The following is a 115,343-nucleotide window of genomic DNA, read 5'->3' on the forward strand; positions in this document are numbered from 1 at the left end:
ATCAATATATTATATTTTTAAAGTTTCTCAGTTCTTTTGTAAAACCTCCATTCATTACTTCAATACTTACCTTGCATCTTCCACCACTATAAATGGTCTCCTTTACATTTCCAACATTGGATTTTATATAGTCACACCAATCATCATAGTGATAGATCAATCAGAAGATTTCTTCTTATCTCGCGAGCACAAATTAAGAATATTGTGTGAATAGCATGTAAAATGCAAAAATTTTATTGAAGTTCTTATCACTTTTTCAACAGAAAGTAACACTCCTTAATTCTATATTCCATTACCTAATATACCAAAATCTGTGTAAAATATATTACCAATACGGTTGTGTTATTTATTAATTTTTATGGATTACTAGCAGTAGATACATATAAATACCACTGATATAATAGTGCATTCTAAAATCAAGAGTACTGGTCAATGTGAACCGGTATAAATAAACTAACGATATTTATTTCAGAGTAAAAATTATGTAGCATGTTTATTGTAAATATTACATAAGTAGATACTTATGCATGAAGGATATGCTAATGAAAGAATAAATTGACAAGATAGTAAAATTTCTATAGAATGAGGTATACTAAATCTTGATTTATCTATTATTTTTCAATGAAAAGGATATGGTGAACTAAAAGTCAATGTCTTTCGCTTTAAAAAATAAACGCACAAAAGTTATTACGCTACTCTTACCAGAGCTTCCTCTAGTTTTATATAGCAATAACTATAATCCTTAGCTAGGGAATATATTTTGCCATAATTTTAATATAAGATTAAAAGGAATGCTTTAAAATAGTATAATAAAAACCATCATTATCGTGATGGGAGATTATTGAGTTAGCTAGCAAAGTGAGAAGCTTGTATTGTATAATCAAAATAGCAGGTAATATTCAGTACACTTTAATATTCAAGATTACAACTATGAACAGTCACTTACAAATAACAAAATTGGGAATCACCAAATAACTAAGAGATAGTTCATACCATAAAAACAAATTAATTTACACTTTTCTAACATTCAAATGCTAGTAAGCAACCTCAATGAATATTGAGCAATAACAAGATGAAAGAGACATCAGATCAAAACAGTCAATAAGGAATTTTTATAAACGTCTATGTAGGCTGGTATACTCAATAATCTATTATTGAACCAAGGTTAATCGAAATGAAACTTCATGATAAGTTCGATTGACCACTTTCAATACAAGGAAATATGGAAACAACACATACAATGTGTAGATGCGTTCACCTATTTTTAATTAAAGATGCACTTGTTCTTGCAAAAGCTAAATTAAGAAATCTATAACAAAAAAGTAAAATTCAAACTACACAAACAATAGAGCAATTTTGGCTATTGCTGACCCAAAAAGATAACGTGCAGTTATATAAATTTGTTATTAAATTTGACTAAATCTACTACTGTAGATTTCTTAATAAGAATTGAATCAAAAGAAATATAGAAAAATTTTAATTATTAAGTGCCATAATAACGTAAATAGAGATAATGCACAAGACATATACAAAGTCATACAAATTTTGATCCAAGTAAATTCGGAATATAGTAATGATATTACAGATTGAACTTCCACTTAGCAAAAAATTAGTAGAATTAATGAGCAGAACTTTTAATATAAAAAATAAAGCAAGACTTACAACATCATTACGTCAGTTTTTCTAAGAATAGTAAACATGTAGAACTCAGTTGATTTTTAACTAGAGTTCTTAATGGTACTAACTATAATATACTAAGTAGTGTCCAGCTAAAGGAGCAAGATGAAGTTAGTAGTAGGAAATAATGCACCAGATTTTAATTTACCAACAGATTCTGGTGTGAATTTATCACTGAGTAGTTTCCTTGGTAAAAAAAATGTAGTTCTTTATTTCTATCCAAAAAATGGGACTCCAGGCTGTATAACAGAGGCAAAAGATTTCAGAGATAAAATAAATGATTTTTCCTCTCTTGATACAGTAATAATTGGGGCATCAAAAGATAGCGTTAAATGCCATGCAAATTTTAGGACAAAATATTCATTACCATTTTATTTAGTTTCTGATGAGAATATTGAAATATTGGAAAAGTATGGTACCTGGATAGAAAAGAGTATGTTTAACAAAAAGTATATGGGCATAGAACGCACTACTTTCTTAATAGACAAAAAGGGCAAAATAACAAAGATCTGGAAAAACGTAAAAGTTAGAGGACATGTTAATGAAGTCCTAGAGAGTGTTAGAAGAATATAAATTTAAAAATTACTCAGTTGATGGTTACTAATTGTTATATAAAGAAATTGAAACTAAATAATTTCCGTAATCATTCCAGCTTTAGACTGGATTTAAGTAACGATTCAGTTGTAATCTTTGGCCAAAATGGTATTGGTAAAACCAATATACTTGAAGCAATCTCTTTGTTAGCCAAAAGTAATGGAATGAAAAAAGCAAAAGCAAGTGAGATGCAAAATAGATTCAGTAATAAAGATTGGGCAGTACATTACGGATTTTTCAACGGAGTTGATTTTAATTCGATTGGTATTGCAAAGAGCTTGAATAAAAAACTAGTACAAATCGATGGGAAGTTGCAATCAAGTTATTCATCTCTTTACAGAATATCCAATGTAATCTGGCTAATCCCCCAAATGGACTATATTCTTCTCAACCCTCCAAGCGATAGGCTAAAGCTTCTGGACCGCATAGTTTCATTATTTGAAGAAAATTACATTTATTGTTACATAAAATATAAGAAAGCTAAAGACCAGCGAAGTAAACTACTAAGAAAAAATATTTTAGATGAAAATTGGCTATCCATTCTTGAGAAGATCATGGCTGTTAATGCAGTTAACATATCACATATGCGGCTATCTGTTTTAAAAACATTACAGAATACAATTAATAACTACTCCACTGAGTTTCTTCCAAAAGCTAGTTTAAAATTCAGCAGCCAACTAATCTCAAGTAACACTCCAGAATATCTTCAAAGTCGCCTGAGGGAAAATAGAGAAATAGACTCGTTAACTGGTAAAGTAAACTTTTGTATAAATAACGATAAATTTCAGATCTTCTGTCAAAAGAAAGGCGTACCGGTAAATTTGTGCTCCACTGGAGAGCAAAAATTATTGTTGCTTTCTATTATTTTGTCTAGCGTAAAAGCAAGATGTATTTTCTATAACAAAGCACCTCTTCTTTTACTTGACGATATAATGTCGCATCTAGATAAATACTACAGAAGGGTGTTGATAGAGGAAGTATTAAGTATCCAATGCCAAACTTGGATAACTGACATAGACAGAAAAAATTTTGATGGCCATATCAATTCATTTAGGTTTATTGAGCTACAGACAAACCAAATGTGCTCAGATTAGCCTAGTTACTTACCATATAAATTATCTATAATACTCATCAGATATGTCAATAAGTGACTCAATTTTCACTATACAGATAACTATATCTTACAGTACTGCTGACTAAGTTACTTCGATGTCATTTTAAGAATACTAAAACTATGTACTCAAAATCATTTAACTTCACTGTATGGAAGGAAGAAAAAATTTCTAAAATTTTAGTAAATGAAATGATTTGATGAACTTGCAGAATTTATTATCATATGGATATCTGATGATAGTTAGATTAATATTTATTCTTTAGTTCTTAAGTAACTAATAACTATTCACTTTTCTCTAATGTTGATTATGTATAGTAACCCTTGTTATTAAGAATAAAATTTACTTCTAAGCTTCGCATAATTACATTAAAAAAGCAAAGATTTATTGCTAGATTTTACTCAACAGCTATCAAACTGCCAGTTTACTGATAAAGTAGCATCATTTTTTAAGTTATATCAGAAAAATTTCTATACATTTAAGTAAAAACATAATAAAATGCACTTTTTGTTCACAAGGAGAAATCATCTAGCTAAGCTTTTGTGCACGCAGTTTTTACATTGTAAAAATATAAAATGTCAATTGCGTATCACCTTCATAGCTTAATACATGAAGACTGAAGGTTATTTGAAACCTTAGTAAATTTATAAACCAACTGCTTCTTTTACAAAGTCTAAAGAGCTAATTTATACAAGAAACCTGTTTCCCCGTTACAATGGTATTTTACACCATAAGCACAGTAATATTGACGCTTACTAAGTTTATGAATTATTTATTTTATTCATTTACTCAGAATGGAACCGATCAATAAAATACCTTAAGATACCGACTACTCAAGTACCCTGATATTAGAAGTTCCACTTCACAGAGTATTAAGAACAACAGTTCTACATACATTGATGAAATAAGTACTGTGAAACTACATCAACTACGCCCAGTAGATTTACAACAAACAGCACTAAAATGAGTAAATCTATGATAGAGCAATACCCATAAATAAGTGTAGAAAAACATATAATACCAGCTATAAAATCGCTATATGCCAACTACAGGCTGTCATAAAAGTTAATTAATTCATCAATAGTGAACTAGGAGAGGAGCACTAAACAGCAGCTACATTCCAAGTACTAAAGTAAAAATCAACAACTATGTGCCTACTGTAACTTAATTCATAATACATTTTCTCTAATCTAATCAACTTGCTATAAATGATTAGTAATAAATAGTATGATCTTTACTCATAAATGTCTTTTAAGATATAGAATTTACAGTATAAAATAAAATATACTAAAAGTATTGCCACTATATTATCAGCTCTTCTATGTAAAGTCACACAACTCAGAGTTATATTCAAATATCTACTGAGAGATCTCTGTTAGTAACAGAAAAAGCCCTTAGCATTAAGTATACATATCACTGAGAGCGGTAGTAAACCAAGTAGTTTTTGTTAAGAATACAAACAGAAAAAGTGTAAAGCACAATGGTAACTGCTTATTTTGTGATAGCTGATGTATTAGAATATTACTTCTATTCACATCCTAAGGGTTGGTACGTAGATTACTGATTGATAAAATGATTATTTTACTTCTGTAATTTTTATATTAAAATATATTTTATAGGTGAAATAAGTAGCTGCTGTTGTATGACAAATGCAACAGAGGAAAGTCCGGGCTCCAAGGAAAAATAGTGACGGGTAATACCCGCCGGGGGTAACTCCAGTTTAGGGCTACAGAAAATTACCGCCTAGTATTTTTAGGTAAGGGTGAAAAGGTATGGTAAGGGCATACCATAACAACGGTGACGTTGATAGTTGAGCAACCAACACTAGGAGCAAGATTAAATAAGAGTAGATCTTATGTTTTTCCTCATATCTACTCGGGTAAATCGCATGCAGTAAGTGGTAACATTTATTCAAGATAAATAGCTACATAAACAGAACTCGGCTTATATTTCACCTAGGAACATATAAAAGCATTAGTAGTAATGATTCCAAAATGCATAGATACCCTATACATTATTCTTCACTTGCTCTGCTTTATACTCAACATTATTTTCTCCTACATTAATGCTAGAATATTCTTCATCTTCAAGGTAATCTTTCAGAACATAACCTCTTCCCCAAACAGTTTCTATATGGCTTTTCCCATCATTTGCATTTTCAAGTTTCTTACGTAATTTACACATAAAAACATCAACTATTTTGTTATCCGAAGGTTCATCCAAACCGTTATAAAGATGATTTAAAAACATCTCTTTTGTTAACACAGTCCCTTTACGTAACGCTAGTAACTCTATCATAGAATATTCTTTATTAGTTAGATGAACTGTTTTACCTTTTACTTCAACAACCCTATGATCGAAATTAATATTTATATTACCAATTTTTATCACTGACTCAGGATGACCTTTAGTACGGCGAACTATTGCTTTTATTCGAGCGAGCAACTCGCTTTTGTGAAACGGTTTAGTTAAATAATCATCAGCCCCATATCCAAGTCCCTTGGCTTTTTGATTAACAGCAGATATACATGAAAGTATTAAGACGGGAACTTTAATTTTTGCACTTCTTAACCTTAGTAAGATATCATACCCATCAATATCACCAGGCAAGTGTATATCCAGAATAACTAAGTCATAATGATCTCCATTCGAGGAAATCATATTATTGTTGTAGTCTTGCGCAGAAGTTACAACATCACAAAAGTGCCCATCAGAAGTTAAAGCATTAACTACAGTCTTTGCACTTACTTGATCGTCTTCAATTAATAATATACGCATATTCTATACCCTGTAAGTAATTTATAATTTTAGCAATATATATAACTAAGGAAAGTAACAAATCAAACTTTTATTAACAAATGGTCAAAATTGCTTTAATGAACATAAAGAATTATTTAAATAAATAGATGTATTATATAACATATAGGAAGTGCTACCTTCAGTAAACATTAGCTAAAGCCAATGTTTCTAAAAGAGCACCCAACTTAATAAATATTAAACTATCCTAGATGTTTACTTCATGTTTTTAATTTACTTGCCATACTATTCTAAGTAGAATAACAGTTTTCAGGTCATTATGTAATGATATCAATTTTAGGCGCTGGTGCATGGGGAACAGCAATTGCAATTTCACTGAGTCACAGACAGAACATAACTCTGTGGGCACACAGTAGAACTACATTTGAAATACTTAACAAAGTGAGAGAAAGCAATAAGCTACCAGGCTGCCGTATCCCCGATAATGTGTCAATAAAGTCAACTATTGAAGAGACAACTAATACTTCAACAATCATCATAACAGTACCAGTCCAGTCTTTGAGGCAAGTATGTCAGCGATTACGCAACTGTAGTCTAAGAAATGATGCAGCAGTAATTTTAGCATGTAAAGGAATAGAAAGGTCTACATTAAAGCTACCTAGTGAAATAGTAAATGAAGTTTTACCTAACAATCCTGTCGCTATTTTCTCAGGTCCTAGCTTTGCTGCAGAAGTTGCAAAAAAACTACCATATTCAATGGTTCTTGCATGCCGAAATAATGCACTAGGCTTGAAGTTAATATCAGAACTTCAACAGGAAAATATTAAGTTATATTTTAGTAATGATGTTATAGGAATACAGATTTGTGCAGCGTTAAAGAATGTTTTTGCCGTAGCATGTGGAGTTATTTTAGGTAAGGAACTTGGCTGCAATACTCATGCAGCATTAATAACAAAAAGCATTAATGAAATTAAAACTTTTTATCTAGCAAAAATCGACAACAGTTTAGATATAGATACATTGCTTGGACCAGCATGTCTAGGTGACCTAATCATGACATGCACATCTTTTAATTCAAGAAATCTATCACTTGGGTTTAAAATAGGTAGCAGTAACAATAATTTTAACATTCAGCTGATCTTATCAGAAAGTAAATCAGTGATTGAAGGTTTTAGTACCGCTCAACCTGTACTTCATCTAGCAAGAAAGCTAAAAATAAAAATGCCTATATGTGAAGCAATTTACAAATTATTATACGAAAACGCCTCCATAGAGGAGACAATTTCTATTCTTACAAGTTAACTTTTCTTCGTTACAACTATTATGAAAATTTTTTACAAACTTATATCGACATGGTGTCTATCAGGCACAGTAAAGAAAATGCCAGGTACTGTTGGTAGTTTAGCTTCCTATTTAATCCTTCCTATAGTACTAAGCGACAGAATCCTAGGTGCAGTAATTATTTTTCTCTTATTTTTAATTGGATTATGGTCCATAGTCAACTACACAAAATATTACCAAACCATACAAGATCCGGAAGAGGTAGTGATTGATGAAGTAGTTGGTCAATTATTGACTGTATTCTTAACTTCTATATTACTAAACCAAGAAATGAATAGTCTTTTGTTGATGTTATGCTTTTTTTCTTTTAGGTTATTTGATATAATAAAAACATGGCCTATAAATTTGATCGACAGAAATATCAAATGTCCTCTAGGCATTATGCTAGATGATATTACAGCTGCAATTTTAGCTTGTGTTCTTATAGGTGCTCTCTATTGTTTGTTATCTGTGTATGCAGGATAAAGAAACCTGTTATTCAAGTTTAATCATCCAAAATCTAAAAAATTATATACTGCATGTAGCAAACTTATCCCAGTGGGAGGTGTATGATGAATTCGATAACATTTGGTTTACAATAAATGGGACCAACGAATCGTTATTCAATTTTGTATTTTGTGAAGATCAATGCACGGAACTTTCTATACAGAAAACTCTAGATTACCTTAGAAGAAGGAATATGCAAGTAACATGGGTAATGAACTCATATATCAAGATAAAGAGTGTTCTAAAAAAGAGTAAGATAAAACATATTAGTACACCGAAAAAAGTTTTACTTGACATGAAAAATTACCTCCTATCCGCTGACGTTGTTCCAAGTTTGAGTTTGAATACCGTAAATAGTAGCAACCTCTTACAACAGTTAGATTTGTATACCTCCAGGATTTTTTACCACAAAGTTGGAATTGTAGGTACATTTTTTCGAGGTTTACAAAACTACAATGATAAAAACTCTGGATTGAGATTTTTTCTTGCGACACTAAATAATGAAGTTGTAGGAACATGCAGCCTTTACATTCAAGATAGCGAAGCGGGTTTCTATAGTGATGGAGTTTTGCCAACTCATAGAAATCGTGGAATAGGCACACAAATGATTTTAGAAAGAATTAAAATAATTCGACAGCTCAAATGCAAATACATAAAAGCACATTGTATGAAACCTTCTATTAACGTTTACAAAAGATTAGGCTTTCAGACATTAGGCAATCTTTACTTGTATACTTCTCCAGCGTAACTTATACATACCTATTAAACAATTACAAATTTTTACGTCCGTTTAAGAAGTTATGTTTTTTTTGTATGAAGTAGTTTTATTATTAATTTTAATATTATTCTTTTTCTCTTATTTCAAGTTTAGAATAGATAATAGAATCAAGAGCTTACAACATCAAAATATCATAATAAACAACCTAATTGATACTTTAGACGATGGATTTTATATTTGGGATGCAAAAAAACGTATAGAAAAATTTTCTCCTAATTTACTGATCTTGTTCAACACAGTTTTTTACTCATTTAACGAATTTGTAAATTTTTTTGAGCAATCAGAAATTCTAATTAAAAATTTTACTGAGGCAAAGAAAATAAATAAATCCTTTACTCTAGATTTGAAGTCGAAAGATGGGGAAGTCTACTGCATATGTTATGGCAGAAGTATAATAGATGATTCTAATACTGTGATTGGCGTACTGCTATGGGTAAGAAATATCTCAGACTATAAGATACAAGCTACTGAGCTTGAACTGGAAAATAATAAACTTAAACAAGAAATAGAAAGCTATAGGAGCATTTTCAACTCTCTCCCATTCCCTATACTAAAGTATAATGAAAATAAAAAGGTAAAATTGTGCAACTTATTTTATGATAAATATATAAACAGCTCACAAAGATTGGCTGTAGCTAGTAGTGTCCAAAACACAAAATCAGGAAAACACGTGATAACCTATAAAAATAAACGCAAGGTTTTTAATTTTATTAAAATTCCAATACAAAGCTCAGGCAGCACAATAGTGTATGGGAGAGATATTAGTGATATAGAGGAGTTGCATGTTAGATTGAATAGCTACTTAGCTACACAGAAAAACTTACTTGAGGAGTTACCAACTGCTATTACAATATATGACAAGAACCAAAAACTAAAATTTTTTAATAACGCTTTTGTAAAAACGTTTCAATTCGACATAAAGTTCTTGGTATCTTATCCTACTTACCACGAAGTTATGCTTTATCTATTTGAATCTAAAAGACTCTTAGAACAAGATGATTTTCAAACTATAAGTAGTCAGAGGCATGAGTTATTTCAAAAACTACTCGGACCATATAATAGCACAATCCACTTCACAAATGGAAAAGCATTTAGAATATTAACAATACCTTATGCTTTAGAAGGTCTACTTTTCTCATACCAGGAGTGTAAGAGATAATACTCAAGCTCCTGCTGCTCTCTTTAGCATAAGTTGTTTTATTTTTACTATTGCTCTTGCTGGATTAAGCCCTTTAGGGCAGTCTTTTGTGCAATTCATTATTGTATGACAGTAATATAACTTAAATGGATCACCTAAAGCATCAAGTCTTTCACCAGCCTTAATATCACGGCTATCAGAAATCCATCTGTAAGCTTGTAGCAATATTGCCGGTCCCAAAAATTTATCACCATTCCACCAATAATTTGGGCAACTAGTTGAACAACAGGCACATAATATACAATCAAAGAGACCATCAAGTTTCTTTCTATCCTCAGGAGATTGAGAATACTCTTTGTTCGGCAAGCTAGGCTTATCTGCTTGTAACCAAGGATTGATTGACCTATACTGTTCATAAAATTGGCTCATGTCTGAAACTAGGTCTTTTATTACATACATATGAGGTAATGGATATATTTTCACGTCACCTTTTATATCAGGTATAGACTTAATACATGCAAGAGTATTAGTCCCATTAATATTCATAGCACAAGATCCACATATTCCTTCTCTGCAAGAACGTCTGAAAGTTAAGGTAGAATCTATTTCATCTTTTATCTTTATCAAAGCATCTAATACCATAGGACCACAATCATCCATATCAATAAAAAATGTATCCATCCTAGGATTTTCTCCATCATCAGCTGACCAGCGGTAAATTTGAAATTTTCTAATATTTTTCCCTTTAACAGGAGCAGGGTAGACTCTACCCTTTTCATTGACTTTAGAATTCTTTGGTAAAAAGAACTGAACCATATTGTTTTCCTTTTATCGCTTATAGCATAAAGCACACTTTATTTGTAGATAACATATTTTATTATTACCTACCATACTTTTATTCAATTTTATTCAAACTAAGCTATATTGTAGCCTAGTGAAGTTAAAATCCTGTTTTCCAAGTTTTTCATTACAATTTCTTCATCTTCTTCTAGGTGATCATAACCAAGTAAATGTAGTAATCCATGCACCAACATATGTGCAACGTGAGCTATAACAGATATGTTGTACTCACTCGACTCTTTCTGTATTGTGTCTATTGAAATTGCCATGTCACCTAGATCACACTTGTTGGACAGCTGCTCACACTGAAATGATAAGACATTAGTTGGCTTATCCACTCTTCTGAATCTCAAATTAAGTTGATGAAGCAAGTTATCATCAGCAAGTACCAATGATATACTTGGTTCATAGTTGTCCACCTCCAATTTTCTCAGAGAAACATTCATAATATTTAATATAAATTTCTCTAGATCCTCTGTAATACTATACCACCTTTTATCAAGAACATTTACTTCTAACATTTACTCACCTCCATTACTCAATCTCATTAGCTGAAAAACTGACAAATTTAACTGTTTAAAAGTGAATTTCCATATCACTCTATACAACTTGACTACTTAGATATTCATACCTTACCAATTAAAAGCAGGAGCTACTCATAGTATAGAATATTCATTAAAGATTCTGATTACCCTGAATAATATATTTTCTTTAATTTACGTGATAAAAAACACAAAAACTGTGACATATATATTTATATAACTATTAGCTTGAGTACTCACATAATTTTGTCTCAAATAACTGCATTATCAATACCAGTTGTAAGGACAGAAACTCTAACCTTGCCCCTCTATTTCTTGATCAAGAGAAGCACCAAGTATTATATTTGCATTTTCATCCACTTCTTCACGTACTCTATTTACTATAGCATCAACTTCAAATAGTCATATCTACAACCTATGTAATGTCAATTAATTCTCTATATACCACTTTCATTGAGCAATGGATTACCATTTTACTCATTCTGTCCATGTATCAGGAAAGTTAAGATCAATGAGACTAAGTTCTGATTTGAAATGGAAATGAGTTTACATGTTTTTGATTTTTGAATTCCTCAAGTCCAAGTTCTGCAATGCTCATAAGACGCATACCTTGAAAGGTAAACAGCTTGGTTGCTATACTAACAGTTAATACCTTTTTCCTTTTCAAGTTCAAGATCTTACCTTTTACTACAGCACCTGCTGCTCCACCTCCAGCTTTTGCAATTACAGATGCTGCACCTTTTCTAATATTAGGCATACAATGCCAATACTAAGACCTTTAGTTAAAATCATGCCTAGCTAATTTTTAATACATAATAACCTTTCTAGAGCTTAAGCAAATCAGTATTTGCTATAATAAAATCAACTCCATGCAAGCCAGACAAATCATGTTATTTACACATTTCTGCCAGTACTTATAACAATAATCCTTGTATGTAATACAGGCATTTTGATAAACTAAGCTTAGTATACCATACATATCTCAAATTTAGTAACCTCACTTAATAAATCACTGTTTTTTAACAGTATGAAACGCTTTTCGCTTTTATAAACATAAATAATAAACAAAATCTACCTATTTTTAACATTACGTGCACCACAAACCGTTAATATCGATTGTTAAATATATTGCTAATTTTGAAAAAATTAAAAATCTTTAGAAAGAGAACACAGACCTTACTCCACTTCCTTGTTAAGCTAGATATCCATTTTCACCACTCTCATATCAACTAAAGCTTCACTAATAATCATACGAAATTTAGATTACTTTGATTATTTTCACAAGCATTAAGGTAGAAATACTATCAAGTAGCTAGCAGAGAATAGTAAAACATCAGATTAGTTATTTCAAGTGCTAATATCTTGCTTCTAGATCTAGGCATGCCATTATAAATTGATTCTTCTGCTCTACTAACAGAAGCTACATAGGCTAGATTCAAAGATAATAACATACAGAATTTCAGAACTACATCAACACTTACATCTGTTTCTATTTATCTTTTTTATCTCACTTACTAACTTACTAAACGATAACATCATATTGATTCATTAGCAATTTTTGATCATGTTTTTTTTACGAGTCAACTTTTGTTTTTCTTTTATACTAATCATTACTTCAATCTTCTGAATTAGTTTGATATTATAATTGAGTAGTAAGTTTTCAATTTACGAAACACATATTACAACGACCAATCGAATAAGAAATTATAATCGCTAACATCCTTGTGCAAATCTTCATGGAAAGGTAATCCTTCTAGGAAACAATAGGAAGGATAGAATCCATAGAATCTAATTGATTTAAAGGTATGAACACAACCATTTTACTATGCCAGGTCTATAAATGGTAATGAAACTTTACACTTGCGACTATAATAAGTTGCCACTAATATAAAACTTAATCCTTCCACGTTATATGATAATTACATCAACTATATATCTTATAAACTTCCCATACCAAGAAATTGCCTTAAAGCAAATATTAGTAAAAGAGGCAGACTTAACCCTACCTACCCCTTTTCACTCAACTATGCTGCTTATCTTGTTTGTTCTTGACTTACAGGTTGCCCAATGATAATTGAGTTTAAGTAAGTGTTAAACTCTTTAGCACCTGTCTTATCTAACCCCAATGCTTTCAACATATCTGCTTGAGTTACATATTTGCCATCATCATCTTTCATATTTAGTGAAGTTATATTTAAGAGTAAAGTGTTACCCATTTCTTTGCTTTTCTCACTTACAACAATAACATAGCATTCCCTACCATCTGAATTAGAAAAATCTATACGGTACTCACCATCTATGCTCTTTCCATCTTTATCCTTATTTTTGTTATTCTTTTTTATGTACTCAAATTCATCTCCTGTTACTTGTAGCTTTACGTTACCGCTATCAACAACGAACTTCATAGCCTCCAATTCAGATATTTTATTATCTCTACTAATGGCATATATTGCTAAGCCAATTAGTGCAATAACAACAGTTGCTAATATGCCTATTCCAAGTGGTGTAGCTGCAAAAGCCGCAAGAGGAGCTAAAGCTGAAGTTGAAGACACCCAATGTGGTGCTGAAAATGCAGCTGTTACACCTACAACATACATAGTAGTAAGTACTACAAGAGCAGTATTCATTTTACGTAGTTGACCACGATGATTTCTGAAAATTGACATTACTAACCTCTTTGATAAACCATTAATATACTAAAGCTATATACAAAAATTACCTCGGTCAAGAAATTTTTAATGCAAAACTAACCTACAGAAAGCATTTACATAAACTACTTACCGCTTGAACCAAAACCATCTGCATTTCTATCAGTTTCTTTTACGGAAAATTCACATGTATTAATCCAATGTACTGAAGATACAGGAGTAATAAGAATTTGTGCGACCCTATCTCCTCTTCTTATTTTATAAGGTTTGTTGCTTAAATTAATTAGGCAAACTTTAATTTCACCTCGATAATCAGAATCTATAGTACCAGGAGAATTCAAGACAGTAACCCCATATTTTACAGCAAGACCAGAGCGTGGACGAATTTGCCCTTCAAACCCACTTGGTATTGCAATTAAGATTCCAGTTGGAATAAGCAACCTTTCAAGTGGGCTTAAAATTGCAAAATCATCTAGCGCCGCATAAAGGTCCATGCCAGCACTCTGTGCAGTTGCATAGCACGGGAGAGGTAGATTTTCACCATGTAATAATTTTTTTATCTCTACTTTAATTTTTTGCACTTATTTATTAAACCTATAGAGGGTATACTAATCAAAAAAGTAACATGTTATGGTAATCAACACTCAGCTACAAATCACTCATAACAGATATACTTGAATTATTCTCAGTAAATAAATCAATCATAACATTAGGTATTCTACCATCAACTATATGAGCAATTCCAGCACATTCTTCTACCATTTTAGTGCATGCTATAAGTTTTTCAATAAGCCTCTCTCCCCTAATTTTGCCACAATTAATCGATGTATTCAAATTTTTAATAGATATTTTCTTACTACCAATTTTATCTATTTCTTCCGTGTCACTAAAGGTTATCATTTTAGATGCAGAAACTGCAATTGCTATTGCACTTGCAGCACTATCAGCATCTATGTGATAAGTTTCCCCACTTCTTCCATGACCTACAGGTGCAATAACAGGTATAAAATCTGATTCCTCAATGAAAAACAATATATCAGGATTAATCTCAATCGGCATACCAATAAATCCCATATCTAATATTTTTTCAATATTGTCTGACCCATTTTCCCTAAGTGTAGTGCTTACCTTTTCAGCTTTTATTAGGTTGCAATCTTTCCCACATAATCCAATAGCTGAACCTCCAGCAGAATTTATGTGCTGGACAATTTTTTTATTAACTGAACCACATAATGCCATTTCTATGATCTTCATAGTATCTTTATCTGTAAGTCTGATATTATTTACAAATTTACTACCTATGCCTAAAGTTTTTAGTACGGAATCAATTTCATGCTCTCCGTCATGAACTATAACTGGGTTTATACCAAGTTGCTTTAGCAAGATAATATTATGTACGAAAGTATCGAATAATGTTTCATCCGAAACTGCTACGCCACCGCATTTGATAACAAAAGTTTCCCCAACAAAATTTGGTATGTTAGATAGCCCTTCAAGCAATATCTCAGCTTTCTGCTTAAATGATATCTCACCATTTGAAAATTCATTGCTTTTCATCTTTTTACTTTGCAAACTTGAAAAATTCATCTCTTACCCTAGTTATTTTACATTTAACACGAGTACTTATCTGATGAATTGACACATTCTCATTATTAATCCATTTTTGGGTCCTTTCCAGAATTGAACCGAGGCTTTCTCGATTCACTTTATCTACTTTCGTTAGCACAATATCAAAGTTAACATTGTTATATATTAACCAATAAACAAAGTCTTTGTCTATTTCTTTTAGTCCTACTCTACTATCTACTAATACAAACACTCTTCTTAGGCTTCTTCTTTGAGCTAAATAACATTCACTCAAGTTTAAATACTTTGTTGTTTCTTCACTACTAGCATAAGAATAGCCATATCCAGGAAGATCAACAAGTCTAAATTTATCATTGTACATGGAGTAAAAATTTATTTGTCTAGTGCACCCAGGCTTAGAAGAAACCCTAGCAGACAACTTTTTGTTATTTATAAGCAGGTTAATTAAGCTTGATTTCCCTACATTTGACCTGCCAGCAAAGGCAATCTCAGGAACTGACTCAGTTGGTAATGATTCTATGTCTGAAGCTACAAATATAAAATTAATATTTGATGTCATCTTTCTTATATTTTTATAGAAATGCTTAAGGTAGTACGTATATTATAATGTTATTGCTTGATGTAAATTTTTTTTTATTTTAAGTATATGTTATTTCCCAAATAGTTGAAATATTAGACTTAAGCTGTATGGACATAGAAAACAACTTACAAGACTTAAAGAAAAAGTTCAATAATACAGAAAAGAAATTAGCAAATCCTATTAACTTAAGTCAGAAAGAATTTATCAATCTTTCGAAAGAATATTCTGAACTCAAACCAATTATCAAGATAATTGATGAATACAACACATTGAAAAAAGAAATTTTATGCTTAGAAGAAATACTAAAAGATGAAAACAGTGAATATGAGATAAAAGAGCTAGCAAAAGAAGAACTTATTGAGAAGCAAAAAGTGCTTTTGCCAAAAGCAAAAACTAAACTAAAATTAGCACTGCTGCCTAAAGATGAAGATGATTCAAGAAATGTAATACTAGAAATTAGAGCAGGAACAGGAGGAGAAGAAGCAGCGTTATTTGCAGCAATGTTATTTCGCATGTATCAAAAATATGCAGAAAAAAGAAACTGGAAATTTGAACCAATAAGCATTTCTAGCACAGGTATAGGTGGATATAAGGAAGCTTCTGCACTTATTAATGGGACAGAAGTTTTTGCAAGGTTGAAATTTGAATCAGGAGTACACAGAGTACAGCGAGTACCAGAAACTGAGTCTTCAGGAAGACTACACACCTCAGCTGCCACTGTTGCAATATTGCCAGAAGTTGAGGAAATAGATTTTAAAATAGAAGAGAAAGATCTACGAATAGACGTTTACAGATCTAGCGGCCCTGGAGGGCAATCAGTCAATACAACTGACAGTGCAGTAAGAATTACTCACTTACCTACAGGAATAGTTGTAATACAGCAAGATGAAAAGTCGCAGCATAAAAATAGAGCCAAAGCGCTTAAAGTATTGAGAGCGAGGTTATATGAAATCGAAAGGCAAAAAAAAGAAATAGAAAGGTCAACAATGAGGAAGAGTCAAATTGGTTCTGGAGATCGTTCTGAACGTATAAGAACTTACAACTTCCCACAATCAAGGATAACAGACCATAGAATTAACCTTACCTTACATCGTCTAGAGCAAACTATAAAGGAAGGCGAATTAGACGAATTTATTGAAATATTAATTTCACGTAATGAAGCAGAAAGATTGGCAGGAAGAAATTAGTACTCCACTGTTCTTTTGAAAGCAAGAAAAATAAATTTAGAATTGTTCTATATAAAACATATTACACTACAATTAGTTATTTAACTATTTAAATACAACTTGTCAAGCAAAATAAAAATATTCATAAAAACCTGATAAATGAAACTTGGAAGAAGTTTGCACATCTAATTTTAGAAAAACGTTTGACAGCACATTGAAATGTACCATTTGATCAATTTCACAAACGATATAGAAACAATAGAGATAACACTGCTAAGCAGTAAGAATTTGCTTAACCATTAAATATTAGAAATAGTAATCACTTGTATATCAGAAATCATACAATACCTTACCAAGTTTCTGCAAAATCTCCCTTCAGAAAATGGAGACTAATGCTTAAAAGCACAAGCTGTTGCACTATAATATATGGCATAAGTAAGTGTTATAAGCATTAAATAAATTAATAAATCTACATATAAAAATCTATAAAGAGATAAACTATATATAGCAGAAGCAGAAAAGAGGTTTATCATTTATGATTTAAGTAAATTTTTATCTTTGCTGCTTCATATATCCGTTTGCAACAATTATAAAAACTACCAAGCGTGAGTGGTAACACCAATCTACTCTACCTGCAAACAAATTTGCCTATATAGAGCATTAAATAATAAATCAAAACAACCTATCCTAATACAACAAAAGTCTAAGTGCCCTTTTATATTATTTATATTGATAAATAAGGCAAATCACTTAAGATTAAAATTTATCATACTAAATATAAGTATCAATATTTAGATCAATAAATTGATTTTACTCTCATCTTAACTTATTATTTTAAGATAATCTTAGTAGAAACAATGAAATCAAATGAAATTAGAGAAAGGTTTATAAAATTTTTTGTAAATAATGATCATAAGCAGTTTCCTTCTTCTCCTCTGATTCCAGAACATGATCCAACACTTATGTTTACAAATGCTGGTATGGTGCAGTTTAAAAATTGCTTTACTGGGTTACAAAGAACCGACACAAAACGTGTTGTCTCGAGTCAAAAGTGTTTAAGAGCTGGTGGCAAACATAATGATTTAGAAAATGTTGGTTATACAACCAGACATCACACGTTCTTTGAAATGCTAGGAAATTTTAGCTTTGGGGATTATTTCAAAGAAACTGCAATAGAACTTGCATGGGAATTCATCACTAAGGAATTATCTCTTGATAAGAGCAGATTATCTGTGACCATCTATCATACTGATGATGAGTCATACAAAATTTGGCGCAAGGTGAGTGGTTTTTCAGATGATAAAATAATAAGAATTGCAACAGATGACAACTTTTGGAGTATGGGTAACACTGGACCATGTGGGCCATGTTCTGAAATTTTTTACAATCATGCAAAGCAAAATTTGCAAGATGATGATAGAATTGTTGAAATTTGGAATTTAGTATTTATAGAGTTTAATAAAAACGAAGAAGGCAACTTACAAAAATTGGAAAAAAAATGCATTGATACTGGAATGGGTCTTGAGAGAATAGCAGCTGTGATGCAGAATGTTTACGACAATTATGACATTGATCTATTTATTGCTATAATGAGTAAGTCACAAGAATACTGCGGTAGTATAGAAAATAAAGTAGCTCATAAAGTTATAGCAGACCATCTACGTGCAGCTGCTTTTCTAATTGCAGAAGGGATGATTCCTGGAAATGAAGGCAGAAATTATGTGTTACGCAGACTAATTAGAAGAGCTGCTCGTTATATCCACAAGCTTGGGTACAATAACTCGCTACTCTATCACATTTTTCCAGTATTGATAGATAGTTCAAGCTCAGCTTATATGGGTGATGTTTACCCTGAGTTAATCAGAGCTAAAAGCTTAATAGAAATGACGTTAAAATTAGAAGAAGAGAATTTTAAAAATACTTTAGTGAAAGGCATCAATCTACTAGAAAAACTTACTGTAGACTTTAAACCATGTGACACTCTGCCTGGAAAATTAGCATTTAAGCTATATGACACTTACGGATTCCCTTTAGACATTACACTCGATATTCTAAAAGAAAAGAAAATAAATTTTGACCAAAAGGGCTTTGATGACGCAATGAAAGAACAGAAAGAAAAGGCACGTGCTAAGTGGATAGGGTCTGGTGAAAGGTCTATCAAACAAGTATGGCTTAATTTGATTGATAAATTTGGGAAAACAGAATTCATTGGCTACGAGCTTAGTGAAATAAAGGATGCAAAAGTACTAGCTATAATTTCTTCTCAAAGTAAAATTGTTGACTCTGCACAAAAAGGAGAAAAGGTAACTATTATACTTGATAAAACACCTTTTTATGGTGAGTCAGGTGGACAAGTAGGTGATACTGGAGAGCTTTTCCTTACTATCCCTATGTCAAGCATAGAGGCAAAAAAAAAAATTACCAGCTATGTACAATAAATTATATCACTCAAAGTCTAGTTACAGTAGAAAACACTGAAAAAATTCAAGACTTATATTTACACAGGTGTATAGTTAAGTCCGGCTCAATTTGTAGAGGCAATATAGTTACAGCAATCATTGATAAAGAAAGAAGACAAAACTTAAGAAAAAACCACTCGGCCATACATCTTCTACATTTTGCACTAAGGAAAATCCTTGGTAATCACATTACACAAAAAAGCTCCTTAGCTGTACCAGATAGGTTAAGATTTGACTTTAGTCATAACACTCAAGTTAATCAAAAACAGCTATTTTCAATAGAGGATATGGTAAACTCCTTAATAAGAGAAAATCTTTCAACGTCTACGAATATTCAAAGCATAGATCAAGCAATGGATGTAGGAGCTATAGCGTTGTTTGGGAAAAAATACGATGATCAGGTTAGGGTTGTAAACATTGGAGATTCAAAAGAATTATGCAGTGGTACACATGTGAAACGCACTGGAGAAATTGGTCTGTTTAAAATAGTAACAGAATGCTCTATTGCATCTGGAATAAGAAGAATAGAAGCCCTTACTGGTCAAGAGGCAATTAATTATGTTCGTAGTAATGAAATTAATTTAAAAAGAATTGCAAAATTAATAAAAGCACCAGCAAGTGAGATAATGCATAGGTTAGACATTTTAAATCAAGAGCGCAAAGAATCAGAAGCCAAAATAAAAATCCTTTATAAAAAACTTGTAGAAGTGGAGAATATAAAAAGCATCGAAGTAAATGGAATATGCTTCATGAGTCACGCTTTTACTGATATTCCAGTAAATATAATAAGAGAATTTACCATGCAGCAACAAAATCTAAAAACATTAATAGTCTTTACGATAACTGAAAAAAACAAAACATTTTTACAATCATCCTTCACTCCAATGCACAATCCTGAAGTAACTCTAAGTAGAGTTACTAGTAGCCTTTCACCAAGCAAGAAGTCCAATAAGACAATTTTAATTGTAAAGATAAGCAAAGACCTAGTTGATAAAATTAACGCAAAAGAGTTGGTATCTACCATAATTGGAAGGAATTGTGGTGGAAATGCTGAAATTGTTCAAACTGGTTGTGATAATAGCAATATTATCAGAGATATTTACAACTACTTAGTAAGATAATGCATTATGCTATCATGCAGAGATTACTGTCATATCTCTGTGTTATAAGATTGCTCAATTCAGTTTTGACTGCCTTTTCTGGTTCTTGACAGATGTTTTTACTTCCACTAACTAGTGTGAATTCAATATCCTTGAAAAATCTATTCCACATGCCGCATAAATGTTCCTTTACTTGAGGCCATATGTCCTTTTTAAAGGTCTCTCCTCCATCAGAAAATACATTCCCTACCAAAGCTCCCACCTCTTCGTAACTCAACTCAAAATATTGAAGCAACGTCTCTACCTGCTTATAAATATCATGTGCTGAATCTAACGCTTTCCCCTCTATACTATTCTTATCTCCAATCGCTAACAACCCAAGCTTATTATAATTCAAAGCAATTTGTGCAGGTTTTATCACCCTCCTATATATCCAACCCCAACTCTGATCTAACAAATTGTTTTCATTATCTTTTGATATATTTTTCGGTACGTTATTTATTATATTTTCCATTAAAATACCTATTAAAGGAGATAATAAAGCTTGACAAAAATGTTTAATATTATCTTTTGTTTTAATCACAGGATATTTTATACATTTTTCTGCTAAACAGCATTCAAGTTCTGCTCTCTCTAATAATTTCTTAACCTCTTCTTCATTAAAAGTTTTTTGCTTACATATCATTAATAAATCGTCTTCTATTACCGCAAATCTTATTTTTTCGCGAGATGCTAATTCTTCTTTGTAATTATTTTCTGTTTTTTCATTTATTAAAAATCTCTCTTTCTCTAACTCCAATCGTTCTAATGTTTCTAAAATTTCTTGGTTATTCTTTAAGCATAATTCTATTAGCTCTACGCTTAAAGACTCATCTTCCTTACTACTTTCCTCATTCTCGTTACTCAAAACCCTATTCTGTTTTCTTACTATTTCCTTCAACTCCACAGGCTGCATCAAATATTTTCCTATTTCTTCCCGATAAGAAACAATTCTATTTACTAATTGTTCTTCAACTTTCCTATCGAACAACATGAATACACCAGTATTATCTTCTATGTCCCTTATACTCTTCCCTTGCTCTTGGAATAAACTTTGAGTTTTACATTTTATTATTTCTAAATACATCTTTTCTAATAATAGATTTACTTCCTGATAAGAACACACATTTGCATCTAAATTATAAAATTCATTAAGTAAACCATCTTTTATATCAATTGCTAATCCTGATTGATTTAATAAAATCTCAGCCTTTCTTATTTTTGACTTTATCAATTCACGATAAACCTTCTGGTTAGCAGGTTCAAATTTAAAAATGTCTTCAAGACTCCTTCTTAAGTTATTGCTCACTGAATTACTATCTCTTCTCAAAGCTTCATGTATCTTTGGATATATCATCTTTAACTTCTCTTTTATGTCCTGGTATTTTCGTTCTCCTTTCTCTTTTAATTCTTCGATCAAATTCCTTGCCTCTGAGGTAGCTTTTTCCGTCTCATGAGGATATATTTCACTATAAACACCAATTATCCCACCAGCCATACGCTGTTTCCACTTTGCTCTAAACAAGGGAAGCACACCACTTCTTAAGTTATTTGATATTTTTAAGTCTTTTATTATTATCTCCTTTTCAGTCGGTAATTCCTTACCTTGGCTTTTCAATTTCTGCTCTACTAATACTTCCTTCAATCTTTCTTCTATATCCAGCCCTCCCCCTTTTTCTCTTTCCTTTTGTGCAATTTTAACTGCCTGTATAAAAGCAACTCTGTAAGCATCCTGTATTAAATGGCTCGTCAACTTAAAATCTACACTATCCATTACTTCTAATCTGAACTCATTTAATAATTTTTTTAGTTTATCATACGTAATATCCTTTTTTTTAAGCTTTACCAGTTTTTCAATAGTCTTTGCAAATTCTTGAATTGACTTTGAAATCACATTTTTAATTTCACTATGTAAGTGCACAAGACCATTTTTTAAACAGAAATTAGCTGACATTTTTAGTACAGTATTATGCTCTGCATCTTGTGTAATAGACAGCTTACTACTTTCACATAAATCGCTAAGCAATCGCTCAAACTGTGGTGGGAACTTAATTTCCATGTCACACACAACATTCGGCCTAAGAACTTCTGTTCCATGACTTATTTCATAAAAGGATACACTAATATTTTGGTGCTTATTATAACACATCCCCATATTTACCCTAAGAGCAGCAATCAAAGAACAGGATAATTCCCTATTTAAAAGATAAAAAGTAGTCAAGGCTAAAGTTGCAGGAATAATCAAGACCATAAGCACAGCCACGTCAATGAGAATTACTATCATAGTAAGAACACCATATGCCAACCTCTTTATTATACTTTTACTTGCTTTACCTTCTCTTATTTTATCTACCCAAAAGCTAGTCTGTATTTTACTATCTGCTTTAAAGCTATTAAATACGACTAACCCTAACACAACAAAAGTAATATAAGGAAATATCAAAACTGAAAGGGATAAATTTAGTACTCGCTTTTCTGGGCAGGCTCTATTTATCTCTTTGAATATTTTACTTGATACATTATACCAGGAAGTAAAAAAGTCAGAACTATAATCTCTATAATTAAATATACTAAGTGGGATATCAAAACCAACAACCTTATTGCCTTTCTCTTTCAAAGAAGAAACAAATTCTTTTTTTCCTGAAATAATAACAGACTCTTTCCTATATAGGCCACTATCACTATCGTTATTTAAATTATCAACCTGAACATCTATATCCATACCATACCGTTACTAAAGCAACCTAAGTATAGCAAAACAGTGATAACTCTCAAATATTTAGTAATTCAACCTAACACCAATTATCAAATCTTGGTATTCTTTAAAATAAAAGTCATCTTTGATTTTTACGCTAACCTCTAAGGATAATGCAAGAGTTTGCTCTTTTATGTACTTACTCCATTCACTCACTGCCTCTCTAATTTTTTTGTTCTCTGTTTTAATCATTACCATGATTTTATCAGATAAATGAAAGTTAGCTTGTTTTCTAGTTTCTTGAATAAGCCTTATAACATCTCTTGCAATTCCTTCTAGAATTAAATCATCATCCATTTCAGTATTTAGGGTAACAATCCCTTCATTATTATCAAACACAGCAGAATATTCACTGTTTGCTTTCAACAATAGTTTATATTCCCCTTTCTGTACAATGTAACTCTCCGACCTATCACCTAAAAATATTTGTCCATCAGCAATCTGTCTCCATTTTCCTTTTTTAACATACTGAACTAGCTTCTTGATTTTGTTTGGGACTTTTTTGCCAAGTAGTGAAAAATTGAGCTTTAACTCTAGTGATGCAACACCTTCAAGCTTATCTACTAATTTCAAGTTTTTTACATTTACTTCAGCTTTTATCATCTTCTGATAATCATCTTCGAGAAAACCAGAGAAAAACTTATGATAAATTACCATGCCACTAAGTGGCTGCCTAATACGTATATTAAAAGTATTCCTGATGGAAAGTGCAGCATTGCATGCTTTTCTCACCAAATCCATTTTTGCAATAAATCTACTATCATATTTTTCTAATTGTGGGAAATCAGTTAAATGCACAGATATTTCTCCATACTCAAGACCTCTCCATATGGCTTCTGTTATAAGTGGTAATAAAGGAGCTGCAGCTTTCAATATGTAATAAAAAACCGTATATAGAACATTATAAGCGTCAATCTTATCCTGATCTAAACCACTTTTCCAAAAACGCTTTCGATTGCTGCGAATATACCAGTTGTTTAGCACCTCAAAAAAGTCTACTATAACTTTGCAAGCTTGTTGAGAATCATAACCACTCATAGAAGTCTGAATCTTTTCTACAGCTTCAAAACATTTAGCGATCATGTAACAATCAATAATACTTTGATAATCCTTACAAACCTTAGCTTTGATTTCATCTGCATTTGCATACATAGTAAAAAAGTGATAACCATTCCAAATAGGTTTTATCACATTTCTCAAGACATCTCGTATCGATTTCCCTTCTTTATCAAGTAATAAACTACCACCACAAACAATAGAACTAGAGAGCATAAGAAAACGTAGTGCATCAGAACCATATTTATCAAAAAACTCCATTGGATCTACATAATTATTCAAACGCTTGGATAATTTCTGCCCTTTTATATCAAGAATTACACCGTGACATATACAATTCTTAAATGGTTCACTGTTAAACAAAGCAGTAGATAGCACAAAAAGTGTATAAAACCACCCCCTTGTTTGGGCCATATATTCTGTGATAAAATCCGCAGGGAAATTGTCTTCAAACCATTTTTGATTTTCAAATGGGTAATGAACTTGTGCAAACGGCATTGAGCCAGACTCAAACCAGCAGTCAAATACGTCGGATACACGGCGCATAATTGATTTTTTTGTTGGATCATCAGGATTTGGTCTTGTTAAATTATCCACAAACGGCCTGTGTAAATCGCCTATTTTAACATTAAAATCTTGCTCTAATTCTGCTATTGAACCATACACATCTACTCTTGGATATCTTGCATCATCAGATTTCCATATAGGAATTGGTGTACCCCAAAATCGGTTGCGTGAAATTGACCAATCGTGTACTCCTTCAAGCCACTTTCCAAACTGACCATCTCTTATGTGACCAGGTATCCAATTAACTCTTTTATTTAGCTCTATCATCTTTTCCTTAAATTTTGTTACAGCAATATACCAAGAAGGCATAGCACGATAAATCAAAGGAGTATCAGTCCTCCAGCAGTGAGGATAATTATGGATATATTGCTCAGTTTTAAACCAGTTTCCCTGCTCTTTCAATTTCTTTATTATTAGATCGTTGGCATCAAAAACATGAACTCCAGCTAGATCTGGAACTTCAATAGTAAATTTACCACTGTTATCAATTGGGCAAACAGCCGGAATACTATGGCTTTGACAAAGGTAAAAATCTTCTTCTCCAAATCCAGGAGCAGCATGTACAATACCAGTGCCATCTTCTTCTGTAACATAATCAGCAACAAAAACTTGGAATGCATTTTTTATATCCTTAAAATAATTAAACAGTGGTTTATAACAAAGACCTATAAGATCATTCGCTTTAAGCCTTATATTGCAGTTTTCATATTCAATACCATTTTGCTTACAGTAACTGATAAATTTTTCTAGGTAGCTTTCAGCAAAGATATATATCTCACTGCCAACTAAATTTCTTCTATTGACCTCTACTGCTATTCCAACACTCTCTGCTGTCCGAGCGCATTGATACCGGGATTCAGGAATAGATTTTGACTTTAAGTGTTGGAGTGAAACCAAGGGATTAGTTAACACTGCACAGTACTTAATATCTTTCCCTATTGCTAGAGCCAAGTTACTTGGCAACGTCCAAGGAGTTGTAGTCCAAGCAAGCAATTTACATTTTTGCCTAAATTGTTGTGGATTCTTTAAAAGCTCAAATGCAACAATAACAGCCTTGCTAGTCCTCTTTCTATATGAATTGTCAAGTTTTGTTTCAAAATTGGACAATGGTGTTTCACATGCCCAGCTATACGGAACAACCCGTACTGATTCATACACTAGACCCATATTGTAAAGCTGTTTAAATGCCCACATGACTGATTCCATAAATGATTTATCCATAGTTCTATAGCAGTTATGAAAATCTACCCATCTTGCTTGTCTATTTACATACCTCTCCCATTCTAGGGTAAACTTCATTACAGAGGCACGGCAATGGTCATTGAATTTCTTAATACCAAATCTTTCTATCTCAGTTCTTCCAGATATTCCAAGATCTTTTTCTGCACTCATTTCAGCTGGTAGACCATGGCAATCCCAACCGAATCTACGCTCAACCCTCTTTTGCAGCATAGTTTGATACCTTGCAAAGGTATCTTTTATAAAACCAGTAAGTAAATGTCCATAATGGGGAAGACCATTTGCAAATGGAGGTCCGTCATAAAAAGTAAAACAATTGTCTTTGGAACGTTTTTTAACTGACAGCTCAAAAATTTTGTTTTCTTTCTCAAATTTTATGATTTCCCTTTCTAATAAAGAAAAATCAGGGTCACTAGTTGTACTAGGATAATGTTTCATGCTCGTTTTAATGGATAAAGCTAAAGGTTATAGAGCTTTTTAGAAAATTACAAATCTAAAAAAATTGAGAATTAATCCATAGTAAGAGTTAATATTACTATATATAGTATAATATATTAAATGAGCTTATTCATGTCTAAGAAGATAATTATATCTAAAGGTAATAACGATAAAAATCACCTGCCAGAAATTTTCTTAGTCAGCAAAAATACTAGTTATAAAGATTAAATTTAGAACTCCTGCCTTTAGATAACGACTTTAGAAAAGCACAAATAACATACTCTGAATACAGAAAAAGAACAAATCACTAATAAATGATCAACAAAGCTAACTCTTAAAACTTATACCTAACAGACTATTAGGCCGAGCCTCCAGAATTTTTATATTTACTATTTTATCTCTGTATTCACCTTCAGGATTATTAATACACACTGACTGCATATATGGGCTCTTACCAATAATTTGATTTTTGCATTTACCTTTTTTATTACTAAACAGAATAGGCATAACTTTACCAACCATACTCTGGTTAAACTCAAGCTGTTGCTTATTAATTAACTTCTGCAAACGAAGAAGACGTTCTGTTTTAATTTCTTCTGACACTTGATCTCTTTTCTTCGATCCTGGAGTACCTGGCCTTGGGCTATATTTAAAACTATAAGCTTGAGCATACCTTACCCTTTCTACTAGCTCCATAGTCTCTTCAAAATCTCTCTCAGTTTCCCCAGGAAAACCAACAATAAAATCAGAAGAAAATTCAATTTCAGGTTTCAGTTTACGGAACTTATTTGTTATTTCCAAATATTCTTCTACAGTATATTTTCTATTCATTGCGCGTAATACTTTATTTGAACCTGATTGTACAGGCAAGTGGATTAATGGCATAAGCTTTGGTTCTTTCATATGTGCCAAGTAGAGAGACTCATGCATATCTTTTGGGTGAGAAGTTATATATCGTATTCTTTCTAGCTTTTCAATTTTAGCAATACAGCTAATTAATTTTCCTAAATCCCATACCTCCCCTTTGTATTCTCCATGATAAGCATTGACGTTTTGGCCAAGCAAATTTATTTCCTTTGCCCCATTTGTAACCAATCTCACTGCCTCGTGAAATATTTCATTTACTGGTCTGGAGTATTCAGCACCACGAGTATATGGCACAACACAAAACGTACAAAACTTATCACAACCCTCCTGTATGGAAAGAAATGCAGAAGAACCTTGGCTATTACCGTAGCATTCAGTAGGCAACTTATCAAATTTTGTAGTTTCAGGAAAATCAATGTTTATTGCATAGCCCTTATTTCTGCTTGCATTGAATATCAGCTCCGGCAGATCAGCAATATTCTGTGATCCAAGAACAGCATATACAAATGGAGCCTTTTTTAAAATCTCTTCTCCTTCTGCTTGTGCTACACATCCGGCCACAACTATAATAACTTCATCATTCTTTCGCAAAGAATAAATCCTTCCAAGATCTGAATAAAGTTTTTCTGTTGCTTTCTCTCTAATATGACAAGTATTCAATACCACTAAATCAGCTTTTTCTACATCACAAACAACGTTAAAACCCAAAGGCTTAATTATATTTTCTATTAAAACTGAGTCATAAACATTCATCTGACAGCCATAGGTTTTTATATACAAACTTTTCATTTTCACTTTTTGTTTCACAAATTACCAGTACTATACGTACATGAGCTACACTCATATAAGTAACACTACTTAAGATCCCAATATATACAATAAGGGCTATGTAGTTAGTACAAGTTATACAAAGAAAATTAACCCTGATATTATCTACCTGCACAACACTAACTTCACTGCACCTTTCATATAGTAAAATTATAAAAAACCATAATTAAGTGTCAAACATTCCGGTAATTAATTGCTAGACACCAACTAAATAGGCCTATACCAGGAGATCTAAAGTGAGAAGTAAGAATTATAATGTTATCGCTGAAAAATATCATTAATTATGAAAATGGATATTTGTGCATGAATTACCTAACATTTAGAAACGTGATGAATACAAATAAAAAAGACAAAAGAAATTTAGCCACTCTCTTCTAATAAGAGAGCGCAAGCTAATAGGAAGAACTAAAAATTTAGGCAAAATTTATAAAGGTATAAGGTTTATATAGTACAAAAACTAAATATAAGACATATATTACGTATTACCAGAAGTTTAACATGAAGATAAAAATAACTTGATGCTTACCAACTTCCTTGCTAAATAAAATGGTAAGCCTGCTAAGCAGTTTTTCCTGTTTTAAGTATCAATTTCTTCTCTAGTGAAAAGAGTATCTGCGTAGTTACTTGCTTTGTCTATATATTTACATAAAATTGAAGAAAGTAGGACACAAATGATAACAAGATTTGCTCCAAGCCCAACTGGCTATCTTCACGTAGGGAATGTTCGGACTGCACTTATCTGTTGGATGTACGCACGTAGTCAAAACGGCAAGTTTCTGCTTCGCCTTGATGACACCGACTTTCAGCGTTCAGACACTAAGTATGTGAATAGCATAACGCAAGACCTGAAATGGGTTAGCATAGATTGGGACTCAAATTTTAAGCAATCAGAGCGCTTTGAGCGCTACAATGAAGTGTTTTTGCATCTAATGAAAGAAGGATACATTTATGCATGCTATGAAACAAAAGAGGAGCTAGATATTAGACGAAAACTGCAGCTAGAACATGGTCTCCCTCCAGTTTATGATAGAAGTGCGTTACTCCTAACTGAACAGAAGAAGGCTTGTTATGAACAAGAAGGACGAAGACCATACTTTAGATTTAAGTTGGATAGAAATATGATTATTAAGTGGAATGACGAAGTTAAAGGCAAGATAAGTATTGCAACCAGTCATATCAGCGATCCAGTAGTAAGAAGAGAGGATGGAATTTATACATATATATTACCTTCCGTTATTGATGATATCGACTTCAATATAACCAATGTTATACGTGGGGAAGATCATGTAACCAATACTGCAGTACAAATACAAATAATATTAGCACTAAAAATGAAAATCCCGAGGTTTGCTCACCTTTCTCTATTACATTTTAGCAATAACAAACTTTCAAAAAGAAAAGGCGGGTTGGACATTAGATTTATTAAAAAGAGTGAAGTTGAACCAATTACACTAGCTAGCTATTTAGCAAAGCTTGGAACAATGGACCCTATTGAATTCTACCCTAACATGGAGTCTTTAATTGACTCATTTGATATTAAAAAATTCAGCTCAGCACCCGCACAATTCATCCTCAGTGAAGTATATAAGTTAAACAGAAAAGTTCTGCAGCGAATGCCATTTAAGGCAGCGAAGGAGCGTTTAAATCGAATCAGAGTAAATTCTTCTGAGTTTTGGTATTTTATAAGGAACAATATAGAAAAGTTTTCAGAAGCAGCGAGGTGGTGGCAAATATGCAAATTAGATGTAGAACCTGTAATCCTTGATAAGGAGCTTATAAAAGTTGCGCTTAGTGTATTGCCACAAGGTGATTGTAATGAAAACACATTATCAGAGTGGATTAAAGCCATCCGACAGGTAGTAGATACAAAAGCAAAAGACTTATTTATGCATTTGCGTTTAGCTTTAACAGGTACAAAGACAGGTCCTGAACTTGCTAAATTACTAATTTTTATTGGTAGAGAAAGTATTATTGCAAGATTAAAAAAGTAAGGAGCAGATAGCAGAAAAAGCTAGCTATAGAACAAAATTTAGTATCCAAAGTTGGGCAGCATAAACAGAGTGCAAATTACATAAATATCAAAGATAAGATCAATAGTTTTAAAGATGAATTATCATCTTTTTAACCAAAGAAGTCGGATTAACTATATAATCAATATATTTTTGATCTTTAAAATATATGAAACGAATGTTTATGAGGTAGAAAGGAGTTTCTGAAATCATAGAAAAGTTCCCTATAAAACTGGAAGAGGGATCTTCATTGATTGCCAATCAATTTTCATTAAGATGAGGTAAAGATTGCTATACTGATTTATTCTTTATCGTTTTAAGGTACATTGCTTCATGGTAACTGAATTAAAAGTAAAGACTTTTACTGGAATATGCTGTTAAAATGAACTCCACCTTATTTATAGTTAATGATTTATTGAAAGACTAACAATTAACTTTTTATGATTCTTTTTAGAAAGGTAAATTAGCGAACTATAGAACAGTAGAAAATCTTCAGAGAGATAAGAGTAACTTCAGCAACGTTAAAAGGATTAGAGTTTACTATAACAGGTTTTATATAGCTACATGAGTATAACTTTTTGCAAAAATCATTTATGTGAGTAAACGGTTTTTCCAGATACAATAGTGCGCACTATGCATCCTTTTACCTTACGCCCATCAAAGGGAGAATTTTTTGACTTACTGGCAAAATTATCAATTTTTATTTCCCATTCATGATTTGGGTCAACCAGAATTAAATCTGCAGCAAGGTTTCTTCGTATACGACCGCGTGGTACGTGTATTATATCTGCAGGCTTATATGTAAGTTTTGCGAGTACGTCAAGCAAACTCATTTGCCCACTATGATAAAGTTCAAGTGAAAGTGGAAGTATTGTTTCAAGACCTACAATACCAAATGCAGCGTTTTCTAGTGGTAGATCTTTAGAATGACGATCATGTGGTGCATGATCAGTTGCAATGCAGTCAATTATACCAGTCTTCAAGCCTTCAACCATAGCCAAACGGTCTTCTTCAGTACGAAGTGGCGGGTTCACTTTTGCAAGTGCTCCATGTTGTTTTACTACATCCTCAGTTAAAGTAAAATGATGAGGAGTTACCTCACACGTAACATTTAACCCTAAATCTTTTGCACGTTTAATAGCATCGAGCGAATCTTTTGAGGAGACATGTAAAATGTGATAGTGCACGTTTCTCATATCTTTCATAAGTAGTATGTCACGACTTACCATAATAGACTCTGACGTACTTAAAATTCCCTTTACTCCTAATTCTTCAGAAATCTTACCTGCGTTAACCACACCACTTGCTGATAAATTTAAATCTTCTGCATGTTGAGCGATAGGAACGCTTAGCATGCTTGAGTAAAGCATTGCTTGCCTCATAATCATCGAATTCATAACTGGCATACCATCATCAGTAAATCCAACTGCACCAGCTTCTTTTAAAAGAACCATCTCAGTCAACCTTTCCTTTGAAGAAGTGATTTTAGCATAAAATTCAACGTTTACATGTGAAGTTTCAGATGCTCTATACTTCAAATACCTAGCTAAAACAGCACTATCTATTGCTGGAACAGTATTAGGCTGACAAACCACAGTTGTCACACCCCCAGCAGCTGCAGATTTACTACCTGTATATATAGTTTCTTTATGCTCTTGACCTGGTTCACGAAAATGCACATGAATATCAATAATACCAGGCATTAGGAGAAGTCCTTTACAGTCTACTATCTCGTCAATTCCACTTGGGACACTACTAGAAAGTAATGTTTCACTAAAATCAACAATCTTACTCCCTTGAGTTAGCAGTGAGCCTTTTATATCAAGTTTAGTCTCTGGGTCAACAATACGAGCATTTGTATATACCACTTTGTAGTTTTCTTTCTGCCCTATTTGCAATAAACTCCAAGTTTTAGCCATGAGTTCATACATTAATCATATACTAAATCTAAAGTTTTTTTTTTAGAATACAACTAAATTAAAATACAAGATAGGAAAGGTTTATTGTCACTTTTTAACTCTCTCTAAAAACAGACACCATAAAGTTGCTGTTTCTATGTATTATATGTGATATGCATAAAAATAGATCTTTATTGCCACCTTTTGACTTTTTTAAAAAATTAAGCCCAAGGATTGGTAAGGATTACTTTATCTGTGTTTATCCTTTTTTAAGATTGAAAGATTAGAATAGTAGGTAAATGTAAAAGTGGGGTTCGACTATGAAAGCAAATTCTCTAATAGAAGCTAATCTATGTCTTTCTAATTTATCTTAGTTATATAAAACATTTAGTTAATTTAAAAGTCCAGTTCAACTCTTTATTGTTAGTTCAGCAAAATAAGCTTCCTAGCAGATAAATAGCTTTAATATTGAGGGTTTATATGAGTATAGATATATTAACTACTAATATACATAAATTAAAAGTATGCACAGATAAGAATAAAAAGAGAGAGCAAGAAAAAAAGGATGAGAGATCCCGTATCTCTACAGAGAGAAACATAAAAAAAGTCAAGTATAAACATAAAAAACAAAAAGATCAAGACAAAACTATCAAGAAGTATAAAAAGTTAATCAATGAAAGTACCAGTTCTGGGATATTAAGCAATCTAGAAGAATCACTTATAGGAAAAGGGAGATATTATAGTCACTATATTCAACAATTCTTTCCAGGATTAAATGGAAAGATACTGAGCTATGTAAAAGAAAAGGAAATAAGGCAAGTAACTTCGGAAGCTACTCACATCAGAGAATATTTCTTGAATATTATTACTGACAAGCGAAGTAATTATAGGACCACCAAAGATATAAAACTAGAAAGTCGCTATAGCATGGGTTTTGAATATGATTGTAAAGTAAAAATAAATCCTAGAGTAGTAAACAATAGTATTCGGCTATTAGAAGCAATTGAAAGTCAAAATGACAGTAAATTTAGAAAATATCTAAAAAATAAGAAAGGCAAGGGCATTGTATGCTTTATTCCATTGCTAAAAATGGGACAGAAACCTAAATTTTTAAATGCTATAATTAAGACGATCATAAAGGAAAACTCAGTACAGATTGTGTTGAGAGCAAAAATCAGAAAAAGATCACTCTTCATTAGATAATTACCAATGGAATGGTAAAAAGTCGATTCTCGTACAGTCTAGAACAATGACAATATGTTTAAGTTTTTCTTAAAATTACCAAAGTATAAGATCAGTTCTAGCAACTTGGAATTATCTATAGATGAACTACAAGGAATAAGAGAAGAGCAAAAAGACTACTATGACCTCTTAGAAAAATTAATGGAGTTAGTAAAGCAATCCAGATTAGAGCAGAAAATCTGCATAGAAAAAGAAATTAAAGATGTCATGACGCATGCTCTAAATGCTTTAGACATTAACAATTACTTTATAATTAACAACTACAATAAAAAACTTTTTAAAGAGCTACTGCAAAAACAATTTGATATTAGACATGAAGTTGCAAACGGCAACAATGCTCTACACCTGATAGCTTTAAAACTAAAAAAAGAACAATTTATTAGTGCTATAAATAATAATAAGAATCGAGAAGGACAAACGCTTCTACACCAATTACTCTATTATATCCATGAAAGAAGTAAAAACCCTTCATCAATAAGCAAAATAAAAAACGTAGTAAGAAAAGAATTCAAGGACAAAAACAGGCATAAAATGCTAAAGTTCTTACTAGAAAATGGTGCCGATATTATCACTCAGGATAAAAAAGAGAATAACGCTTTGCATTATATCATCTCATTAAAAGGAAAACAAAAAATTGCATACTTGAAGTTAATTCTAGGTAAAAATGAATTTAGCAGTGCTTTAAATACTATTAATGAAAAAGGTGAAACACCTCTTCACAAGCTACTTCAGTATGTACAAAAAAAGAGCGAAAAATTTTCACTAGTAAGTTTTAAAAATACTAAAAGATATGAAGCATTAAAGCTTCTATTAAGAAATGGTGTTGATATCACCATCAAAGATGGGAATAAAAAAAATGTCCTGCACTATATTGCTTTACTCAAAGGAGAACAAAAAGTTGTATGTTTGGACCTAATAGTAAAGAACTGTAATACACCTAAAGATAAGCTAAGTATAGCTGTAAATGCTAAGGATAGCAAAGAACAAACACCACTACAAGTAGCATTGATTTCCAAGGTAGTAAAAGACAAATATAATTCTTTCAATTTCAAGAACAGCAATAACACAATCAAGTTTTGTGTAAAACTATTACAAAATGGCGCTGACATAAAACAGTTAGTGTTACCTGAATCGTTATGGAATAGAGAGTACTATCAAATTCTAAAAGGAATAGAAAAATCAATGGGGAAATTACTTATTCCAGACGATATTAGAGCTGAATTAAAACTTAACTTTGGCAAGAAATTTAAAGCACGTAATGTTGTGAAGCACGCTAAAAATATTGTCTACAAAGCGATAACAACATTTATATTTGCTACTTTAATCTGTACAGTAATATTCAGTGTTGCTTATGGAAGTATTACAATCACAACTGCATTATCTATTATATCAGCTACAGGAGTTTATTATCTCATATGTGTGAACTTAGACAATCTTTATGAAGGACTTAAAAAAACTAAAAGAAAACTTACTAAAGAAAAGCAAATTATACTTCATAATAATACCATAAAAAATGGTACACAACACAATGATTCTTCTCAAAGTATGGGAAACAAGCCTAACAGCTTAGAAAAACAAAGAACCCAAGAACTGGAAGAACAATTAAAATATACTAAAAGCCTTCCTAGCTTTAGGATAGATGGTATATCAATATACCAACTTACTAAGGAATTATTAAAGTTCAATAAACAAATTAATAAGTCCTCTTCTCTGGTGCTATGAAGTTAATTTCACTACTTAAGGTTTTTCCAGCAACTTTTTTATAGTCAATTTTTACATCAATTTTATCTTCTATCACTTCAAGCCATGCTATAGTATGCTTCATCCAGTTTTTATCATCACGCTCAGGAAAATCTTCACGAGCATGAGCACCTCTACTTTCTTTGCGATTAGCTGCACACTCTATAGTAATAACTGCTTGTGGAATCATGTTAGCTAATTCTAGTGCCTCAACTAAATCAGTGTTCCATATCATACTGCGGTCTTGAATTGCAAGATCAGACATCATTTTTGCCACCTTTCTTATAGCTTTTTTGCCTTCCTCTAAAACTTCAGCAACGCGAAATACCGATGCATATTTTTGCATAGTGTTCTGCATTTCACTGCGAATTTTTGCCACTCTGAGTTCTCCAGAAGCAAATCTCATTTTGTTAAATCTATCCACTATCCAGTCTGTACAATCTGAGTGCAATTTTTTATGTGGAGTATCAAGTTTTAATTTCTCCTTTGCCCTTAGCGCTGCAGCCCTACCAAAAACTACAAGATCAAGAAGCGAGTTAGAACCAAGTCGATTTGCACCATGCACAGAAATACATGCTGCCTCCCCAATTGCAAATAATCCTTCCACCACTTCTTCCTTGCCTTCTTTTAATGTGATTACCTCTCCATAATAATTTGTTGGAATGCCACCCATATTATAGTGTACAGTTGGAATAACCGGTATTGGATCTCTAGTAACATCGACTCCTGCAAAAGTTTTTGCAGTTTCACTAATCCCAGGAAGCCTAAGTTTTATTACTTCTGGATCAAGGTGTGCTATAGTTAAATATACATGATCTTTTCTTGGTCCAACTCCTTTCCCTTCCCTAATCTCAATTGTTATTGCACGACTCACTACGTCACGAGAAGCTAAGTCCTTTGCCTTAGGTGCATAGCGTTCCATGAATCTTTCACCATGAGAATTAATAAGGTACCCACCTTCCCCACGACATCCTTCCGTCATTAAGCACCCAGATCCGTATATTCCTGTTGGATGAAACTGTACAAATTCCATATCTTCAAGTGGCAATCCAACTCTTATTACCATACCATTGCCATCACCCGTACATGTGTGTGCACTTGTTGCAGAGAAGTAAACACGTCCATATCCACCAGTTGCTAACACTACTGAATGTGCACGAAATTTATGTAACGTACCATCACACAGTGACCAAGCAAGGACTCCACAGCAAGCTCCAGTTCTGTTATCCATAATCAAATCAATCACAAAGTATTCAACAAAAAATTCAGCATTGAACTTAAGGCACTGCTGATATAGAGTGTGAAGTATTGCGTGTCCAGTCTTATCAGCTGCTGCACAAGTACGCTGAGCTGACCCTCCTTTACCAAAGTGAGTTGTCATCCCTCCAAAGGAGCGCTGGTATATTTTACCCTCTCTTGTGCGAGAAAATGGTACACCGAAATTTTCAAGTTCAATAACAGCATTAGCAGCATTTTTACACATATATTCTATTGCATCTTGATCACCAAGCCAGTCTGATCCTTTTACTGTATCATATATATGCCAGCGCCAGTCATCCTCAGCAATATTACCTAAAGCTGCACTAATTCCACCTTGTGCTGCAACTGTATGACTGCGTGTAGGGAAAACCTTAGAGATACAAGCAACTGAAAAATTAGTAGAGGCCATTCCAAGTGTTGCCCTTAACCCTGCTCCACCTGCACCTACTACTACTACGTCATACTCATGTTCTATAATCTCATAGGCAGGCTTATTCATATTTGCTTGTTCATGACCACATAACTATAATATCACATTAGCAAAGAATCTACAGCAGTTTTCTAGTTTCTGCAAACAAATATTAAGGAAGAGAAGAAAAGAGCTATATTTTGTCTATAGACTAGGAAATCGATAAGAAGTGATTATGTTAATTTTAGAATCTAAAAGTGAGTCATTGAGATATCTCTAATTTATTACTATAAGAATAGTTTACATTAAGGTAAATGGGTTAGTGGATTCTTTTCCAAAATTTTTCTAATAAATTACTCAGCTTCTCTACATTAATTATATAAATGGGAGAAAATTTAGAATCAGTAACAACACTTTATATCATTTTAATTTGTTTAAATTCTAATAAAGAAATAATATATCGAACTTAACTGCTATTTCAATATTAAGAAAAACTTATTACAATACTAATAAATTATTACAACATAGATCTTACCTTTACCTGAGCTAAATTCAAAAAAAACACCTCTCTTCTCTTCTTTATGTTAAAGAATTCTGCTGCTTGCGTGCCACTACTTTGATGGCTTGCAAGTAAACACATTGCTATTTTCTTCTGAAAGATTAGATAAGTCTTAGTATATTTCTATTACACATTAAGTTACTTTTTATACAACATTTACCATTACTCCGAAAGCTTTATCAAATTCTACACCCTATAAAGAAGCATATTTATGTACCACAATCCCTTCAGGATCTCTGTGCTGTAAAACAATGAAAATATAGCACACATTCTTTACACATAATGCCTTTTATCATCAAGTGCATAATCGAAATCAGCAAACTCTATTTCATCATTATAAGTCAGGTTCACTAGAATAAATGCTTATTTTATTACAATTTGATAATTTTTACAGAAACTCAGAAACTTAATTGTATGATCATTTTTACTCTAAGCTATTAATAATCAATGATATAACAAGAAACAAGTTTTGTTAAAAAAAGAGTCCAATCAAAAAGGTTAACATAATTTATCAAAAACATGAACAATAACTGATTTTTGATTAGCATTTTTCAATGCTCCTCTAAAAAAAACTTATAGGATCAACATCTACTATAACTGTAATATTTGAATTAAAGTTACAATCTCTAATCCAAGATTTAAGCTTCTTTTGCATAGACAAACAATGTCTGTTATACATCTTTAGTAAGATCCTATATCGATATCTCTTATTTAGAAAGTTTATTATTGCTGGTGACGGACCAAAAATTTCAAATTCCTGCTTTCCAAGCTCAGTTTTCATATTCTGAAATGGCAACACAGAAGGGACAGTAGCCAAACATTGATTATATAAAAGGCTCGTTATTTTGCTTGCTGCTTCTTGTGTCGCAATTTGATTTATACCACAAATTATAAGTGCTATCAATCTGCTAAACGGTGGCATTTTTGCTCTTTGCCTCAATTTAAGTTCGATTTCATAAAATAAGTTTCTTTTTTGATACTGCAAAGTTTTTATTATCAAACTTTCAGGGTTATTTGTCTGCACTATCACAGTTCCTTTTTCATTGAACCTACCAGATCTTCCTGCAACTTGATGCAATAACTGATACGTTTTTTCTGCCGCCCTCAGATCAGGGTTATCAAGACTTAAATCTGCATTTATTACTCCAACCAAAGTTAATTTGGGGAAATTATGTCCTTTAGCAATTATTTGTGTGCCAATTATAACATTCACTTCTTCTTTCAACACTAAATCAATAATGTTAGACTTTTGATCACTACTTATGACCACAGTTTTCACATTTGGTATTAACTTTACTGTCTCCTCAAGCAATTTTTCAACACCTACACCGTAAAGAGACAATGGCTGTCCATTCTTGCAATTAGGACATTTTTCTGGAAAAATCAATTGATAAGAGCAATGATGACATAAAAGAATATTCTTTTTCCTGTGGTATGTAAGCCAAACAGAGCAATTTAGACAGGAAATTTTATATCCACATTTTTTACAAACTGCAAGCTGAGCATATCCTCGACGATTTAGGAAAAGCATAACTTGGCAATTTTTCACTATAGCCTGTCTTATGCCTTCAAAAAGCTCATTGGAGATCCACTGCCTGTTCTTTCTCATATCTATCACTTTAATGAGAGGCAACCCTGCACTACCAAATCTCCTATTTAATCTTATATAATTGTAATTTCCACTCTTAACATGGTAAATAGTTTCAAGCAAAGGAGTAGCTGACGATAGAATTATCGGAATATTTTCAACTTTAGCTAAAACTATTGCCATATCTCGAGCATTATATACAATTCCTTGTTCCTGTTTAAAAGACGAATCATGTTCTTCATCAATAATGATCAATTTTAGATTTTTATAAGGCAAAAAAAGTGCCGACCTTGCCCCTATAATTATCTGCACATTTCCATTTGTTATATTGAGCCAATTATTCCAGCGAGTTTTTGGAGTGAGCTCTGAATGCCACTGAGCTAAACTTCTTGATATTTGATCCTGAATACGATTCACTAATTGTGAAGTCAAAACAATTTCAGGCAATAGGATCAAAACTTGTACATTTTCTTCTCTAGAAGTTATTCCAATATCCCCTAGTGCTGTTTCAGCATCAAGCGATGGAACACAACCTTTATTAAGTAACTGTTTGTCATGTTCATTTATAATTAATTTTCTTTTGCTACAGTGTTTGGCTGTCTGAGCAATATCATCTTCAGCAGAAAGAGCCCTTATATTACAATGTTTACATAATTGAACACTTGATACTAACTTTTTTTTCTGTATCCTAGTACCTGTACATAGTGATGGCAAAGTCTGAGTATCATTCTGAACAGTATGAGAAGCATTGTAATTTCCAATCAAATGCTCAATTACAGAAAGGTAGACTTCAGTTTTACCAGATCCAGTTTCACCATCAAGCAATGTTACTGAATACTTATTTAAGTTCTTTAGTATTATATCACTAGCAGTTTGTTGTTCAATACTCAATCGGCATTTTTTCTTACTTACTCCATGCTTTTGTTCAGCGCAAACTGACCTGTATATTTGGTTTACCCTTAATACTCCACCCATTATTGCCTTAGCGAGCATACCAATAGGTATCAAGTTGTATCGTGCAACCCACTCTGCAAACGCAATCAATTTTGGTCTAACACTTGGTAAATTGATCTTTTGTTCAATAAGTTTCAATTTGCGACTGTTTTCCATACCATATTTCCAAACTATACCGATTAAACGTTTCTTACTAAATGGCACTACTACATAGTCTCCAACCGAAATTTCAGTATTTTCCCCGATTTCATAGGAAAATAATTGGTCAATTGGAAGTGGCAGTAGTACATCAACTATTTTCACCATAGCAACTTAAGTTTAATCCAATTTTGAGAGCTTTTACTCAACTCTTGTTAGCAGAATAATTTAATCTTTGTATGTAAGCTTGCTCGCTCAACACAATAAACATGTGAAAACTCATATAAAAGTCAATAAAATTCTCTTTACTTTAGAAAAACTTTATGCAGAACAGAAAACTAAGCAAACTGTAAAAGTAGCTATTTGGAATAAATAATGGATTTATAAAGAAAACACTATGCAATGGAATCAGATGTACAAATGTAACTAATAAAAGGATCTTCCTCAGTCCTCTATCTTGAATTTTTCAACATTGCTTTCGCAAATAGCTAATCACTGCTAAAAATGAAAATCATGGTAGTAAAAGGTTACAGTTGTAGTATTGTGACTTTGCAAAGGGCATCTTAGTTAAGAGTAAGTTTTAAATAAAGAAGCATAGAAAACATACAAGTAAGAAGGCTATCTGTTATTCCAGTAGTTGCTCTTCTAACACAGAATTAGAGCAACTCTTTAATTTTTTCAATTAGTTTGATGTATAAAAAGAAGAATAAAAATAAATAATGGAGTACTTACTGACATCAAAATTACTATCAAAAGTCATATTCAATCTTAGGAAAATAACTAAAGATGTAGCTATTATATTATATTTACTATCCATCTCAATCAGAATACAGTAATAGTAGCATACAGAAGCTTACATGCAGTGGCAACTTTACTACAATAATATTTATAAGTTCAACTGAGATAATAAATTAGAACGAAGAATCAAGCACTCATAAACTACCAGTAAACAATAAAACAAAAAGCAATTCCACACGCAGAAAAATCTTCAAGAATTTATATTATATTGGTAAATGTATAATAGAACTAAGATCATTACCAAATGTTGTAAATATCACACTGCCTACAATAGATCGTATCTAAAATACTGATATCATAATAATCACAACAATTGTGCTACAGGAACTGTAAGCAGCGTTAGATAATACAGTCCTGTAAGTACAGCAAGATATTGCCGATAATAAACGTATTAATTATAGGAACAGTGCCTTATAAGGAGGTTCATTAACAAGTTAGATTCCAGTTTTTTTAATAATTATGCACTACTACTTATATAGGTTTCCATTTTCAAAGTAAGAAATGATTTCTAAAAATTTAGAGACAAGTTTAAATAGTGAATTGATGATTGTATCTAATTTCAATTTTAAATATGCGCAAGTAGAACATCTATTACTAACTTTAATCAAAGATATCGATGTAGATTATCTTTTATCAAGGCGTAACATTAGAGCTGATGAAGTTATTAATATAGACAGTATTCTACCAAAGTGTAACGCTAAAACTAATAGATGTGATAATAAAATAAAAGGTCTTTTACAAGAGACTCCTGAAGTAACATTCAACGAAGTTAAGCCTAGCTCACTATTCCAGTATATAATACATAGAGTAATAACAAAGGCTCATAAATTAGAAAAAGAAGAAATAAGTGTAGTAAATGTTTTAGTGAAGATTTTATCTGAGCAAAATTTATATATTCAGTATCTATCCAAGAAACAAAATATGAAGGGTTCTAATTTAGTTTATCACATATCTAACATGAGATGCTCAAGTGATATAGATAAATATACTACTAATCACAAAGAAAAATTTATTAATAGAAAAAATGGCACCTTTTCTGTAGTAAATAAAAGTGAATCATCAAAAGATGAGGAAATTCTGCAAAATTATTGCAAAAATTTAAATGATTATGCAAAAAGTAAAAAAATAGACTACGTCATCGGTCGTGGCTATGAATTAAATCGTACTATAGAAATCTTATTAAGACGAAGAAAAAATAACCCTCTGTATGTTGGAAATCCAGGTGTTGGTAAAACAACTATAGTTGAAGGTTTGGTACTAAAGATTATTGAAGGCAGTGTTCCAAACTTATTGAGTTCCAGTATAATTTATGCCTTAGATTTAGGTTCACTCCTTGCAGGAACAAGGTATAGAGGAGATTTCGAAGAGAGAATAAAATCTGTAATAAAAGCAATTGAAGCAAAACCAGGTGCTATTCTTTTCATTGATGAAATACACACTCTTATTGGAGCTGGCTCAACAAATAGTAGCTTCCTAGATGCTGGCAATTTGCTAAAACCTGCACTTGCAAGAGATACATTACGTTGCATAGGTGCAACTACATACAGAGAATATAGCAATAGCTTTGAAAAGGACAAGGCATTAGCAAGAAGGTTTCAAAAGATTAACGTAAAAGAATCTTCTGTTAATGAGACAATAAATATACTAAATGGTATAAAACACTACTATGAAGAGTATCACGGAGTACATTATACAAAATATGCTATTAAATTCGCAGCCGAGCTTTCACATAAATATATCAGTGGTTATGCATTACCTGATAAAGCAATTGATGTTATAGATGAGGCAGGAGCATATTGCAAATTACAAAAATACAGACGAAAAATTATAAATAGCAAAGACATTAAAAACACTATTACTAGAATTACAAATATACCTTGCGGATCTGAATCTAATGATATACAGAAAATCGAATCTTTAAAAAGGAACCTCGAAAAGGTAATTTTTGGTCAGAGCGAAGCGATAGAATCTCTTATTAACTCTATCAAGATTGCTAAATCTGGACTTAGAAATCATAATAAACCTTTAGCAAACTATCTTTTTGCAGGACCAACTGGTGTTGGTAAGACTGAACTTACAAAACAATTAGCAAAAAGTATGAATATGAACCTTGTAAGCTTTGATATGTCTGAATATAAAGAATCCTATTCAATATCTAGAATGATTGGTTCCCCTCCTGGGTATATAGGTTACGATCAAGGTGGATTGCTTACAGAAGCTGTGTCTAATAACAAATATAGTATAGTACTTTTTGACGAAATTGAGAAGGCTCACAGCGATATTTATAATATATTACTCCAAATTATGGATCACGGTTATATTACAGATACCTACGGACGTAAAGTTGATTTTACTAGCGTAATTTTAATTATGACAACTAATATGCTTGCATCTGAGTGCAATAAAAATTCCATCGGATTCGAACATCAAGATTTTAATGTTGCAGATAGCAAAAAAGCAATAGAGCAAGCTTTCAGCCCTGAATTTCGCAATCGTCTTGATGCAATTATTTCTTTCTCTTACTTACATATGGATGTAATCCTGGATATTGTAGATAAATTCATTCAAGAACTTAAGATACAATTAGCACAAAAGTGTATAAATTGTTTGGTAGAAGAAGAAGTAAAGCCTTACCTTGCACAAATTGGTTATAGCAAGAAAATGGGAGCTCGTTCAATAGAGAGGCTGATTGAAAAAGAGATAAAAAGCTATTTAGCTGAAGAAATACTAAATCGTCGGCTAATTAAAGGAAAAAAATTAAGAATTTATATGGATAAACAAAAAAATAAGATTGCTTTTGATATCATTTAAAACTCTTGTATTGAGTTTAGTTTTTGTTATAATTAAGCTGTAACCTGAGTCATAGTAACAATGAATAATAAAGTAAGGCAAATCTTAAGTTACTACGAGAGTGAAAATCCTGGAGTAAAAGCAAACCTCACTCGTATTCTCATGCATGGTAAGCTTGGTGGAACTGGCAGGCTAGTAATTCTCCCGGTAGATCAAGGGTTTGAACATGGACCAATAAAAAGTTTTGAAGTTAACCCTGACGCTTACAATCCACATTATCATTTTCAGCTTGCAGTTGATTCAGGAGTAAGTGCATACGCTGCACCGCTTGGTATGATCGAGGCTGGTATTTCAACTTATATAGGAATGCTTCCGCTTATTTTGAAACTTAACAGCTCCAACTCTTTGCATTCTAGAAGTCTATCTCCTGATCAGGCAATTACCGCTTCTGTGAAGGATGCACTGCGTTTAGGCTGTACAGCTATTGGTTTCACCATATATCCTGGTTCTGCTAAATGTTTTAACATGATAGAAGAAGCACGTGAAATCATAGCTGAAGCCAAATCTTGCGGGCTTGCAGTAGTACTATGGTCTTATCCACGTGGTGAAGGCCTTTCTAAGGAAGGAGAAACAGCAGTTGATATTATTTCTTATGCTGCACACGTGGCAGCTTTGCTAGGTGCCAACATAATAAAAGTAAAACTTCCCACTATGCATTTAGAAAAAGAAAAAATAAAAACTCAGAACATTGAATCTTTATCCAAAAGAATTGAATACGTCAGAAAATCTTGTTTTGAAGGGAAAAGAATAGTGATTTTCTCCGGTGGAGAATCGAAGTCAGTGAGTGATATATGCAACGAAGCAAAAGAAATTAAACAAGGTGGTGGCAATGGCTCAATCATTGGACGTAACTCTTTTCAAAGAAAAAGAGAGGAGGCATTGTCTATGCTAAAAGATATAATGGATATCTACGCATAAAAATTGGCTGGGTGGCAGAATGGTTTAATGCGGAGGACTGCAAATCCTTTTACACCGGTTCAATTCCGGTCCCGGCCTTCTTCATTTTTTTTATATTTCACAAAAATGATTCAATAGGTTTTTAGTGAGTAACTTACCTTAACATACCCAAGCTTGCCAATGACTTTATCTTGGAACTATCATGAGCTACACCACTGTTCCAATTAAAAAATTGTTTGCATAAAAACTTTGCTAAGATTTTACTTTAATAGTTTCAGTACTTTTACTATTCTACAATCAGTAATAACCACTTTGTTAACATCAAGAAAACAATTATATCAACACTGTCGAAAAACAACTACACTTAATTCCTAAAAGGGAAATTACATCTTTACTTTAATATAAACAAAAATCTCTTATATTATATTAAGCATTAAGCTAATGTTCTAAAAATGGGAATCATAGCCTGTTAAATTCATAGACCTCAATGTAAGAAATATCATTACTATATAATTAGCAAAGTTGCATAAAACGCTGATAACTTAGACTAAGTTTTGTAAACCTCTTACTATTGAAATAGTAAACATATAAATCAAGTATAAGATACCCAGACACGCATACACACAAAAGCTTTTTTTGAGATCAATTACATTCGAATACTCTTTCTTTACTAACTTCGTAATGACTTTTCAGAAGACCAAACTTATTAATAGAGACAGCAACAACTACAAGTTTTATATCTCTTATCTTAACTTAAAGCTAAGTTTATCTAGCAGACTTTCTGTACATAACAAGAATCTTTTTAGCTAAAAAATTAAACTTACCCTTGTTCTATTTTTCTTGATTATATTCTCTAAATAATTCAATATAACTAACCTGCTTAGCAGTTATATAAAAGCAAGAACAGAATATCAGCAATATGAATTGCATAAAAAACTTACCTATATCTACAAGAAAAATCAATAAGAAAGTCTTCTTTTAAAGTTGCAATTATACTTTTGTAGTATTCTATGGTAGAAAGTAAGTTGAATGGTATCATACAAAATGACACTACATAATTTATTGTTCTTGCTTCCATCTGAGATCGCTCACTCCTTGTCAATTATAATTTTGAAAAAGATGCCTTATAAGAACCCTACAGAACAATTACCAGAATCTCTAACGGTAAACTTCTTTGGCAATAAGCTCAGGAGCCCTGTAGGCCTTGCTGCAGGTTTTGACAAGAATGCAGAAGTTATAAAGTCCATGCTATCATTTGGTTTTGGCTTTATTGAAGCAGGTACCGTAACCAAACACCCTCAATATGGGAACAAAAAACCAAGAATCTTCCGATTAGTTCAAGATGAAGGAATAATTAACAGATTGGGATTCAATAATAAAGGAATAGATTACTTTCTCAAACAAATAAACAAAATTAGGTTAGATAATTGCATCTTTGGCATCAATATAGGAAAAAACAGTACATCCAAGAGCCAGATTAGTGATTATGTTGACTTAATAAAGATGGTACATGGGAAAGGCAACTATACAGTGCTGAACATTTCATCTCCAAATACACCTAATTTGCGCAATTTGCACAACAAACAAGAATTGTCTGAATTGCTAAAATCCGTGATTTTAACTAAGGAATCAATTGATAGTTATAAATCTACACCTATAATGCTAAAAATCTCACCAGATATAGATCAAAAAACAAAAGAAAACATTGTTGAGCTCGCATTGGAACATAAAATTGATGGTTTAGTAATAAGCAACACTACAGTCAGTAGAAGCAATCTGCACTTTTATCATAATGAAAGTGGTGGACTGAGTGGTAAGCCATTATTCAAACTCTCAACTGAGCTATTGAGTGATATATATAAACTTACTAAAGGGAAAATGCTGTTGATAGGATGTGGAGGAATCTCAAGCGGTATTGATGCATACAAAAAAATAAAGGCTGGAGCATCACTGATACAATTATATACCGCTCTCATATACCATGGACCTCAGGTAGTGAATAAAATCAATCTAGAACTTGCAGAGCTAATAAGAAAAGACGGATTGAGTAACATCAGTGAGGCAGTTGGCTGTGACTATTAGTCTAAGCAACTTTATTTTAATAGATTAAAAATAATTTTTTGCTATAAAAATATGGCAGGAGGTGTTACCTTTTAAGGTGAAAAACATGCAAAATCTAAACGATACTATATCTCAAATTATCAATTATAGGTTCAAAAATGATGCTATATTAGAAGAAGCATTAACTCATCCAAGCTTAAATAAAAGAAATAGCAAAAATCAAATTGAAAACTATGAAAGGCTAGAATTTTTGGGTGATAGTATTTTAAACATGGTTGTATCCACTATACTGTTTAAGCTTTTTCCTGAAGAAAAAGAAGGAAGCTTAGCAAAAAGAAAAACTGATTTAGTTTGTGGCAGTACTATTGCTAACGTTGCTAAAGTAATAAAACTTGGTGACTTCATTATTATGAATAATAGTGAGCGCTGTAACGGAGGAAAGTGTAACTTAAAAAACTTAGAAAACGCACTTGAAGCACTGATAGGTGCTATTTATATTGACGGAGGATTTAAAAACGTTGAAAGGTTTGTTCTCCAATATTGGGAGAAATTAGCTAAATACATGCAAAATCCTCCTCAAGATCCTAAAACTTCACTACAAGAATGGACACAGAAGAATAAGTTGCCTTTACCAGAATATGAGCTTGCAAAGCAAGATGGACCTGCACACAGCCCTAAATTTACTATATCAGTTTGCATAGAAAACTATGGCAGAGTTTCTGCATGTGCTTCTAGCAAAAAGGTTGCTGAACAAAAGGCAGCTGAGTTAATGCTAGAAAAAGTCAACAACAGTAGTAAAATTACCCAAACTTATAAAGAAGTTAAAAACAAAAACTTTCCAACCAAAAAATAAGATATTTTGTTGCTTCAAATGAATACACATAGTTAGCTAAGTGTGACTCTTACGGGATTTGAACCCGTGTTACCACCGTGAAAGGGTGATGTCCTAACCACTAGACGAAAGAGTCAATATAAATTAACTAGGGTACATTGATTATTTGCACAAAGTCAATTCAATTATTTCATGGCAAAATTAGAAAGAGACTTCTTACGTAGCTCAAGTCGATTTTGTTATATAGCAAAGAAAGGCTACAGCTGAAGATTATAAGCAATCTATAAAAAATTTGTTCTTTTGTAATCAATTTTATCAAATTCAAGATAAGAAAAGTAAATTTTTATTTATATACATTACATACATTAGTAGATTTAATTTTATTAAAATAAAAACAGTTGATTATAAGTATCTAAATTTAGAAATAAACAATGTATTATCTAATTCTAGAACATTTAAAAACTATCATTATATTTATACTTAATTATCAAATTTTTATACTATTTTTCATTGAGAAAATAGCTTAAGCATACCGTTAACTTAATTACTTATTCATTTCGGTAATCTAGGTTATCTTGATTACATTTCTAACTGTAACTATAAACTTATAGACTATTTACCACACTGTTGTTATAATTAGTCCTCGCTAAAATTGAATATTAATGAACGAATTAAGAAAACTAAGCATCACAGAGATGCGTCATGGACTCAACAGAAAAGATTTTTCAGCTACTGAACTTGCAGAGGTACATATTAGTGCAGTTGAAGATGAAAAATTAAATGCATTTGTAACAAAAACTCCAGAAATAGCAATAAAAGCTGCTAAAGCAGCAGATGAATATTTCTCAAAACAAAAAGGTAACATGGTCCCACCACTCATGGGTATACCAGTTGGTGTAAAAGACTTATTTTGCACAAAAGGAATAAAAACAACAGCATGTTCAAAAATGCTAGAAAACTTCGTTCCAACTTATGAATCTACGGTATCAGAATTGCTTCTCAAAAGCGGGGCAGCATTGCTCGGTAAGCTTAACATGGATGAATTTGGTATGGGATCTGCAAATACCAATAGTTGGTTTGGTCCTGTCGAAAACGTTTGGACTAGGAAAAGTGATGGGGAAAAGGTTGTACCTGGTGGATCATCTGGTGGGTGTGCATCAGCAGTTGCTGGATTCTTGTGCGCTGGAGCACTTGGAAGTGACACAGGAGGATCTGTACGTCAACCAGCAGCCTACTGTGGGGTAGTTGGGATAAAACCAACTTACGGGAGATGTTCACGTTTTGGCATGATTGCGTTTGCAAGTTCTATGGATCAAGCAGGAGTCATTACGCGTTCTGTCTCTGATTCAGCATTAATGCTAGAAGTAATTTGTGGTTATGACAATAAAGACTCAACTTCAAGCGAAAGACTAGTACCAAAGTTTTCTAGCCTTATAAGTGGTAATATTAAAGGTAAGCGCATTGGTATACCAAAAGAGTATAGAATGGATGGAATTTCAGAAGAAATAGTTCATTATTGGGAAAAAGTTTCTTTAAATCTAAAAGAAATTGGTGCTGAAGTTGTTGATATTACTTTACCGCACACTAAATATACAATACCAGTCTACTATTTAATTTGCTTTGCAGAGGCTTCATCTAACCTTGCTCGTTATGATGGCGTACGTTATGGATTTAGGGCTGATGCTGATACTCTTGAAGAAATGTATTCATTAACAAGAGCAGAAGGCTTTGGAAAAGAAGTGAAAAGAAGGATCTTAATCGGTGCTTATGCACTTTCTTCAGATCATTATAATGAATGTTACGAGAAAGCGCAACGTATCAGGGCATTAATTAGGAATGATTTCATAAAAGCATTTAAGAAAGTAGACTACATACTTGTTCCATCCGCTCCGACAGAAGCTTTCGGCTTAAATGAAAAGCTAGATCCGCTAATTATGTGTATTAATGATGTCTTTACCGTGCCAGCAAGTCTAGCTGGCTTACCTGCTATCTCCATTCCTGTTGGACTTTCTAATGAGGGTTTACCACTCGCTTTACAGGTCATTGGAAATTATTATGATGAAGCTGGAATATTGAATGTAGCAAAAGTAATTGAGCAAAATTGTGGTAGAATAATTGAGCTACGCAGCTCAGTTTAATACAAACTTACTTATCAAGTAACAAATTATGTATACAATGTTACACTATAAGTTTTTAACTAAAAAGTGACAAGCTTGACAAAAAATAATGATATTATTAGTGGAACATAAAATAGTCCAACTGTGGTACTGATGAGAAGTAACAAAGTAGCTCTATCTGGCTGGTAATTTAAAATATTAGCAAGTATTACACTAGATCCAGAAACTGGAATGATAGCTAGTAACATCAATGCTTTATATATACTTTCATCGTATATACCTATAATATGTTTATCTATCAAAACAATCCCCAAAACAAACAATGGCCAGAATACATACTTTGCTGTAATAGTAGTTAAAGCAAGCTTCCAATCTATTTTAAAGTTTGTAATTTGTGCAATACTCACTCCAAGAAGAACCATTCCTAATGTAATGAATGTACTTCTAACATTCATCATAACATCCGTCAAAAAAGTAGGTATTTGTATATTACATATACTTAAAAAGAAACCTAAAACCATTGCATAAGATGAAGGAAGCCTAAATAATCTTAACATGCACTCTCTTGCTGTATATATACCATTTGCAGCTATATAAAATCCTAAGCTATTTTCAAACAGTGCCATTCCTATATAACAGACAACATATACAGATACTGAGTCCTCATCAAACAAAGTCATAGCAATCGGAAGCCCAAAATATCCCATACTTGTACTACCTGAGCTAAATGCTAATATGTTTTTCGTGTTATCCTTGAATAGAAAAGAAGAAAGATAATAAACCGACAAGGACATAGTGCTACCTATAAACCATATCAAAACTGGTAAAGAAATTACTTTTAAGTTAACCTCTGTATGAGATACTCCATACAAAATCACTATTGGATTAGCTATATAAAAAAGTATTTGAGATATAGTATTTTTATCAATCTTGAGGCATTTTCCTGCTAAACAACCAATAAGTATTGTAATATAAATAGGCAATATTTTGAGAAAAAGCGTAAAAAACATATTAGCCTAAACTACAATCCTTCTTGATATTTTTAACTGACAAAGTGACATTAGATCTTAAGATATTACAAAAGTAAATAAAATTTATTTTCCAGTTTACCTAGCTTAGAGTGAACTAAAAAATCTTCTTGCATACCTTTTTATAGCGATAGACTTACTAAAAAAGCAAAGTTTATTCCAACTTAACTTTGCTATGTACTTTCAATGATATAAGACAGAAAATTTATAAAAAGCAACTATTCTATAAAATAAAAAGAATTTATGCTTACACATTTTAGTAATAAACAATTTGATAAAAACTGTTATACTCGCCCAAAAATAAGAGATGCGTTAGTACCACCGAAGCCAAATGAATTAGAGAGAACATACTTAACTTTGTGTTCTTGAGCTTTAAACGGTACAAAATTCAAATCACATCCATCAGAAGGTTTATGCAAATTTAAAGTTGGGGGGATAATTCCATTATTTAATACAAGAATGCTAAATATTGCTTCAACACTCCCTGCAGCACCAAGTAAGTGTCCTATAGAAGACTTAGTAGAAGAAACCGGTACTTTATAAGCATGCTTGCCAAATAACTGTTTTATTGCCATTACCTCAACTTTATCTCCGAGCAGTGTTGAAGTGCCATGTGCATTGATATACCCAATTTTGGTTGGACTAATTTGTGCATTCTTTAAAGCAATTTGCATTGCCTGAAATGCCCCCCTTCCCTCTGAATGTGGAGCTGTAATATGATATGCATCACCTGTTAGACCATACCCAACTAGTTCAGCATATGCTTTTGCATTCCTTCTCTTTGCATGTTCATATTCTTCTAAAACTAATATTCCTGCTCCTTCACCCATAATGAATCCGTCACGTTCTTCATCCCATGGTCTTGAAGCTTCTTCAGGCTTGTCATTAAACTTAGTTGATAGTGCTCTCATAGATGCAAAACCAGCAACTCCAACCCTACAAAGGGCACTTTCTGATCCACCAGCAATCATCACATCTGCCTCACCAAGCTTTATAGTTCTTGCTGAGTTTACTATTGCATGCGCACCTGTTGCACATGCAGTTACTGCTGAATCATTTGGTCCCATAAACCCATACTTAATAGAAATATGACCAGATATCAAATTTATCAGACTTCCAGGAACAAAAAATGGACTAACACGTCTTGGTCCCTTTACATGCATAGTAAGCACGTTTTCTTGAATTGATGGAAGGCCTCCTATACCAGATCCAACAGCAACACCAATACGTTCCAGATTAACATTTTGATTCTCCAAAAGAAGTGAATCATCTACTGCCTGAATGGCAGCAGCAATACCATAATGAATAAAGCGATCCTTATTTTTTAAATCTTTTTTAGAAACATCATCCAGTGAACTGAAGCAATTTTCAATGTCATCGTACTGTAAAGGAACTTGCCCTGCAATTTTGCAAGCAAGATCAGAAACATCAAATCTGCTGATTCCTTTTATACCAGACTCACTACCTATTAACTTAATCCAAGTATTTTTAACATCTGTCGCTAGTGGAGTAATTAGGCCAATACCAGTAACTATTACTCTCCTATTCATTTATCATTAACTATTTGCTTTTTTACTATATACTCAACTATTTGCTTCATAGTTTCCATTTTTTGTGCATCTTCATCTGGAATTTCTATCCCAAACTCTTCTTCTGCTGCCATAATTATCTCAACTGCATCTAAACTATCTGCTCCGTGTTCTGAAAGCTTTGAAGAGCTGTTAAACTTTTCTACATCTTTACTAATGTGCTCCAACACAATCTTTTTTACTTTTTTTTCTATATCTTCTCTAGTACTTTTTGCTAATTCACTATCCATTTTCTATCAAAAAAACCTATTCTTTGATGTTATAAAAAATCTCTATGTTTGCAATACCTTTTATGGTTGATAAACTATCACAAAGCTTTTTACTCTTACAACTAAGATATACTTCACACTATACACTTTATTAACAAATTTAAAAATGTTATATAAAACAATAAAAAATTTGCTTATTGCAGAAATAAACAAAATTTTACCTGAAGACAGTCAAAATAAGCTCATATCAGCAATGCGCTATGTACTTTTCGCTCCTGCAAAATATATACGTTCATTTTTAATTATAGCATCATCACGAGTATTCGATGTAGAAGTAGAGAAAATAATATCAATTGCTGTGGCAGTTGAGTGTATTCACAACTACTCTCTAATCCATGATGATTTACCATGTATGGACAACAGTGATACTCGTAGAAACCAGCTAAGCTGTCATAAGAAATTTGATGAAGCAACAGCAGTACTTGCCGGGAATGCTCTTCTCACGCTTGCTTTCGAAATAATATCATCACTAGATGAGAACAGTGACAAACGCTGTGAAATTATAAAAGTACTCTCTCAGGCTATAGGAATCAAAGGAATGGTAGGAGGACAAGCTCTAGATATCGATAAAGACTTTGGCAAAGTAAAAAAAGTTCATTTAATGAAAACTGCAAAATTGCTTGCAGTTTCATGTGAAATAGGTGCTATAGTGGGGGGTGCAACAGATAAGCAACGTAGAGTATTATATAACTACGGAATAAATTTAGGGCTTATTTTCCAAGCTAAGGATGATATTGAAGACTATAAACAAGACAAGGCAAACAATTTAATGTCTTTACTTGATAAAAGAAAAGTAGAAGATTATATAGACCATCTCTTTAAGCAAGCTTTGAATAAGCTAAGTAAACTTTCAGGAGACACTAATTACTTATACGACTTATTAAATCAAGTAAAAAAATGATTAGAAAGATTATATTACAGTTACTTATTTCTGTAGTAATAATTTTCACTCTAACTTCCTCTTTTATATTTATAATAGTACACATAAATAAAGGTAATCCAGAAAAAAATATTAAGCTTTACGAAATAAATACTGCACACGATGGCTTAATACAAACAATAGCACACTACTTAATAAAACCAATCCTCGAATCAGCACTTGACAGTTATATTAAAAAACATGGGATAATAGAATATTTAGAAGAAGTAACACAGCAAAAAAGAGAGGAAAATATGATAAATTTTTATGAGATTACAGAAGGAAATGGTAATAAAGCCCTGTGTGGTCAAGAAGTTCTATTACAAGTGTATAAAATACCTAACAATTTAGGAACACCGATTTTGAATCAAATTTATGATATCACTTTAAAAATAGGCCAAAACAACTGGAAAGAGTTAAGTTTGGGAGCAATAGGCATGAAGGAGGGTGGAGAACGTGTAGTTACTATAAATAGTACAACTAACAATAACGAAATGAGCTCTAGTTCTTATTATGTCAAACTACTTGAAGTAAAAGATAGATATCCAGATCCAGTAAATAATATGATGATTTTTGATGACTTAATTAATAAAACTGGAAAGCAAGTAAAGTGCGGTGATGAAATATCTATTAAATATAGTGTAATGGAATATAACGGTGAATATATAACTAAAAATCAAATAGTACAGTTCAAGGTTGGTGATAAAAAAGTACCACTTGCCATAGAGCTTGGGGTTCTAGGGATGAGGGTTGATAATAAAAGAACTATTATTTCTCCACCGGAACTTTTGAATATTACTGATAGCATGTTAGTCGAAGGTGTAAGTTTTAATAAAGAGTATGTGTCAATAATTAACTTAAGCCTAGATGCTAATCTAGCATAAATCAAAGTTCAAAAACAAGATACAGGTACCTTAGAACAGTGCTTGGTAACTAAAAAAAATAATTAGAGTACATATAGAAGTAATAACCGGTGGCAAAATTAGGGAAATAGGTACCCTCCTTTTAATAAAAAGACTTTTGGAAGGCTTTGAGAAAAAAGCATTGTAAATTATTGGCAAAAAGTACATAGCATTGAGTAAAGTGCTTGCAGTCAAAAGAAAAGTAACAAATACAGTGAGTAATATATCACTAGAGTTAAAAACAGATTGAAGGATGAGGAATTTACTCCAAAAGGTTGGAGCAGGTGGCACTCCTATCATAGATAATACACCTATAGCAAATGCTACCATAGCAATTGGCATACTTTGCCCTATACCATGAATCCTATCTACATATTTTTCACCTGTCTCCGTTGTTATGATACCTGCAACAAAAAACAAAGTGATTTTTGCAAACGCATGACAAACTAACTGGAAAATTGCAATCTTTACACTAATGTCACTAAGAATTGAAGCAGAAAGCGTAATATACGCTAATTGAGAAATGGTAGAGTATGCGAGCAATTTTTTTAACTCCTTTTGCTTGAGTGCGATCAGTGAAGCAACAATAATAGTGAACCCAGCAACATACGGTAGCCACCCTCCAGTAAACCAATTTCTCTGTATAAAGCATTGCAGATTATCAATACCAAAAATGCACAATATAGCTTTTATTATGATAAAAACTCCTGACTTTACAACAGCAACAGCATGTAACAGTGCACTTACAGGAGCAGGTGCAACCATTGCTTTAGGTAACCAAAAATGTATTGGCATTAATGCAGCTTTACCTACCCCATAAATCAGCATAGCAAAGCATATTGCAGTAAAAGTGATGAGTGATGTATCAAATCTAAATATTCCATCTCCTACAAAGTCTAAAGTGTGAAATTCACTGTATAATAAGCCAAGAACTGGGAAAAATAGCACTAAAGAAGAAAAAAATAGCACACCAAAATAATATCGTCCAGCTATTATTGAGTCATTTGTCATATCATATGTAATGAGAGGGTATGTGCTAATAGTTAGAAGTTCGTAGAAAATGAATGTAGTAAGTAAATCTCCAGAAAAAGCAATAAACATTGTACAGCTAATTGATACTGAAAGAAAACATAAGAAACTTGAGTGATTACTGCAAGAATAGTTCTTCTTCATATAAGATACTGCATACATGCTAGTTAATATCCATAAAAATGATATTAATAGACTAAATACTATTCCTGTAGAATCTAGTTTTAAACTAACATGCAAATTATTACCAAAATCTATAAGGATAAATTGGGAATGGTCACTACATGCCCAATATGAAGCACACAGACACGTATAGGTAAATAACAGCACAGAAGAAGAAACAGTAATGCTGTTGCTTACTCTAGGATATCTGGCAGTAAAGAATGTAATCACTCCACCAAGCAGAGGAATTAATGCAGTAATTAACAAATAATCTTCAGTAATAAAAAGTGGTAAGGAAAAAGGTATTAAAATATAGTCCACTAAATAGTTCATCTTTTTATTTAAGAAAAGCCTGAATTGTACTCAAATTGCAATGAAAGTGCCACTTTTTTAGTAAGTTAGTTTATGCATTACAACCGAGCACATGAGTTTTTCTAATTTGCTCACACATATAATGTGATACATGATTCGATTGAAATAATATACTACTAAACATCAACTTTCTTCAATAGCTTCTACTGCCTGTCTTAATTTTTCCATCCAGCTTTCAGCTACAATAGTAGACTTTTGTTTAATTTACATTTTATTATTATAAATAACTACTCAGCGACTTTGACATTTTCTTTTTCAGCAAAAGAAATGTCTCCCAAAACGTCTCCTCACTATAAGATCTTTGATTCCCCCGCAACAGCATATTTTACTTTTTGAGTGAGTATCTATTTGATTATTATATTAACTTTGAATAATAACCACACTTTCCTTATCACTTACACTACTATTTTTCCTTCCATCTTTTTAGCGTAATCCTCAAAAAGCTTTTGGTTATCATGAATCATACATCAATGAGAAAAGTGATGGGTACAGATGAATTTTTTGCTTAGTAATAATCTTTATGTGTGTGTTCTCTTGTTGAGAGAGAGCTCATTACATGATGTTTTGAAACATTAGTCTTGTCTTACGCTTTAAAAGATGATATATCCTTAATATCTTGTTTTTTATTCCCACCATAATAACATATACTATCACCTGACTTCCTTTCTTAGTAGGAAATATAGTAACAACTATTTTTCAGACAACGATCTGAAAGATTTTATTATATAAATGCTCATATCAAATTTATACTAATAAACTCTTATATCTCTTAAAATTAGGAAACTAGTATTCCTCACCATTTTAATACTCTATCCATAGTATTTACATCTTTAAACTTGATTTATTGCATCCTTTTTAACACACACTTAGCCTATTTTTTTAAGCCACTTCTTTCCCATACTTATTAACTTAAAAGTTCTGCTAATTCTTCTTATATATTATCGTTAACCAGCATAAAGATTCTTGACAACTGACTTTGATTGAGCAAATTTATTAACCTAGCTTTGTTATTTTCGATCCTTTTATATTATAGAGTACTGCAGTCTATTCTAAATTCTAAAATGCAGAAATACTGCTACTTGCTTTTAAAACAAAGCTAAGCAACTTTTTACTATTTCTACAGCACTTAGATATCCTATACTATAAATAATACAACGTTAACCTCCATTTCTACGGAAAGTACAAACTTTAGCATTTTTCTCCATCTTCCTAGCATTTATATCCTCGAAGCCTTGCTATACTACCTATTAATCACTACATTTTTTAAACTATGCCTTTATTTCATAACCTTCAGGAATCAAACATAAAGGATAGCATTAATGTTTAAACACTTACTATAATATTCTCAAAGCTGATAGAAAGAAAAACAGAAAACAGCACAGCTAAAGACTCAAGAAGAAATAAGTCCAGAAAATTACGTCATTTCACTAACCCAGTTACTTTTCTCATGGCTTAAAGTGTTATTCAATATTGCATGTCTTATCGATTTCATTAGTTCATTCATAAAGAAAACATTATGAATGGTGATAAGAGTGTAGGCTAGCAACTCTTTAACCTTTAACAAATGATGTATATAAGCCCTTGAATGCTTTCTACAGGTAAAACATAAACAGTCACTTTCAATTGGAGTGTTATCTAGTTTAAATTGCAGATTTCGCAAACTAATATATTCTTTACACCTCGAAGTAATAGAGTTTCTATTCTTCACTTTAATAAGTGCAGAACCATGTCTTGCTAAACGAGTCGGATATACACAGTCAAATGTATCAATTCCAAGCTCTACTGCACGAAAGATATCTACAATTCCACCAATGCCAAGCAAATGAGTGGGCCTTATTTTTTTTAAATACTCCATAGTAAAAGAGACTACATCATACATCTGATTTTTGTTCTGACCAAGCGATCCACCTATTGCTTGACCAAAAAATGGCAAATTATTGATAAAGTTGCAACTTTCCCTACGCAAATCCTGATATACCCCACCTTGGCTAATCCCATACATGACTTGTTTACCATTATCATTTTTCCAAAACTCATTCAGAGAGCGTTCAGCCCATCTCTGGCTCATAAGCATTGACTTTTGTGTATACTCCCTGCTGACATGAAATGGAGTACACTCATCTAAAACTAAGATTAAATCTGCACCTAACTTTCTCTGAACTTGTACAGATTTTTCAGGAGTGAGATAATAACTCTTGCCATTAATATAAGAGCGAAAAATTGCTCCATCCTCATTAATTTTGACTAGAGTTTTTTGTTTCTTTTTTATCCCTTTTATTTCCTCTGAAACTGAACCATGTCCCAAACTAAATATCTGGTATCCACCAGAATCAGTTAGCATTGGTCCATTCCACCCTATCATCTTGTGCAACCCACCAAGTTTTTCTACAGTATCTTCCCCCGGTTGGAGCATTAAGTGATAGGTATTAGAGAGTATTACTTGAGTGCCAGCTTCACTCACTCTCTCAATATCTGCAACTTTAATTGCAGCTTTTGTTGCGCAAAATATAAATGCCGGAGTTTCTATATTCCCATTTGGGGTTTCAATAGTGCCAACTCTCGCAGAACCAGACTGCTTAGTTATTTTAAATAAAAACTCTTTTCTCACCTTATATTTGTGAGCACCCCTATAATATCTGCTACCTTTTGAGGAGTAAGATTTTCGTAAAAATCATTATTGATCTGCACAACTGGAGCACTAATGCAGGCACCAAGACATTCAACTTCTTTTAAAGTAAACAAATTGTCTTCAGTAGTCTCATTTACATCAATTCCTAGTTTCCTCTTAAAAGTATTTAGAACCTCCTCACTACTGCATAACCAACAAGGAGTTGTTCTGCAAACTTGTACTAGATATTTACCAACAGGTTTTAGATTATACATAGTATAAAAGTTTGCTACCTCATACACGCGAATGTGTGGAATGCAAAGCATATCAGCAACGTAGCGCATTGCAGATTTAGAAATCCATCCGCATTGTTCTTGAACGAGGTATAGCAAAGACATAACAGCACTTCCTTCTCTACCTTTTGGATACATTTTTATAAATTTCCTTGCTTTCTTGAAATTCTCTGACGTAAAACTAAATTGATTTTCTTCTTCCTTCATTTATAGTGTTCAAATTCCATTAAATTATACTGGAACAGTCAACGATTGCAATTAGACTTCTTGTATAATTTGAAAAAAGTAGCTTTATTAAAATAGCAAAGTATTTCATAATATTATAATCTATCTAACACAGAATTACCTTAACCTCAAGTATATGAGGGTCCAACAAGCGGAAAATTCTGTGTGGATAGTCGTCTTTTATTCTCTAATTTGATTAAGTATTCTAGATCATCTTCACGTTCTACAAGCATATTTAAGATTTACAGATAAATATCTGCATAACTAGGCTAATGTAGCAGTGAAGAGGTTTGTTAAAAAATTTTCTAGCTATTTTAGCAGTACATAGCACCACGCACTCTACCTTTAAGTAGAGATAAAAGTACAATTATTACAAACAACATTCCACCAATAACTGATATAGCTCCACCAGCAATAAAGCAAGTACGTGCTAGTATTGATGAAATACTTGGCAGATTCGCAACTTTCCTTAGGGTATTGTACCCCCCAGCCAAACAAGGCCAGTGATATGAAGAAAATGCCCAAAGCTATAAGAATAAATTTGTAATCTTATCATAGAGCTTTTTACTTCTCTACAATCTAATTTTGGCAACAGCCAATAAACAAAGTTCATAAAAGCTATTGTAATGCCAATTACAGATCCGTGATAGTGAGCAGGAATAGTAACATTTCCTTCAATAGTCAGAACTCCAAGCACACATCCATAGATAAATAATACAAATGAGTATAGCAAGTAATTGTCCTTATCATTTAATAAGCTTTTTATACTAAGGAACACTAACATTGTTAAAAAACACGGTATAATTACCCCAACAATCCTCATATGCCAAGTAAAAAACTGTATCAACTCATCATTATTTACCGAATATATGAAATATATAAATGGTGCACATGCAACTAAGATCGTGTTTCCAAATAGTGGGAAAATAGTAATTTTGCTGCTTAGATTCCTGCTGGCACAGGAACTCAGCATTATTAGATAAACTAAAAACATTCCTTGAGCAAAAGCAAATTGTAGCAAATGTCCTCCTCCCCAAAAAATATATTCGTAAAATAAACTCTTATCTGAGTAATACATACTTTTAGGAATATTTTTGCAAGCTAGAATAAAGCAAAGGAATGACGATCCAAGTATAATAACTAGTCCAATTTGGCCAATAGAAAAATAAGAGACTTGTTGCTTATTTAATATACAAGCAAGGATTGCATTTATCAATACACTGATAATAAACAAACTAAGCCCAAACAAAAATAATTTGTTCTGTAATACAGGAATATAGTTGCTTTTGATAACTTCTGTGCCTGGAACAAACACTGATACAAACATTAGCATCATGGAAATGGTTGATAGAATCCACAAAAAATTTAGCCACTTATTAGTGTTTTTTATATTTATGACAAAGAGCAAAGATATTATAGAACACATCCACACCAAAATCGACAAATTAACATGTATCACTAATGCATTATCAAAAATATATTGTGTAGAGGAGATAAGAAAGGAAGCAAAAGTCAATCGTAGAAAAACGATAATTATCGAAAGCAGCCCAGAACAAGCAAGAGCGCATACTGACAAAAATATCCATTTCTTGCAAAGTAGAACATTATTTTGTATAAGCACAGCTGTCTCTCTTCTTATTACCGATTGATAAAATGTATTATATTAACTATTTCCCAATCAATTGTTCTATTGTTATAATTAAATAATTATCTTATCCAATAGAGATTTAAGTGCAATATGAATTACTACAACAAAGTTATGCATCTTTTTCTTTTTCAAAGATACAATTATTCCTATTCATACTAGCTATGAAAGCAGTCCATTAGCATTAATCTGAGCCTTCAATGTTTCTTACTTATACTTAGTGATAAATGTCATCATGGATTGTAACTCAATGTTAGATGCAATTTTTTTAATGTAGCAATTTCTGCTATGTTCTATGACTAACATTAATTCTGCTTGGTACTAGTAAATCACTAAATTAAAATTGCTTTTTAAACAAAAATGTTCCAATTTTTGGAAAAATACTATCAAGTCACTAAATCGAGTACCTTCATATCACCATCCATTAAGTTAAAATAACTTCTCCTACAGTTTTGCTAACATGGCAGTATTTGTAAACTATATTCTATATGCTATATAAATCATGTTATGGCTTTGTAAGCAACACATTGTGCTTGATTGGAGTTTATTTTATATGGTAAGCAAATATCAGTATTGCTCTATTAAAGTTAATTTGACCACATATATTTGTTCTGCTTTTCTAGCCTTACAAAAAAACAATGTATTTTACAGATAAATGTTTAGAGCTTATCTCAAGTGCCACTGACAAGATGGTAACCGAGTGCATTTCCAAACATCATACCTATAAGGTTGTTTCAAATGAATGTCAAGAAAATTATTCCATGAAACTGTCTATAGCAAAACTATTTGAAGCTGAATAAGATTCAGTGGTTATATGTACTTACTTTAGTTCTCATGACTTTCAATTTATAATTGATACAAATATTTGATTTGAAATTTCATTCATAATGATCGTAATAAAAAGAGAAATGATAAGTTACACTGAAATTTCGCTCTATCATGACTACTAGCATATCAACATCCAATTTTCCAGATAATAAACAAAAGGCTTATCCAAGTTTTGAGAACAAATATATTAGTTTCACTGAAATTTAAGATTACCCAAATACTATATAGATTTAACTATAAAAAATGGTTAAATCGCTTTTAATAAAGTCCATTCTTTTGAAAATACAGAACCAATACCCATATGAAAATATGCTTATGATAATTAAAACATGCTAAAAGCAGAACCTATTAGTTATCCGGACGTGATGAATCAATGTTCGTAAATTTGACACTCCTGCCTTATGCTACTAATTTTGGAAAATTTCAATTGACGGGAAAATATACCCAAAATTAAGAATTCTTTACATAAAGTACAAGAATAATTTTTTAAGACTCATCACTTTCTTATAATCTTCTAATGAAGAACACCCTCTCTAGAAAAATATTAGTAACAGTTAGGTTGCAAAGAATGCAGATCCATGTTTTTATGTATTCATTAAGAATTTCTCAAGATTATGAATCACCTGTTATGAAAAGGTGTAAATCGCTCGAGCTAGAAAAGACATTACAACTGCAAAAGCAATTCTTTTAATGAACCTATGTTGATTCTAAATTGGATTAGAATAATATCTCACTTAATTCTGTAATTGTGAAGTGACATTTAAAAATTCTAACAGAAGTGTCAATGCAAGATAAAATTACTATAGTCATAGCGGGTCTTTTGCATAAGCTTTTCATATGGAATATATTTCAGTACTTGATCATATGGTAAGATTACAGAGAAGTGCGCCATCAGAAATTTCCTGATAAAGATATAATATATAAAACTTTATAATATACTAAGTTGTTTGGTTTTATCAAATTATATAATGGATCCACTAAACAATTGAATAAAGTTACACTATCTATAATCTCAAGTACGTATGAAGAAGGCAATTTTTAGTCAATAAAATTAAAGGCTAAAAATTTAGATATAAAGCAACAAACATTTGTAAAAATGCCCCATCAAAAGGAAGAAGTCTTTTTTTGATATTCAGAACCATATTTTAACCCAACTAAGGGCCTTGCCTAAAAGAAAAATATAAGTGTTTAAGTGTTAAGAAAAATTAGTGTAAGGCATTAACTTGTATAACAATACAGAAGCATGCGCTGCTATTCCTTCACTTCTTCCAATAGAACCCAACTTTTCTGCAGTAGTCGTTTTGATATTTACAAGCTCATCATCAATTTCTAACACTTTTGATATAAAACCCCTCATTTCTGCTCTATAGGGAGATATTTTAGGCTCCTCACAAACTATAGTAATATCTAAATTAGATACACAATACCCTTTCTCTTTAGCTTTTGTAGCAGCAAAGCTCAGAAAGTAAGATGAGTTGCAATTTTTCCAATCAGCAGAACTTGAGGGGAAATGTTCCCCTATATCATCACATCCTAATGCTCCCAGTATGGCATCAACAGTTGCGTGTATTACTACATCACCATCGGAATGTGCTTCTATTGCCATGCTGTGCTCAATTTCTATACCACAAATTTTTATAAAATTCCTAGCTTTGTCTTGAGTTTTTATAAACTTATGTACATCATAACCAGTCCCAATGCGGTACTTAGGATCTTCAAGGAAGAAACTTGCTATACTAATATCTTCCTTTGTAGTTAACTTGAAATTGCTTTTTTCACCTCTAATAATTGCAACATATTTTTTGTACTCTAACATAAGCGATGAGTCATCAGTAAACTTTTTATTTGACTGGTGGCATAGTAGCAATTCTTCGAAATTAAAGATTTGAGGAGTTTGTATGGCCCTAAGTTTCTCCCTTGGAATTGCAGATTCAATAAAACTCCCATTCACCACCAACATAGTGTTTTCAACTTCTATTGTCGGTACTACTCCAGCACATTTCCCATCAACCATAAAATGAATCAAGTTATCTATTAGAGCATTTGACACAAAAGGCCTGCATGCATCATGTATAATAACAAAATCTGGTTTCATTTCTTGCAAACTTTCAAGTCCAAATTTAACCGAGTTTTGCCTAATCTCTCCACCATGTACTGGACTCAGCAATTTAGCATCTATAATCGATGACATAGCTTCCTCGTAGGAACTTTCATGATTCTTGTTAATAACTACTCTCACATAATCTACGTGCTGATTAGCCAAGAACTTCCTGACTGTATAAAATAAAACAGGCTTACCCGCTAACCTTATATACTGCTTAGAAATTTCATTATTGCACCTGCTACCTATCCCTGCTGCGACCACTAATGCTGCGATTTTATACTCCTTGAATCCGCTAGTATACATAAGACTTCTTAACAATCTACTTTTGAATCAGTAAATTTCTTCAACGTGTTTTACAATTCTATAAAAGTGGTCAAAATCCAGGCTTGCACTACCAACCAAAACTCCTGATAAACTTTTTGAGGCACCGAGCAAATCTTTCACATTTTCTGAATTAACTGAACCGCCATATATAACCTGTCTTTCACCAATACAGAATTTTATTACCTCTATCACTTCAATAATTACATCATTGCTTGGCACATATCCTGTACCTATTGACCACATTGGTTCGTATGCTACAGTATATTCACCATTCACAAGCAAACGGTTTCTGCACTGATATTCTATTACTTCTTTTGTTTTCCCGCATTCATAATCCTCCAGACTTTCACCTACACAAATAATTGGATGAAGACCAGATTCTATTGCTGTCTCTGATTTCAATTTCACTTCACTATCTGTTTCACTGATTCTTTCAGAATGCCCAAGTATTACATAAGTACACTCCAATTCTTTTAGCATCTTCGCACTAACCTCACCTGTGTAAGATCCACATTCTTTATGATGACAATTTTGCGCACCTATACTAATATTATCGCTTAGCTTTACAGCATCTGGTAAAGATGTAAAAGGTGGACAAATCACAAGCTTAGAGGTAATCTCATTACTCTTGTTGTTAAGCTTACCTATAAAGTCAATAAAAGAAGATCTTGTTCCATTCATCTTCCAGTTTGCTACAATCAAAAATGGCATCAATTTAATGTGTCAAACAATCGTGAACACTTATCATAGCATTAAAGTCAATCCTACACAAATAATTAATATATTGGAAAAGCTATGTAAAACTACTGAAGATAAATATCGCTGAATTCTTTCTAGAAAGATAATCCACAATCTTTTAAAAGATTATAAGCAAGACATTGATCGTTAGTTACGTTTCTATAGCAAAACAAAGAACCTGGTAGAGAAATATTGCTAAAAAATAAACAAGTGGAAACATCAAAATGAGTTCTGCCACTCAAATCTTAGAACGTGCTCCTAAGCAGCACTATTGAACAGTATATTTTATTTCATCTTTACTCCAATTGTAAACTGCCTGTAAATGATGAGCAATCGATTAACAAAAATTTAAACGTATAAAATGACTTAAGACTTTAATGGTTCATTGAAGTAAATTTAAATAGCTTATCCTTAATTTTTTTTAACCTTAAATAACATATTTTATAAAACTAAAATTAAATGACTTCTTAAAGGGACTTAATTTACCATTTGTTTTTAGTCTGCATAGTCCAACATATTTTGCCTTACTAGCTTTCAGTTCAACATTCTCTGAATTAATGTTATCCATACTATTCCTAAATACAAACTTTAAACCATTGATAATACTAACTCACTAAGTACTTAAGTTATTTTTATGATCTTATCCTGAGATAATCAAAGCACCTAACGCTACAAGTATTATGCTAACTTTGTGCTTATCTTTCAGCTTTTTCTCATAATTATAGACTTATCCCATAATGCATCTCCAGACACCTCCATATTATTGCCCAATATCTGTTTCATCACCTTATCATCTTGAATATATTTCAGTAAAAAGCTTCTTCTGTTTCACTGCTTTATACCTAATTATAACTCTTATTAAGATATTCGTCTAATTACTAGTAAGAGTCACCGACAAATTTATATGACATATATCTTCTCTTACTTTATTTGTGACATAGTTAAAGATTTTGCTTACTTTACAACTTATACCTCTTTATAACCTAGAGATTTATATTTCTTCTCACTTTGTTACTTTCAAAAACATTCTTGAATTTATAACGATGTTTTTTCAAAAAATTACTTAATCTTTAAAACTGACAGAAAGGCTTTTTTAAAGCGGTCAAAAAAAACTTTTCATTAAAAGCGATAAATGATAAATTATTAACAACAGATTATCGTTAACAAGGTTATGTGCTTTGGACTCCCACCAATAAATAAGGAAGGTTACCTGTTTATGGTAGTTTCTTTCATAGTAACATGTATAGCATTCTCCATATCATGGGGATTTGGTGTTACATGCCTATTTCCAACATTATTATTTACGTACTTTTTTCGTGATCCAGCAAGAGTTGTTCCAAATAGCAAAGATCTTATACTTAGCCCAGCCGACGGAGTAATTTCAAAGATCGAAGAAGTGATCTACCCTTTATCAGCGAAAAATAAAGAGGAAAAGAAATTCATATTTATTAGCATATTCTTGAGCATTTTGAATGTACATGTAAACCGCGTGCCAATATCTGGCACAGTAAAAGAGGTACACTACAAAAAAGGTAAGTTTGCACCTGCAATGAGCAGTAAATCTAGCAATATAAATGAAAAACAAGTTATCGTAATTGAGCATGAAAAGGAAAAAGAAATTATTGTAGAACAAATAGCTGGGCTAATTGCACGTCGCATCGTTTGTAATCTAAAAATTTCTCAAGAAGTAAAAGCAGGGGAAAGATTTGGAATTATAAAGTTTGGCAGTAGAGTAAATATTTACATTCCTTCTGATACAGAAATAAGAGTTTCAAAAGGACAGACTGTTATTGGGGGTGAAACAATTATAGCAAATTTAAATAAGGAAAACACTGGAGAAAAACTTACTTTTGATATTATATGAACATTAATGATACTAACAGTAGGTTTTTACCTATTGCTAAATTATTCCCAAATTTTATAACTTTATTAGGTCTATGCTCCGGTCTCACTTCACTTAAATTTACATTTAATGAACAGTGGGAGTTTGCAGTAATTTTCGTGATCATTGCAGCAATTATAGATGGAATGGATGGAAGAATAGCCAGGGTATTAAAATTAACCAGTAATTTTGGAGCACAACTTGATTCTTTTGCTGATTTCCTTAACTTTGGTGCAGCACCTGCATTCCTTTTATACTTTTGGAAATTAAAGGAAATTAAAGTTATAGGGTGGATACTGGTAATGATATACGTAATCTGCATCTCAATAAGACTTGCAAGGTTTAATTTATCATTAAATGTGGAACAATTTGACTGGAAAAAGTTTTTTTTTTCTGGAGTGCCAGCACCAATATGTGCTTTACTCTCTTTATTACCAATAATTGTAACTTTTCATTCTCAAGAGAACGAATATTTACTTTTTACAGAGCAGTTTTTCAATATAAGAAACACAGCTTTCTACTTCTTGACTATCTCATTTTTTTCAGTCAGTCATATTCCAACTTTTTCTGCAAAGTATATTTATATTCCAAGAAACTTATCTTATATATTTGTATCACTTTTTGGAGTATTTATTGTGTTTTTTGTTAGCAAACCTTGGGTTACTCTACCAATTTTAAGTATAGTATATACACTTACTATTCCAATAAGTGCTGGATTATATATATATTATACATATAAATCCCACTAACTATAAACATAAAAAAAGGCAGTGAGCAGTGTAATTGAACTGATTCTAGATATTAAGATATTAAATAATATATTTTAACCATTAAATATGGTGCAAGTCATTTAACCAAGCATTTCCAATAATTTCTCCCCTTATTTAGCAATAGAGTCCTTTTTGCTAATAATGTTTTCCTTTGCATTTCGATAATAATAACTTATTATTACTAATATGAAATTTTACTTGTTTGATAATAAGAAGTATTAGTACTACTTCAAGTTTTTTTACACTGGCTTCAGTGTATATCAAAAAACACAGAATTTATATCTTATCTATGCAATAATTTATTTATGTGCTTTGTTCCAAATACTATTTCGATATATTTACTAAGAAGAAAAATCATAAATACAATAGGTTCTTACTATAATTCTAAGAGGTATTAAACATGATTTGTAGGTTACTATACATGGTACTACTTTGCCTATCATTTCACGATGTACACGCTACTTTAGGCCTTTATGAAAGTTACGATGCTGTACTAGACAGGATAAATAACTTTATGTGTAAAGTACTTTTTTTTAAAGTTTTTCACGTGCCATTTGTAATTTGTCTAGTAGCCTTTGGTTATATCTTTCTAACGCTGCGTTTTAAATTTCTCAATATAAAAATGTTCAGGCATGCTTTTGCTATTCTATGTGGAAAATATGATACAGGTCACCACAACGGTCATATTACGCATTTTCAGGCATTTGTAACAGCACTCTCGAGTACCGTAGGACTTGGGACTGTTGCTGGTGTTGCAATTGCAACCTCAATAGGAGGACCAGGAGCAGTGCCTTGGATGATGATCACAGGCTTTTTCGGTATGTCAGCAAAGTTTGCTGAAGTGACTTTAGCATTTAGACATAGGACAGAAGGTCAGAAACAGTTATTTAGTGGACCATTCCAATATATTAGAAATGGACTAGAAGAATTCGGATTTAAGAAACTTGGCATTGTCTTAGCTGCAGTATATGCAATATTTTTTGTATTGTCTGGTCTTGGCGGGAGTGTAGCATTTCAAACTAACCAAATGGTTTCAATATTGTCTGGATATTCAAGTTGGGTAGACTGTCATCCTTGGTTACTGTCCTCTATAATCTCAGTATTACTTGCTTTGGTAATTATTGGTGGGATTAGAAGGATAGTCATAGTATCCTCCACACTAGTACCTATCATGTCACTTATATATATCTTCAGTTGTATTACAATTATAGCATTTAATATTAATAATTTTAGCAATGCATTTAAAACATTATTTCTCAACATGATAGATTTCAATGCTGCCGGTGGAGGAGTAGTAGGAGCATTTGTTGCAGGAATTCAAAGAGCAATTTTTGCTAGTGAGGCAGGTATTGGCTCTGCTTCAATTACACATGCAGTAGCTAAAGATAAGGAGCCAGTTAGAACTGGGCTAGTTGCAATGATAGAGCCATGTTTTGATACAATGTTAATTTGTTGTTTAACAGGAATAACAATAGTGATAACAGGTGCATACCAAACAGGTGCCGGTGAGGGGATATTAATCACTCAAAAAGCATTTGAAACAGTTTCTTCTTGGTTTCCTATACTTTTGACCATAGCTGCGCCTTTATTTGCGTTTTCCTCAGTAATTTCATTTGTATATTGTTGCGAAATGGGGTGGTTATATTTATTTGGTATAAAAAGCATAGTAATATACCGCACAGCAGTAATAATTGTGGCGTTCTTCTCTGGCCTTTCTAAAAATATAATGACTATTGCTAATATTGGTGGAACTTTATTCTCTTGCTTAGCCCTTATTAATATGACGGCACTTATACTATTCAGTAATCAAATTAACAACGAAGTTCAATGTTACCTAAAGAGATTAAAGAATAATAAGGTTAATTAGTTCTTTAATGCAATTATATAGACAAACATAAGCTAATGTTATTCAGTGTTTGACATTTGAATTTATGCTTATTTCTTCTGAAGAAAGTATTGCATTTCATGAAAGTGTTAAAGAAAGTATAATGGAGAAGTATATAGTTCTTATATTGTCATACGCGTTTGGTTCAATACCATTTAGCCTAATTGTTACAAGGATAAAAAGAATAAATTTAAGAGAAATAGGTTCTGGAAATATTGGTGCTACAAACGTTGTAAGAACAGGAAATAAAAAACTTGCTACTCTAGCACTATTTCTAGATTCCTTAAAAGGGTTTACTGCAGTTTACTTAGCTTACCAATTTTTCGATAGTGGAATATATGCATCTGCAATCCTAGCAGTTTTAGGGCATATGTTTCCTATTTGGCTAAAGTTTAGTGGAGGAAAGGGAGTTGCAACAACTTTAGGAATTTTGATAGCACTCAATTACTACTTGGCATTATTGTTTATATTTGCATGGCTAGCAGCGTTTTTCGCCTTTCGGTACTCTTCTCTTGCTTCCTTAATTTCTACCACAGTAGCTGTTATAGCAGCTTCCTTTTTCCAAAGAGAGTTATTTCCCATGCTGTTAATTTTGTCAATATTAATTTTCTTAAAACATCATAAAAACATTGCAAATCTTCTGCAAAGCAAAGAATACAAATTTTATAAATAGTAATACCAATTATATCTAACACAAAAAGCATTACCATGGTATCTTTTATTATCTGAATGCTATAAATAGGGTTATAGATACTTTAGGTCAACAACAGATATGCACGTTTCTTAATAGTAAATTCTACTACTAGCATAACTATAGGTCCAATTTCTCATCTTTGACATTATCAATGTACCTTGTCAGGTTTGCTTGCCTATTATGATATTTCCAACTTAAGTTATTTAAATAATTAAAGTATTTATATCTCAGTATCACTCAAAAAAAACTTTTGCCCTATTCAATCTTCCTACGAAAGTTTCATACTTTCATCTTTATTTCCATCATGGGTATAACCATCAATTGAATAAAGCACTTTAGTTGAAGAACATAGATTATATAAAACTGATTAATAATTCTCTTTACTTTTAAAGTTAAATTAAATCTTATTTATAGCACCTCCAAAAGGTGTGTCAGGCACAGTCAAGTGCAAGATAATCTAACCATATCTTCTTCAAGAAACACTAATCTTCTCATTAATTTTTATTACAAGTTCTTTCCCATCCCAATCTTGGCAAACATATTCTCTATAACAAATAAAAAAATAATACCACTCATAAATGCCTTATTATAATCCATTTAGTGCTCTAGAATATTGACTAAGCTTTGAAACTTCATTATTTTTAACTTTGATTTATCGTTTTAAAAACAGTGTGAAACGTCGCTTTAAGTAAAGTAAATAACCATTTACCAATCTTTTACACTACTCTTCTAGTAAATAATAAAAGAATGTAAGATAATTAACTGAGTTAAGCAAGAAACTACTTACAATACTAGGGGAGTGCCATTTAGCGCATAATGCAGTTTAGCTTTCAATTGCACAGTTCCACAATTTAGTTAAAATCAAGTTTTGCTTGATCTCAATATTAGGATTTTTCTGATCCTATAGACGCACTGAGATAACATCTCAAAGAACTAAGAGATAATTTATAGAGAAATTAATCTAACATAGAAGAGATATGAGTGACAAAGAAAAATGCTTGAATGGTAAAGTAAGAATGTAAATATCATGAGATCAACACTTGACCTAGTATTCAGAAGTTTTTAAACTAAACTCTCATATAGAGTCAAAAATGATAGGAAGTTTAAACGGGATAGTTGATGAAATTTACAGTGATCACATAATATTAAATGTAAACGATGTTGGATATGTAGTATATCTTTCAATTAAAACATTGAGTATATGCTCCATTGGAAGCAAAATAAAATTGTTTATCGAAACTTACTTAAATAGAGAAAGCATTACTCAACTATATGGCTTTATCAGCAAAGAAGAACAGCAGTGCTTACGTTTGCTAGTTAAAGTGAGTGGTGTTAGCTATAGGACTGCAATTTCAATTTTGAGTAAACTAACTCCGGATCAGCTGTTTTTAGCAGTCATCAGTGAAGATAAATCAGCTCTCAAAATGAGTGGTCTCGGCTTGAAACTCATAAATCGAATCATTACTGAATTAAGCGATAAAGTAGATAAATTAAGGATAAATAATAACAACTTACATACAATCAAAGAAGATGCTGTTTCAGCTCTAATCAATCTTGGATATAAAAAAATAAAAGCGTATGATGCAATAAAAAAAATACAAGATAAGTCACCAACCCTTGATACCAGTGATATTATTTGTATGGCCCTTAAGGAGCTCTCAACATTATGAAATTGATGTCATGCAATAAAGAGTACGCTGAAAACGCGCTTAATTTAAATATCAGACCTGAGAGGCTTGAAGATTTTACAGGACAAAAAGGCTTAATACAAAATTTAAGAGTGTTTATAAACGCTGCACAGACAAGAACTGAAGCCTTGGATCACATTCTATTGTATGGTCCCCCAGGACTTGGCAAAACAACCTTAGCACAGATCGTTTCCAAAGAATTAAGGGTCAGTTTTCGTGCAACCTCTGGTCCTTTACTCAACAAAGCTGGAGATTTAGCTGCAGTTCTTACTACTTTAAATGCAAAAGACATTCTATTTATAGACGAAATTCATAGATTAAACCACAGTGTTGAAGAAGTTTTATACGTCGCTATGGAAGATTTTTGTCTAGACGTATTAGTAGGAGAAGGTCCATCTACTCGCACTCTCAGGATAGATCTACCACCATTTACATTAATTGGGGCAACAACACGTCTTGGATTGCTTTCCACACCGCTTAGGGATCGCTTTGGCATTCCTTTGCACCTAGAGTTTTATCCTTCTGAAGAACTTGGTGATATCATAAAAAGAGGTGCAAGAGTTCTTTCTGTAGAAATTACAAACGATGCAATTCAAGAAATTGCTCACCGTGCACGTGGCACTCCAAGGATTGCTTTAAGATTACTCAGAAGAATAAGGGATTTTGTTGAAACAGAAGATGATAAAAAAATTACTTACGAAGTTGCTGATTCTGCGCTATCAAAATTAGGCATAGATAAAATGGGATTAAATAAATTGGATATAGATTACTTAAAATTTCTATTCAATACTTCAGGACCAGTTGGAATTGATACCATATCAATTGCATTATCTGAGTGTAGCGGTAATATCGAAGAGATAATAGAACCTTACCTGATAAAAATCAGTTTCGTAAAGCGCACAGCAAGAGGACGAGTTCTAACCAACCAAGCAGAAGAGTACTTAAGCCTCCAATCTAATACATGAGTATATGCCAGATAAGATTTAAGAACTCAAGAAAATGCACCTGCTCCAGAGTTAATAACAAAACTAAAGGTCTAGCAGTGCACTATAGTAAAAGAGCTTTCTTAGAAGGCAGTTTAAATTGATCAAAAAAGCATCTTTCCTTTTAGACAGTGAATAATGATAAACATCAATTACAATAAAGAAGTACTACTAACCAAAGTTAGTAACATCTTTAAAAAAATGATAGATATATAAAATATAAGAATATTAATCTATATCTCTCAAAGATGCATGTCCTATATTAACTAATAGGAAATAAAACAGTATAGTTACTTACAAATGTAAGTAACTATTTCATATAATGAATAATATAATGCCAAGAAATTTCTACGAGCAGCCTACCTTGATTATTGCTGGAGAGTTATTGGGGAAAGTATTAAAACTTGCTAGCTTTTATGGAGTAATCACTGAAGTTGAAGCCTATATAGGAATGGATGACCCAGCTTGTCATGCTGTAAAAGGCTATACTAATCGAACCTCAGTAATGTTTGGTCCCCCCTGGGTTTTCATATGTATATCTTATATATGGAATATATTACTGTTTAAATATCGTAACAGAAACGGAAGGATTTCCAGCTGCAGTGTTAATACGAGGATTGAAGCTTATCAAACCGCTTGAGGAAAATCTAAATGGGCCAGGAATATTATGTAAAAAATTAAAAATTACAAAAGAACACAATAAAAAAGATCTTACTATAAGCCATGAATTTTGTATCTACGAATCTCACTTAAAACCAAATTACGTTTGTACTCCAAGAATTGGGATTAGTAAAGGTAAAGAGAAATTTTGGAGATTTAAGAGTTTTTAACTTTGTTGTTAGTATTAATATCCATATTAATAATATAAAAATATCTCAATGGAACTTAATAAGCTTATCTATAGTTTTTGTAATAACTCTCGGAGTATCAGGAGAAACATCTAAGCTTAACCTACTCAGCTGCTCTACAACAAATTGACTATTTTCATTCTTTACAAAATTATACAAAATATTTTCTATACATTTAGTAAGGTTTTTATATTTCCTCAAAGGATGATCATGTGGATACTTATTTATAGTTTTTATGCTAAAATACTCAACAAAAGCTCGATCTTTAAAAGCAAGTTGTTCTAGCCTTTTTTTGAGTTTTACTTCTTCTCCTTGTGTTAGAAAGCAAGACTCTATCAGTAACCCTACAATAGAATTTATAACCAAATGCATTTCAGAGTGGGCTACTATATTAATAGTATTTTCTTTAACTATACAATCGTACATACCTTTTTCACTTTTTAATGATCTTATAAACATTTTGCTATTTTGTGAATTCAACTCCAAATTTTTTTCATTCATAGGAGTTATTATGAAGACGTTTTTATTTATTCTAATATTGAATTGTGGAAATCCTTCGAAAAGGGAAAATGCTATATCCTTAGCTTCAAGTTCGTTGTTATATGCAGAAAAGAGAGCACACGCTATAACACTGCCCGGTATTCTTACTCCATGTTTACTCAAATGATGCAGTATATTTTCAATATCATAATACATGAAACCTGAGCTTTTTAGCAAATTAACAACCTGTGTGCTGTCACGTTGACTATATTCAATCTTTACTTCTTCTGCAAAAAGCGTTTTTGCTGCTATATATTTATCAAGTACTGTGAAAATTTTGATGAAATTTTCTAAATCTCGTTTATTAACCAGCTCGATACTAATTAAATTCTTGTTAAGAATTGAAATATTTCTCATAGCTCTTGCCCACCAAAAACCCAATCTAATAATGAATTATATTTTCAACTCATTAAAAATAGCTTAAGCAAGCATACAAATTTTTTCACTTATGCAATAAGTAACAATAAAAGTGTAATAATATATTACATAAAATTATCGTCTGGCATAACAGACTCTTCATACTCATAATTGTCACCTGTATATGGTGTAGCATCAATATGATTTTTGCTATTATTTATCATATCATCTAACTTTCCTTCTTTCTCAAGATCTGCCAACTTATCATATCCAGCAATATGGTATATATAATTACCATTTTCATCGTTAATAAAGATCTGCGGAACTGTTTTAACATTGTATTTTGATTTTATACCATCAAACAGATCTAAATTTTCGAGCACATCAATTTCTTTATACTCTACTCCTTTTTTATCCAGCAGTTCTTTTGCTTTCTTGCAGAACTGGCAGTTCTGCTTCACATATATTACAACTTTTCTTTTAGGATCTTTCACAATTTATCTCCGTAGTTCATAAAATATAGCTATTATATAAGAAATATTTATAACATCAAGTTATATGAAAGTTATTTATAACTGTGACCAAGTGACAAAGAGTGATATAGCATTAACTTTTGGAAATTTTGATGGCATACATTTAGGACATGAGTTTGTAATTTCTTCTCTAAAAAAGATATCTCAGGAAAGAAAATTGCCATCCGCAATTTTAACTTTTGAACCTCATACATCAACTGTTTTACTTAACAAAAATAATTTCAGATTAATAAGTCAAGAATATAAAGAAGAACTAATCAGAAGCTACAGCATAGATTACTTATATATTATCGATTTTGATGAAGATTTCGCTCAAGTAAATTTTGATGACTTCATTAGTAAAATTTTGATAGATAGATATGGAGCAAAACATATAGTTGTTGGAGAGAACTGCACTTTCGGTTATAAAAGATTGGGCAATGCATTAACTTTAAGGAAATATTCTGAAATACATGGGTATTCTTTAACTAAACTAGCCCCATTAATGATTGATGGAGAACTATGTTCCTCTTCTTTAGTTAGGGAGTGCATACAAAGAGGTAAAATAGAATCTGCTAATAAGTTACTTGGCAGGGCCTATCAAATTTCTAGTGTTGTGACAAAAGGTGCATACAGAGGTAGGAAAATAGGGTTTCCAACCATAAATATTACAATAGAAGATTGTATGATTAAACCAAAGTTTGGTACATATTATGCTAAGGCAGCATTTTCTGACAATAACCCAAATTGGCTATATGGAGTTGTTAACATCGGCATGAGGCCTACATTTAACGACTTGAAAAAGCCTATAGCAGAAATGCACATATTCGACTTTAATGAGGATGTATATGATCATAAGGTGAATGTACAACTTTTAAAATTTATTAGGCCAGAAAAAAGATTCCATAGTATTGATGAATTAACAAAACAAATAAATCATGACATACTTGAGGCTTACCAGTTGAAGGCAAATTTATGAAAAAATTATGCTTAATTATCATATTAATTATGGTATCATCTGACCAGGTAAGCAAATTGTACATAAATTCATTAATTAACGAAGGAGAGGTAATTGAAGTTACTAGCTTTATGAAATTAGTTGAAATATGGAATTCTGGAATTAGTTTTGGAATGTTTAGTACTTTGCCGTATAGCGATTTCTTCTTTTCAATATTTTCAATATCAATAATTAGCATACTTACATATTTGATACATAAGTCCAACGATAAGTTAACCTATTTTAGCCTTTCCTTGATGGTTAGTGGAGCAATCGGGAATGTAGCAGACAGAATCTATTGGGGAGCTGTATATGACTTTATATGTTTTCATGTTGGCAATTGGTACTGGCCAACTTTTAATTTGGCTGACATATATATAACCTGTGGAATGTTTATATTGTTATATAGATGGTACCTACATGATAGGCTTATTTCCAAACAGAACAATATGTAAAATACTCTTATGTTCAATCTATTAGGTTTAGAATAATGCTTCACAAGATTTTTAGCTTATTTGTATTATCTATGTTTTTTTTCCACTACTCAGCCCCATTAAAGGCTTCAAATATAGAATACAGCCTAAAATATACTAAGCTAAGTAATGGATTAGATATCTATTTTGTACCTTATCATCGAACTCCAGCTGTATTACATGCAGTAATATATAAAGTTGGAGGGATTGATGATCCAATCGGTAAAGCAGGATTAGCACATTACTTTGAACATTTGATGTTTGAAACCACAGGAAAATTTAAAGATATAAAATCAATCATGAGCAGCATTGGAGCGCAATTTAATGCATTTACTACCAGGGAATACACATGTTACTATGAATTAGCTTTTAGAAAAGATTTACCATTAATAATGGAAGTTGAAGCAGATAGAATGGATAATTTTAACGTTACTCAAGATAAAATAGATAGAGAAAAAAATATTGTATTAGAAGAAAGGAAAATGAGATTTGATAATCATCCTAACAACTTATTGTTGGAAGAAATGAACAGTGCATTTTACCGTGCCGGTTATGGTAAATCTATTATTGGATGGGAGAGTGATATAAAAACTTACAATAGAAACGACATACTAAGGTTTCACAACAATTATTACCACCCAAATAATGCAATACTGATGGTTGTTGGAGATGCAGAATTTGACGAAGTAGTTAGATTGGCAAAAGAAAAATATGGGAAAATTAAAGCTAAGCCTGTAATTAGATATTACCCAAATCAAGATCAAGTACATAGCGCAGATTTATCGGTAACTTTAGAAAGTACTGAAGTGAAAGAACCTATTTTGTACTTTCGCTATCATGTTCCCTTATTTAAGAAAATAGATGAAATTTTTACTGTTGATTTAGCAGTTAACATTCTAGGAGGAGGGAAGTCCAGTAAGCTATATGAAGATCTAGTTTTAAATAAAGGCATTGCAATTTCAGTAAATGCATACTATAATGGTTTAGTTTTCGGGGATGGTTACGTTGACATTGAAATAATTCCAAAAAATGGGATGAAGTTAGACCTCATCGAAAGAGAGCTAGCTAATGCTATTAGCAGTTTTATTTCTGAAGGTATAACAAATGAAGAACTACAAAGTGCAAAATTTAAATACAAATCAGCACAATTCGATAAGCTATCCGACTTAACTAATATAGCAATGTTTTACATACCACATCTAGCACTTGGCATTCCACTTAATGAAATAGACATCTCATGCAGCAAAATTAAAGATGTTGATTTAGACGACATAAATAGCAAAGTTCGGACTATTTTTTCTGGTAATAAACTAATTGGTCGTTTGCTCTCAAAAGAGGGTTATAATGAAAATAAGTAAATTTATATTTCTACTTTTTTTCTATCTAGGTTTTAATTTACAAGCAAGCGGTAGCATAAATATAGAAGAAGTTACTACTTATAAAGGACTTAAGTTTTTATTTGTCAAAAATTGTGATTTACCAAAGGTTTCGTTAAGTATATCATTTAAGGATGCAGGTTATGCATATGAGGATGCAGGAAAATATGGGCTAACTTGGTTCACTTCTCTCGTGATTCAAGAAGGAGCAGGGAAAAATGATTCTAAAGATTTCGCGAGAAAGCTTGAAAATAAAGGAATAAACTTAAGTTTTAGCACCAGCTTAGAAGCATTTAAAGTTTCGTTAAACACCTTATCTGAAAACTTAGAAGATGCAATTTCATTGCTCAGTGATGCTATAACGAACCCTAGAGTCGATCACGCAGGATTAAATAGAATTTTTGAGAAAGCTAAAATCAACTTCAACAATCTCGAAAAAAATCCTTACTTTATTGCTACTAAAAAACTGGATATGCTCTTATTTAAAAATCACCCTTATTCAAAAAGTGAATATGGAACTTTTAATACTATAATGAGTATTACTAGAGATGATATTTTAACATATACAAAGCATAACCTCACTAAAGATAACATAGTTATCAGTGTTGTTGGTTGTACAAAAAGAGAAGAAATTTGTGCATTACTTGATAAATATTTATCCAAGCTACCAACAAAAAGGCTGAAAGTTAAAAAGATACCTGTAAAAAGTGATTTCGATTCTACAGAAAGTGAGAACATTTTTATGGATATACCACAGAGTGTAATACTCTTTGCTCAAAAAGGGATAGCTTATGAAGATCCTGATTATTATAAAGCTGTCATCTTAATTAATGCTCTTGGTGGTATTGGGCTAAATTCAGTTATGATGAAAGAGTTAAGGCAAAACCTAGGTATTACATACAATGTTAATATGAGCATTGTGTCCAATAAACATGGAAATGTTATATCTGGGTTTATAAGCACTGATAGTTCTACTGCCAGTAAAGCTATATCAGTAGTGAAAGACATACTGAGCAGAACAAAAAAGCAAGGAATTGATAAACAGTTATTCGAGGATATAAAAGCTAGTCTAATAAACAACTTCGCTTTCCTCTTATCCAATAACACAAAGATATCTATACTGCTTGATAGCATGCAAATAAATGGTCGTAATATTAATTACATAAACAATTATGCAAATATCATTAATGAAGTTAAATTAGAAGAAGTAAATAAATTAGCAAGTTCTTTACTGGATCCTAAAAATTTGTTTTTTGTAAAAGTTGGGAGAAGTATTTAAGGTTAACAGTTCATGTTTTCTGCTACTAACCTTACCGCTTCCACGTAGCATTTATGCTCTTCAGCTAGGATGCGTCCCGAGAGGCTTACAACGTTATCATTTGGTAGCACTGGCACAGCAGTTTGAGCGATTATAGCTCCAGAATCAACCTCAGGAGTAACATAATGTACAGTACAACCTGTGATTTTAACACCTGCCTTCAGAGCTTGCTCTTGAGCATTTAAGCCCTTAAAAGATGGAAGCAAAGAAGGATGAATATTTATAACCTTGTTATACCATTTATTTAAGAAGTCAGGTTTTAAAATCCTCGTAAACCCAGCAAGGCAAATTAAATCAACTTTATGTTGTATAAGTATTTTATGAATTTTATCAATGTCAAGTGGTTTATTCTTAACAAGAAATGATGAGATTCCTACTTGCTTTGCTATTTTTAGGCCACCTGCACTATCGTTATTTGCAATAATACATACAACTTCTGCAGGAAAATTTCGATCTTGGCTTGCTCTTATTATGGCTTGCATATTAGATCCCCTACCGGAAATTAGTATTCCGAGTTTTATTTTTTTCATTATAATAAACTAGCTCAGCATTCATGTAATAACTAATATTAATAAGATAGCTAATATTATCAAACTTATTTTACATAAAACAGAACATATTGCTGTTACTTTTTAATAAAGCACACTACAATCTATTAGTGGGTCAAAATTAAAAGAATAAATTAACACATATATAACACAAAAATGAGCAAATCTCATGGTCCTTACTAAAAACGATGAAAAATACCGTGAAGGTAATAGCTTGTTCTTCAAGATAGCAACCTATTTCTATTATTAGAATAGCTCAACTGTAGGATTTTTATATAAGTAAAAAGCTTGAAATCAATACATCTTAATAAGAGTAAACGAATGAATGGAGATATATTTTTAAATAAGTCTGTTACTATTGAGATTATAGAAGATACACTCCATACAAATTTAATTAGTTAAGAAAAAAACAACATACTCATCTAGGCCTAAAAGGCCTATGTTATTTTAACAGGCTAATGCTCAAAAGAAAGCTTGAAAGCCTACTAAGAGAGTAGATTACCCTAAAATATTTTAGGATAATTGCTTAACTAAACAAGCACCTTTAAAACTTTATTTTCCATTTGAGAAACATCACTTTTAAGGCTTTCATCCATCCAACACATAGTACATATGTATATTTTTCGCCTTTTTATAACATCAATAGTTAAAGTACCAGGAGTTATTGTAACTGAATTTGCAAATAACGCAATGCTTTTATCATTATGCCCTTCATATTTTTTTATGATGACGATTGGCTTAAGCTCAAGTCTAGCCTGTAAAGCCTTTCTTGTTACATAAATGCTTGATAAGATAACTTGACATACTAGCCATGGTATATAATTTACTAATAATTTGTAAAATGATAACTTCCCCGTATCATTCAAAATCTTATTAAAGGTACTTTCAGCATTCATTAGTCGTTTAAAAATGAATAACACGGATATAGAAGAAAATACCCCATAAAGAATGGAAAAAGGTTCAGAGTAGCCAGATAACATAGCCCACAGAGAAAACAAAACTATAAATGACAGAGAAGAGAACTTGATTTCTTGCTTAAAATCCATAACTTGCAGTATAACTTAAATTATCTCTTCAAGGAAGACATAGCCTTTATAACTTACATATTATAAAAACCTAACTTAGGACATAGAAAGAAACTAAGACCTGCAATAAATCGTTATTGCACTCTAGCATACTAAAAATTAAAACAGCAGTAGCCTAGTGCAATGTAAACCTCCAACTGAAGTACTACCTCTCACTTCTCCAAGCAGAGGTCACTCAATTTTTACAAATTTACTGTAGATTAGGATAATTAGATCTGGAACGAAAATGTTAGATGAAGTTCAAACTTTACTAATACTTATATTGCTTGAAACTCTACTTAATGTAGATAATTTGATTTTCATTTCTCTATCTCTAGGCAATGTATCTAATGCGTTAAAAAAAAGAGTACGACTCATAAGTCTTGGACTAGCATTGTTAATGCGTTTTGTAGCACTATTTTCTACATCATACATATTATCAATGCAAAAACCTATACTTCATATTATGTCACTAAACATCTCGGTAAAAGATTTACTTATGATAGTAGGTGGATTATTTCTATTTGCTAAAAGTAGTATGGAGTTGTGGAACAACATTTCCTTATATAAGCAACCAGAAAAAAAAATAGATACCAAATCTCGACCGTCTCTGATCGTATTGCAAATTACATTAACAGACCTAATTTTCTCAGTTGATTCACTATTAACTGCCATAGCATTCACTCATAACACAGCTGTAATTGCTATAGCGTATATGTTTTCTATACTAGCAATAATATTTTTATCAAGCTACATTACTCAGATAACCAAATTTAGTTTTAGTTTAAAGACAATTGCAATTCTATTTATTTTACTTGCTAGTACCTATCTAATACTTGAAGGTCTCCATATAGAATTATCAAAGGGGCACTTATACTTCTCATTAATATTTGCATTGCTTGTAGAAGCTATAAGTAATATAAAGAAAAAAGTGCGTTATACAGAGAAGAGAAAATAGTTTTAGATCATTCCCACTCAATAGTTGCTGGTGGTTTAGAAGTTAAGTCATATACGACTCTATTGATACCAGCAACATTATTAACTATTATGCTGCTAACATCCTGCAAAAAGTTCAAAAATATTGATGAAAATTTACTCTTATTTCCAAATGGAAATGCATCAGCTGTCATACCATCAGAAGATGTTACAGCTCTTAAAGCGCAAACATACCCATACATACGACTATCACCCATAACACCTACAGTTCTTATCGGTAGCAGTACAGCAAAAGCTTGCCATATCTGATCATATAAACTATGACTTTTCATTGTATTAATGTATATTTCATCCACTTCTCGTAGAATTCGCACCTTTTCTTCATTGATTTCACCAACTATCCTTACTGCAAGCCCAGGTCCAGGAAATGGGTGTTGAAATATTATTTCATCTGAAAGGCCAATTTCTTTTCCAAGAATTCTTACCTCATCTTTAAATAGGTAGCGTAAAGGTTCTATTAACTTTAGATTCATTTTTTCTGGTAACCCACCAACATTATGATGAGATTTAATTACACTAGTATACCCTGAGGCATGTCCTGACTCAACTACATCAGAGTAGATAGTACCTTGCATCAAAAAACTCACATCACCTATTTTCTTTGCTTCTTCCTCGAATACTTTAATGAAAGTGTTACCAATAATCTTCCGCTTTTCTTCTGGATCAATTACTCCTCTCAACTTGCCTAAAAACAAGCTTGATCTATCAACGTAGTTTACTGGGATTTCCTTCAACAAAGTAATGATTTGACCTTTACGCAATAATCCAGTATCAATAAAAATACAGTTCAATTGCTTTCCTATAGCTTTATAGGTGAGAGCTGCTGCAACACTTGAATCAATCCCACCACTTACTGCAGCAATTACTTTTTTCCCTTTCACTAAACTCTCAATCTCTTTTTTTTGTTTTTCAATAATTGATTTTATCGTCCAATCCCTCTCACAATTTGCAATATCCAAGAAATTAGAGAGTAACTTATTACCATTTGCTGTAAGCTTAACCTCAGGATGGAATTGAGTACAGTATATTTTACGCTGTTCGTTAACAATTATTGCAATTGTCTGATTCACTACACCTGATGCAATAACAGTAAACCCTTGAGGTATAGTTTCAACACTGTCTATATGGTTCATCAGCACATACACTTCAGAATTAACACTCCATACCCCTTTTATAATGGGAGATTCTTTCAGTATTTTAATCTTAACTTTGCCAAATTCCTGATTGAATTTCCTTCTTACCTTTGCTCCAAAGTAATGACAAACAAGTTGTTGCCCGTAGCATATTCCAAGTATGGGAATATTTGTGACCTCATTAAATTTTATAATCTCATGTAATATTCTGCTTACCTTAGAATAAGTATCATCTACAGATTGAGGCCCTCCAGAAAAAATAAATCCATTATATTTTGTCAATGCTTTAAAATCGATATCGACTGGGAATATCTCACAATAGACACCCATTCCCCTGACTTGTTTTGCAATAAGTTGTGTAAATTGCGAACCAAAATCAATAACAGCAATTACCGACAATAAACCACCTCCATACTATTCATGACAATATTTAATACTAAAGAAAATGATAATGTAAGTAAACTAAGACCTTGTCAAAGGTTCAATGCATGGTGCATGCTGGTCTAGATTTATTTTAAATTAACAGAAATTTTACATATGTAATAGCTTATTTTCAGTACCAACTCTTGAAACTTGGCTTGCCTAAGTTATGTAAATAACTACCTATTATCACTGATACTATAAAGGTAAACATTTGATAATCTCCTTATTTATATTCCAGTATATTTATACTTAGCTGTACAAGATTTACATATGCAAGTTGATTATGCTCTTGATATAATTAGCAATTCATTATTTGTGATATTGCTTACTACCTTTACAGTATATATATTATAACTATGTCTTTAACCTCTTATCCATTCTTAGCTACATGTTCCTCTACTCCATTAGAGCATAAATCACCTTAATTTGCTACAAAGAAGCTTCATAAACCAATTTAGATACTTCCATAAATTCTTCAGTTCCACTTATTTCAAAATGATTCAAAACTCTTTACTTTAATATATAGGAATCTAATTCCCAATATCGTATCTAAAGAACCCACCTGGCCATTCTAGAAAATTTAACGCTGAATATACTTTACTTCTAGCCTCTTCTAAAGTATTTCCTTCACCTACTATATTTAATACTCTTCCACCATCAGAAATTAAGTTGCCACTTTCATCTAATTTGGTGCCAGCATGAAATACTAATATACCAGGAATACTTTCAATTTTATCCAATCCACTAATTGCTTCTCCTGTTCGATAATTACCTGGATAGCCTTTACTTGCAATGACTACACAAATTACAGCTTTGCTAGTTAATTTCACAGTTTTAGTACCCAATTTTCCTTCTGCAACTGATAACATTAGCTTCAATAAATCACAGCTTTTATCAAACCTAGGTAAAATAGATTGTATTTCTGGATCACCGAACCTAACATTATATTCAAGAAGTTTCGGATCACCTCTACAAATCATCAGACCAGCAAAGAGCACGCCACGATAAGGGGTTCCCATGTTAGTCATTGCCTGAACTGTTGGATATATTATCTTTTGGATAACTTTTTGCTCCATATCTTTACTTATAATAGAAGGTAACGAATATGACCCCATGCCTCCAGTATTCTGACTATCACTGTTTTCATCAGCTTTTTTATAATCCTTTGCACACCCGAAAGTTACTACTTTCAACCCATCAACAAGAGCAAAAAAACTTATTTCTTCTCCAACTAAAAACTCTTCTATAATTATTTCTTCACCTGACTCACCAAATTTCTTTTCTACTAACATTGAATCTATTGCTGCAAAAGCTTCATTTTCCGTATTGCATATTATTACACCTTTTCCTGCTGCAATCCCATTTGCTTTTATTACAAGTGGAAATTTTATTTTATTGCTGAGTACAAAGTTTTTAGCTAATCCTTCATCAACAAAACACTCGTATTTAGCAGTTGGCACACCATACTGTTTACATAGCTCCTTAGTAAAGGACTTTGATGCTTCAAGCTTTGCAGCAGCCTGACTTGGAGCAAAAACATTTATGCCCTCTGCAATCAAGTTATTAGCGAGACCATCAATTATTGGTTGTTCTGGACCAATGATAACTAACTTTATATTTTCTCTTTTGCAAAATAGTACAACATCGATTGGATTTCTTATATTAATACTCACAACGACCCCAAGATTTTTCATAGTTGAACGTCCAGGAGTAACATATAACTCAGTCAAGATTGAGGATTTTTTGAGAGCCCAAAGTAGAGCGTGCTCACGTCCACCAGAACCCACAACTAGAACATTCATCTTTAATTCCTTGTTCCCAATATATTAAAATTATCACATACTTATAACAGTATCATCACTCATGTACTTTCGCAACACGTTTGGTATTGTAATTGACCCGTTAAAATTTTGATAATTTTCCATTATGGCAATAATAGTCCTTCCTATAGCTAAAGCTGAACCATTTAAAGTGTGAACATATTTCTTTGCCTTTTTACTATCTTCTGAAGAGTATTTGGTATTCATTCTTCTTGCCTGAAATGTACCACAATTTGAACAACTCGATATTTCTTTGTATTTATTTTGCCCAGGTAACCATATCTCTATGTCATAAGTCTTGTGCACAGCAAAGCCCATATTGCCGCTGCACAGTAACATCACTCTATATGGTATCTCTAATCTCCTTAATACCTCTTCAGCAATACCTGTCATGCGATCAAGTTCATTATCTGATTGATTCTCAGTTGTAATACTTACCAACTCCACCTTACCAAATTGGTGTTGCCTTATCATACCTCTTGTATCACGTCCTGCATTACCAGCTTCCTTACGGAAACACTCTGAATATGCAGTAAAACGGATTGGCAATTCTTTTTCATGCACTATTTTATCAGCAACTAAATTTGTCAAAAAAACTTCACCTGTAGGGATCAACCTTAGTTCATCAGTAGTTAAATACGACTCATCAGAAAACTTTGGTAACTGACCAACATTATACATTGCCTCATTTTTTACTAAAACTGGGTGATATACTTCAGTATATCCAAATTCATTAACATGCATTTCAAGCATAAAATTTATCAATGCTCGCCCAAGTTTGGCTAATTGCCCTTTCAATATTGCAAATCTTGACCTAGAAATTTTCGCCACTTGTTTAAAATCTATCAAATTCAACTTTTCCCCAAGTTCATAATGAGGCTTTGCTGTAAAATCAAATTTCCTTTTTTCTCCATGCCTCCTCACCTCCAAGTTGGAATCATCATCTTTACCAATTGGCACACCTTGTGCAGGAACATTTGGCAAGTTAGATAAAATATTTACTAACCTGTCCTCTTCTGTTTGCTTCTTTAAACTAATCATCTCTACCTCACTTGCGATACTTTTTGATAGCTCTATCTGTTCCTCATAAGAGTTCTTACTCATCTTCAGCTCCCTTATTTCCTCTGTAATTTTATTAAGTTTCCTATTTAAATCTTGCAGCTTAGTGGTCAACAACCTCTTCTTATAATCAATTTCTAATATCTTACTTACAGGAAACTTATTAACCCCCCTGCTCTTCATCGCTTTCTCGAATTCTTCAGGATTTTTCCTAATATACCTTATATCATGCATAGATCGCACTATTACTAACATTGCCACTGTACTCCAAAAATTTCTAATACTCAACATTTTTGCTCATATTGTTAAAAAACTTCAATACTATCATAATTGACTTTTCTTCCAGAATCTTTTAAAACTTAACTAAAGCATTCATAAAATCAATATGTTAGGTATTACAGAGAAATACAATAAACTCAAAGGAAGCGCTTACTTCACTAAGTTCAAAGCTAGTAGAAGACTTTCTATCTATACCTTTAGCGTATACCTGGTAACTACATTTTCTCTTGGTTATTTAGGACTATTGATAGGATCTCCAGCATTAATCTTACCATTTATTACATCAATTTCTTATTTCACAATTTGGATCGTGATAGAAATTGTTCTTGCAGTAACACGAGATGCAACTATCAAGACCCTATATAACTCAACTAAAGGATTTCTTAGTAAGAAAGAATCAAATGGAGGTAGGCAAGAAATTCAAGGCAAAAATGGTAGTACTGTACTAGGCAGTGAATATAGTCTAGAAGACATTAGCCACATGGGTTTTATCACCTCAAATGATAACAGTTTAATTAGCAAAAAATTTCACGAAAATTTACCAACTCTTGTACATCAAACAAATAGAGAAAATTATACCTATTGGCTGCAGCAACATGATATTGCTCATATTGCAAGAGCTGTATACAACTACTCAGAAAGCCCGGATAACTATGTATCTTTTTGCATTCCTAGTAATCTTGAAACTTTAAATGAAAGGCTAATAGAATATAAAAATAAAGTAGAGCAAAAAAATCAAAAAGCAACATTTACTTCAGTGTTAAACTTAGAAAATCATCATTGGACTACACTAGTAGTCTCATATAACCTAAATAACAAAAAATTTATAGCCTACTACTGTGATTCTTTTATAGCTAAATTACCACGCTTTGGTAGCCAACGTAGCAACATAGAAAATGCAAATGAAATTAAAAATCAGTTGGTTACACCACTTAATAAACAAGCTAATGAGCTGAATGCACAAGGAAATGAAGAAATGAGCAAAGATATCAAAAAAACAGTGCAAATATGCAATAACAAAAAAAATGAATTAGTCAATGTTCCAATAAATGCTGACAGTATAGTAAGTGCACTGGAATCAGCTTTAAAAATAGAAAGCAATAATATAAGAAATTCCACGATTAAACAGCAAAGTGATGGTTATAATTGCGGAATATTCGCATTAGAAAATGCTAATAAGATTACACAAAAGCTCAGTGAAGGTAAATCATTTGATGAAATTGACAAAGAGCTATCAAGGTATAAATTTGACTTAAACAAGAAAAGGAAAGAATATACAGAAGTACTCATGAAAGATAAAAAATGGAAAGAAGATTTAGAAAGTGGGTTACTATGTAAGCTTCCATTAGGAACACAAATATCCTTTTCTTCTGCTCTAAAAAAGGAAAAGGTGAGTTTATGCAGCATTATGTGATTGATAAAAAATCATGCCTTTTCAAATAGGAAATTTGATAATCAATTCTCCGGTAATTTTAGCCCCAATGTCTGGAGTAACTGATTTCCCATTCAGAAGCATTGTAAAAAAACTTGGTGCAAGTTTGTTAATCTCAGAAATGATCGCAAGCAGGCCTATGATTATGCAAACTCGCCAGAGCATAAAAAAAGCAAAAGTTGACGAACTTACTGCTGTACAGCTTGCTGGATGTGAGCCAGACTTGATAGCAGAAGCAGCAAAACTGAATAGTGATATGGGTGTAAAGATCATAGACATAAATTTTGGCTGTCCAGTCAAAAAAGTTGTAAATGGTTATGCAGGATCAGCACTAATGCGCGATGAAAAAAAGGCTGCTAAAATAATTGAAGCTGTAGTTAAAGCAGTTAATGTGCCAGTTACTCTGAAAATGCGCACTGGGTGGGATGATGAAAGTCGTAATGCTCCACGTCTAGCAAAAATTGCAGAGGACTTAGGTATAAAAATGATAACCGTTCATGGAAGGACAAGAGCACAATTTTACAATGGCCAAGCAGATTGGAAATTTGTTAGAAATGTCAAAGAGCAAGTAAAAATTCCTGTTATAGTAAACGGCGACATCAAAAATTTCAGCGATATTCAGAAAGCTCTTAATGAGTCTAAGGCAGACGGAGTGATGATAGGTCGTGGCACTTATGGTAAACCTTGGCTGATTAATCAAGCAATAAATTTTATAAGTGGAAGCAAGATTTTTGAACTAACAGCCTCGGAAAAACTGAGTGTCATACTTGAACACTACGATAGTATTCTTGAATTTTATGGGAATGATGCAGGAATAAAAATGGCCCGTAAACACATAGGCTGGTATAGTAATGGACTTAAAAATTCATCTGAATTCCGCCTAAGGATAAACAACATGACAGACAGCATAGAAGTAAAGGAAAACATAGTCAGTTTTTTTAGTTAAAAACTTCTTTATAACTAAGCAAAAAAAGGATAAGAAAATATAAAAAATATACAAGCACTCATAAAGTCAGATATTGCATTAAATAAATTGTAAGCTAATTTCACATCTTAAGAAACTGAAGTACAGGTAAGATCAACGAAGATATGAGATCATATTATGAAATGAGCATAAGGCACTAATTATGAATATTTTAACTACTCATAAACATAAAATAGTTGATCTTGGAAAAAAAGCTTATGTAAGATATCAAAACTGTTTTTAACACAATAGATCTAAGAAAAACTATATAAAGCCTAGTATATGCCATAATAACATAATTAAAATTAAATGAGTTAATTATTTTTCTATCAATATTAATTGAACCTTCTTGATCTAAATTAGTTTTACATACATTAACTGTCAAAGCAGAATTTAACTGCAATATTTTTCAAGCTTCTTCCTAGTTTTCTTGACCAATTTCTGTGTTTACTATGCGATAGAAACATTTTCTTTTGTATCTCAATTTTTCCAAATTAATTTAATGAAAGATTAAATTCAATTTCACATTGTTTTAGAAGCAGCTTGTTTTCTAATTTATTCAGCTCAATCAAAAGATTTTCTATATCACTATTTTCGCATCTTCACTATTAAATAACCTTACCACTTACTTCTATTGTAACTTTAAGAAAAAGCAGAATAAGAGCAGCATATAGTAGGAGTAAAACTTAATCCAGAATTATGAACAATAAACATTGTGTTATATATTAATACAAGTATTAACGTATCTTCCATATGCAAAAAGCAAATACGAGTATCAACCTCATTTGCCCTTTTTTGCTTAGCAAAGCTCTTGTATTTATAGCTAAAGCAATCTGTAACACTACTTATTCTGGACTTGAGTAGAAGAAAGAAAATTTTAAAAAAATAAGCCCTCATGGGATTTATACAAATTTAGTATTTATGAAAATAAAACATTTTCATACACTTTCCAATAAGTGGAAAGTATAAGTAAATCTAACAGATCATTCCAAGCAAATAAGCAAAGATAATTTATGAAAAGCAATTCTAGATATGAAAAAAGATAAACTCCTTTCTTAAAGGAAGTAAGCTACCTGATGGCGCACTACAATATTTTTTCAATCAATTCTACAATTCTAGGACATGATACCACAATCTAGATCTTTAAACTAGATTTTGTTTCTTAATTACTCAATAAGAGTTACCCCCCTGGTTGGCTAGACTCTATATCACACAGTTGGATAACATGTTCTATTATACAAATCAAAATATCCATTTAGCTCTATACACGCTTGATGCTAGTAAGTAATATACTTTATTAAAGTTAATAAATAGGAAAATTACTACAAATTTTCTCAACTTCCTTTTTTACTTCTCTTTCAACATTCGAGCTATATCCATTAACTAGTCCATGAATTATCTTATTTATTAGGCTAGCTATCTCTTTGAAATTTTTTGCTTCAAGTCCACGTGTTGTTTCAGCAGCAGTGCCAAAACGTAGACCTGAAGCAATAGTTGGTTTTTCTGTATCAAATGGTATAGAGTTTTTATTACAGATTATACTGGCCCTCTCAAGACTATCTACAACACTTTTCCCAGTTAACTTCTTTGGTCTTAAGTCAATCAGCACTATGTGAGAATCAGTGTTACCAGTTATAATATTTAACCCATGCTCTTGCAGTGCTTGAGCTAGCACTTTAGCATTCTTAATAACACTTTTGCTATAAGTTTTGAATTCTGGCGCTAATGCTTCCTTGAATGCAACAGCTTTTGCAGCTATCACATGCATAAGTGGCCCGCCTTGTAATCCTGGAAAAACTGAAGACTGAATTTTTTTATACAATGCTTCATCATTTGTCATTATTACTCCACCACGAGGACCGCGTAAAGTTTTGTGAGTTGTAGAAGTTATAACATGTGCATATTCAGCAGGTGATGGGTACTCACCTGCAGCGATAAGCCCTGCATAGTGAGCAATATCAGCAAGCAAGTATGCACCAATCTCATCTGCAATCTCACGAAAGCGTTTAAAATCTATTCTTCTTGGATAGGCAGAAGCACCAGCTATAATTAACTTTGGCTTATGCTCTAGAGCCAATTTTTCTACTTCATCCATATCAAGTAAGTAAGTATCTCGGTTAACCGAGTACTGAATTGCTTTAAACCATTTACCAGAAAAGTTAGGTGTTGCACCATGAGTCAAATGACCACCACAACTTAGCGATAAGCCAAGTATTGTGTCTCCTGGAGCGAGTAGTGAAGCAAACACTGCTTGGTTTGCCTGAGAACCAGAGTGAGGCTGAACATTTGCAAATTTAACACCAAACAGCTTACAAAGTCTTCTTATAGCAAGATTCTCAACCTCATCGACATACTCACAGCCACAGTAGTATCTTTTTCCTGGATAACCTTCTGCATATTTATTAGTTAAAAAGGAACCCTGTGCCTCCATTACTGCTCTGCTTGCAAAGTTTTCCGATGCAATCAGTTGCAGTTGTGATCTTTGACGTTGTAATTCTTTTATTGAAGATTGATAAATTTCCCTATCAAAAAATTTTAAATCACTCTTAAAACTATAAATCCCTCTTGAAACACTTATCATAAATTAAACCTCACCCAATCTAATATACTAAAATGCACACTAGTTACAAGAAGAGATTTTAAGACTGTTTCCTTAACCACATAAATCCAAAAATAGCAAAAAGGAGACACACAGGAATAATTGACATTGCCTTTATTAGTAGTTCAGGACTATATACAGGATTTCCATGTATCATCGTTCCATCCCAGTAAAAATTTATTATTTTTGCAATTCCGACATGAGAAAAATAACCAAAAATCATAATTATCATATTTGAAACAGCTGTAGCTAAACCTACTAGATTAGTGGATACATAGCTTATTGCTTTGTAAACGGTAACTACCTGATACCCAGATGCAAAGCCAACAATGAAAAGTGTAGGAAGCACAATATATAAGCCACCAGACTGTGTAAAAAGCAAAAGAAAGCTCAAGATCATCGCAATAGAACATGCTATGATCACTTCATAGTGCCTACTTGGATATTTTTCTAGTAAGAAAGCTAAAAAAAATGCTCCAGCTCCAAAACCTATAAATATGAAAGAAGAAAGAGAAGATGCTAAATCTCCTGTGAACTGATACACTTCACACAAGAAAGGTCTTACCCAACCATCAGCAAAACCCTCTAATGGACTAATCATCAAACTACCAAAAAAGCTAATTAGAACAATATGTTTGTTACAAAGTACCGCCTTTAAGTCTTGAAGTATATTACCATTTACATCTTTTTGTGCATTATCACTTGGTATTGCAAAAAATAACAATAATGCGAGTAAACAACCAAATGCTGAGAAAGTATATATAACGCTATCCCAACCAAACTTATTAAGTAAGAAATCTAGAGGTAATCCACCATAAATAGCTCCTAATAACCCTATTATTATAGATAAACTTGTCATTTTTTCTGACTTCCCCTGAGGGAAATGCATGCTTGCAATTTTGAATATTGCAATTGCTGAAGCAGATGATCCAACCCCAACGATTATTCTACCAAGTATTGAGGGATACCACTCATCAAAACATACAAGTGGCAATGCACCAACAAATGTTAAAACAGTACATATAGGTAAAGTGAGCTTTGGTCCAGATCTATCAAGCAAAAGACCAACAGGTATATGTGCTAATGTATATCCCAAATAGTATATTCCACTAAATTGACCAATATCCATTACATTTACGTTAAACTTCGTCATTAACTCAGGTGCTATTATATTTGGAATTACACGCAATACATATTGGTATGCATAAAAGAGTGATGCTAACATCCATATCAAAAAAACTCTATGTGTCATAATCTTGTCTCAAACTTAGCATTGTAGATGGTCCGGCTATTAAAAGCAACATTCACATAAATATTTTTCCAACTTATTAAAGTATAGCAAAGTCAAATCCATAGTTATTACAACCAATAGAACATTTTTCAAAAAGGCTTTTCACTTTAATTTATGATCTTTTTTACTATCTATATAACTGGTCTGTGAATAAAATAATAAAGCCATACTATAGATAAGTAAAATATTCATAATTTCACCTAAAACTTTATTTTTTTATAAAACTCATTTTACCATGCTCTATATTTCATAATAAATTTGCCTTTAATAGTACAATCTAGTATCAGAGATATTATATTTGATTGATTATTAACTATCTTATATATAAAATAATGTAATGCTAAAACAAGTCAGATGACTAGGACGTTACAACACGCTGTAAAATCATATAAGAACATGCTAAGTAAAACTTCTCTAATTTGTATAAAAAGATATATCATATAAAACACATAACTTTAGTGGGTGAGATAATAGAACTATCATGAGCAAATCAAACAAAGGCTATAACTAAAGATACAGAAAGTGCATATAAAGATTCAATGTTTAATGAGATTTACTAGCTTTGTAGATATCAACACTGAACCTTTTAAACATTTACTAAAAAGTAAATTGTATTATAAAATGCAGTAGTAAACATCATCAATTAAAAAAAACTAAGAGAAGTAAAGACCACTGGATAAATTTTTAATATGAAAAACATATAATTCAACCTATCTCGATCAAATTTTTATATGACAGATTCCTAATCATTCACTAGTAAAAACTTTCAGACCTGTCAATGCTTAATTCTACCAAAATAAGTGAAAACTAACTGTATCATTAAAATAACTTTAATTTCAGTTAAGATACATAGATTATTGTATAGCTAAAATTATGTATAAATTATAAAAAAAAGATATGCTTTCTTGCTAATAAGAAAGAATAAAAATATATAAAAGCATAAAACAGAATGGATATCACGAGTATAATGTAGGCAAAGGCTACTATCATTTTAGAGTTGCAATTCTGTTATTTTCAGCAAAATAATCGATACCAAGTACACCTTATTACATATTAATTTCATTCTATTATTAAGAAATACAAAAAAATTAACTCAGCATTTCACATGCTTTTATAATATTGTTGCACCCAATTTCTAACTGATCCTGAGAGGTTACATAAGAAACTCTGATAAAATTTTTTAGACTGAATGCAACCCCTGGAACTACAGCAACTAAATGATCTTCCAACAAATACTCAGCGAAATCAAGGTCATTATTTATTATTTTACCACTTTTTGTACTCTTACCTAATAGATTTTTACATGAAATGAACAAATAGAATGCACCTTGTGGAGTAAACGTTGATAGTCCTGAAACAGAGCTCAACTTTTGAGCTACAAAATCTCTGCGACTTTTAAAAGTTTTCACTCTTTCTTTCAAGAAAGCATGATTACCGTTTAATGCTTCAACAGCTGCTGCTTGTGCTATTGAATTTGGGTTAGAAGTGCTTTGAGATTGCAGCACAGAAATAGCTTTTATTATATCACTTCTACCAGCAATATAGCCTATTCTCCAGCCCGTCATCGCATAAGCTTTTGATACTCCATTGACTACAAAAACCCTTTCATAAAGCTTTGGCTCAACTTGAGCAATAGTAAAAAACTTTTCATCGTACACTATATGCTCGTAAATATCATCTGTAATAATGTTCACATGTGGATGTTCAAGTAGTATCTGTGCTATTTCTTTTAATTCACCATATGTATACACAACACCTGCTGGATTATTTGGTGAATTAAGAACTAGCCATTTAGTCTTACTAGTTATCTTACTTCTTAACAACTTTGGTGTTAGCTTAAAATTTCCCATGCACTCCACAACAATTGGTAACCCACCAAAGAGACTTACCATGTCAACATATGAAACCCAACATGGAGCAGGAATTATAGCTTCATCTCCATGGTTAATCGTTGCCATAAACAAGTTAAACAGCACTTGCTTAGCACCAGCACCAACACAGATTTGGCTAAGTGTATATTCAAGATTATTATCTCTTTTTAACTTATTAATTATTGCTTCCTTAAGTTCATATGTCCCATCGACAGCAGTGTACTTGGTCTTACCATCATTTATTGCTTGGATAGCTGCTTTCTTTATATGGTAAGGAGTATCAAAATCTGGTTCTCCTGCAGATAAAATGCAGATCTTTTTGCCCTCATTTTTTAACCTGCTTACCTTATCAGTTACAGCAACTGTAGGTGATAATTTTATCAAGGACATTCTTTTTGCAAGTCTTAACATAATCTTACTAAAGTTAAATTAAGATAATAAACTATGTTCAGCAAAAAAGCGAGAAATTTTGTTATTGTATTAATAATTTTTCACAAAATTTACTAATGCAGCAATATTCTCAATTGGAGTATTGGGAAGAACTCCGTGTCCAAGATTAAATATAAAAGGTAGATCTTTCAAATAATCCATTATACGTCTTGCTTCTTTGATTGCCCCTGCTTTATCATAGGCTAGAAGACTAGGGTTCAGATTTCCCTGCAAAGGAAGTTTCAAGTTTTTCTTTGCCCATTCTATTGATACACTATAATCTATGCTTATTGCAGATATGCTTGTCTGCTCACAGTAATCTTTATAAAATCTTCCAGCAAATTTTGGAAAACCTATTATTGGAAACCCAGGGAACTTACTTTTTATTGCTAAAACAATCTTCCTTGTCGGTTCGATAACGTACTTTTTAAATGGTTTCCATGACGGAAGGATGCCAGCATTGCTATCAAACAATTTTATAACATCCGCCCCAGACTCTATCTGTCTAATCAAATAAATAATCGTTGCTTCTGTTATTTGTTCTATTACTTCTTCTAAACTTGAGTGGCAAATTAGCGCTTTAGAAAAATTTTTACTGCTTCTACCTTCTATAATGTACGAAGCTACTGTCCATGGACCTCCAGCAAATCCTATAAGAGATTTTTCTTCCGGTAATTTGTTTCTCACCATTTTTATTGCATTCAGAATTGGCAAAATCTTACCTTCAACTTCGTGTAAGCCTCTCAACTCTTTGGAGCTTTCTATAGGCTTTATTACTGGCCCTTCTCCAGGTATGAAGCTTACATTATAGCCTAAAGCATCAGCTATTACCAAAATGTCTGAAAAAATTATAGCTGCATCCATATCGAATCTTGTTATTGGTTGCAATGTTATCTCTGCAATCAAATCTGTATTGTAACATACTCTCATAAAGTTGCTTACACCTTTCATTATTTCCTGATATTCAGGAAGAGATCTACCGGCCTGCCGCATTAGCCAAATAGGTGTTCTGCAACCTTTTTTGCGCTCTCTAATAACTTTTGCTATTGTAGCTTTGCTGTTAGTCACTTCTGATAAAGTTACTTATTCCATTTGTATATAGAGATTATATATAATAATAAGTTTCTCAAGAACTTGTTGTTAATTTATAGTCTGACGAAATCTTTTCTACTTGATTTGTGGATAAACATGTTAATAACTTTTACATGTTGCTATTTTTATGCATAAGTGGAGTGTTTTGATTGTTAGTAATCTTTGCTTATGGAAAACCATCATTATTGGGCTCTGTTATATAGCTATGTATATGCTAGTGAAAAATTTGTTAAAAAATTGTTAATATCTTGTATTAACACATAATTCACAGGTTGATTGAACATTATCCACATACTTATTAAGTATTTGACAGTGTTTTTCTTAACAAATCTAATATAAAAATTTTCTGCTCCTTTCATGGAATTCTGTGTCTCAAAAAAATATATAATTGAGTGCTAATGACCTGTTATGTCTTATTATATTCAACAGTTTGCTGAAGTCTTGTAACTACAATGTAATTTAGTGTAATGGCCCTTATGTAGAAATTACACACTGAACATAGAGATATGTAAATATGGTAAATATGAAAATTGGAAGGCAAGAGGTATCATATCAACCAAAACAGTAGTCTATAAAAAACTCTGACAACGCAATTGCTTTTCTTACATAAAAAGTATTATTCTCAATAGAAACAAAGACTTTTGCCTAAGAAAACTTATATAAAATATTGCTTCCGACTTTCAATGGAAGATATTTGACCTATTTATAAAAAATAAAGTCAGCAAGCTGGATATTGTACTATGTCATTATAACAAGGCTTGATATCCTAATTTCAATAGTTAGTTTCATGTAAAAACTAATGCTAAACATCGACCACAAAAATCGAACTCTTATGGTATACCTATTTAAGTGTTGAAATAAGCTAGAATATCAACACGAATTCTCTCATCAAGGGTGTAAAAGAGAGTATGAAAATAAAATTAACCATGAAAAGTGACCCACTATACTTGGTAGTTTAGTTCTTTCAATTCGTAATAAGGGGCAAGCTCATGAAGAATTAGAACATTAGTTAGCTTGCCGTTAAAAACGCAGTAAACGATAGTCTAATAACATTAGATCTTAATGATTACAAAGTAGGTTAATGTTCTTAAAATGGTATCTTATTTTTAGATGAGAAACTTGAAATGCTAAAACTTATATAATATTAATGCGCATTAAATGAGGTGCTAAAATGAATGATATAATAAGTTTAATCTGAGGAACTTATAACTCATAGATGCTTCTTTCTTCTATGAAGCAAGTAAGGTTGTTTTAGGTTAAAACTAATCCTATTTCCAGCAAGTTATTCTCACAATAGCAGTGTATCTCAGTATTATAATACTCTAATAATAAAGAAGTCATGTAGACGTTAACATCTTTTGCATTTAAATTGATATTATCTTTTTTTGTTAATTTATTTGCTAGAGATTTGCTCATTGGTTTGTGCCTATTTAAAATTTTTATAGTTAGTAATGTTTTACCTTCTGTCTGGCTTAATAAAACAGAAACTAATTCAACTTCTGCTACTACACTAGCTATGGTTAACGCCATATTCGAAATTATTTTGTTTATTTTTTCAATCAAGTCTTCCCTACCCATTATAGGGTGCTCATCTATCTCCCAAGTAAACTTTACTTTTTTTTTAATAAATAATTCTCAATGTTGGATTTCGTCTGACAGAAGTTGTAATTATCTTCTGAAGAAGAATACGCTTGCTTCATAACTTTATGTTTATTTATCAAATCATTAGAACTCTCTCTAAGCAACAACAATGCCTCCTTATATGTGATATCATCCTTGTCACATTCTTCAAACTCTTCTAAGCTAAAAATTATTCCATTCATAGAATTTGCGAAGTCATGAAGCAATCTTCCTGACAGTAACTCTGCTATCAATAATACATTTTTGATGTTTTTATTCATTAGGCAATTGTAAATAATTTAAATTACCCTATATTGTTAGTGCATTGATAGTCAATTGAGAGAGAATTTCATTGTGCTTTTTGTGGTGGTTTATTAATATAGTGTTAATAACTGTAAAATTTCCAAAATAATCATGAATACCTATTCTAAATCAGGAGTAGATCTTGAACTGTATAATAAGTTGATGAAAGAAGTCAAATTCATTGTTGAAAAAAACAAAAAAGAAGAGGTGATTAGTGAGATAGGTTCATTTTCTGCCATGTTTGATTTTGCCAAGTTAATCAAAAAATATGATCACCCTGTGCTAGTTTCCTCAACTGATGGGGTAGGCACAAAGCTACTAATAGCTCAAGAAGTAGGTAGACATGATACTGTAGGTATAGACCTAGTTGCGATGTGTGTAAATGACTTGCTCGCGCAAGGGGCGACACCTTTGTTCTTTCTTGATTATTTTGCAATAGGTATTCTGGGTAAAGATGTTTTGCTTTCTGTAGTTCAAGGTATTGTAGAGGGATGCAGGCAAGCTAAAATAGCATTAATTGGTGGGGAAACTGCAGAAATGCCTGGAATGTATGGCAATAGTCATTATGACCTTGCAGGGTTTGTAGTTGGGGTAGTTAATAAAAATAAAATTCTTCCAAATCTTAGTGCAATGAAAGCAGGAGATTATATAGTTGGATTAGAATCAAGTGGGATTCATTCAAATGGATTTTCTTTAGTACGTTGTATTTTAAAAAATTTAGGTATAAACTATAATGATTTATCTCCATGGAATAACCAGATTTGGGGAGAGGTATTGCTTAAGCCCACAAAAATATATGTTGATTCTTTGTTATCTATTATGCCCCAAATAAAAGGTATTGCACACATCACAGGTGGTAGCTTTATAGATAATATTCCACGAATTCTTCCGAAAGATTTGTTTGCAAATATAGATACTAATTCTTGGAAGTGGCCGGATATATTTTTATGGATGATAGAAGAAGGTAAGATAGGAAAGCAAGAAATGCTAAAAACATTCAATTGTGGTATTGGTGTGGTATTAATTATAGGATCTGAAAACATACAAAGTGTAAAAGATTACTTTCAAAAGTGTGGAGAAGAGATTAAAGTTATTGGGAAACTTGATGATGCATATGATTATTCATTTGAGAGGGTAGTATTTAGTTAAATTAACTTTAGTGATAACCTTTTTGCAATTTCTAAGTATGCCTCCTTTAGGTCTCCTAAGCTTAAACGAAAAACATCCTTATCTAATTTCTTATGTGTATCTATGTCCCATAGCCTACAATTGTCTGGACTGATTTCATCAGCTAAGATGAGTTTTGTACTATTACTCATTAATCTGCCAAATTCCAGTTTAATATCAATCAAGTCTATTACTACGTTAAAAAATAGGTCTATTAGGAATTTATTGATCTCTAAAGATATAATCTTAATTTCCTCTATTTCTTGGCAGGATAGCCATCCAAAATATGTTACATGATTTTCATTTACCATAGGGTCAGATAAATTGTCATCTTTATAAAAGAGCTCTATTATGGGAGGTACAAGTCTCTTACCTTCTTTTATGTTAAAGCGCTTACAAAAACTTCCTGCTGCAACATTTCTTACTACTATTTCAAGGGGTATAATTTTTAATTTTTTTACTAATTGCTCCCTCTTATTTAAGGTTTTTATAAAGTGTGTGGCAATTCCCATTTTTTTGAGTTTTCTCATGATAAAAGCACTAATAAGGTTATTTATTATTCCTTTGCCTTCAATAATTTCATGCTTTTTTTTATTAAGTGCTGTGACGTCATCTTTAAAATACTGTATAACAATTAATGGATTTTTTGTTTCAATAATGGACTTAGTTTTGCCTTCATATACTATTTGACCTGGTAGCATAAATGATTCAGCTATATTATAAACTTTATATCAATTTTTATTTAAGTTTATCATAAATTTAAAAATGCTCAATGTTACAGTATTTACTATATTTCCAGACATGTTTCCTGGATTTTTGAACTATTCTCTTGCTGGAAAGGCGTTAAAAAAGAAAATATGGAACCTTGAGATAGTAAATATACGTTTTTTTGCTGAAAATAAGCATTCAACAGTAGATGATACTCCATATGGAGGTGGAGCAGGAATGATTATGCGTCCTGATGTAATTGGCAGTGCAGTTGATAGTGTTCTTTCCGTTCATAAAGACACTAAGTTTATTTATATGACCCCTTCTGGTACAAAATTTAATCAGGGTATTGCGAAAGAATTAATAAGGTTCTCTCATATAACAATATTGTGCGGTCGATTTGAGGGTATTGACCAAAGGGTAGTAGATGAATATACTCCTTATGAATTAAGTATTGGGGATTATATACTTTCAGGTGGTGAGCCAGCAGCAATGGTGCTTCTTGATGTATGCATAAGGCTACTTCCTGGTGTAGTGAATAATTTTGATAGTCTTGCTGAGGAGAGTTTTAGCTATGCTGGCGGTATACTTGAATATCCTCAATATACTAGACCTAGGCAATGGAGGAAGCATAAGGTGCCTGAAGTTCTATTATCTGGCAATCATAAAAAGATATGTGATTGGAGAAAAAAACAGTCTCAAGTTGTAACAAAAAGATGCAGACCTGAATTATTAGATGGAGGAATAAATGAAAAATTTACTTGAATATTTCAATAAGAAACAAATGGAAATGTTAGTTAAGGAGATACCAAAATTTCGTCCTGGTGATGATTTGAAAGTTACTTTTAAAATGGCCGATAGTACAGGCGAGCGTATACAAATATTTGAGGGTGTATGTTTGTCAGAAAAGAGCCGTGGGTTACATTCTTCTTTTATAGTTAGAAAAGTGAGTCACGGAGAAAGTATAGTATCCCAATTTTTTGTTTATTCTCCTGCATTAGTTTCTGTACAAGTAACCAGGAGTGGAAAGGCTCGCAGAGCAAAACTATATTACTTATGTAAATTATTTGGAAAAGCTGCGAGGGTAAAGGGGCGTACTACTTACAATAGCAATAGGTCTAAGTAGGTATCATAGAAGTTTCAGTGTTAAACGATATATATTTAATAATGTTAATGTTGTCACTGAGATAGCAAAAAAATGTGGGTATTTAGTACAAGTAAGAGAACCTTGTTTAGGCTAGCTATAAAATGAGCATAAAGACAAAATTCCTCAAGATACTTCAATCTAGGCGTGTACATGCTCGTATAAGAAGAAAAAATAAAAGAAATAGAACACTATATTTTTGTTCTTTCGTAACACTAGTTATTTCTCTTAGCTGTCCTATATGTATATTGTTGAGTATATTAATTAACTCTTATAGTGCATTAACAATAACAAAAATTTTGTTGCCAATAGAAATAGACTCTGATTTTTCTTTAGTAGGTAATCCTAGTGATTTGAGGTATAAATCTATAAAATTACTCAATGATTCCTTACATAAAATATTTGAAGGAACTGATTTTAAAAGTAATGACGAGATTTTAAGTCGTAATTCTTACAAAGAATTAGAAACCTTTTTTCGTAGGAAAGTAAAATACAGTGGGCGGTATGAAATTTGGTTTACTGCGTCAAGTGTGATCAATTCAATAAATAAGGATAAATATTTTAATGATCATTATGCTAGATTGCTCTTTTCTCTAAAAGAGAAGAACAGGGTGGGAAAGTTCTTTAATAAGTCTTTATTTCTTAAGTCTGATTCTCGTGAACCTGAAAATGCAGGAATTTTAGGTGCATTTGTTGGCTCCTTGATGACAATTATAGTGTGCTTAGCCTTAGCATTGCCAATAGGAATTATGTCAGGTATATGCCTTCATGAATTCATGTCAAAGAATAGTATGATGACTAGCATTATAGAAGTTAGTATAAATAATCTTGCTGCAGTGCCTTCAATAATATTTGGTGTAGCAGGCTTAACTCTCTACCTTGGTATGTTTAAACTGCCACGTTCTTCACCTCTTGTTAGTGGAATGACTCTTTCATTTATGATGTTACCTAGTATCGTAATTGCAACAAAAAATGCCTTTGCAAACGTTCCCATTGCAATAAAAGATGCAGCTTTTGCTCTTGGGGCATCTCATATTAAGGTAATGTTAGATCACTCTTTGCCTATTGCACTACCAAGGGTAATACACGGTACTATGCTTGCAGTTGCAAGAGTTTTGGGTGAATCTTCCCCTTTACTTATGGTAGGTACAGTAGCGTTTATTGCTGATACACCAACATCATTTTCTGATCCAGCAACTGTTTTACCTGTACAAATATATATATGGTCAAGTAGTCCTGAAATTGCATTCATTGAACTTGCTGCTATTGCAATTATAGCTCTGTTAATAATGTTATTTGCCTTGAATTTAGTAGCAAATTTTGTAAAGAAGAAATTCGAGTTTTTTAGTTTTTGATCATGAAAGTTATTGTCTTATTTGGTTATGGGTTAAATTGTGAAAAAGAAACTGCATTTGCATTTGAAGAGTGCAGCAGAAAACTTGGTATCAGTAATGTAAAAGTAAAAATTGTTCATATTAATGAAGTCATATATAGTCCAGATGAATTGCAATCTAGTAATATACTCGCAATTCCAGGGGGTTTTTCCTATGGCGATGACACTGGGGCTGGTAATGCTTTTGCTCTACGTATTAAGAATAACTTGTTAAGTGAATTTCAGGATTTCTTATCCCAGGACAAACTTATTATTGGAATATGTAACGGTTGTCAAATACTAGTGAAGTTAATTCCAGAATTCTCTAATATTGCTTTAACATGTAATGATGTAGGTAATTATCAATGCCGTTGGATTAGAGTTAAAGTTAATCCTTATAGTAATTCTATTTGGATACGTGGTCTAGATGAATTGTATCTTCCTGTTGCTCATGGAGAGGGCAAGTTTTTCATGAGCAAGTATATTTTAGATCAGTTGGTTAAAAATGACTCTATTGCACTGCGCTACGTTGATGAAAATGGTAACTACGCTAACTTGCAGTTTCCTTTTAATCCAAATGGCTCTGTATATGATCTTGCTGCTTTGTCAGATAAAAGTGGCAAGGTATTGGCTTTGATGCCTCATCCAGAGAGAGGAATATTTTTTACTCAGCAGGATAACTGGCCGCTTAAAAAAGAAAAGTGTAAACGGTTAAAATCAGATGTACCAAAGTATGGTGACGGAATGCTTATATTTGAAAATGCATTGAAGTATTTTTATTGATTAGTTTATGAATGTCTATTAGCTGGCAATTTTAAGACTTATGCTTTACATGTTCATAAAAATGAATCTTTTCTCTTACCTTGAATGCTATAGTAGCCTGAGTTCTAGAAAATAAATGACAATTTATATGACACGGTTTGCACCTTTCATTATTATTGTAAACGTGTGGAAGTTAATATTTCTTACGGTTCTTGCAATTTTAGCAAGACTACTATTGTCTGAGTTCATAAAATTAAAGTTTGTACTTCTTTAGGTGCGACTTGTTCAAAGTGATCTGCATTATACTTCAGTGACCACTTGGAAAATTTATATATCTTCAAATATAGAGCTTTGCTTATATTCATAAACAAAGTGGTTTACTAATATTTTAGCATGATAGAAAAAAGGAATTGCTAACCACATTTGATTTATAGATAAACGTCAAAATAATTCTACTAATTACAGATTATAGGAACTATTTATATTAAACTTACTTTAATACACTAAGTTGTTTATCCACTACCAGTGGTATGCTGTCAAATCTTTTGCTCTAAGTCCATCATAGTGATGAATAAAGATAATTGTTGCTAATATATAATTTTTCAATCAATATAAAAATTAAAATCTAAAGTTTTTACTATGCTCCTTCATAAGTTATAAAGTATGACTCCTCTCTCTTGTAAGAGAGAGGAATAATATCAACTTGATTGCAAGGTAAAATTAGTACAATATAGTATAAGTAAATACTAATGAAACATATTAGAATACCTTGTAAAATTCTTTTTTTAATATGTCATCTAATTCATCCAATAAAACTTCAACTCCTAATTCTTTCATTGATGTAACACCGTAATCTTTCAGTCCACATGGAATAATACCATTGTAGTGAGAAAGATCCGGAGAAACGTTGAGTGCTACACCATGGTAGGTTACCCATTTTTTTAAACGAATGCCAAAAGCTGCTATTTTTTTTTCTACTCCATTATCGTTCACCCAAATACCTATTTTGTCTTCTTTAAATTTTCCTAATATATTAAAGTGTCTTAGAACATTTATAATCCAATTACTTAGCTCTCTAATATAGAGCCTTATGTTGCATTTATCTCTTTTTTTAAGGTTTAACATTAAGTATATAATGCGCTGTCCTGGTCCATGATATGTATACTTACCACCTCTGCTTGTTTTGTATACTGGAAACAATTCTTCAACAATTTCGTCATCTTTTGCGCTAATTCCTGCCGTGTATAATGAAGGATGCTGAATTAGCCATACCAGCTCGTCAGATAAATTGTTATAAATTTCTTGAATTTTTACTTCCATGAACTTTACAGCATATTTGTAATCAATGATGCGATCAGGTATTAACCACTCTACCATTTGATTTTTTTATTTTCTAGCTCTATATATTAATCTATCACAATTTTAATCTTTCACCAATTTTTTTTGAAAAGAATGCAAATATATGCCCCAATGTTTTCAGAAAGTGAAATATGATTATTCTTTCAACTTATAGTGAAGCTATAAAAATAGTGGCAGCTTTTTTGACGAAAAAACAGAATTGAGAAGAAAATAATGACAGAGTTACTGCTTTGTGTTTATCTGATGAGTATTCTAAAAATAGGTAATATAACCTTTGCTTTACAATGAAACGAATATTAATATAAGAAAACAGATTTTGTTGAACTAATGGAATAGTCAACCTTATATAAAACAAAAAACTGAAAACTTGCACATCTAAGTAAAATGGAGGAAATGCTACTTGCGTGGCTATAGGAAAGTCATTTGATCCTTTGCTATAACCAGTATGCTCTATGATAATAAGTTTAAATAGAATAAGAATTTTCTAAAGAAAAATATGTAAGGCTTAGTCCACTCTCTCTAAAGAAGTAATTGTGTAGCTATTTTGATAATTAAAAACAGTGTGATAAGTAGGAATCCTAATAGCTTAAGCACTAAACTTTATACTTGTAATTACTAGTAATGTATAATAAATATTCAAGATAGCAAACACAAAGTAAGCATCTACTAAACAAATTTCGGTAAGGAGGTACTTAGTATTTTCTTAATTCACTTTTTCCAAATTTCATTTATAAAGCTAAGCTTCACCAGTTACTTATCACGCAACTGATCTATGGATATAATGCTGCCATTTAATAATTTTCTAGTATATCTTTCACTATTGTATTCTTTATTGGGATCAATATTGATTTTATCAAATACTAAAACGTCTCCTAAGGTTCTATCATGGAATTCACTAATAGCAAAAAATGATACAGTGATTTGCTCTTGTTTCCCGTGAAAGCTTAACATAACGCTAAATCTGTCCTCGAAAACTTTTAAACTATAGAATTGATGTTGTAATATAATAACCATTTGAGTAGGGTACAACTTTTTTAAATAATCTGGTAGGATAACACCATTAAAACATGTAGAAAATAGTATTTCTAAATGAGGAGTAAAATCGTTACCTGATATAGTATATAAAGCCTTTTTGACAACTTGAAGCTTTGTGTAATTGAGTAATTTTTTATAATCCGCTTTATCCATATAATTTTTATACGTACAAAACTCCTGCTTTGAGGGAACTTTCTGTTACCCGGCGTTCCCTAAACCGTGCTTATGGTAATGAGATTACAGTGCTTAGTTAAGCAGCTAGTGATGTAACATTACCCTCAGCAGCAAAATTATCGTTTGCGTTTAAATTATGAACTCTTAACGGTGGTATCTAACCGAGCAAAGCTACCATCTTTACTATGCATGTCGATCCTTATTCGCCCCCATGTGAATTAAAGTATAGTGGAGGCGCCGAGTACTGCCCTCGGGTCCAATACATCTATTACAAAGTAATTTTATTGCTATAGTGTATAAAACACACTTACATTATTTAGCAACATCAAATAAATGTCAAGATATTTGACTTCGATCTGTGTTATAATCAAAATAAAATTAAGGTTTTTCGATAGAATTACTGCTTTTGTTTATTAGCGCTATCTGATTATAATAAAAATATTTCTCAAAATTTATCTTTATTTGAAGATTTTTCTGTAGATTTTAATAAAAATTCTATCCTTTTAGGTATAATGGTACATATACATGTTAAATCTCTATCGCATCTGTTTTTCACTTTTTTTGAATCTTTAACTATAGGGAAATTTTATATCTAGTATTCAAGGTTCTTGATGAGAAGAAGCTGCTCAAAATGTAGGAGACTTAACTATACTGTATACCTATATGACTGTTGAGGAGGAAAATTCATATTTTGAAAGGGTTATATGTATCAATTTCTTTGGAATCGCTCTTTTTTAATTTTTCGCTTAATAGTTTTAAAATTGGCTGTAAATCACTATTGCTTGATAAGCATAGTATTTCTTTATTGAGGTGATTAGCCAAGTAATTTTTCTTTTTTATAACTTCTTCTTCTTGTAAAAGATCACATTTATTTAATAGTATGATTTCTTCCTTCTTGATAAGATTACTACTATAAATCCTCAACTCATTGTGTACACAATTATAAGCTGAAATGACATCTTCATGAATTACATCAATTAAATGTAGCAAAATTTTACACCTTTCTATATGTTTTAAAAACTTGTGGCCAAGTCCAGTTCCAAGATGAGCATTAGAAATGATTCCAGGAATATCTGCTATCACAATTCTTCTATCATTCACCTCTGCTACACCTAAACTAGGACTAATAGTGGTGAATGGATAATCTTCTACTCTTGTATCTTTATTTGAACAACGAGTTAAAAATTTTGACTTACCTGCATTTGGCATGCCAATGATACCAACATCTGATAAAACTTTTAGCTTTAATATTACATTTCTTTTTTCACCAAGTTGTCCGTAGGTAAAATGTCTTGGTGCTTTATTAATAGAAGATTTGAAATTAGCATTTCCAAGTCCACCCTTCCCACCTTGTACTATCTTGAATTTCATATCAGGTTTATTGAAATCTACTATCACCTCCTTACTTTCTTCATCGATTACTTGTGTGCCAATTGGGACTTTAAGTATAACATCCTTTCCTGCTATGCCAGATCTGTTTTTGCCTGTACCTCTTTTCCCATCATCTGCTTTAATGTGTTTCATATAACAGAAATTAAACAATGTGCTTAGATTTGTATCACTAACAAAAATTATGTTTCCTCCTTTCCCTCCATTGCCTCCGTTTGGACCGCCAAATTCAATAAATTTCTCTCGACGAAAACTTGCACACCCATCACCACCATCTCCTGCTTTTAAATATAACTTAACTTCATCTATAAAATTCATGCTAGCCTACAATAATATTTAGCGTTTTCTCCTAATAGCCCCTCTATTCTCATTAGTTCATTGTATTTTGCAAGTCTATCAGAACGTGATAATGAGCCGGCTTTTATTTGTCCACAATTTGATGCAACTGCTATGTGAGATATTGTTGTATCTTCTGTTTCACCTGATCGATGAGAAATAATAGCTTTATAACCATTTGATTTTGCCATTTCAATGGCAGCTAATGTTTCTGTTAATGTTCCTATCTGGTTTGGCTTGATTAATACAGCATTTGCCATTTTCCCCTCTATCCCTTTACGTATTAGCTGACAGTTTGTAGCAAATAGATCATCTCCAACTAATTGGATTTTATTTCCTAGCTTTGCAGTAAGTAGTTTCCAACCTTCATGGTCGTCTTCACTCATTGCATCTTCTATAGAAATTAGAGGGTATTTTTTTATAAGGTTAAAATAATACCCAGCTAATTCACCTGAAGTAAGCTCTCTGTTTTTAAGTCTGTAAATTTTATTTCTATAAAAAGTAGATGAAGCAACATCAAGACCCAGTGTAAAGTGGTTGTGAGTTGAATAACCAGAAGATTCTATAGCGTATATGATTAAGTCAATTGCTTCCTCAGTGTCTTTAATGTTTGGAGCAAAACCACCTTCATCTCCTACATTTATGTTGTATCCATTTTTCTTAAGGAGATTGCGTAGGTTATAAAACACTTCTGCAGATATTCTGATTGCTTCACTGAAAGTATCGGCTCCGATAGGAAGAATCATGAATTCTTGAAAATCAAGATTGTTGTCTGCATGTACTCCACCATTAATTATGTTAATGAGTGGACAAGGCATAACATTTGCCTGTTCTCCTCCCAAATACCTATATAACGGTATTTTAAAGCTATTTGCTACTGCCTTTGCAACTGCAATAGATACACCTAAAGTTGTATTTGCTCCAAGTTTAGATTTGTTTTCTGTTCCATCTAGTTCAATTAAGATTTTATCAATTACACTCTGGTTTATTGCATCCAGACCAATAATTTTATTTGCTATTATTCCATTTACAGTTTGAACAGCTTTCAAAACTCCTTTACCACAATATCTTTTTTTATCTTGATCTCTCAGTTCTAAAGCTTCTAATTTGCCAATTGAAGCTCCAGAAGGTACAGATGCTATACCTGTTGCTCCATCGTAGAGTTCAATTTCTACCTCAATGGTTGGATGACCTCTACTATCTAGAATTTCCCTTGCAAATACACTATTGATTATTTTTTTCATTATATTAAACCTATACTTCTGACATAAGTGTTGCAGTTTCCCTTGCTAGTTTAGCTATATTACTGCCAGCACCAATAAATAATACTACGTCGCCTGAATTTGTCGAATTATTGATAAAGTGTGAAATGACCAAAGCATTATCTACGGTCTTTACATTGTTAAAACCATTATTCAATAGAGCACTCTGTATATTATCAATCCTGCAGCCATGGATTGGGTTATCCTCTGGAGGAGAAATAGGAGTGAGAATGATATAGTCAAACATCATGAAAGTTTGTATAAACTCATCGAAAAAATTACAGATGCGAACGTAGCGAAATATTTCTATGATTCCTATCACCTTTTCTTTAGCAATTGAACGTGCTGCTATTAAAGTTGCATGTATTTCATTTGGGTGGTGAGCGTAATCCTCAATTAACTTAACACCTTTGATACTGGCAATTAAGGAAAATCTTCTTTCTACTCCTTTAAACTCTAAAAGACCTTTTTTAATTTCTTTGTCTCTAATCCCTAGTTTTATTGCAACTGATATTGCAGCCATGGCATTACTGATTTTGTGTATTCCTATTGCATTTGATAATACCAAATTTTTTATTCTACGTTTGTTATCAACCAATACATCAAATTCAATGCTACTGACATGCTGCTTAATGTTGATGGCTCTAATGTTACCACATTCAAGCCCAAACGTCATGTGGTTGCTTGCATGATTAATGTTTACGGAATCAGGAAGAATTGCAAAGTCTGCTTTGTTTACAAATTGGGAGAACGCATTCTTAAGATTTTCAAGTGTTCCATAATAGTCTATGTGGTCGTTGTTGATACTAGTTATGACAGAAATGTTTGCAGGGATTTTTAGCATAGTTCCGTCAGATTCATCAGCTTCGATCAAAAAAATCTCACTTTCCCCGAGTTTTGAGTTACTCTGATATGAGTTTAATACTCCTCCTGCAATTACTGTTGCATCAATTCCTATGTTAGAATTACTATGGACCGTGAAATTAGAATACAAGTCCTTTTTTCTGGCTTTAGTACTATTAGGCACTCGAGCAATAGAAAGTGGTCCACTAGAGTAGTCCAAAATAGAAGCAATTATAGCAGTTGTTGTTGTTTTCCCGCTTGAGCCTGAAACTGCTATTACATATTTATTTTTCATGATTTTAGCAAGCATATCTGACCTGTGCAAAATGGTTCTGTTACTGTCTCTTGCCATAACTAGTTCTACGTTGTTAGGTTTTATTGCAGAAGAATATATGACTACTTTGGCTTGTCTGATATTATTAGCATTGTGACCAATATAGATTTCTATGCCTAACCTTCGTAATCTATCTACATTAGCATTTGATTGTACATCACTTCCCTGGACTTTATAATTAGACTTGTGAAGGATTTCTGCTATTGCACTCATTCCAGTTCCACCTATACCAATCATATATATTGCTTCTTTTTCAGTAACATTCATATTTAACGTAAGGATTTACTTATTTCTAAATCTACATATAGTTTAATTTACAGTACTTATGATGTTAAGATCTTTCATTAAATACAATGATGAAAAACCTGCTCTTACTGTGCTCGGTGTTTTTTTTGGTAAGTAGTTGTAGTTTTTACAGTAAGTATAGTAATGTTACAGGTCACTACAAAATCGGTAATAGCTATACAATAAATGGTATAACTTATCATCCAAAGCACTGTAACCATTACGAGGAAGTGGGGATAGCATCATGGTATGGAATAGAAGGTCATGATACAATTACAGCAAATGGTGAAATGTTTAACCGTCACTTAATTTCTGCAGCACATAGGACTCTGCCTCTTCCATGTTTTGTTCTTGTTACTAACTTAGAAAATGGGAAAAAACTTGTTGTGAGGGTGAATGATAGAGGACCATTTGTTGAAGGTAGGTTAATAGATTTGTCAGAAAAGGCAGCGAAAATTTTGGGATTTCATAAATCTGGACTAACGAGAGTAAAAGTTCAGTATTTAAGAAAAATGTCAGAACGATTAGTACAAAAGACACCTCATTATAAAAAACAGTATGAGAAAGAAATGCAAAAACGTCATCCGAAGCAAGAGAATGTGGAAAGTAAATGGTATATCGCGTTCTTTAAGAGTACCCAATCTGCTAAGTTAGCTGCATCAAAGCTTCGTAATCAAGGAATGGAAAATGTTAAGTTCTTTTTTAAGGATGGTAAATATTGTGTAAAAGTGAGTTATAAGTAACAGTTGCAGTAGAATTTATGATGCATAAATAGTGCGGCAGTGCCTAAGAGATAATGTTGTGAGACAAGTCTATATTTTTCATCTTATGTTTCCTCACTTATTAGAAAGTGAGCCATGGTTGAGTTGAAACAGGTATTAAAAAAAAGATGCTGGCCTTTTTGTGGCAGTTAATGTATAATATCTTATTAGGAAAATGTTATTTCAAGGTTTATTAGACATTTGAGTAGAATTAACTATTTATAGGCTTCCCTAAGCATATGCTACCTAGCTATATTTTGCAAGATTAGTAAATTGCTAAATGGTATATAGCTGGTGATTTTTTGTTGTATCTAGGGATGTCTATTATTTAAGTAGTGCTGATGTTTTGTGAAATTTTCAAGTAAATTTGAAAGATTCAATTTTTTATAACTATAAAAATGTCAAAATCCTTTCACAGAAGGTGGACTTTTATTTAATGGGTTTTTTGAGATCAAGTCTCCTCAAGTTTATTTATGCAAGTCAGCCTTTTTGAGTAAATAATTAGATCTTTTTAGTTATAAGAGCGTAGCATTTGATCGTCTACATAAGTTCTAGTTTCTTGATTTCTCTTGCAGAGAATATAATCTGAATATGAAAATGTATGCTGATTCATGGTTGTAAGATTCCAAATTTAAGGATGATCCTCTTAAGTTTTACTAAATATATAAAAAAAAGATCTAGTGAAATTGATCGTAATGCTACTTACAATTACTAGTATTTTTACTGTAAAGCCTTAATTATATAGCCTTAGTTTAAGATTTTGCAATTAAAAAGAACACACATAATATCGTGGAATTGATGAGATAATAGACAAAAATCTATTTTTTAGAGAGAGAAAATTATTAAATATCAGATTTGTTATGTTAGTTCAGACCAAATTTTTATAAAAAGAGAGAATTGGATATTCGGTGGCCAAGAGGTTATGTTAAGAATGAATGATAGATAAACTAAAGTGTCTAGAAGACTTTCTTATATTTCCCATCCTTATTTTATTAATAGCATAAGTGTGGTTACATTCTGAATAGTGTTCTATTTTCTCAGACATAACAATTTCAGTAAAATGTTAGTTTAAAGTTAAAGTAATTTTATTACGCTTCTTTAACTTTGAATTATTGAGTGTGCAAAATACAGTGCCAGGGCTTTTATGATATTTTTCTTAGTCTTTTTATTAGGAATGTTTATAAAGCTTTGAGAATAGCTCTATTTTTTTGAAAGCGCTATATTGCTGCGTAATACATGATTTCATACATCGCTTACTAATCACTTAGTTGTTATATTAGTTTAAGTGATATAGAGCATAACAGGTAATATATGAGTAATTAGTTAAAGGTGGGTTTCATACTAGGTATGAACATAGGTTCTTACATAAAGTTTTTATAGTAAGGGGTAGTATAGTTAAAGTGAAATAGTTGCTGAATATTGAGATGTTCAGTGCTATAGCCAATGATGAAAGTGAAAATTCACTATATTATCCTGTTTGTTTAAGTGCAAAAAACTCCAATTTTTATTAGTATTTAGTAATTAATTCAAGAGATAGAATAGGTTCACTACTATAACTTGCTGGCTTGCATAGCGATAATAAGTTAACAAGTTTACTAATTACAGAGGCGCAGAAATTGACTAAGGAGATGTTAAAGGGGGTAGTGTGATTCATTCAATGGCTTCATATAAGGTCCTAAAAAAGAATGCAGCCTTAAATGTAGAGAAGAGATAATAGTTTTTGCATTCCTTTATTTTTAACTACTATCAACTACTTCCAATTGTAGGGGCAAAGCTGGAATTATATGATATCCGAGAAGAGAAGTATAAGTATGAAAGCAAAAAATACAAAAGATAACATAAAAGCATTTTATAGTGGGTGTAATGATAAGTGAAGATAGGTGAAATTTATTGTAGGAATGGGGTAGGAAAGAGCTTCTTTAAAAGAATTTGTCTATATATAAGATAAGCATGATTATGGTGTATTGGATTGTTATTGAGATACACGAGGTTTTCATAACAATCTTTGTATACCTCTTAGTTTTGCTGAGCGTGCGCGCGGATTTGTACTTATTTCTTCTGAACTTGCCTTGATTACTCTTCTATTTAGAAGAGAAAACTTTCTACAATTTGTAAATCTTGTATTACATAAATTCTTAAAAAAGTTTTTGACTATACGGTCTTCTAAAGAATGAAAAGTGATGACGATCAGCTTACCATCCTTATTTAAAATTTCTGATGCAGCTTTAATGCCATTCTCAAGTTCTTTAAGCTCGTCGTTTACCCATATCCTAATTGCTTGGAATGTCCTGGTTGCAGGGTCAATTTTGCTTTTTCTACGAAGCACAACAGAACGTACGATGTCTGCAAGCTGAAATGTAGTGCTGATAGCTTTTTTCTTACGTGCATTTACTATTGCTCTTGCGATCTTGCGAGAATAACGTTCACCTCCGTAGCTGTATATAGTATTTGCAATTTCTTCTTCATGTAAATCATTAACAAATACTGAGGCGTTAACATTGGAAGAGTAGTCCATGCGCATATCAAGCGGTCCATTATGTAAAAATGAAAATCCTCTGTTTCCTTCATCAATCTGCATAGATGATGCTCCTACATCAAATACGACTCCATCTACAGTATTGTTTGATATTATTCTTGTGTTGTTTGACCATAGATTTTTTTTTGGGATTAGCACTGAAGTAGTAGAAGATAGCTGCGGAACTACAGAAGATTCTGCAAAGTGCTTGAGGTTATTACTATTTAACACAGTTTGAATGTTGCTAAACTTTTCAAGAAATAACTTTATTTTTCCAGGGTATTTAGCATTTAAACTGTGGTAAAATTTTGCAACTGTTTCATCCCTATCAATTGCGTACACTTTACAATCAGCTGACTCTAATATTGCTCTGCTATATCCCCCAGCTCCAAATGTAGCATCAACATATACACCACCATTTTGTGGTGAAAGTTGTAAGAGCATTTCTTTCAGCAAAACTGGAATGTGTGCCATAATATTCTATACTTAAGCATACAAAAATATATGATATAGAAATACTTAGATTTGATAAGATATTATTTAGCATAGTTTGATCTAAAATGCAAAGTATTTTAATACTAAATAAGTTATAGGAAGCTGTCACAGCAAATAACAAAAATAATATTTTAAAGTTTAACTTATGCAACTTTGCTTTGGTGTGACCAAATGCTTTTAAGTTACTTCTTAAGCATAAGAAACAAGTGCATTCCCCATTTAAATAATCAGTTAGTTAGCGTGCTAAGAGTTTTTGGAATACCAACAGCAGGGTTTCAATTGAGGTTGATAGTAAATCTGATGTATTTTCTATGTTGATGATAAACGTAGAAGAAAGGTTGTTATTGTTTTCAACATGATTTCAATTTTATTGATAACGTTTTTGCCTTTTATTTTTGGTTAACAGTGTAATCTATCATCATAGATAAGATATATACTTGAGGGGATTTATATGAGAAATAGAAGTCTATCTCAATTACCATTAAGATGGTTGTTAAACGTCTATAATAAACCTTTCCTAATATCAACAATAGTTATATTTCTAGAGAATGTATCTCTTTGAATATACCTAGTATTTTTCAACGTGTGCCTACATTAACAAACGTGGGAGTATAGGTCAGATTGACTATATTGTTTGCAGTGCTTTTTGATAATGTAGAGAAAGGTTATGAAATTTACCTCATGTCTTTTATAAAAGTGAGTTATCCAATTTTTAAATGGTATTAGTGATATTAATTTTATTCCAATAATACGGTATATTATTTATCCTCACGTCTGCATTACTTATTCTATTGGTACACTTATGCATAAATTTCTTCTAGAAAAGGTCAATATAAGTGGATTTAGTTTATCAAAAAATATATCTGCTGGATTTCTTTTGCAATCTTTTATTGTTAGCATCAATCATTAAAGTTACAGGACAAGAAACTTTGACAAGCTTTTACATGGTTTTCTGTGTATTGATTTGATTATTATAATTAAGTGATATAAATAAACTTCATCTTAAGCTTACTACTAAATATTTGTTATTGTTATCTGTAAGGACTAATCTCATAAAATCTGTCAGAGTTGTTATGAGAGTTTGTTTTTGGTATTATCAGGGGATTTTCTATTATATAGTTACATTATCAATAGAATAATTTTATATGCATTTTAAATCAGTTGTCTTATGTATA

The 115,343-nt window shown here is 32.0% G+C and carries 83 protein-coding genes, 2 tRNA genes, 2 other RNA genes and 3 pseudogenes (1 of these 90 only partly in view); 42 read left to right on the forward strand and 48 right to left on the reverse strand.

The annotated features are described in order from the left end of the window. Window positions 1-1,782 precede the first annotated feature (1,782 nt). From GOY13_RS00205 to rnpB, 3 genes are all read left to right on the forward strand, one after another. A complete protein-coding gene (locus tag GOY13_RS00205; protein ID WP_175813865.1) occupies window positions 1,783-2,250 on the forward strand; it encodes a peroxiredoxin in 468 nt (155 codons plus the stop codon). A 20-nt stretch (window positions 2,251-2,270) separates the two neighbouring features. Then, complete coding sequence (gene recF / locus GOY13_RS00210; RefSeq protein ID WP_175813866.1) at window positions 2,271-3,365, forward strand: DNA replication/repair protein RecF; 1,095 nt, start codon at window positions 2,271-2,273, stop codon at window positions 3,363-3,365. Between the two features lie 1,634 nt (window positions 3,366-4,999). Next, an RNA gene (gene rnpB / locus GOY13_RS00215) (RNase P RNA component class A) lies at window positions 5,000-5,345 on the forward strand. Window positions 5,346-5,390: 45 nt separating this feature from the next. On the opposite strand, the gene GOY13_RS00220 is transcribed toward rnpB, so the two are convergent. Beyond that, complete coding sequence (locus tag GOY13_RS00220; protein ID WP_175813867.1) at window positions 5,391-6,161, reverse strand: response regulator transcription factor; 771 nt, start codon at window positions 6,159-6,161, stop codon at window positions 5,391-5,393. Window positions 6,162-6,464: 303 nt separating this feature from the next. Between GOY13_RS00220 and GOY13_RS00225 the strand changes: the two genes are divergently transcribed. Genes GOY13_RS00225 through GOY13_RS00240 form a run of 4 tightly spaced genes read left to right on the forward strand, consistent with a single transcriptional unit; the run spans window position 6,465 to window position 9,904 of the window. Continuing rightward, window positions 6,465-7,442 carry an NAD(P)H-dependent glycerol-3-phosphate dehydrogenase gene (locus GOY13_RS00225; protein ID WP_175813868.1) on the forward strand — a complete coding sequence of 326 codons (978 nt, stop codon included), beginning with the start codon at window positions 6,465-6,467 and terminating at the stop codon, window positions 7,440-7,442. A 21-nt stretch (window positions 7,443-7,463) separates the two neighbouring features. Beyond that, window positions 7,464-7,946, forward strand: coding sequence for a phosphatidylglycerophosphatase A family protein (locus GOY13_RS00230; protein WP_175813869.1), 483 nt, complete (start codon window positions 7,464-7,466; stop codon window positions 7,944-7,946). Beyond that, the gene (locus GOY13_RS00235) at window positions 7,936-8,715 is read left to right on the forward strand and encodes a GNAT family N-acetyltransferase (protein WP_175813870.1); all 780 of its coding nucleotides are present in this window, start codon (window positions 7,936-7,938) and stop codon (window positions 8,713-8,715) included. Before GOY13_RS00230 ends, GOY13_RS00235 begins: the two co-directional genes overlap by 11 nt. A gap of 52 nt (window positions 8,716-8,767) precedes the next feature. Further along, window positions 8,768-9,904: a transcriptional regulator gene (locus GOY13_RS00240; protein WP_175813871.1), complete on the forward strand. Its 1,137-nt coding sequence runs from the start codon at window positions 8,768-8,770 to the stop codon at window positions 9,902-9,904. Window positions 9,905-9,907: 3 nt separating this feature from the next. Here GOY13_RS00240 and GOY13_RS00245 read toward each other — a convergent pair whose 3' ends face one another. From GOY13_RS00245 to yihA, 8 genes and pseudogenes are all read right to left on the reverse strand, one after another. Next, window positions 9,908-10,699, reverse strand: coding sequence for a succinate dehydrogenase iron-sulfur subunit (locus GOY13_RS00245; protein ID WP_175813872.1), 792 nt, complete (start codon window positions 10,697-10,699; stop codon window positions 9,908-9,910). A 98-nt stretch (window positions 10,700-10,797) separates the two neighbouring features. Beyond that, on the reverse strand, window positions 10,798-11,244 hold the full coding sequence (gene ybeY, locus GOY13_RS00250; RefSeq protein WP_175813873.1) for an rRNA maturation RNase YbeY: 447 nt from the start codon (window positions 11,242-11,244) through the stop codon (window positions 10,798-10,800). 284 nt (window positions 11,245-11,528) lie between these two features. Beyond that, window positions 11,529-11,667, reverse strand: a pseudogene (locus GOY13_RS03535) (cell division protein FtsZ); the annotation flags it as partial. 115 nt (window positions 11,668-11,782) lie between these two features. Then, window positions 11,783-12,022, reverse strand: a complete 240-nt coding sequence (locus tag GOY13_RS00260; protein ID WP_175813874.1) for a hypothetical protein — start codon at window positions 12,020-12,022, stop codon at window positions 11,783-11,785. Window positions 12,023-13,298: 1,276 nt separating this feature from the next. Then, on the reverse strand, window positions 13,299-13,931 hold the full coding sequence (locus GOY13_RS00265; RefSeq protein ID WP_175813875.1) for a hypothetical protein: 633 nt from the start codon (window positions 13,929-13,931) through the stop codon (window positions 13,299-13,301). A 107-nt stretch (window positions 13,932-14,038) separates the two neighbouring features. Next, window positions 14,039-14,494: a dUTP diphosphatase gene (dut, locus tag GOY13_RS00270; RefSeq protein WP_175813876.1), complete on the reverse strand. Its 456-nt coding sequence runs from the start codon at window positions 14,492-14,494 to the stop codon at window positions 14,039-14,041. Window positions 14,495-14,561: 67 nt separating this feature from the next. Further along, window positions 14,562-15,470 carry an acetylglutamate kinase gene (gene argB, locus GOY13_RS00275; protein ID WP_175813877.1) on the reverse strand — a complete coding sequence of 303 codons (909 nt, stop codon included), beginning with the start codon at window positions 15,468-15,470 and terminating at the stop codon, window positions 14,562-14,564. 4 nt (window positions 15,471-15,474) lie between these two features. After that, the gene (gene yihA / locus GOY13_RS00280; protein WP_175813878.1) at window positions 15,475-16,059 is read right to left on the reverse strand and encodes a ribosome biogenesis GTP-binding protein YihA/YsxC; all 585 of its coding nucleotides are present in this window, start codon (window positions 16,057-16,059) and stop codon (window positions 15,475-15,477) included. A gap of 128 nt (window positions 16,060-16,187) precedes the next feature. Between yihA and prfA the strand changes: the two genes are divergently transcribed. From prfA to GOY13_RS03585, 3 genes and pseudogenes are all read left to right on the forward strand, one after another. After that, window positions 16,188-17,267 (forward strand): peptide chain release factor 1, encoded by a 1,080-nt coding sequence (prfA, locus tag GOY13_RS00285; RefSeq protein ID WP_175813879.1) that lies wholly within the window; start codon window positions 16,188-16,190, stop codon window positions 17,265-17,267. Window positions 17,268-18,103: 836 nt separating this feature from the next. Further along, a complete protein-coding gene (gene alaS / locus GOY13_RS03580; RefSeq protein WP_458694609.1) occupies window positions 18,104-19,684 on the forward strand; it encodes an alanine--tRNA ligase in 1,581 nt (526 codons plus the stop codon). Window positions 19,685-19,704: 20 nt separating this feature from the next. Next, window positions 19,705-20,826 (forward strand): annotated as a pseudogene (locus tag GOY13_RS03585) (alanine--tRNA ligase); the annotation flags it as partial. A gap of 4 nt (window positions 20,827-20,830) precedes the next feature. Here the strand turns inward: GOY13_RS03585 and GOY13_RS00295 are convergent. The 3 genes from GOY13_RS00295 to miaB form a co-directional block, all read right to left on the reverse strand. After that, a complete protein-coding gene (locus GOY13_RS00295; RefSeq protein WP_175813880.1) occupies window positions 20,831-23,566 on the reverse strand; it encodes a hypothetical protein in 2,736 nt (911 codons plus the stop codon). Window positions 23,567-23,623: 57 nt separating this feature from the next. Next, window positions 23,624-26,899 carry a class I tRNA ligase family protein gene (locus GOY13_RS00300; RefSeq protein WP_175813881.1) on the reverse strand — a complete coding sequence of 1,092 codons (3,276 nt, stop codon included), beginning with the start codon at window positions 26,897-26,899 and terminating at the stop codon, window positions 23,624-23,626. Between the two features lie 327 nt (window positions 26,900-27,226). Then, window positions 27,227-28,555 (reverse strand): tRNA (N6-isopentenyl adenosine(37)-C2)-methylthiotransferase MiaB, encoded by a 1,329-nt coding sequence (gene miaB / locus GOY13_RS00305; protein ID WP_175813882.1) that lies wholly within the window; start codon window positions 28,553-28,555, stop codon window positions 27,227-27,229. A 710-nt stretch (window positions 28,556-29,265) separates the two neighbouring features. Here miaB and gltX point away from each other — a divergent pair. Further along, window positions 29,266-30,585, forward strand: coding sequence for a glutamate--tRNA ligase (gene gltX, locus GOY13_RS00310; RefSeq protein ID WP_175813883.1), 1,320 nt, complete (start codon window positions 29,266-29,268; stop codon window positions 30,583-30,585). Between the two features lie 605 nt (window positions 30,586-31,190). Here gltX and GOY13_RS00315 read toward each other — a convergent pair. Further along, window positions 31,191-32,522 carry a dihydroorotase gene (locus GOY13_RS00315; RefSeq protein ID WP_175813884.1) on the reverse strand — a complete coding sequence of 444 codons (1,332 nt, stop codon included), beginning with the start codon at window positions 32,520-32,522 and terminating at the stop codon, window positions 31,191-31,193. A gap of 459 nt (window positions 32,523-32,981) precedes the next feature. Between GOY13_RS00315 and GOY13_RS03470 the strand changes: the two genes are divergently transcribed. Both GOY13_RS03470 and GOY13_RS00320 read left to right on the forward strand, forming a co-directional pair. Further along, window positions 32,982-33,704, forward strand: a complete 723-nt coding sequence (locus tag GOY13_RS03470) for a hypothetical protein (RefSeq protein ID WP_246214305.1) — start codon at window positions 32,982-32,984, stop codon at window positions 33,702-33,704. Window positions 33,705-33,758: 54 nt separating this feature from the next. Next, window positions 33,759-35,465 (forward strand): ankyrin repeat domain-containing protein, encoded by a 1,707-nt coding sequence (locus GOY13_RS00320; protein WP_246214306.1) that lies wholly within the window; start codon window positions 33,759-33,761, stop codon window positions 35,463-35,465. Here GOY13_RS00320 and sdhA read toward each other — a convergent pair. Beyond that, window positions 35,437-37,242: a succinate dehydrogenase flavoprotein subunit gene (gene sdhA, locus GOY13_RS00325; protein ID WP_175813885.1), complete on the reverse strand. Its 1,806-nt coding sequence runs from the start codon at window positions 37,240-37,242 to the stop codon at window positions 35,437-35,439. The two genes, GOY13_RS00320 and sdhA, sit on opposite strands and share 29 nt — an antisense overlap. Window positions 37,243-38,273: 1,031 nt before the next feature. Then, a complete protein-coding gene (gene priA, locus GOY13_RS00330) occupies window positions 38,274-40,559 on the reverse strand; it encodes a replication restart helicase PriA (protein WP_175813886.1) in 2,286 nt (761 codons plus the stop codon). A 1,131-nt stretch (window positions 40,560-41,690) separates the two neighbouring features. Here priA and GOY13_RS00335 point away from each other — a divergent pair. From GOY13_RS00335 to rnc, 5 genes are all read left to right on the forward strand, one after another. Further along, window positions 41,691-44,000, forward strand: a complete 2,310-nt coding sequence (locus GOY13_RS00335; protein ID WP_175813887.1) for an AAA family ATPase — start codon at window positions 41,691-41,693, stop codon at window positions 43,998-44,000. A 60-nt stretch (window positions 44,001-44,060) separates the two neighbouring features. After that, the gene (locus tag GOY13_RS00340) at window positions 44,061-44,957 is read left to right on the forward strand and encodes a class I fructose-bisphosphate aldolase (protein ID WP_175813888.1); all 897 of its coding nucleotides are present in this window, start codon (window positions 44,061-44,063) and stop codon (window positions 44,955-44,957) included. Between the two features lie 5 nt (window positions 44,958-44,962). Next, a tRNA-Cys gene (locus GOY13_RS00345) sits at window positions 44,963-45,035 on the forward strand. 945 nt (window positions 45,036-45,980) lie between these two features. Then, entirely contained in the window at window positions 45,981-47,018 is a 1,038-nt protein-coding gene (locus GOY13_RS00350; RefSeq protein WP_175813889.1) for a quinone-dependent dihydroorotate dehydrogenase, read from the forward strand. An 85-nt stretch (window positions 47,019-47,103) separates the two neighbouring features. After that, window positions 47,104-47,850, forward strand: coding sequence for a ribonuclease III (gene rnc, locus GOY13_RS00355; RefSeq protein ID WP_175813890.1), 747 nt, complete (start codon window positions 47,104-47,106; stop codon window positions 47,848-47,850). A 43-nt stretch (window positions 47,851-47,893) separates the two neighbouring features. Here the strand turns inward: rnc and GOY13_RS00360 are convergent. Continuing rightward, window positions 47,894-47,965 (reverse strand) — tRNA-Glu (locus GOY13_RS00360). 526 nt (window positions 47,966-48,491) lie between these two features. On the opposite strand from GOY13_RS00360, the gene gatA reads away from it, so the two are divergent. Continuing rightward, entirely contained in the window at window positions 48,492-49,967 is a 1,476-nt protein-coding gene (gene gatA / locus GOY13_RS00365; RefSeq protein WP_175813891.1) for an Asp-tRNA(Asn)/Glu-tRNA(Gln) amidotransferase subunit GatA, read from the forward strand. Between the two features lie 59 nt (window positions 49,968-50,026). Here gatA and GOY13_RS00370 read toward each other — a convergent pair whose 3' ends face one another. From GOY13_RS00370 to acpP, 3 genes are all read right to left on the reverse strand, one after another. After that, window positions 50,027-50,956 carry an AEC family transporter gene (locus GOY13_RS00370; RefSeq protein WP_175813892.1) on the reverse strand — a complete coding sequence of 310 codons (930 nt, stop codon included), beginning with the start codon at window positions 50,954-50,956 and terminating at the stop codon, window positions 50,027-50,029. A gap of 302 nt (window positions 50,957-51,258) precedes the next feature. After that, window positions 51,259-52,524 carry a beta-ketoacyl-ACP synthase II gene (gene fabF / locus GOY13_RS00375; RefSeq protein ID WP_175813893.1) on the reverse strand — a complete coding sequence of 422 codons (1,266 nt, stop codon included), beginning with the start codon at window positions 52,522-52,524 and terminating at the stop codon, window positions 51,259-51,261. Continuing rightward, window positions 52,521-52,793 carry an acyl carrier protein gene (gene acpP / locus GOY13_RS00380; protein WP_175813894.1) on the reverse strand — a complete coding sequence of 91 codons (273 nt, stop codon included), beginning with the start codon at window positions 52,791-52,793 and terminating at the stop codon, window positions 52,521-52,523. The genes fabF and acpP overlap by 4 nt, the downstream gene beginning before the upstream one ends. 145 nt (window positions 52,794-52,938) lie before the next feature. On the opposite strand from acpP, the gene GOY13_RS00385 reads away from it, so the two are divergent. Further along, complete coding sequence (locus GOY13_RS00385) at window positions 52,939-53,733, forward strand: polyprenyl synthetase family protein (RefSeq protein ID WP_175813895.1); 795 nt, start codon at window positions 52,939-52,941, stop codon at window positions 53,731-53,733. Beyond that, complete coding sequence (locus tag GOY13_RS00390) at window positions 53,730-54,635, forward strand: FKBP-type peptidyl-prolyl cis-trans isomerase (protein ID WP_175813896.1); 906 nt, start codon at window positions 53,730-53,732, stop codon at window positions 54,633-54,635. The genes GOY13_RS00385 and GOY13_RS00390 overlap by 4 nt, the downstream gene beginning before the upstream one ends. A 30-nt stretch (window positions 54,636-54,665) precedes the next feature. Here GOY13_RS00390 and GOY13_RS00395 read toward each other — a convergent pair whose 3' ends face one another. The 8 genes from GOY13_RS00395 to GOY13_RS00425 all read right to left on the reverse strand — a co-directional run bounded on the left by GOY13_RS00395 (window position 54,666) and on the right by GOY13_RS00425 (window position 65,549). After that, entirely contained in the window at window positions 54,666-56,165 is a 1,500-nt protein-coding gene (locus GOY13_RS00395; RefSeq protein ID WP_175813897.1) for a proton-conducting transporter transmembrane domain-containing protein, read from the reverse strand. A gap of 1,465 nt (window positions 56,166-57,630) precedes the next feature. Further along, a complete protein-coding gene (gene tgt, locus GOY13_RS00400; protein WP_175813898.1) occupies window positions 57,631-58,824 on the reverse strand; it encodes a tRNA guanosine(34) transglycosylase Tgt in 1,194 nt (397 codons plus the stop codon). Further along, on the reverse strand, window positions 58,821-59,324 hold the full coding sequence (gene nuoE, locus GOY13_RS00405) for an NADH-quinone oxidoreductase subunit NuoE (protein WP_175813899.1): 504 nt from the start codon (window positions 59,322-59,324) through the stop codon (window positions 58,821-58,823). The genes tgt and nuoE overlap by 4 nt, the downstream gene beginning before the upstream one ends. Window positions 59,325-59,656: 332 nt before the next feature. Beyond that, the gene (locus GOY13_RS03475) at window positions 59,657-59,836 is read right to left on the reverse strand and encodes a hypothetical protein (protein ID WP_246214307.1); all 180 of its coding nucleotides are present in this window, start codon (window positions 59,834-59,836) and stop codon (window positions 59,657-59,659) included. Then, complete coding sequence (locus GOY13_RS00410) at window positions 59,812-60,963, reverse strand: cbb3-type cytochrome c oxidase subunit I (protein ID WP_458694610.1); 1,152 nt, start codon at window positions 60,961-60,963, stop codon at window positions 59,812-59,814. The genes GOY13_RS03475 and GOY13_RS00410 overlap by 25 nt, the downstream gene beginning before the upstream one ends. Window positions 60,964-63,010: 2,047 nt before the next feature. After that, window positions 63,011-64,222 carry a 2-C-methyl-D-erythritol 4-phosphate cytidylyltransferase gene (gene ispD / locus GOY13_RS00415; protein ID WP_175813900.1) on the reverse strand — a complete coding sequence of 404 codons (1,212 nt, stop codon included), beginning with the start codon at window positions 64,220-64,222 and terminating at the stop codon, window positions 63,011-63,013. A gap of 27 nt (window positions 64,223-64,249) precedes the next feature. Then, complete coding sequence (locus GOY13_RS00420; RefSeq protein ID WP_175813901.1) at window positions 64,250-64,954, reverse strand: triosephosphate isomerase; 705 nt, start codon at window positions 64,952-64,954, stop codon at window positions 64,250-64,252. A gap of 454 nt (window positions 64,955-65,408) precedes the next feature. Further along, window positions 65,409-65,549: a hypothetical protein gene (locus GOY13_RS00425; protein WP_175813902.1), complete on the reverse strand. Its 141-nt coding sequence runs from the start codon at window positions 65,547-65,549 to the stop codon at window positions 65,409-65,411. 603 nt (window positions 65,550-66,152) lie between these two features. Between GOY13_RS00425 and GOY13_RS00430 the strand changes: the two genes are divergently transcribed. From GOY13_RS00430 to GOY13_RS00460, 7 genes and pseudogenes are all read left to right on the forward strand, one after another. Further along, on the forward strand, window positions 66,153-66,845 hold the full coding sequence (locus tag GOY13_RS00430; RefSeq protein ID WP_175813903.1) for a phosphatidylserine decarboxylase: 693 nt from the start codon (window positions 66,153-66,155) through the stop codon (window positions 66,843-66,845). Beyond that, window positions 66,842-67,612: a CDP-alcohol phosphatidyltransferase family protein gene (locus GOY13_RS00435; RefSeq protein WP_175813904.1), complete on the forward strand. Its 771-nt coding sequence runs from the start codon at window positions 66,842-66,844 to the stop codon at window positions 67,610-67,612. The genes GOY13_RS00430 and GOY13_RS00435 overlap by 4 nt, the downstream gene beginning before the upstream one ends. A gap of 421 nt (window positions 67,613-68,033) precedes the next feature. Continuing rightward, window positions 68,034-69,500 (forward strand): alanine/glycine:cation symporter family protein, encoded by a 1,467-nt coding sequence (locus GOY13_RS00440; protein ID WP_175813905.1) that lies wholly within the window; start codon window positions 68,034-68,036, stop codon window positions 69,498-69,500. A gap of 121 nt (window positions 69,501-69,621) precedes the next feature. Beyond that, on the forward strand, window positions 69,622-70,191 hold the full coding sequence (plsY, locus tag GOY13_RS00445; RefSeq protein WP_175814403.1) for a glycerol-3-phosphate 1-O-acyltransferase PlsY: 570 nt from the start codon (window positions 69,622-69,624) through the stop codon (window positions 70,189-70,191). 1,112 nt (window positions 70,192-71,303) lie between these two features. Then, window positions 71,304-71,882, forward strand: a complete 579-nt coding sequence (gene ruvA, locus GOY13_RS00450; protein ID WP_175813906.1) for a Holliday junction branch migration protein RuvA — start codon at window positions 71,304-71,306, stop codon at window positions 71,880-71,882. Further along, window positions 71,879-72,865 carry a Holliday junction branch migration DNA helicase RuvB gene (gene ruvB / locus GOY13_RS00455; protein ID WP_175813907.1) on the forward strand — a complete coding sequence of 329 codons (987 nt, stop codon included), beginning with the start codon at window positions 71,879-71,881 and terminating at the stop codon, window positions 72,863-72,865. Before ruvA ends, ruvB begins: the two co-directional genes overlap by 4 nt. A gap of 340 nt (window positions 72,866-73,205) precedes the next feature. Next, a pseudogene (locus tag GOY13_RS00460) lies at window positions 73,206-73,713 on the forward strand (DNA-3-methyladenine glycosylase). A 45-nt stretch (window positions 73,714-73,758) separates the two neighbouring features. On the opposite strand, the gene GOY13_RS00465 reads toward GOY13_RS00460, so the two are convergent. Next, a complete protein-coding gene (locus tag GOY13_RS00465; RefSeq protein ID WP_175813908.1) occupies window positions 73,759-74,628 on the reverse strand; it encodes a hypothetical protein in 870 nt (289 codons plus the stop codon). Between the two features lie 125 nt (window positions 74,629-74,753). Continuing rightward, window positions 74,754-75,122, reverse strand: a complete 369-nt coding sequence (locus GOY13_RS00470) for a glutaredoxin domain-containing protein (RefSeq protein ID WP_175813909.1) — start codon at window positions 75,120-75,122, stop codon at window positions 74,754-74,756. A 64-nt stretch (window positions 75,123-75,186) separates the two neighbouring features. Between GOY13_RS00470 and ribF the strand changes: the two genes are divergently transcribed. Genes ribF through GOY13_RS00490 form a run of 4 tightly spaced genes read left to right on the forward strand, consistent with a single transcriptional unit; the run spans window position 75,187 to window position 79,265 of the window. Next, complete coding sequence (gene ribF, locus GOY13_RS00475) at window positions 75,187-76,119, forward strand: riboflavin biosynthesis protein RibF (RefSeq protein ID WP_175813910.1); 933 nt, start codon at window positions 75,187-75,189, stop codon at window positions 76,117-76,119. Beyond that, the gene (gene lspA / locus GOY13_RS00480) at window positions 76,116-76,592 is read left to right on the forward strand and encodes a signal peptidase II (protein WP_175813911.1); all 477 of its coding nucleotides are present in this window, start codon (window positions 76,116-76,118) and stop codon (window positions 76,590-76,592) included. Before ribF ends, lspA begins: the two co-directional genes overlap by 4 nt. Window positions 76,593-76,627: 35 nt before the next feature. Next, complete coding sequence (locus GOY13_RS00485) at window positions 76,628-77,968, forward strand: M16 family metallopeptidase (RefSeq protein ID WP_175813912.1); 1,341 nt, start codon at window positions 76,628-76,630, stop codon at window positions 77,966-77,968. After that, window positions 77,955-79,265 carry a M16 family metallopeptidase gene (locus GOY13_RS00490; protein ID WP_175813913.1) on the forward strand — a complete coding sequence of 437 codons (1,311 nt, stop codon included), beginning with the start codon at window positions 77,955-77,957 and terminating at the stop codon, window positions 79,263-79,265. Before GOY13_RS00485 ends, GOY13_RS00490 begins: the two co-directional genes overlap by 14 nt. A 2-nt stretch (window positions 79,266-79,267) precedes the next feature. Here the strand turns inward: GOY13_RS00490 and purN are convergent, their stop codons facing one another. Next, on the reverse strand, window positions 79,268-79,834 hold the full coding sequence (gene purN / locus GOY13_RS00495; protein WP_175813914.1) for a phosphoribosylglycinamide formyltransferase: 567 nt from the start codon (window positions 79,832-79,834) through the stop codon (window positions 79,268-79,270). Between the two features lie 548 nt (window positions 79,835-80,382). After that, a complete protein-coding gene (locus GOY13_RS00500) occupies window positions 80,383-80,898 on the reverse strand; it encodes a Na+/H+ antiporter subunit E (RefSeq protein ID WP_175813915.1) in 516 nt (171 codons plus the stop codon). A gap of 265 nt (window positions 80,899-81,163) precedes the next feature. Here GOY13_RS00500 and GOY13_RS00505 point away from each other — a divergent pair, with 265 nt between their 5' ends. After that, window positions 81,164-81,874, forward strand: coding sequence for a TerC family protein (locus tag GOY13_RS00505; protein ID WP_175813916.1), 711 nt, complete (start codon window positions 81,164-81,166; stop codon window positions 81,872-81,874). 7 nt (window positions 81,875-81,881) lie between these two features. Here the strand turns inward: GOY13_RS00505 and guaA are convergent, their stop codons facing one another. The 3 genes from guaA to serS all read right to left on the reverse strand — a co-directional run bounded on the left by guaA (window position 81,882) and on the right by serS (window position 86,581). Next, the gene (gene guaA / locus GOY13_RS00510; protein WP_175813917.1) at window positions 81,882-83,444 is read right to left on the reverse strand and encodes a glutamine-hydrolyzing GMP synthase; all 1,563 of its coding nucleotides are present in this window, start codon (window positions 83,442-83,444) and stop codon (window positions 81,882-81,884) included. A gap of 554 nt (window positions 83,445-83,998) precedes the next feature. Beyond that, window positions 83,999-85,270 (reverse strand): phosphoribosylamine--glycine ligase, encoded by a 1,272-nt coding sequence (gene purD / locus GOY13_RS00515; RefSeq protein WP_175813918.1) that lies wholly within the window; start codon window positions 85,268-85,270, stop codon window positions 83,999-84,001. Between the two features lie 33 nt (window positions 85,271-85,303). After that, window positions 85,304-86,581, reverse strand: a complete 1,278-nt coding sequence (gene serS / locus GOY13_RS00520; RefSeq protein ID WP_175814404.1) for a serine--tRNA ligase — start codon at window positions 86,579-86,581, stop codon at window positions 85,304-85,306. Window positions 86,582-86,732: 151 nt separating this feature from the next. Between serS and GOY13_RS00525 the strand changes: the two genes are divergently transcribed. Together GOY13_RS00525 and dusB are read left to right on the forward strand one after the other, a co-directional pair. Continuing rightward, on the forward strand, window positions 86,733-88,040 hold the full coding sequence (locus GOY13_RS00525) for a hypothetical protein (protein WP_175813919.1): 1,308 nt from the start codon (window positions 86,733-86,735) through the stop codon (window positions 88,038-88,040). Window positions 88,041-88,053: 13 nt separating this feature from the next. Continuing rightward, window positions 88,054-89,004 carry a tRNA dihydrouridine synthase DusB gene (dusB, locus tag GOY13_RS00530; RefSeq protein ID WP_175813920.1) on the forward strand — a complete coding sequence of 317 codons (951 nt, stop codon included), beginning with the start codon at window positions 88,054-88,056 and terminating at the stop codon, window positions 89,002-89,004. Window positions 89,005-90,325: 1,321 nt separating this feature from the next. Here dusB and glyA read toward each other — a convergent pair. From glyA to GOY13_RS00560, 6 genes are all read right to left on the reverse strand, one after another. Next, entirely contained in the window at window positions 90,326-91,603 is a 1,278-nt protein-coding gene (gene glyA, locus GOY13_RS00535; protein WP_175813921.1) for a serine hydroxymethyltransferase, read from the reverse strand. A gap of 58 nt (window positions 91,604-91,661) precedes the next feature. Next, complete coding sequence (locus GOY13_RS00540; protein ID WP_175813922.1) at window positions 91,662-92,873, reverse strand: MFS transporter; 1,212 nt, start codon at window positions 92,871-92,873, stop codon at window positions 91,662-91,664. Window positions 92,874-94,000: 1,127 nt separating this feature from the next. After that, window positions 94,001-95,194 (reverse strand): pyridoxal phosphate-dependent aminotransferase, encoded by a 1,194-nt coding sequence (locus GOY13_RS00545; protein WP_175813923.1) that lies wholly within the window; start codon window positions 95,192-95,194, stop codon window positions 94,001-94,003. Window positions 95,195-95,263: 69 nt separating this feature from the next. Next, window positions 95,264-96,280, reverse strand: a complete 1,017-nt coding sequence (hemE, locus tag GOY13_RS00550) for a uroporphyrinogen decarboxylase (protein ID WP_175813924.1) — start codon at window positions 96,278-96,280, stop codon at window positions 95,264-95,266. A 1,275-nt stretch (window positions 96,281-97,555) separates the two neighbouring features. Next, window positions 97,556-97,882, reverse strand: a complete 327-nt coding sequence (locus GOY13_RS00555) for a hypothetical protein (RefSeq protein WP_175813925.1) — start codon at window positions 97,880-97,882, stop codon at window positions 97,556-97,558. A gap of 32 nt (window positions 97,883-97,914) precedes the next feature. Next, complete coding sequence (locus tag GOY13_RS00560; RefSeq protein WP_175813926.1) at window positions 97,915-98,205, reverse strand: hypothetical protein; 291 nt, start codon at window positions 98,203-98,205, stop codon at window positions 97,915-97,917. A gap of 133 nt (window positions 98,206-98,338) precedes the next feature. On the opposite strand from GOY13_RS00560, the gene purM reads away from it, so the two are divergent. After that, window positions 98,339-99,376: a phosphoribosylformylglycinamidine cyclo-ligase gene (gene purM / locus GOY13_RS00565; RefSeq protein WP_175813927.1), complete on the forward strand. Its 1,038-nt coding sequence runs from the start codon at window positions 98,339-98,341 to the stop codon at window positions 99,374-99,376. Here the strand turns inward: purM and purC are convergent. Further along, window positions 99,373-100,095, reverse strand: a complete 723-nt coding sequence (gene purC / locus GOY13_RS00570; RefSeq protein ID WP_175813928.1) for a phosphoribosylaminoimidazolesuccinocarboxamide synthase — start codon at window positions 100,093-100,095, stop codon at window positions 99,373-99,375. The two genes, purM and purC, sit on opposite strands and share 4 nt — an antisense overlap. Window positions 100,096-100,159: 64 nt before the next feature. Here purC and trmD point away from each other — a divergent pair, with 64 nt between their 5' ends. From trmD to GOY13_RS00590, 4 genes are all read left to right on the forward strand, one after another. After that, window positions 100,160-100,867 (forward strand): tRNA (guanosine(37)-N1)-methyltransferase TrmD, encoded by a 708-nt coding sequence (trmD, locus tag GOY13_RS00575; RefSeq protein WP_175813929.1) that lies wholly within the window; start codon window positions 100,160-100,162, stop codon window positions 100,865-100,867. After that, the gene (gene rplS / locus GOY13_RS00580; protein ID WP_175813930.1) at window positions 100,851-101,228 is read left to right on the forward strand and encodes a 50S ribosomal protein L19; all 378 of its coding nucleotides are present in this window, start codon (window positions 100,851-100,853) and stop codon (window positions 101,226-101,228) included. Before trmD ends, rplS begins: the two co-directional genes overlap by 17 nt. A gap of 122 nt (window positions 101,229-101,350) precedes the next feature. Continuing rightward, entirely contained in the window at window positions 101,351-102,601 is a 1,251-nt protein-coding gene (locus tag GOY13_RS00585; protein ID WP_175813931.1) for a PstA family ABC transporter permease, read from the forward strand. A gap of 2 nt (window positions 102,602-102,603) precedes the next feature. Next, window positions 102,604-103,401: a phosphoribosylformylglycinamidine synthase subunit PurQ gene (locus tag GOY13_RS00590; RefSeq protein WP_175813932.1), complete on the forward strand. Its 798-nt coding sequence runs from the start codon at window positions 102,604-102,606 to the stop codon at window positions 103,399-103,401. 738 nt (window positions 103,402-104,139) lie between these two features. Here the strand turns inward: GOY13_RS00590 and lipB are convergent. The 6 genes from lipB to GOY13_RS00620 all read right to left on the reverse strand — a co-directional run bounded on the left by lipB (window position 104,140) and on the right by GOY13_RS00620 (window position 110,349). Beyond that, window positions 104,140-104,757 (reverse strand): lipoyl(octanoyl) transferase LipB, encoded by a 618-nt coding sequence (gene lipB, locus GOY13_RS00595; RefSeq protein ID WP_175813933.1) that lies wholly within the window; start codon window positions 104,755-104,757, stop codon window positions 104,140-104,142. 732 nt (window positions 104,758-105,489) lie between these two features. After that, window positions 105,490-105,927 carry a ClpXP protease specificity-enhancing factor SspB gene (locus tag GOY13_RS00600; protein ID WP_175813934.1) on the reverse strand — a complete coding sequence of 146 codons (438 nt, stop codon included), beginning with the start codon at window positions 105,925-105,927 and terminating at the stop codon, window positions 105,490-105,492. A 30-nt stretch (window positions 105,928-105,957) separates the two neighbouring features. Further along, window positions 105,958-106,292, reverse strand: a transfer-messenger RNA (tmRNA) gene (ssrA, locus tag GOY13_RS00605). Between the two features lie 340 nt (window positions 106,293-106,632). Continuing rightward, entirely contained in the window at window positions 106,633-107,655 is a 1,023-nt protein-coding gene (gene cgtA, locus GOY13_RS00610; protein ID WP_175813935.1) for an Obg family GTPase CgtA, read from the reverse strand. Continuing rightward, the gene (gene eno / locus GOY13_RS00615) at window positions 107,652-108,917 is read right to left on the reverse strand and encodes a phosphopyruvate hydratase (protein WP_175813936.1); all 1,266 of its coding nucleotides are present in this window, start codon (window positions 108,915-108,917) and stop codon (window positions 107,652-107,654) included. The genes cgtA and eno overlap by 4 nt, the downstream gene beginning before the upstream one ends. Window positions 108,918-108,927: 10 nt before the next feature. After that, on the reverse strand, window positions 108,928-110,349 hold the full coding sequence (locus tag GOY13_RS00620; RefSeq protein ID WP_246214308.1) for a UDP-N-acetylmuramate--L-alanine ligase: 1,422 nt from the start codon (window positions 110,347-110,349) through the stop codon (window positions 108,928-108,930). A 116-nt stretch (window positions 110,350-110,465) separates the two neighbouring features. Between GOY13_RS00620 and GOY13_RS00625 the strand changes: the two genes are divergently transcribed. Next, the gene (locus GOY13_RS00625) at window positions 110,466-111,140 is read left to right on the forward strand and encodes a septal ring lytic transglycosylase RlpA family protein (RefSeq protein WP_175813938.1); all 675 of its coding nucleotides are present in this window, start codon (window positions 110,466-110,468) and stop codon (window positions 111,138-111,140) included. 2,011 nt (window positions 111,141-113,151) lie between these two features. Here the strand turns inward: GOY13_RS00625 and rsmH are convergent. Continuing rightward, window positions 113,152-114,147: a 16S rRNA (cytosine(1402)-N(4))-methyltransferase RsmH gene (gene rsmH / locus GOY13_RS00630; protein ID WP_175813939.1), complete on the reverse strand. Its 996-nt coding sequence runs from the start codon at window positions 114,145-114,147 to the stop codon at window positions 113,152-113,154. Between the two features lie 1,166 nt (window positions 114,148-115,313). Between rsmH and gpmI the strand changes: the two genes are divergently transcribed. Next, window positions 115,314-115,343, forward strand: the 5' end (the start) of a protein-coding gene (gene gpmI / locus GOY13_RS00635; protein WP_175813940.1) for a 2,3-bisphosphoglycerate-independent phosphoglycerate mutase. It continues 1,476 nt past the right edge of the window; 30 of the gene's 1,506 nt are visible here — the first part of the coding sequence; its start codon is at window positions 115,314-115,316; its stop codon lies off the right edge, out of view.

Origin of the sequence: Wolbachia endosymbiont of Cruorifilaria tuberocauda (assembly GCF_013365475.1) — a bacterium.
Lineage (GTDB): Bacteria > Pseudomonadota > Alphaproteobacteria > Rickettsiales > Anaplasmataceae > Wolbachia.

What these genes read in the sequence shown, in the direction of transcription:
- GOY13_RS00540 (WP_175813922.1), bottom strand. Translation starts at nt 92,873, where the DNA reads ATGACACATAGAGTTTTTTTGATATGGATGTTAGCATCACTCTTTTAT.
- GOY13_RS00485 (WP_175813912.1), top strand. Translation starts at nt 76,628, where the DNA reads ATGCTTCACAAGATTTTTAGCTTATTTGTATTATCTATGTTTTTTTTC.
- ybeY (WP_175813873.1), bottom strand. Translation starts at nt 11,244, where the DNA reads ATGTTAGAAGTAAATGTTCTTGATAAAAGGTGGTATAGTATTACAGAG.
- argB (WP_175813877.1), bottom strand. Translation starts at nt 15,470, where the DNA reads ATGAAAAGCAATGAATTTTCAAATGGTGAGATATCATTTAAGCAGAAA.
- GOY13_RS00390 (WP_175813896.1), top strand. Translation starts at nt 53,730, where the DNA reads ATGATTAGAAAGATTATATTACAGTTACTTATTTCTGTAGTAATAATT.
- cgtA (WP_175813935.1), bottom strand. Translation starts at nt 107,655, where the DNA reads ATGAATTTTATAGATGAAGTTAAGTTATATTTAAAAGCAGGAGATGGT.
- alaS (WP_458694609.1), top strand. Translation starts at nt 18,104, where the DNA reads ATGAAATCAAATGAAATTAGAGAAAGGTTTATAAAATTTTTTGTAAAT.
- GOY13_RS00235 (WP_175813870.1), top strand. Translation starts at nt 7,936, where the DNA reads ATGCAGGATAAAGAAACCTGTTATTCAAGTTTAATCATCCAAAATCTA.
- GOY13_RS00205 (WP_175813865.1), top strand. Translation starts at nt 1,783, where the DNA reads ATGAAGTTAGTAGTAGGAAATAATGCACCAGATTTTAATTTACCAACA.
- GOY13_RS00295 (WP_175813880.1), bottom strand. Translation starts at nt 23,566, where the DNA reads ATGGATATAGATGTTCAGGTTGATAATTTAAATAACGATAGTGATAGT.
- GOY13_RS00260 (WP_175813874.1), bottom strand. Translation starts at nt 12,022, where the DNA reads ATGCCTAATATTAGAAAAGGTGCAGCATCTGTAATTGCAAAAGCTGGA.
- GOY13_RS00340 (WP_175813888.1), top strand. Translation starts at nt 44,061, where the DNA reads ATGAATAATAAAGTAAGGCAAATCTTAAGTTACTACGAGAGTGAAAAT.
- GOY13_RS03470 (WP_246214305.1), top strand. Translation starts at nt 32,982, where the DNA reads ATGAGTATAGATATATTAACTACTAATATACATAAATTAAAAGTATGC.
- GOY13_RS00505 (WP_175813916.1), top strand. Translation starts at nt 81,164, where the DNA reads ATGTTAGATGAAGTTCAAACTTTACTAATACTTATATTGCTTGAAACT.
- acpP (WP_175813894.1), bottom strand. Translation starts at nt 52,793, where the DNA reads ATGGATAGTGAATTAGCAAAAAGTACTAGAGAAGATATAGAAAAAAAA.
- lipB (WP_175813933.1), bottom strand. Translation starts at nt 104,757, where the DNA reads ATGGTAGAGTGGTTAATACCTGATCGCATCATTGATTACAAATATGCT.
- GOY13_RS00225 (WP_175813868.1), top strand. Translation starts at nt 6,465, where the DNA reads ATGATATCAATTTTAGGCGCTGGTGCATGGGGAACAGCAATTGCAATT.
- miaB (WP_175813882.1), bottom strand. Translation starts at nt 28,555, where the DNA reads ATGAAAAGTTTGTATATAAAAACCTATGGCTGTCAGATGAATGTTTAT.
- purM (WP_175813927.1), top strand. Translation starts at nt 98,339, where the DNA reads ATGAATACCTATTCTAAATCAGGAGTAGATCTTGAACTGTATAATAAG.
- gatA (WP_175813891.1), top strand. Translation starts at nt 48,492, where the DNA reads ATGAACGAATTAAGAAAACTAAGCATCACAGAGATGCGTCATGGACTC.
- GOY13_RS00320 (WP_246214306.1), top strand. Translation starts at nt 33,759, where the DNA reads ATGTTTAAGTTTTTCTTAAAATTACCAAAGTATAAGATCAGTTCTAGC.
- GOY13_RS00620 (WP_246214308.1), bottom strand. Translation starts at nt 110,349, where the DNA reads ATGATTGGTATAGGTGGAACTGGAATGAGTGCAATAGCAGAAATCCTT.
- GOY13_RS00525 (WP_175813919.1), top strand. Translation starts at nt 86,733, where the DNA reads ATGTTAGGTATTACAGAGAAATACAATAAACTCAAAGGAAGCGCTTAC.
- GOY13_RS00440 (WP_175813905.1), top strand. Translation starts at nt 68,034, where the DNA reads ATGATTTGTAGGTTACTATACATGGTACTACTTTGCCTATCATTTCAC.
- serS (WP_175814404.1), bottom strand. Translation starts at nt 86,581, where the DNA reads ATGCATGATATAAGGTATATTAGGAAAAATCCTGAAGAATTCGAGAAA.
- ruvB (WP_175813907.1), top strand. Translation starts at nt 71,879, where the DNA reads ATGAAATTGATGTCATGCAATAAAGAGTACGCTGAAAACGCGCTTAAT.
- dusB (WP_175813920.1), top strand. Translation starts at nt 88,054, where the DNA reads ATGCCTTTTCAAATAGGAAATTTGATAATCAATTCTCCGGTAATTTTA.
- GOY13_RS00240 (WP_175813871.1), top strand. Translation starts at nt 8,768, where the DNA reads ATGTTTTTTTTGTATGAAGTAGTTTTATTATTAATTTTAATATTATTC.
- GOY13_RS00555 (WP_175813925.1), bottom strand. Translation starts at nt 97,882, where the DNA reads ATGGGTAGGGAAGACTTGATTGAAAAAATAAACAAAATAATTTCGAAT.
- rsmH (WP_175813939.1), bottom strand. Translation starts at nt 114,147, where the DNA reads ATGGCACACATTCCAGTTTTGCTGAAAGAAATGCTCTTACAACTTTCA.
- purC (WP_175813928.1), bottom strand. Translation starts at nt 100,095, where the DNA reads ATGCTACCAGGTCAAATAGTATATGAAGGCAAAACTAAGTCCATTATT.
- GOY13_RS00500 (WP_175813915.1), bottom strand. Translation starts at nt 80,898, where the DNA reads ATGGATTTTAAGCAAGAAATCAAGTTCTCTTCTCTGTCATTTATAGTT.
- fabF (WP_175813893.1), bottom strand. Translation starts at nt 52,524, where the DNA reads ATGAATAGGAGAGTAATAGTTACTGGTATTGGCCTAATTACTCCACTA.
- rplS (WP_175813930.1), top strand. Translation starts at nt 100,851, where the DNA reads ATGAAAAATTTACTTGAATATTTCAATAAGAAACAAATGGAAATGTTA.
- GOY13_RS00560 (WP_175813926.1), bottom strand. Translation starts at nt 98,205, where the DNA reads ATGAATAAAAACATCAAAAATGTATTATTGATAGCAGAGTTACTGTCA.
- trmD (WP_175813929.1), top strand. Translation starts at nt 100,160, where the DNA reads ATGCTCAATGTTACAGTATTTACTATATTTCCAGACATGTTTCCTGGA.
- GOY13_RS00600 (WP_175813934.1), bottom strand. Translation starts at nt 105,927, where the DNA reads ATGGATAAAGCGGATTATAAAAAATTACTCAATTACACAAAGCTTCAA.
- GOY13_RS00435 (WP_175813904.1), top strand. Translation starts at nt 66,842, where the DNA reads ATGAACATTAATGATACTAACAGTAGGTTTTTACCTATTGCTAAATTA.
- GOY13_RS00420 (WP_175813901.1), bottom strand. Translation starts at nt 64,954, where the DNA reads ATGCCATTTTTGATTGTAGCAAACTGGAAGATGAATGGAACAAGATCT.
- GOY13_RS00245 (WP_175813872.1), bottom strand. Translation starts at nt 10,699, where the DNA reads ATGGTTCAGTTCTTTTTACCAAAGAATTCTAAAGTCAATGAAAAGGGT.
- GOY13_RS00350 (WP_175813889.1), top strand. Translation starts at nt 45,981, where the DNA reads ATGACACTACATAATTTATTGTTCTTGCTTCCATCTGAGATCGCTCAC.
- purD (WP_175813918.1), bottom strand. Translation starts at nt 85,270, where the DNA reads ATGAATGTTCTAGTTGTGGGTTCTGGTGGACGTGAGCACGCTCTACTT.
- eno (WP_175813936.1), bottom strand. Translation starts at nt 108,917, where the DNA reads ATGAAAAAAATAATCAATAGTGTATTTGCAAGGGAAATTCTAGATAGT.
- rnc (WP_175813890.1), top strand. Translation starts at nt 47,104, where the DNA reads ATGCAAAATCTAAACGATACTATATCTCAAATTATCAATTATAGGTTC.
- GOY13_RS00230 (WP_175813869.1), top strand. Translation starts at nt 7,464, where the DNA reads ATGAAAATTTTTTACAAACTTATATCGACATGGTGTCTATCAGGCACA.
- GOY13_RS00265 (WP_175813875.1), bottom strand. Translation starts at nt 13,931, where the DNA reads ATGTCAATTTTCAGAAATCATCGTGGTCAACTACGTAAAATGAATACT.
- ribF (WP_175813910.1), top strand. Translation starts at nt 75,187, where the DNA reads ATGAAAGTTATTTATAACTGTGACCAAGTGACAAAGAGTGATATAGCA.
- ruvA (WP_175813906.1), top strand. Translation starts at nt 71,304, where the DNA reads ATGATAGGAAGTTTAAACGGGATAGTTGATGAAATTTACAGTGATCAC.
- GOY13_RS00425 (WP_175813902.1), bottom strand. Translation starts at nt 65,549, where the DNA reads ATGGATAACATTAATTCAGAGAATGTTGAACTGAAAGCTAGTAAGGCA.
- GOY13_RS00585 (WP_175813931.1), top strand. Translation starts at nt 101,351, where the DNA reads ATGAGCATAAAGACAAAATTCCTCAAGATACTTCAATCTAGGCGTGTA.
- gltX (WP_175813883.1), top strand. Translation starts at nt 29,266, where the DNA reads ATGATAACAAGATTTGCTCCAAGCCCAACTGGCTATCTTCACGTAGGG.
- plsY (WP_175814403.1), top strand. Translation starts at nt 69,622, where the DNA reads ATGGAGAAGTATATAGTTCTTATATTGTCATACGCGTTTGGTTCAATA.
- yihA (WP_175813878.1), bottom strand. Translation starts at nt 16,059, where the DNA reads ATGACATCAAATATTAATTTTATATTTGTAGCTTCAGACATAGAATCA.
- GOY13_RS00465 (WP_175813908.1), bottom strand. Translation starts at nt 74,628, where the DNA reads ATGAGAAATATTTCAATTCTTAACAAGAATTTAATTAGTATCGAGCTG.
- GOY13_RS00625 (WP_175813938.1), top strand. Translation starts at nt 110,466, where the DNA reads ATGATGAAAAACCTGCTCTTACTGTGCTCGGTGTTTTTTTTGGTAAGT.
- GOY13_RS00545 (WP_175813923.1), bottom strand. Translation starts at nt 95,194, where the DNA reads ATGTTAAGACTTGCAAAAAGAATGTCCTTGATAAAATTATCACCTACA.
- GOY13_RS00590 (WP_175813932.1), top strand. Translation starts at nt 102,604, where the DNA reads ATGAAAGTTATTGTCTTATTTGGTTATGGGTTAAATTGTGAAAAAGAA.
- recF (WP_175813866.1), top strand. Translation starts at nt 2,271, where the DNA reads ATGGTTACTAATTGTTATATAAAGAAATTGAAACTAAATAATTTCCGT.
- priA (WP_175813886.1), bottom strand. Translation starts at nt 40,559, where the DNA reads ATGGTGAAAATAGTTGATGTACTACTGCCACTTCCAATTGACCAATTA.
- GOY13_RS00300 (WP_175813881.1), bottom strand. Translation starts at nt 26,899, where the DNA reads ATGAAACATTATCCTAGTACAACTAGTGACCCTGATTTTTCTTTATTA.
- ispD (WP_175813900.1), bottom strand. Translation starts at nt 64,222, where the DNA reads ATGTATACTAGCGGATTCAAGGAGTATAAAATCGCAGCATTAGTGGTC.
- purN (WP_175813914.1), bottom strand. Translation starts at nt 79,834, where the DNA reads ATGAAAAAAATAAAACTCGGAATACTAATTTCCGGTAGGGGATCTAAT.
- lspA (WP_175813911.1), top strand. Translation starts at nt 76,116, where the DNA reads ATGAAAAAATTATGCTTAATTATCATATTAATTATGGTATCATCTGAC.
- sdhA (WP_175813885.1), bottom strand. Translation starts at nt 37,242, where the DNA reads ATGAATAAGCCTGCCTATGAGATTATAGAACATGAGTATGACGTAGTA.
- prfA (WP_175813879.1), top strand. Translation starts at nt 16,188, where the DNA reads ATGGACATAGAAAACAACTTACAAGACTTAAAGAAAAAGTTCAATAAT.
- GOY13_RS00430 (WP_175813903.1), top strand. Translation starts at nt 66,153, where the DNA reads ATGTGCTTTGGACTCCCACCAATAAATAAGGAAGGTTACCTGTTTATG.
- GOY13_RS00220 (WP_175813867.1), bottom strand. Translation starts at nt 6,161, where the DNA reads ATGCGTATATTATTAATTGAAGACGATCAAGTAAGTGCAAAGACTGTA.
- GOY13_RS00385 (WP_175813895.1), top strand. Translation starts at nt 52,939, where the DNA reads ATGTTATATAAAACAATAAAAAATTTGCTTATTGCAGAAATAAACAAA.
- glyA (WP_175813921.1), bottom strand. Translation starts at nt 91,603, where the DNA reads ATGATAAGTGTTTCAAGAGGGATTTATAGTTTTAAGAGTGATTTAAAA.
- GOY13_RS00335 (WP_175813887.1), top strand. Translation starts at nt 41,691, where the DNA reads ATGATTTCTAAAAATTTAGAGACAAGTTTAAATAGTGAATTGATGATT.
- nuoE (WP_175813899.1), bottom strand. Translation starts at nt 59,324, where the DNA reads ATGAAGGAAGAAGAAAATCAATTTAGTTTTACGTCAGAGAATTTCAAG.
- GOY13_RS00370 (WP_175813892.1), bottom strand. Translation starts at nt 50,956, where the DNA reads ATGTTTTTTACGCTTTTTCTCAAAATATTGCCTATTTATATTACAATA.
- GOY13_RS00315 (WP_175813884.1), bottom strand. Translation starts at nt 32,522, where the DNA reads ATGGCTAAAACTTGGAGTTTATTGCAAATAGGGCAGAAAGAAAACTAC.
- GOY13_RS00490 (WP_175813913.1), top strand. Translation starts at nt 77,955, where the DNA reads ATGAAAATAAGTAAATTTATATTTCTACTTTTTTTCTATCTAGGTTTT.